Origin of the sequence: Pseudoalteromonas sp. SR41-4, from assembly GCF_014163985.1 — a bacterium.
Lineage (GTDB): Bacteria > Pseudomonadota > Gammaproteobacteria > Enterobacterales > Alteromonadaceae > Pseudoalteromonas > Pseudoalteromonas rhizosphaerae.
Map to the genome: position 1 here is coordinate 1 of NZ_JACJEI010000013.1, position 115,343 is coordinate 115,343.

The following is a 115,343-nucleotide window of genomic DNA, read 5'->3' on the forward strand; positions in this document are numbered from 1 at the left end:
CGCAAACTCGCAAACTCGCAAACTCGCAAACTCGCAAACTCGCATTGGCTCAATTATTGCATTGTTAATAATATTATTAATCACTGTGTCAAATTGCTGATGGATACTAATCATCTCGATAAACAAAACTTCTTTGATTTAGGCAATCTTAATACGTTACGTCAAGATGCCTTAAAAAGTGGTGCCTCGCCTGAAGCATCGAAAGAAGCGCTAAAAAAAGCAGCGGCACAATTTGAATCTATTTTTACGCAGATGCTTCTTAAAAGTATGCGTAAAGCAAATGAAGCGTTTGAAGACGAAGACAGTCCTTTTAATTCCAGTGGTGTAAAGTTTTTTGAAGAAATGCATGATCAACAGTTATCAGTTGATTTATCTTCAAAAGGGTCATTGGGTTTAGCCGATCTCATAGTGCAACAACTTTCTCCTGATGGAAAAAACTTTACCCCTAGTTCAGTGCTGCGTACTGTTGATGATTTTACCAGTGATCAGCGTGCAACAGGTACGAATACTGAAAACACGGCTGACACCAAGGCTGTTAATAGCAGCCCATCAATAGCGCAAAAACCTCAGTTTGAAAATGCAGAAGATTTTATTAGTAGTGTTTGGGAGCATGCAAAAACAGCAGCTGAAAAAATTGGTTTGAACCCTGCTGTGATTGTTGCACAAGCAGCTCTTGAGACTGGTTGGGGTAAGCATATTATTAATAAAAGTGATGGCAACAGCAGCTTTAACTTATTCAATATCAAATCAGATAGAAGCTGGCAGGGTGAGAAAGCCAATAAAATGACACTCGAATTTGAGCAAGGTACACCAGTAAAAAGACAAGCCAGCTTTAGAGCATATGATTCGATTAAAGACAGCGTGAATGACTTTGTGCAGTTTTTAACGGAAAACCCACGCTACCAAGAAGCATTACAAAATACCGCAAAACCGGCCGCTTTTTTAGACTCTTTACAAAAAGCAGGTTATGCCACAGACCCCAATTATGCCGAAAAAATTAAGCAAGTACTTAATCGTACAGAACTTAAAACACTGGCGACAACATTGGTTCGCCAAGGAGTAAATTAAGATGTCGTTTAATTTATTAGACATTGCAAATTCAGGCGTTCGCGCTAATTCAGAATTGCTACAAACGACGAGTAAAAACATTGCCAATATAAATACAGTTGGTTATGTACGTGAGCGTACAGAGCATATGACCATGATCGACAATCAAGTTGGTCGTGGTGAAACATATCGATTATTGAATGAATTTGCTCAAAAGCAGCTCAATCGCGATACTTCAAATAAAACCTTTTTTGATCAATTTGTTACAGAAGCAGGCCGGGTTGATAGCTTGTTTTCTCAAGAATCCAATAGCTTATCGAGCAGTATGAATTCGTTATTCAACAATGTGCAGGAAAGCTTAAATCAGCCATCATCAACAGTTGCACGTTCGTTGGTTATGACAGATGCAGAAAATTTGATTGATCAAATGGATCGTTTGTCAGGCATTGTATTTGATCAAAAAAACATCGTGAATGAGCAGTTAGAAATTTTTTCTGATGAAGCGAATACATTGATTCAAAATATTAGCAGTTTGAATAAGCAAATAGCTACGGTAAATGGTACGCGTAATGAGGCAAACTCAAGCACCATGTATAACGAGCGAGACCTTGCTATTCGTAAGTTATCGGAATTAATAGATGTAGAGACTCTTGATGGCCCCAACGGTGAAAAGCTGGTATTTATGGGGACCGGTGAATCACTCGTAATGCAAGACGGCGCATTTAATTTGTTTTCGATGGCGGGTGATCCGGATCCTAATTTTAAAGAGTTACGTTTAGATATAAATGGCGGCAAAGCTGTGCCGCTTGATGTTGATGTAAGTAAACTTAAAGGTAAGATTGGTGGGTTACTAGCATTTCGTGATGATATTTTAGTGCCAGCACAAAACCAGCTTGGTCAAATGGGGCTTGCAATTGCTGATGCTTTTAACCAACAAAACCGTTTAGGGATGGACGGCAACGGTGAACTTGGTGGGGACATTTTTACAATTCCAACGGTTGGCGGTTACGCCTATCAAGCTAATACAGGTAACTCAAGCATGACGGCTACCCTAGAGCCTGGTAAAGGCAGTGAAATTCCTGCTAGTGACTTTATTGTTACTTATACCAGTGGTACAACGGTAGAAATACAACCTGTCGATAATAAAGGTGAACCATTAGGCTCTCCCTCAACCGCCAATATAGTTGCTGGCGTTATTGATTCATCGACTATGACCGGTGGGGAATCTTTTGGTTTACAATTAAATGTTACAGGAACCGGTAATGTTGGCGATCAATTTGCTGTAAAACTTAATGCAGAGGCTGCATCGAGTTTAACACTTGCCACCGATAGGCCTGAATCGTTAGCGCTTGCTTCACCAATCCGTACGGCAGACAACATAAACAACACTGGCAATGCCAATATTTCAGTAGGTAGTGTAAGTAGTGTGACTTCAGGTGGTTTTACAACTACGACACCTCCGAATCTTGCTAATGGCGATATCACGATAGTGAAAACTGCTAACCCAGATGAATACACAATATCAGATGGGGTCAATACAAGTACTTTTACAGTCACTCCGCCTGCTGAAAATATGCTTTCACAAGCTGGGAATGGTTTCGAATTATATGGCTTTGACTTTAATATTGAAGGCATTCCAGCAACAGGCGATAGTTTTACACTGGAGTTTAATGAAGGTGGTTTTGATGATAACCGCAATGGCTTAATGTTGGCTGGGTTACAAAGTGGTGAGTTAGTTCGGCAAAATGTGACCACAACTTCAACTGCAGATAATCATAAAACATTTAATCAAGCCTATGCAGGGTTAGTTACTGATATTGGTGTTGTAACCAATCAAGCGAAGACTAATGGCGCTGCTTTTGAGGCATTAGCTCAACAGTCTGAAGCCTGGTATGAGTCACTCTCGGGAGTAAACCTTGATGAAGAAGCAGCCAATTTATTGCGTTTTCAACAATCTTATGCGGCGTCTGCACAAGTGCTATCAACAGCCCGTACAATTTTTGATACTTTACTTAATGCTGCGAGGTAATTATGCGTTTATCTAATAATTTGATGTACCAAAACAGTGTTAATTCGATTTTGAATAATCAGCAAAATGTCAATAAAGCACAAGAGCAAGTTAATACCCAAAAGCGAGTGCTTACAGCTTCAGATGATCCATCGGCAACAGCACGGGCGTTACTGTATACCGATCGTATACAAGCGAATGAGCAATACAGTAAAAATATTACTATGCTGACGAGTCGTTTAAATACCCAAGAAAGTGTACTTGAGAATATTAAAGGTTCGCTTGAAAAAGCACATACATTAGCAATTCAAGCTGGTAATGGTGTTTATACAGATATAGATCGTGAAGGTATTGCTGAAGAGATTAAATCTATACAAAGTAGTGTGCTTGATTTAATGAATGCTAAAACTGAAGATGGGAAGTATATATTTTCAGGCTATCAAGATAATACCCAAACCTATTCGCTTGATTCTTCAACTGGCAAATATGTTTATGGTGGCGACCAAGGCCAGCATAAAATTAAAGTAGCAGAAGGAGTTGAAATTAAATCCAGTGATAATGGGGTTGATACGTTTGAAAAGGTCAATGCACGTTTAGACGTCGCCTCGAATGATGGTGTTGCATCAGGAGGGATCACTAGTGCAAAAGTGTATGTGCGTGAACAAGCTCAGTTTGACTCTTTTCATAAAGCAAATTATAACGCTGATCCTGCTGCCGCAGTCGGAGCAAATACGTTTAATATTATAACGACAGCAGGTACACCTAATACTTATCAGGTTGAACAAGGTGGAAGTGTGATCAGCTCTGGCAGCTTTGAGGGATCACAAATTAAATTTGCAGGGTTGGAAATCGACATTAGCCCCGTGGCAAATGGGCAGGTAGACTTTACTTTAGAAGCACCGCAAAAAGAAAATATTTTAAACACCTTAAGTGATTTGATCGCAGGACTGACTGATCCAACAATTAGCCAAGAAGATTATGAGCAAGTATTGGCAGCGGCCATGATCCAGATCGACAATAGTAAAAATCAGGTCTCTTTAACGCAGGCTGGTTTAGGTGGGCGGTTAAATACAGCTGAAAAAATCACGCAATCTAATAGTGACCTTGATGTAAATAACAAATCTTCTCGTGCAGATTTAATTGAACTCGATATGGCTGAGGCCATTACTGAACTCACGAAGCAAGAAACTGCACTACAAGCCTCGCAGGCAACTTTTGGCCGCTTGGCTAAATTATCACTGTTCGATTACTTATAAGTAAGTAAAGGAGTAAGGCAATATATTGCCTTACTCTCGTATTTCTCCAGCCTTTTAAGATCATCTCCTTACTATTTAACAGCTTAATAATTTCCTGAAGAAAAAGACCTGTACAATAATCTTTTATTCGTTTAATGGAATTCATTAATTAAACAATTTAAAAATTCATTAAATTACAAGAGCTTAAAAAATAAAGTTAAAAAAATTAAAAAAAAGCTAAAGGATTTTTTTGCTAGACCGATAACTTAATTAACCAAGCAAAGCGTTGTAAATAACAACCACTGCTTAATCTAGTAAGTTTGAGAGTAAATGATAAGTTTACTTCTGGAGAGATATCATGGCTTTATATGTAAATACAAATGTTAGCGCGTTAAACGCACAAAGACAATTAAATAATTCTGGTAATGCACTGGATACATCATTCCAACGTTTATCATCAGGTTTTCGTATTAACAGTGCGAAAGATGATGCGGCTGGCCTACAAATTTCTGACCGTTTAACATCACAAATTAACGGTTTGAACCAAGGTAACCGTAACGCGAACGATGGTATTTCACTAGCACAAACAGCTGAGGGTGCATTAGACGAAGTAACATCAATGTTCCAACGTATCAGAACATTATCACAGCAAGCAGCTAACGGCTCAAATACTGATGAAGACCGTTTAGCGGTGCAAGAAGAGATTCGCTCATTATCTGAAGAAGTAAATCGTGTTGCTGCAGATACAACGTTTGGTGGTCAAAACCTTTTAGACGGTTCTTTCTCCGCGAATTTCCAAGTTGGCGCAGATGCTGTACAGAATATCAGCTTTAGTATGGCGTCAGTTGGCGGTACGGCTAACTCAATCGCTGGTAATAACGGTTTTACCATGTCAGGTATTGCAGGGGTTGCCAGTGCGGTAACAGGCGCAAGTTTAAGTGCTACAGCTGGAACAATTAGTTCGCAAGTAGGTTCATCAGCTGATGCTACAGGTTTTGCTGCGGTATTTACAGCAAGCGGCATTAGCGTATCTTCACAAGCGAATGCGCAAGCTGTAATGGCTGGTATGGATTCGCTTATCGCGGTTGTTGATAAAAAACGAGCTGAGCTGGGTGCGGTACAAAATCGTTTTCAGTCAACGATTCGTAACCAATCAAATATCTCAGAGAATCTAAGTGCTGCAAAATCACGTATTAAAGATACTGACTTTGCTCAAGAAACTGCAAACTTAACAAAAATGCAGATTCTACAACAGGCTAGCCAAACAATTCTTAGCCAGGCTAATCAACGTCCACAGGCTGCATTAAGTCTTCTAGGATAATTGGTTGGAAATAGTCAATTAATTGACTAAGAATGTAGCGCCTTTGTTTAATGGGGTATTAACAAAGGCGCTGAAACGGATTGATAAAGCGGAGGCGCTTAAAAATCCTGTATTGTTCTAACATTTGTAAGAACATAAATTATTAAGCATAAAATATGCCAATAATTAAAACCTACTCTCAAACTTATCTTCAAAGGGCCTTATAGGCCCTTTTCTCTTTTTTTCTAATTCAATGCAACTCTATCTATAAAGTTGGCCTAAAGATTGCTCAATACTTATTAAGTTTTTAAATTAACCTGCAAAGTGGCAGTTTATTGCCCCGGGCCAATCTTACTTGGCTGCTGTAACTAGTCACTTTGTCAAAACTCCACTCATTTTAGAGTGGCTTTAATTTGACAGATAAGAAGAGAGTTTATTATGGCTTTATTTGTAAATACGAATGTTAGTGCGCTTAATGCGCAAAGACAGCTTGAAAGAACTGGAAACGACTTAGATACTTCCTTTAAACGTTTATCATCTGGTCTGCGTATTAACAGCGCGGCGGATGATGCTGCTGGTTTACAAATATCGGATCGTTTGCAATCGCAAATCTTGGGTTTAAACCAAGGCAACCGTAATGCGAATGACGGTATCTCGCTGGCACAAACGGCTGAAGGTGCGCTTGATGAAATTACTTCTACATTTCAACGTATCCGAACACTTGCTCAGCAATCAGCAAATGGCTCTAATACAGATGAAGATAGGCTCGCTATCCAAGAAGAGATTAGACAGTTATCTGATGAGGTTAACCGAATTGCCACGGACACTACATTCGGTGGTCAAAATTTATTGGATGGCTCTTATTCTGCAAGCTTTCAGGTTGGTGCTGATGCTGTACAGACTATTGGTTTTAGTATGCAGTCTGTTGGCGATACAGCTAATTCTCTCGCTGCTAATGGTGGTTTTACTATATCAGGTGTTGCCGGTGTTGCTTCAGCCGTGGGTGGTAAAGCACTTTCAACGCTCGCAGCTAATGTAAGCTCAGTTGATGGCGCAACGGCATCAACAACATTAGATTTTTCTTCTGTATTTACAGCTGCAGGTATTAGTGTGTCATCACAAGTAAATGCACAGGCTGTGTTTGCGGGTATGGATTCTCTAATAGCGGTGGTTGATAAAAAACGCGCTGAATTAGGTGCGGTACAAAACCGTTTTCAGTCGACAATACGAAATCAAGCTAATATTTCTGAAAATTTAGCCTCTGCTAAATCAAGAATTAAAGATGCTGATTTTGCAATGGAGACAGCTAACTTAACTAAAAACCAAATTTTACAACAAGCGAGCCAAACAATATTAGGCCAAGCAAATCAAAGGCCTCAGGCTGCATTAAGCTTGTTACAGGGTTAAAATAGTATAACGTTGTTAAAAATTTATAAATAAAGCTAAAGTTTCCGTTTTATCTGACGATAACTGACTTAGAGAACTAAAAATCTAGGACTCTCAGTCTGGAGTAATAACAGGGTAGGGGTATCCCGTTGTTATTCTATTTAAAATGATAAAGCGGAGGCTATTATGGCTTTATATGTAAATACTAATGTGAGTTCATTGAACGCACAGCGCCAGTTGATGAAATCTGGTAACCAGCTCGATACATCCTTTCAACGTCTATCATCAGGTTTTCGCATTAATAGTGCAAAAGATGATGCTGCAGGCATGCAAATATCTAACCGTTTAACTAGTCAAATAAATGGTTTGAATCAAGGTAACCGAAATGCTAATGATGGGATCTCACTTGCGCAGACTGCTGAAGGCGCACTTGATGAGACTACGTCAATGTTCCAGCGTATTCGTACTCTTGCTCAACAAGCTTCAAACGGTTCAAATACAGATGAAGATCGTTTAGCAGTACAAGAAGAAATTCGTTCATTATCAGAAGAAGTAAATCGTGTTGCTGCAGATACAACATTTGGTGGTCAAAATCTACTAGATGGTTCATTCTCAGCTAACTTCCAAGTTGGTGCTGATGCTGTACAGAATATTAGCTTTAGTATGGCTTCTGTTGGTGGCACTGCAAACTCGGTTGCGGGTAATAATGGCTTTACTATGTCAGGTATTGCAGGTGTAGCAAGTGCTGTGACAGGTGCAAGCTTAAGTGCTACTGCGGGAACAATTAGTTCGCAGGTTGGTGCTTCAGCTGATAATACCGACTTTGCAACTGTATTTACAGCAAGTGGTATTAGTGTATCTTCTCAAGCTAACGCACAAGCAGTAATGGCAGGTATGGATGCAATGATTGCAGTAGTTGATAAAAAACGTGCCGAACTCGGTGCTGTACAAAATCGTTTTCAATCAACTATTCGTAACCAATCTAACATTTCAGAAAACTTGAGTGCTGCTAAGTCACGTATTAAAGATACTGATTTCGCTGCCGAAACAGCTAATTTGACTAAATCTCAAATATTACAACAAGCAAGCCAATCTATTTTGAGTCAAGCAAACCAGCGTCCACAAGTAGCATTATCGTTACTAGGCTAGACGGTTAATTAGGTCATTATTGAGATATTGTCTCGATAATGACTTATACTTTGTTTGTATTTTGAAGGAGAGCTACTATGGCTGACTTAGGTGGAATAATTAAATCGAGTGAAAACTTCACCGCTAATTCATCTTTTACAAATAAAAATGAGTTAAACGAAGCAAGTAAAAAAGCAACTGTTGAAAAAGCTGGTACAAAAATTGCTGGTAGAGAGCCCGCACTTGTTGATAATAGTCAGCAACTTGATTCTGAAAGTGAAAGAAAAGCACTGATCGACGAAGTGAAAGAAAACTTAGAGAAATTAAATAAATATATTCCTGTGACGGCAACAAATTTAAAATTTGAATTTGATGAGCAGGGTGATCCACCAATAATTAAAGTGTTTGATAAAACAAGCGAAGAAGTTATTCGTGAAATTCCAACTGAAGAGTTTAGAGAAGTTGCTAAAGCTTTAGATGAATTTGCCGATAAACTAACTAACAAAGGTTTGTTACTAAATCAAACTGTATAATATTTTTTGGAACAGATAGTAGGAGAGAAGTATGCCACTTATAACATCCGCAGGTATTGGATCTGGGCTGGATCTCGAAAGTATCATAACAGCATCTGTTGATGCCGAAAATGTTCCAAAAATGAATGCCTTTGCAAAAAAGGACAAGTCGTTAGAAGTTGAATTATCTTCAATCGGAGAGATCAAGTCTGCGTTATCCAAGCTACAAGACACAATAAAAAAGCTAGCAGATCCTGATAATTTTAATAAACGTATTGCTAATATCACTCAACCAACAAGTGATGACGGTGATCTCGTCTCAGTTACCCCAACAAAAGATATTACGCCTGGTAATTTTAAAATTGAAGTTGTTGCACTTGCTCAAGGCAGTCGTGCAACGTCAAACGATGCCGTACCTCCTTTGTTTACATCTACTGACGATGTGGTCACTGCTTCTGGAGGCACCTTGTCATTTGCTGCTGGAGACAAAAGCTTTGACCTAACTCTTGATGCGGGTGCGACATTAGCTGATTTGCGTGACGCAATTAATGACTCGGATGATAATTTTGGTGTAACAGCAAATATAATAAATACTGGTACTGAGTCAAAGTTGGTTCTTACTTCGAGTGTGAGTGGCGCTGGTAATGACTTGGTAATTACCAATGATAATGCTGAGCTAGACAATGTATCTACAGATGCTAATGGTGGAGCTTCTGGTAGCGGTGGTATTGGTATAACAGCTGGAAATGAAGCAAAAAGTGCAGTTATAAAAGTAGATGGCATAACAATAACAAATGACACCAATACCTTTAAAGATGCTGTACAAGATATGACGATCACTGCTAAACGACAAAGCGTTGATGGAGAGACGGCAAAGTTAGCTGTTAGCTATGACCGTGAGAGCGTTACAACATTAATTGATGAATTTATTGCTAATTATAACAATGCTATAGGGCAGTTAGGTCTGCAATCGAGAGTTGGTAAACCTTTAAATAGCGATGCAACCATTCGTACTTTGAGCTCGCAAATGGTCAATATGCTTTCTACAAATTTAACGGATGCAGGGCCTTTCACAAGTATTTTCGATATTGGCTTGGGTGTTGATAAGAAAGGTTATCTAGAAAAATCAACTTTAGTCCGCAGTTTAAATACAGCAATGGATGAAAATTTTGATGATATCGGAAAGGCTTTTGCTGGTGAAAATGGTGTTGCTAAACAGTTCGAATCTTTTTTAGATAATTACGTAAGTTCAAAAGGCATTTTAAAGCAACGAGAAGATAATTTAAATACACAGGTCACTGATTTAGAAGATGATGTACTAAAGCATGAATTTAGAATGACCGAATTAGAAAGTAGGCTTAGAAAGCAATATGCGGGTTTAGATGTGTTACTGGCGCAAATGCAATCAACACAACAGTACTTAGGAGCGCAGCTTGCGAGCTTACCGGGATTTACAAGAAACAAATCATAAATTAATTTTGATTTAAAAGGGTTTTAATATGTATAACGCCAAAGTAAAAAATTATCAGAAAGAAGCACTCAAGACCCGTGTTGCCGGTGCTGATCGCTATGAAATAATTCAAATGTTAATGGCGGGTGCGATTGAAAAAATGGTGATGTCTAAAGTTGCTATTGAAAGAAAACATATGGAAGCGAAGGCCGAACATTTATCTAAAGCGACTGCTATTATTGAAGCCTTAAGGGGCTGTTTAGATTTTAAAGTTGGTGGTGAAGTGACTGATAATTTATATGCACTTTATTCTTATATGATAGATCGCTTAGTTGATGCAACAATAAAAAATGATCCTGCAATTGTTGAAGAAGTATCTAATTTATTGAAAGAAATAAAGTCTGCTTGGGATGCTATTCCTCATGACGTTCGAGAAAAAACACTTAGTGAAAATGGTATAGATGCTAATGTCGGCTAGTTTATTGTCTCAGTTAGCCCCCGATTTGTCTGTAATTAATCAATATTTAGCTGAAGGTGATATAGAGTCAGCTCAAAGCAAGTTACTATTAATTGATAGAACATTGAAAGCACTCTTTACCTCACCTGAGAACCTCAGCGAAAACGATGTGTTATTTTTATCGGATTTTTCAATCAAATTGAATACTACGGTATTAGAAATAAGCCTCAAAAAACAGCAGGCTGCAAAAGAACTTGGTATTCATATTAATACGCAAAAAAAAATAAATGTGTATAAAAATATCAAGTAGGTAACCGACATGATAAAGAATATAGATATTAATAACGAGCTTGAGCACATCTCAGAAAAACTTGAAAAAACTATAAAACATCAAGAAAGAGAGGCGATTTTTGCTACAGAAGCAAATGAGCGATTTGAAAAGAATTTTGAGTGTTTTTCTGAGTTTTTCCCTGATATAGCAATAGCAATAAAAAACTTTAAAACCAAAGATGACTTTTGCTTACATGTTACAGAGTCCGGGCATGGTAATTTTATACCAAGTGGTGGAAATACTTTACTTTATTCACAAGACCCCATTACTCAAACTGAAAAACAAATACAGGCACAAAGAGAAAGGCCCGTATTTAGTTTAACTGACTACACTGGTTATCCTGAAGATGATGACGATACCCGTATTCACTCTCGATATATGGTAAAGTTAACTCGCTTTATGAAAAAAGTCAGAGCCGAAAGTAAACCTGTAGTTCGTAACTTACCATCTTCATTTCCTTCCGCAGTTATTTTTGGTATCGGGCTAGGTTATCATGTTCCGCTTCTTTTGGAAGATACTCAATTTGACTATATATTTTTAGTTGAACCAGATTTTGAACAATTTTTTGCGAGTTTATTTTGCACTGATTGGTTTGAAATTATAAAAAAAATTGATTCCAATGGAGGGTGCTTGTTTTTTCATTTAGGTGTTGATCATAAATCATTTATAATTGACCTTGAAAAAATAGCCGAAGACATTGGTGCATTTTCCTTAGTGCGCAGTTTTTGCTATCAGCATACACCCGGTACAGAACTAAATGTTTTGATTAAGCAGTGGAGTGAAGATTACTTCCGTTTTCAGTTTGGTCATGGGTTTTACAACGATGCAATAACTGGGCTTGCTCATAGTATCCATCATATTCGAAATAAAGCTGCGTTACTAACGAAGACGACCCAGGAAATAGACTTTGATACACCTATATTTATTGTTGGTAATGGTCCATCGCTGGATGAAGCTGAAGTATTTTTAAAAAATAACCATCAAAAAGGGATCGTAATCGCTGCGGGAACCGCCATAGCGTCATTATATAAGAAGGGTATCCCAGTTGACTTTCATGTGTTAGTTGAACGTCCATATTCGAACTATAAAATTTTTGGTGATATTTTCCCTGCTGATGAATACAAAAAAGTGAACTTGCTGGGCCTTAATACTTTATATCCTGATACGAATAAACGTTATAAATGGGCAGGAATAGCGGGAAAAGGTAATGAGGCGGGAACATGTTTAATGGACGTTATATCTCAAGTTCATTTGTCCCAAATTTTACCATTGATCCCTTACTGTAATCCTGTTGTTGCAAATGCAGCCCTTTCGTTTTTACTTCATATGGGATTTAGAAATATCTATCTTTTTGGTATTGATAACGGTAAACAGCCATCAGGCTCACATCACAGTAAAGATAGTATTTACAAAGTAAATAATGATGATGATTCAGAGGGGTACGGTAGTTTAGAGTTCAATGGTCGATTGATTGAAGGTAATTTGGGTGGCCATGTTGTTTCAAATGATCTCTTTCTTGTGGCTCATGCGCAGTTAGAAAAGCTTCTAAGTCTTTACAAAGTGAATAACTGCATAAATGTAGGAAACGGTGCAAAACTTCAAGGTGCTATTCCTACTGCAGCAGATAATTTAATTGATATTGAAAAAGAGATTGATAAAGAGTTGGTTATCAGCAATATCAAGAATAATTATTTTACAGTATTACCTGTTGATGATGTAGAAGATAGATTGATTGCAGTGGATAGACTTCAGGATATTTGCGAGCATCTACTCTCAATTATTGATGAAGATATTACAAGTCGTAGTATTGCTGCTAAGCAATTACAGCGTCAAGCTAGGTATGTTTACTCTTTAAGAAATACTAGCTTAGGGCATATATTTCATATAATAAAAGGCGCGCTCTTATATTATCACTGCCCGATGATTACGCTTTTGTATCAATATGAAGACGAAGTATTTTGTTTAGAAAAATATAAACAGCTAAATAAGTTATGGAAATGTTATATCCAAGAGATAATGGCTGATTATAAAATCCACTATGATGAAAAATGTGACTTAGGAAAGGAATAAAGTGAAAGATTACCAAGAATCAGAGGCTTTCTACAATGAGTTATTTGATGAACTTTTCCCTATTCTTCGTTCTATAACAGGTCCAGGCTTACGACAAAGTTATAGTATTCTCTCGCGGTATATGCCGCTTAATATTTCTTCTATTGCTTCTGGTGAAAAAATATTTGATTGGACTGTACCTAAGGAGTGGCATTGTGAAGATGCTTATTTATTAGGGCCTGATGGAGAGAAAATTGCTGATATGCAGCGATTGAATATTGAGGTCGTTAATTACTCAGAATCTGTAGAAAGAGAGCTTAGCCTTGAAGAGCTTCAAAAGCACTTATATAGCCTACCTGAGCAGCCAACTGCAATCCCTTATGTTACTAGCTACTATAAAAAGCGTTGGGGTTTTTGTATCGCTCATGAAATACGTGAACAACTTAAAGAGGGAACATACAAAGCTGTAATTAAGAGTCAGTTTGTAGATGGTTCGTTGGATATCGCCCAATCAGTTTTAAATGGTGAATCTAAACAAGAAGTATTATTAAGTTCATATCTATGTCACCCATCAATGGCGAATAATGAGCTGAGCGGCCCTTTAGTTCTTTTAGGCTTATTTAATCGTATTAAAAAATGGCCAAAACGTCGTTACTCCTACCGTTTTGCATTACACCCTGAAACAATAGGTAGTTTAGGATTGCTTCATTTAATGGGGAAGCATTTTACTGCAAACATGGTTTCTGGGCTGGTTATTAATTGTATGGGTGGAGAACCTGAAAAATTAGTTTTTAAACATAGTCGGAATGATAATGGTATGCTAGATAAACTTCTATATCATCTAAATCAACATGATTATAACCATGAAAACATACAATTTAGTCCTTTAAGTGGTTCTGATGAAAGGCAATATAATTCTCCCGGCTTTCAATTGCCAGTGTGCTGTGTCAGCCGTAGTTTTCATTCTGGCTACCACCAGTATCATACTTCCCTTGATACTAAAGCGTTTATGGGAATAAAACCACTGCTTGATAGTATTGATAAATTAGAGAAAATATTTTTGGCGTTTGAACAAGCTGCGACTTTTGAGAATACACTACCTTTTGGTGAACCTAACTTAGGTAGTAAAGGGTTGTATCCAACGTTAAGTTTTTTTAGTAAAGAGCGTGTAAGCCAACTCGATGAGCTTAATTACATTAAGATGTTATTAAATTATAGTGATGGAGAGCACGACTCTATTGATATTGCGGATAAATATGGATGCAGTGTTTTAGATATGGCGTCTGCAATTGACAAGCTAGAGCAACAAACACTCTTGGTCATGAAGTGAAATGGGTAATTGGCAGAATATTTATCAGCAGGGCAGGCAATTAAATAAATACCCTTATGATGCAATCGTATCATTGGTGATGCGATTAAGGCACACTAATTCAAGTTTAAGTGCATTAGAGTTAGGCTGTGGTGCTGGAAATAATATCGTTTTTATGGCTGAAGAGGGAGTTGATGTTGCTGGTATTGATATATCTTCAGTTGCTTTAGATTTTGCTCAAGAGCGTCTAACAAGGTTACAACTTAAAGCTGATTTAGTTAATGGTCATTTTACTCAGTTACCTTGGCAAGATAATTCGTTCGACTTAGTGATAGACAGAAGCGCTTTAAACTGTGTTCCTCGCTCAGATATTTTAGTTGCCCTTAGTGAATCTTACCGAGTGTTAAAACCAGGCGGTTGTATATTTTCTATTATGTATGCTGATACTCATCCTGCATTTATAAACTCAGGATATCAGCATGATGGGTTTGCGCGACAATTTTCGCCGGATTATTTCACTGACATTGATGGCCTATTTTTTGCTTCTAAAGCAGATGTTTGCGAACTATTCAGTAAATTTGCAATAACGCAGCAATCGTATGATGTTTCTTATGATCAGAACGATAAGATCACTTCTGCACAAAGAAGTATCGTTGCATATAAATAATCTATTGCTCAAATTACGTAATCATGAGTGGTTATTATATAGCTACTACTTAGTAGTTTCTGGAGAATTATTATGCGAGATTCAGCTATCGTTGTTGGTGGTGGGGTATGTGGTTTAATGGCGGCATTACTGCTCAAACAGTCTTTTAAAAAAGTTACAATAATTGAGCAAAGTGAGCGTGTTGGGGGATTATTTCGTTCTATAAAAGATGAGTTAGGTGCATATTATGATATGGGATCACATATACCGAACGCAACGGGCATAGAAGCGCTTGATACTCTGTTATTTGGCGAGCTAGAAAATCGTGATTACTATTGGCATGTAATAGAAAAGTTGCAATCTGGTAATTACTTTGCCGATGAATGGGATTTAAACTCTCCGTTTCCAGATAGTCACAAACTGCCAAGCGAAGAGTATTATCAAGGTTGTGCTGAGCTTATTCAAGCAACGTCCTCTAGTTGCAATCCACTGATACTTCCTTATTGTGAAGAAACATTGGGAAAAACGTTTACCCAACATATCATCACGCCTATTTTGTACAAGCTATATGGCAAGCACACAGATTTAAACACTTTAACAATGGCTGCAGGATTATTTGGCTTTACTCGCATACTTGCTTTTGAGCCCGATGTTGCAAATGCACTGAAAAATATCCCTACTTTTGATGCTAAAATTGGATATCAAACGCAAGCGCATTTTCATGAACGACAAACTAAAGACAACTCAAAAACCCCAAATTACTTTTATCCATTAGAAAATAAAGGGATTGAGGCTTGGGTTGAGTATTTAGTAACTAAACTTAAAAGCGCTGGAGTTGATATCATACTTTCTTCATCAATAGAAAAGATAGAAACTAATGAGCGGCAAATCACGGGAGTAAAGCTTGCTAATAAAGCAGAAGTCCTTGACGGTCAGTTGTTATTTTGGAGTGCCCCTCCATTTATTGCTTTAAAAGCATTAGGCTTACCTTTAATTTATAACAAGCCAGAACTTAGAACCGCTATTGTATTTCATCTGAATTTTGACTTGCTTTTACTTGACCAAAAATCGCATTATTTATGGGTATGGGATCATCAAACGGATATATTTAGGTTGACGTTATACCCTAACCTCAGCACTAAAAGTCAGCATGCGAACTTGTCGGCAGAAATATTATGCAGGCCAGAAGAGGTGGAGCAGTATGACGTGGATGAAATTGTGAATACATTAAAGAAAATGCAAGTTGTCGGCCAAGATGCTACATGTATCAGTCATATTAAACAGGTCATACATGGCACTTTTCCTGTGCCAACTTTAGAATTTGAAAAAAATAATCAAGCTAATGTTGATACATTAAAAAACAGTGTCGATAATATGATTATTTCAGGCAGATCAGGCGGTAAACAATGGCGACAAGCTGATGTACTTGTTGCCGCATATAACGATATAAACAATTATTTATCGACAGAATAAGAGACTTCTTTTCCATTTTCAAAACGATATAGTTCAGATGGGTTACAGTTGAGCAATGCAAATTGGTTATCAGCAACAAAGTCTTTTACAAAATGATAAAGTTCTTTCATTTTTATAGTATAGATAAATGATCTTCCAAGTTGGGCTTGTTTCATAACCCCTGATTTTAATAATACAGTTTCTAATTTGGAATAGTCTTCCCTATAGGCATTATTTATAGGGAAGCAAAAGTGGTAAAAAGTACCGTTTGCTTCTTCTCCATTTGTGAGTGTTGTCACACCGGTAAAGGGCTTATTAAAACGATAGTTCAAACCTAACATTGCTTCTATTTGAACAATCACCGTGGCGACTCTAAGACCAATGCCTTGCAGTACAAGCACTGTATCTTGTTCTATTAACCTACTAAACGTTGAGTGCTCTGCAAAGGCATAATATTCAGGCTTTTTGGGTAAACAAATTTTTGCCGCATCAGGGCCTAAACCGCATATAGAGAACAAAGGGTGTCCAGAGCGTACTACATTTTTTTGTTGTCTAAACCACTCAGGCCAATACCCTAAGACACATTTTTGTGAGCGTAAATCTTCTTTGCGACTGTGTGGAAATTGATAATTAAACGCTGGCATAAATATATTACCGTTATCACCAATTGCAGTTTTAAAGCAGTTTAGGAACGCCTCAGGCACTTCTTTTACTGAGTGATTTTCTATAGCGCCAAGTGTAAATAATGAAGAGTGTATAAACACACTGTCATTCATGTTGATACCAACTGAATGTAATGTTGCGATAATTTGTTCTTGGCTGATACTTCTCACAAAAAGTCCTCATTACCGAAAGCTGCTTTAACTTCGTCGTAGATAGTATCAATTCTTTTTGAAAAAGCGGGATCTTTCCACGGCTTGCCTGATAGAATCATCCATTCATATTTAGCAATAAACTTTTTTTTCTGTGATTCATCTAAGGTATCAATGAAGCCCCCCATTTTTTCTTTGAGGCGGTCTACAAGTTCCTTCAAACACCTAAAGATAAACACAACTTCAGGATCACGTAACAATGGCTTCATAGAAACTGTAAGTTCACGTTTCAACTTTATGGCTTGCTCTCTAACTAGCGTACACTTATGGTTATTATCAGGATCACGGTAAAAAAGATCCATTAAAGCGGAGTACTCAAAGTCAATAACAGTACCAAACGCATCTACTATTGGGAAATAGGGATATATTCTGCAAACTAAGGGTCTGTGTCCATGGGGTTCGCATAAACCGCCACATTGGCAAGAGAGCAAATAGATACTGAAGCTTTTACCGTTTGAAAGCGTAAATGTACGCTTTTTAGCAGGTGTAGTAATATTTTTAATACCGCCAATAGATTTATAGTACTCATACTCATTTTCGAGAAGAGGTAAAGATACACCACTTTTGTCTAGGATATTAAAATGCTCTCCGTAAAAATTTTTACAGCAGTAGCCACCGCATGTTTTCCAACACTCTGGGGCATTCACATATTCCGTATTATATATTTCTTGCCAATTCACTTTGTTAGGCATTAGTAGACTCACTAAGTAGCTTTATTAGGCCACTGTAAGATGTAAATTGCACAGGGTCAGCTTCTTCGAAATCAATATCAAGGTTTAAGCTGTTTTCTATTTCCATTAACATACTAATAAAATCAAGCGAATCTAAAAGACCTAAACTTATTAAACTATTTTTTTTATCTAATGATATGAGTATGTCCTGACCATGCTTTTCTATTAATTTATTATTGATAGCTTGTTCAATCGAATTTGTTAAGCTCATTATTTCTCCATCATGGTATGTAGGGCGCTTTTATCAATTTTACCATTACTATTTAGTGGCATGGAATCGATCCATATGATCTTTTTAGGCACCATATAACTAGGCAACTGCTGCTTTAAGTAATTAATTAGCATTTGTTCAACTTCTTTATCGGCTGGATTACAAATAAATAAAGTCAAACTTTGAGGTTGTTGCCTCGGAGTTGCGATAGTGTGTACTAAAGGGTTTGATAAAAAGTCTTGTGCTAATGTATTTACTTCAGATAACTCAACACGGTATCCCTGAATTTTAACCTGGTCATCTACACGGCTGATATAATGGAATATCCCCTTATCATCACACTTTACCAGATCACCACTACGATAATAGATAATATTATTTGTTGTAAGTAAGCATTGCTGAGTTTTAATACTATCATTCAAATACCCAGAAAATACTTGAGGCCCCGAAATCAAAAGCTCACCTTGTGCATCTAAATCAAAGCTCATGTTTTTAAGTGCTTTACCCAGGGGAATATAGCTACTATCACTATCATCATTACAATCAAATACATATCTACTGCATGCTATTGTAGCCTCAGTTGGTCCGTATAAATTAATAACCTTGCTGTTTGGTGCTGCTTTTTGCCATTGCAGAGCGAGTGTTCTAGGTAAGGGCTCACCACAAAACTGACTCACACGAAGGCTAGGATAGGCATCATTTTTAAGCATTCCTAGTTTAGCCATAATTGATGCAGTAGAAGGGACACTAAACCACACTGTAAGCCCGTGTTGTTTAATGAATTTACCTGGCGCAAATATAGCGGTTTCAGGCACTACATAAAGACAAGCACCTTGCAGCCAAGTAACAAATATATCATGCATGCTTAGATCAAACGTTGGATCAAATACTTGGCTTACCTTATCTGTATTACTGAGGGGTAAAGACTCACACATAGTATCAAGATAAGACATAAGATTCGCAATGCTAATAGGCACACCTTTTGGTGAGCCTGTAGAACCTGAAGTAAATAAAACATAAGCGATATTGGATAGGCTGCGAGCTTGTAGTGATTTAGTTGATACAATGCTTTTATTGACTATATCGTCCAAACATACAAATACTCTATCTGGGAGTGCTTTTATTAATGCTTGGCTGATCGACAAATATTTTTTACTGTATAAAACATACTTTAAGTTGCCTTGCTTTATGATAGAAGCCAATCTAGCTATTGGCAGTTTTACCCCAAGCGGTATAAATGTTCGTGAATCTAAAGCGCAGGCAAGTACGGCGCTATAATAGTGAGTATCTCGGTAACTTAAAATTCCAACTTGCTCAGCTTCACTTATTTCGCTCGTGTTAATATTATTAGCGTAACTTGCAAGCTGTTTATAAGTAATGTATTGATTATCAACAAAAATTGCAGGAAGTTTTGCATGGCTTGCAATGCTGTTTTTAAGTTTTTCAGATAACTTCACTTTATATCCTAGTTTTTATTTATCTTAATATTAAGCAGGTTTGTTGATAGCCAGCAATTCAGTTTGAAGTTTATTATAAGCTTGTGGAGTGCCTATATCTATATATCTCAGATGGGTTTTATAGCTATAAAGACTGCCCAATAATAAAGGCACCATGTCGTGGCTAATTTCATAGAAGCTTTCCTGTTTAAAGTGTGAAAAGTATTTTTCATACACACCTTCAGAGAATAAAAACAGTGCACCGCTTGCTAGATTACTTGGTGGATTAGATACTTTTTCATGAAACCTTTGGATTGTATCGTCTGAATCAAGTTCAACAATACCACATGAGGAGGGAGAAGCCGATTCAAAAAGTAAAAGCGTAGCATCACACTTTTTAGGCCTTTTGTTATGGGCTTCTAAAAAACGAGTGAGGTTATCTTCACAATAGTTATCAGCATGAATGACCATTGTGGGACTACTCCGCCAAAAGTCTTTATTACTAATCAAAGTGCCGCCGGTACCGAGTAATTTTGTCTCTCTAACAATTGTTATTTTATCACGGTATTCGGAAGTTGATATAAATTCTTCAACTTGTTCAGCGAAATAATGTACATTAATGAGTATGCCGTTGACACCAAGTTTATCGAGCTTTTCTAACCAATAAGCCAATAAAGGCTTGCCATTAATAGGCACTAAACATTTTGGAATTGTATTAGTCAAAGGTTTTAACCGAGTGCCTAATCCTGCTGCTAGCAATATCGCTTTCATATATTTTTGAATGACTCCAGTACTCGTTGCTGGAGCGTGTTAAAAGACAGTGGCTGATTTCCTAGTGTATCTACTTGGCAAGCGGCTGCAATACTTGCAATATAAAATGCCTGCCACGGTGTCGCACCTGAGCACAAAGCAAGGCTACTGGCAGCTAAGAAGCAATCACCAGCTCCCGCAGGATCAACCGCATTACGGTTAATCGCAGGAAGCATATCATTTTCCCATTGGCCATTTTGATCTGGTAGATGGATAAAAATACCTTCTCCCGCAAGGGTAATAACCAACGACATCGGATTAGCTTTTTCACACAGTTTTTGCGCTAAAATAGGTAGACCATCATCAATGTTATTCAGAGCAACACGGACTTCTTTTTCTGTTGGTGTTATTAGCATCATATCTTTATAACGGGCAATGTCACCAACTTGAGAAGAGGTTTGGCTGTCTGCGACAACACGTACATTGTTTTCTTTGCATAAAGCAATGACTTTATCGACCAGAGTTTGAGGTAATAATCCATAATTAAAATCAGAAAATACCAGTAAATCGAAGTTGTTAATACTACTTTCTAGTTGCATGTATAAATCGGTTTGAATTTCTTTAGAAATTTTATGCTGTCGAACTTGATTGACCCTTAGAAGTGTTTTATTCCCAGCTCTATATCGTGATTTTAATGGTGTAGGGCGACTGCCATCATCGAAAAGTATAGTATCAATATTGTATGCGTTAATATGATTTTTTACGTAATCAGCTTTATCATCTTTGCCAAGTACCGAGAAAAGCGTAACTTGATTAGCTCCTAGCCCTTTTATATGACCTGCTGTAATTGCTGCTCCGCCTAAAAATGTATCCGTTCTATCTGGTGTCATCACTATGGTAGGATCCTCCTGAGATAAGCCTACCGCAGTACCTTGGATATATTCATCGACGATTATTTCGCCAATTACAGCAACACGGTTTTCACTAAATTGAGAAAATACCGTGTTGATTGATTGATAATCAAACTGATGCCTTGTTGCATAACTTTGGCATTTTTTGTAATCAAAGTTATGACCATGGCTTATTGTTCTTGTAATATATTGTTCGGAATTAGATTCGAACTCACCAGAGCCAAAAATAAGCTTTCCTCCGTACATTTCAACAAGAGCATGCTCAGGATTGTGCCTACTTTCAAACTCTTTACCTTTCACGACAATATGAGGCTTGAGGCTCTTTACGGTTTCTGCTGGAGTTAAATCTGATAAAAATGCTTCATTCACACATTCGAGGGATTGAACCATCTCTAGGCGATGTTGTTCGTTTACCCGACTCTTTAACCCCATAGATTTGTCGCTGTTAACAGCAACAATTAGTTTATCACCACACTCTTTTGCAAAACGAAGTAAGCGAATGTGGCCAGGGTGTAAAATGTCAAAGTTTCCTTGAACAAGGACTTGCTTATTCATACTTCTATATTCTCAAAAGTAATGATGGCTCTGGTAATTTCTCTTCGTTCGAGCGCCGATATTGCTTCATTGATTTGATTCAAAGAATAGCGATGGCTTATCAAAGAATTAATAGATATTTCAAGTTGTTGAATAATATCTGCAATCGATTTTAAATCTTTGTCTGGATTACAATTACCTCCCCAAGTTCCAAAAATTTGCTTTCCACAAATTAGTTGATGAGGATCTAACTTTATAAAATCGCCAGTTTTTGGATGTGAGGCAAAATAGCATTTACCGCTGTTATGTATATTATTAAAAGCGAATTCTATGGTTTCACATAGTCCAGCACTCTCAATAGCATAATCAAAGCCGTTAGGGTGTTGCTCTTTGAGTAAAGCTAGGCTTGCTTCTTCATATAAATAAGCTTCATCGGCGCCTAGTTGTAGTGCTAAGTCACATTTAGATTGTTCAATATCTACAACTATGATTTTTTTTGGTCTGAAATGTTTAAGCATTAATAGTGCACTTATGCCTATACCACCTAGTCCGATTAATATCACATTACTATTAGAGTGTGGTTGTATCTGGTTTAGAACCATACCGGCTCCTGTGGGGAGGGCGCAACCAAGTAAAACAGCTAACTCATTTGAAATACCTTCAGGGCAAATGGTTACTCTATTCTCAGATATAACAGAGTACTCTGAAAAAGTCGTAACTGGACCTGCATTGATAATTTGACCCTCTTTGCTAATTAGATGTGTCCCACCGGAATCGATTCCACTGCCTTTTAGCCAACCAAGAACGACACGATTTCCTTGTTTAACCTTGGTAACACTATTGCCAACTGCTATTACTTCACCTACACCTTCATGACCCATTAAGTGGGGCAAATACTTGTCTTCTCCTCTAAGGCCTTTACTCTCCATCAGCTGGCTTCTACACAAGCCAGCCATATGCATTTTCACCAGAACTTGATTATCTTTCAAATACGGTATTTTTAAATCGAGTAGTTGAAGGGGCTGCTCTATATCTATTAATACACCTGCTTTAAAATAAGTTGGAATATTCATATTTTACCAAGGCATCTTATTTTTACTAGAAAGGAAAACACTACCTTCTCTATGACTTAGGGGTAATTCGGCAAGAGAGTTCACTTTTTTCCAATCATTTTTTTGAAGAAAAATATTTAAGCCGACTTGTAAACTGTAGTCGAAAATAGTTTTTGCATTTTTTTCGCCATTAATTTCCATCATAAAATCAATTTTTAAAGCGTCCTCCGAAGAAATTGAAGTTAATACATCTGCTTCTTGACCTTCAATATCAATTTTAATTAAGTCAAATTCTTTAGCTATATTACCTATGTTATTAACTTTAACTTCAAATTTATCTAGCTCTCCATAGGGATTACTTTTTGCGCCGCTCAAATGACTTCCAGTTAAGTTTCCACATACTCGTGTAAATTCAGCTTTGCCATCAAAACTTGCCGCGGCTTCATTTATTGGCTTAATCTTTTTACAATTATTTAATTCTAGGTTTTGTTTTAAAACGCGGAATGTTTCAGGGTCCGCTTCAAAACATGTAACTTGATAATCTAATAAGCTCAGCACTATTGAATGCAGACCGATATTAGCGCCAAGATCTAACACATTCTTATAGTTATTTTTATTTTTCAAGTAAAAGCTTAAAATGATTAGCTCATCAATACCAAACAAATGAGTCGTATTAATATTGCCCATATCGTAATACGGAAGAGAAAATGTAATATTATCCGTTAATAAAAATGTTGGTGTTGATGTCGTGTTATAAGCGCTGGCAATTACTTTTGATAGTTTTTTGTTAAGAAGCTGGTAATCACTGCTTGATTGTACGTGTGATTGTGTATTCCTAGCTAGCATAACCAGCTCTTGGTGTAAGTTTATCATTATAGATTTTCCTTCAAACTGGGTATAAGCATAGCTTTTTTTTGTTTTATGTAAGCAAGTTCAGGGCTCATATTCTCTAATGGATTGCCATACTTGATAATCGGTTCATATCTAAAGTTTGGGTTAATTACTAATTCGATAAGCTTTGGCCCTTCTTGATCCATGCGAAGGTGTAAACGTTCTACTAATAATTTTAATTGCTCATTATTTTCAACTTTTTCAGAGTCGATCCCATAAGCTTTAGCAACTTCAGAAAAATTTATGTGAGGCAAGCCATTATTACAATCAGCAGAAAAATAATTTGAGTCTAGCCAATCATCTTGGGTTTGTTTTATCATACAATGACCACTATTGTTAAATACAATAATAATGACTGGAAGTTTCAAGTGATTTAACGTTGAAAGTTCTTGGATATTCATTTGCAAACCACCATCGCCAACTATACAAAATACTTCTTTTTCTTTTGCTAGGGCAACACCAATCGATGCAGGTAAAGCATAGCCCATGGGGGTATTATTATATGAAGAAATATACTGCTGGCCTTTTTTCTCTTTACCGTAGACAAGAGTTAAAGGTAAGCAAGTACCTGTATCCACACATATATTTTGGTCATCACAGAAAGCACCACTAAACAACTCAACAGCTAAATATGGGTTTACACCACCGTAATTATATTCAGGTATGTAGTTAAACTCTTGTGTGACATCCGTAATATAATTTAGCCACACATCGTTATTTTTAAATATTTCAATTAAATCTTCACAATGCAGTGAAAAAGCATCTAAAAAAACTTGTACAGATACAGGAAATTGATAGTTGATTACTTTGCCTAATTGGGCAAATTTCTCTATTTCATTATGGTCAATATCCACCATTGCGATTTTAGCTTCACGTGCAAAGGTATCTAATTTTGCTGTGGCTTTTGAATCTAGTCTGCACCCAATAGAAATGATAAAATCACAATTTTGTAAAACGATATTATTCCCACGTAAAGAATGAGTTCCAAAATTCCCTAGATTTAGCTCGTCATCATGATTTGCAATCCCTTTGAGCGGCCAAGTCGATAGAAAGGGGATTTTTAGTTTTGTTGCAAGTGAAATTAACCGTTCTGCTGAGTTATGGCACCCAGCACCAAGAATAAATAAAGGTTTTTTCGCTTGTTTTAATGACACTATGAAGTTATTAAATATGTTTTCTTGAATAACTTTATGGTTTACAGTTGATTGATTAAAAGCTTCAAATGGTATTTTTTTTATATCTAATATCTCTCGCTGAAAGTCATCAGGAATATCTATTAACACAGGCCCTGGCCGGCCACTTAATGCTGCTTTTATAGCTTCAGGTAATACAGTGATAATGTCATTAGGTCTTTTTAATTGTATTGCGTACTTTGTTATTGGCTTTGCCATAGAAACAATATCGGTTTCTTGGAAACCATATTGGCGAACCCCTAATTTATGCGATTGCCTAAATGAAGCTACATTTCCAGTTATATGTAAAGTAGCTACAGAGTCAAAGTAGGAGCTTGCGATACCTGTTAATAAATTTGTAGCGCCTGGGCCTGATGTGGCTATAGTCACGCCTAGTACATGGTGTGTTTTTGCATAACTATCAGCAGCCATCGCACATGATTGCTCATGTTGCATTGCAATAGCTGAAAGCGAAGGGTGTTTTTCAATTGAGTCAATTAAATGTAAAGCAGCACCGCCTTGCAGAACAAATACATGCTTGATATCTAATTGAGCAAGGTAAGATGCAATATAATCCGTTAGTTTCATTTATGTATGCTCTTTATTGAGTCTACGCAATTTGTAGATATTTGGGTTTTCAAGAGACTCCAAAAAATCCTCATGAAAAATTTCTTTGGATGCAATGCTATAGTTTCGTCCACTAAACTTACTATTTGCATTATCAAGAAGAAAAATTAAGGAGTCGATGACCAGTTGCATAGACACAAAGTCATTTTCCTCATATCTTCTGGCTGTTTCCTTATATGCTTCCGGCACTATTTCTTTTGCGTGGAGTGTTTGTTGGTGAATAGGTGTATCTACCCAGCCAGGACCAACATTTAGAAAGATTAAATTGGGATATTCAGCAGCTAAAACTTCAGTCATTTTTATTAATGCTACTTTCGCATTTATATAAGAGTTGAACTTCGTCGGGGCGCTATTGACGCCTCCGCCAGCAAAAGTCAGGATTTTGCAGTTTGATTTCATTTTTAGAACTGCTGAACTTAACACTTGCACTATAGATAAGTAATTAATTCTATATGCATTTTCCCAATCGTCATAAGAGCAATCTGATAGAGAACCGATTGGCTCGAGTGTGCCATGAACAAAAATTATACTATCATATATTGAAAAGTTCGTTTTATGGCACCAATCGTCAACGTTTTTTTGTGAGCTAAAATCAACTTTTGTTAGTTCAGCAAAATCTAAGTTTGATTTTCGCCCTCGATAAGTACCGTGAATAATCGTATTTTGGCTTAAGCGCTCAGCAAGTGCTTGCCCAATACCACTATTTATTCCTGTAATTAATACTCGATTCATTAAAACGGGCCTTTAAACCAGTTACCAGGAACATCGTGAGGAAATTCTACATCTTCGGTCATAAATATTTCCCTATCAAGGAGTTCAGATACAGCTTTAGTAATCTCAGTTCTGGTTTTGTAGTATTTTTTTGTTAATCCAAAGCTCGTAGGTTCAGGGTAAGAGGGGAGTGCTATTCGTTTTATTGGTTTTTTTAAGGAAGTAAAGCATGCTTCATATATTTTTGCTGAAATTTCACTAGAGACAGAAAATGAGTTATGTCCTATATCAGTGCATATGCAGGTTTGAGTCTTATTGACCGAGTTATAAATAGTTTGCCAATCAATATTTGTCGGTTCAGATACCTCAATTACCTCGCAGTTAACACCTTGTTTTTTTAGGAAGTTGTGGCAGTGTATGGCTTCTAGGAGCATATAGCTATTAGCGATGATAGTGACATCTTCACCTTCTTTGATGACTCTCGTTGTTTGCATGTTTGAGTTGTAATCGACGCACGTTTCTTTGTCGATGTTTTGGTTATGCAGCCATCGATGTTCAAGGAAAATAGTTGGATTATTATCCATTATACTTTGATAAAGTAGCTGTCCTACATTATCAGTTAAGCTTGGAGTAACAACTTTAAGTCCAGGGATATGTGCAAACCATGATTGCAAGCTTTGTTGATGAGTGGGTCCTTGACCCCAACCCCTACCTATGATTAAACGTATTGTTAAAGGTACAGTCATTTGCCCATTAAACATGTAGTGCCACTTAGCGGCATTATTTACAAGTTGGTCCATGGCAAGCAAGAAAAAATCGACTCGTTGATGGGTCATTAATACACGTGTGCCAGTAATAGCTGCGCCAATCCCTACACCCGTCATTGCATTTTCAGATATTGGCATATCAAAGACACGGTCTGAGCCAAACTTTGATTGTAAGCCTGTAGTTGTACCAAAAATAGCTTTCGGATCATTAATACCTAATCCCATACAAATCATGCTATCGTCTTCAGCCATGGCACAGTGCTGTGCTTGGTTTATTTCTTCAGCGAATGTTGTTGTTTTATTTTGCATAAAGAAACTCTTCGTTTAACTGTGGATTTGGAAAAGGGCTATTTTCAGCAAAAAGAAAAGCATCTTCTATTTCATTTTTTATTTTGATAATCATTTCGTTATGAGTTTTCTCGAAATGTTGATCTGCTGATAGTTCCGCGAATAATAATTTTAACGGATCTTTTTCAAGCCATGTTTTGACTTCACCTGCGGCTCTGTAGTTTAAGTCATCATCAAAATTAGGACCGCAATGCTCTCTGTGACGATATGTATCAAGCTCTAAGAGTGCTGGGGCATTATTCTTTCTAATATATTCAATAGCACTCTCAACGGCATGGGTTAGTGGTATTAAAAGATTTCCATCAGCGTGAAAGCTTTCAACTCCAATTGATTGCGATAAATCCGTAATGCTTCTATTAACCGGCTGGCGAACTTCTAATGGGCTATACACTGAATAGCGGTTATTCTCACATATGAATAATATAGGAAGAGATTTAACTGCTGCAAAATTTAACGACTCGTAAAAAGCGCCTTCTTCCGTTGCACCGTCACCAAAATAACTTACGGTCAAAAAATTGCTATTTTGTAGTTTTTGACTTAGCGCACTGCCAACCGCCAGTGGTATACTATTACCCACAATTGCAGTGCTAGCTATAAAACCGCAATCCAAGTCTGTTAAGTGCATAGAGCCACCTCTGCCACCTGTGCAGCCTGTCGCCTTGCCATATAATTCAGCTATCATTTTCTTTAATGATCCGCCTTTGGCTAGATAGTGGGCATGTGCTCTATGTGAACTGAAAGCCTTATCATCTTTAGATAAAAAATTAGAAACAACAACAGGTACTAGCTCTTGACCTATTGACAGATGTGTTGGGCATCTCATTTCTTGCTCAGGGTAGCGTAAGGCTATCATTTCTTCTATTTTTCGAATTCTTAATGATTCAAAATATGCATCAAGTTTTTTCATTAGGGTATAAACCAATAAAAATCGCCAGTGTAGCCTGTATCTTTGAAAAACTCTTTCCACTGATCAACATGCATCATTGTTTTGGCTGTTAGATTCCAGGCTTCCATGCGTTCTTTTTCTTGTTCATTTCTATATGCATCAACAGTAATAAATGCTTTAGCTTTAGAAACTCGCTCTATTTCTTGCAGTGCTTTTGCACAATTATTAAGATCTAAATTATGAATAGTGTTAATTGATATTACAGTATCAAAACTATTGTCTTCGAAAGGTAATTTAGTAGCGCAACCTTGTTGTAATAAGTGCTTTACTTCCTGTTTGGCATTGTCTAATGCGTAATGGGATATATCTATTCCACTTAATGTCATTGTTGGTAGCTGTTGTAAAATATCATAAAGCATAAATCCTTTTGCACAGCCTACGTCTAATAAACTGCTATTTTCTTGCAGGCCAAAGTGCGTAATAAAGTCAGGCACGACTGGCTGCCAAAATCTTGAATGATAGTTAAAACCACCATAGCCGTGCTCTCTATCACCATCAAAGAATTCCTCGTCAAATTGGCGCGCTATAGCTCTAACTGCTTCACTTTTGGCTTCTAATCTACCAGAAAGATCACGCTTAGACTTAGGGTAATTTTTTAGTAAATCTATTTCTTGTCCTATCATGATTACCTCAAGGTTTGTGAATATAGTCATGTTCTTGCTTGGCGAGTACATCTAAATTTTGCTTCATCCAATAAATTGTTCGTTCTAAGCCGTTTTCTAATGAAATAGAATCTTGCCAATTTAGCTCGGAGCGAATTTTTTTTGTGTCTAATAAATATGCTGCATCTTTTCCTAATCGATCTTCAGTCGATTGGCACACTTGTTCAAATGGGAGCTTAAGCATATTGCAGATTGTTTCAACGAGTACTCGAATAGAGATCATTTGCTCTGTTGAAATATGGTAAATATCACCATTTTTACCCTTTTCGCCAATAAGTTGTGTCGCTGAAGATACATCGTCAATATGTATAAATGATCGTGTTGAATGCCCTCCGCCATGCAGCTGTAATTTTTTGCCTAGTAGGGCATATAAAATAGTACGAGGGATTATGCGATAAAGCTGTTGGCCTTCACCATAAACATTGGCAGCTCGTGTAAATACCACTGGAAAGTCATAAACATCTGCAAATGTATGTAGACTCATATCTGCAGCAGCACGGGAGACTGCATATGGTGTACTGGGTTGATAATTAGTATGCTCTGGTACTAATCCGTTACAACTACCATAAACTTCGGGAGTTGATATATGGATGTATTTTTCAAGGAAATCTAATTGTCGGAGAGAATTGTGTAACTTGATCGTTGAAACAGTGTTAGTCATAAACCAATGTTCAGGATGTTGCCAGCTTTGACCAACCATGCTTTGTGCAGCAAAGTTATAAATTTTTTTAATTTTTTTCTGTTTAACAATATCAATAATTTTTTGCAGATGATGATTTATATCCAGTTGGCTAAATTGCAATTTATCTGCATTTTTTTGCCAACTATATGGTAGTAATGCTGAATTAGGTTCTGATGAGCGACTAACAGCAACAATTTGCTGATCATTTTTTAGCATATGCGCACAAAATGATGCCCCTGAAAATGAATTGCTTCCTAAAACTAAAATTGATGAGTCATTCATAGTTTAGATTGCCGCCTTATTTATTTTATTCTCAAGAAGAGAAAATTGAGTTTGAATATTTTCAAATGAATCATCCATCCATGCATTTATTTGAAATTCATTATCATTAAAGTAATGATTTTTTCCAACTTCAAAGCCGTGCATGCTATTTGTTCTGTCTGATAGATTTGGAATATCATTCGAACACCATCTAAAAATGATTGAGCGAGCCCCTTCAAGATAGCTAATCGGATAAAGAGGACCACTGTCGACACCCATATTTATATACGCTTCATGGTATAAGGCGAGCCTGATACTTAAATCTACAGCTGCAAGGGGATACGTTGTAAGCGATTGATATTTTTCTTCAAGGGGCTCACTTACTTTATAAGTATCTCTAATAATTAGCGGAAAGTATTCATTGAGGTCTAGTGATAATGCAAAATCAAGCCATGCCGTTGTATTGCTATTTCTGTGCTCGGAATTTGCCCAATATTCTCTCAATGTAATTGTTATTAGCTTTTTTTTGTCCACGTTATGTCTTATGAAGTCATTAACAATAGTATAAGCTTGTTGTGGAGGTGCTAAGTTACTTAATTTAATATTTTGCTCGGCATAAGATTTTAATAATTTAAAATCTCCAGCTGCTTGTCTAGGGTTTTGAAAGTAGTTATTTGGATATATGCTAGGGTTCAAGCTTTTATAGTATACAAGGCTACTTTGCGAAATCGGCTGATCAATACCTATGCATGAGGCAAGACAATTAAACATGGGTTTAATAACCTTTTCGATACGCCATTTAGCATCAACGTTATCGTGATATACATTTAATCCTGGAGTATCGTCACTATGGCTAGGGATAATTACAAATTGAATATTTTTTTTATTTTGTTTTTTTCGTTCTATTTCAGCTAAAACGATAAAAGTAGTTACATCAAAGCAGGGCAAATTATAAGAGAGATCATAAAAAGCATATAACGTTGATTTAGTATCAATATCAAATTGCATTTGTATACAAGGAATGAGCTTACCGCTCATGTGGTTAAAAAAAGAACATTGATTAGTGGTAATACCAATTTTATTTAAAGATTGTAAGATATCAAAGACAAATTCAGAACAAATTACTACTTGGAGCGTTTGTTTTTTTTCTAGTTTTGATAATTCTTCTAATGATTTTGCAGGCGTGCCTTTGTATGATTCGCCACCATTTGTACAAGCAAAAATATTATTGTCAGTATTATATTCTGATCGGATAAACATTTCTGTTGAGGCTGTAATTCCGTAGACAATGGTGGTCATTAATTAGGCTCACGTAATGCATTGTATAGAGCTTTCATTAAGATATGCCCGACAATAACTTGAGTATCTTCTGATATCTGCATATCTTGGACTTCGAAATGGAAAACTTGGTCAAGCATCGGCTTAACTTTACCGCCAGAAAATCCTAAAATGCCCACTGTTTTCATGCCAATGTCGAGTGCTTGTTGAGTCGCTCTAATTATATTTTCAGAGTTACCGCTACCAGATAAAACAAGTAAAATATCATTGCTGTTTGCTTTAACTTTTAGCTGATGTGCAAAAATATTTTCATAACCAATGTCATTGCCTAGGCAAGTTAAAACAGAGCTGTTTGCTGGTAATGCTTCAACTTTTAATGCATTACCTTCTGGGCTAATACCAAATGTAAAGTCATTTGCAAGGTGGATTGCATTTGCTGCTGAGCCGCCATTGCCACATAAATATAAAGTGCCGTTATTTGCCTTCATAGTAAGTAAGGTATCAACAAGACTCTTAACTTGTTCACTATCTAACTGTTTTAATACATCCGTTAGGGTGTTCACATAGTTTGTTGTCAGTTTTTTCACTGAATCCTTGGCTATAGTGGTTGCAGATTGGTTGTTAGTCATAAAACTTCTCTTTGCATCCATTTAAGGTTGTAAAAATGGTCTTCATCTTTAAGTAAGTCTTGTTTGTAAGCTGTAATAATTTCGGTAATGGCTGTGTCGACATTTTTATTGGGTGTAAAACCGGTAGATAGTAACTTATCTGAATTAATACGGTAACAACGAGGGTCATTTGAAGGAGTAACCTCAATCTCACATGCTATTTTAGCCTGTACCATTTTTGCTATATCCATAATTGAGATATTTTCAAACCCTGCATTAAAGACACCAGAGACTTTCTCTGGATTATCCAGCATATAAATATAGAGATCAGTAATATCGTCAATATGAATATTTGGTCTGACTTGATCGCCGCCAAACACTGTGATTTTTCCATTTTTTAGAGCTTGCATTGTCAGCATATTGACAGAAACATCTAAGCGCATTCGTTTAGATAAACCGCATACAGTTGCTGGGCGTACAATTTGTACCGCCATGTCGTCGGCATAACTAAGAAGTACACGCTCTGCAACCATTTTCGTTTTGTTGTATTCAGAAATAGGCTCAAGCGTTAAGTCCTCAGTTACTTGCTCTTCATCTTTAACGCCGTATACGCTACCCGATGACGCATAAATAAACTGTTTTATTCCACAGCGCTTTGCTTTATCGGCTAAGCGCATAGTTGCTAACGCACTCACTTCCCATGTTAATTTAGGGTTTAAATCACCACAGGGATCGTTTGCGATAGAAGCAAGATGAATAATAGAATCCACACCGTCTAAGTTAATCGTATCAGTGTCGCGTACGTCACCTTTAATGACTGAGAGGTTGTCATGAGAGGGCAAAAAATTACCAAACCATTGGATGTCAAACGCGATTACGCGATGGCCTAAAGCCAGTAGTTTTGGAACCAGTACAGTTCCTTTATAGCCAGTTGCACCGGTAACTAATATTGTTTTTGGATTCATTTAATATTCTCTAATTCTTTGGTAGTCATAAATATAATGTTCAATGACATACAATTATTATGCCTAACTTAAGTAGATTTTTGCTCTACATGTTTATTTATATCGGTGATGTGAGGGTTTTCCTTTAATGTTTTTATTAAATCATTATAGGAAAAATCTACTTTATTCAAAAAATGCTCATAAACAGCGGTAATTGCTTTGTAATCGTCTGGTTCATCAAGTGTTAGGCGAAAGTGGCTATAATCTTCATACGCACTGAATGTGTGAGTCGTTATAGTATTAAATTTTGCCATGCCTAACGTAACATGCTCACGATCGTCCGGTGATGTTGCTTTTAGATGGGTATTCTCTAGTAAATCAAATGAAAATGCGCAGCAGTCAAGTCCTCTAGGGTAACCACTATGAGGACCTAAATTAACCATGTCATAGGTTTGAGTCACTCTTTCATTAATCACTTTGTTACATAGCTCTTCATCAATCAGTGGACAATCACTCGTTAGCCTAACTATGGTTGTAGATGATTGAGCATTATAATGTTTAGCAGCCAGATAATAGCGGCTTAGTACGTCTTGTGTATCCCCTTGGTAGGTTTTAATATTCAGCTGTGTGCATAAATCCAAGATAGGCTGCTCAGTGCCATCATTAGTTGTTGCGACAATGATTTGATCGTGCCAGTTTGGTAAGCGTTCAAGCATAATTTGTAACACTGGTTTGCCACACAGCGGCAACATCACTTTGGCAGGCAATCTGGTTGATGTCATACGTGCTTGAATTATTATTAATACATCAGACATGGTCACTGGTAATCGTAATTATTATTGAGATAAATATAGCAAATCATTACACTCTTGCACATAACTTAAAAGTTAAAATCCTTTTGGATCAATATAGTTTATCAAATTGTAAGCTATTGTAGATAATTAGGTATGAAATTTGCTTTGATTTAATGATTTTTTGACAGTGCAATTTAAGGGGCGCAAATGGCGTTTAATTCTGAAATTACCATCGATGGTAGAAAAATTGGGCCAGGTCATCCTGTGTATATTATTGCCGAAATGTCAGCAAACCATGGTCAAAATTTAGAGCAGGCGAAAGCGTTAGTTAGAGCCGCAAAAGAGGCCGGAGCTGATGCGATAAAGTTACAAACTTACCGCGCAGATACTTTAACAATGGATTGTAAATTACCGCATTTTGAAGCAACAGGTCCATGGCAAGGACAATATTTATATGATTTATACGAAGGGGCATATATGCCATGGGATTTTCACGCCCCTTTAATTCAGCTGGCGAATGAAATCGGTATCACTATTTTTTCTTCACCATTTGATGATTCTGCAGTCGATTTATTGGAATCTTTTGATTCACCTGCATATAAAATAGCTTCGCCAGAGTTGATCGATCATGACCTCATTCGAAAAGTTGCTGCGACTGGAAAGCCGGTGATTATGTCAACAGGTGGAGCAACGCTTGCTGAGATTGACGAAGCTGTGAAAGTTGCTCACCAAGCAGGAGTAACAGATTTAGCTATATTGAAATGTACAAGTAGCTACCCAGCTCCCCCGCAAAGCATTAATTTAAAAACAATCCCTCATTTAGCAGATGTTTTTAAAGTACCAATAGGCTTATCGGATCACACATTAGGTAACCATATACCTGTCGCCTCTGTAGCTATGGGGGCGACAATTATAGAAAAGCATTTTGTGATGAGTAAAGAAGATGAAACGGCTGATAGCTTTTTTTCCATGACACCAGATGAACTTGAAGATTTAGTTCAAGGAGTTAGGCAAGTTGAGTTGGCTATTGGCAGTGTACATTTCCCTAGTGAGCCCAGTAAAGCAAGGCGTTGCCTATTTGCAGTGAGGGATATTGCTGCTGGTGAAGTTTTGAACAAAGAGAATGTGGTCAATCTAAGGCCTGGTGTAGGTGAGCTGATGCCAAAGGATTTAGGATTTATAACGGGCAGACTCGCAACGAAAGCGATTAAAAAAGGTATGCCTTTGACTTGGCATCACGTTGGAGCGATTAAATGAACTATCTAATTTACGGAGCGGGTCATTTTGGAGAATGTTTTTATAGAATTTTAGTAAAGCAAAAGCTACAAGTTAATGGGTGGATCGATCAACGTTTAGTTAGCCAGATGAAGTATAATTTACCTATTTTTGATGAGCATACAGCTGATCGTAATATGAAAGTCATTGTTGCTGTAACGCCGTTAGTTAACTCTAATAGAGGGCAAATCAAAGAGCGCCTACAAGAGCTCGGTTATAATAATGTTCTTGGCTTTTTTGAGGCTGCACGAGAGTTCCCAGAAGTGTTTAAGGAATATGCACAGCTAGAGCATTTATGGATGCGCACAAGTCATCATGATATGTTGAATTTACCAAGTATTAAGTGGTTACGAGCGCGTTTGGGGGATGATAAAAGTAAAAATATATTAGATAAATTGTGTGCTTTTAGGGCATCCCTTTCTATTGATGACTACCCTGAACCGGATAGAAAAATTGAGTACTTCCCAGATGATATACCTTTCAATTTTCAATCACCAATTCGTTTTATCGATTGTGGTGCTTATACTGGGGATACAGTAGAGGCGTTTGTAGAACTTCATAAAAAAAATATTATAACACTTGAGCATATTTCCTCATTTGAACCCGATACAAATAATTATCAAACACTTACAAATACACAAAACAGGCTAAAGAAAAATAATCCTGAAATTTCTTTTCAAGCATTCCCTTCGGGGGTTTGGAAATGTGTTGATTTACTTAATTTTAATCAAGGGCAAACAAGCTCCAGCAATATTATACAAAGTGAAGTTATAAATGATTCTTCAGTATCTGTTGTTGATTTAGACTCAACTTGTCAAGCTATGGATATAAACTATATAAAAATGGACATAGAGGGGGCCGAATTAGCTGCTCTTGAAGGTGCCAAAAGTTTAATTCAAACCCAACAGCCTGTGCTAGCTATTTGTGTTTACCATAAACCGAAAGATTTATGGGAACTCCCTCAATTTATCGATCAATTGCAGCCTAATTACGATATGTATTTACGAGTACATGAACATTTAGGGTTAAGCACCGTTTTGTATTGTATTCCAAAAGGTTCTCATTAATGAAAAATCAACTTATTAACTTTTTATATCAGTTTTTTACAGACAGAGGTTGCGCTGTTGATATTGATAATATTTTAGAGCTTTCATTCAAGGATGATATAGCTTTGGATTCATTTGAGATTCTGACATTAGTAATGCAGATTGAATTGACTTTCGGTATAAAAATTGAACCTCAGGAATTGCTTGATCCAAAGACGAATTATGTGAGTGGATTTGTTGATATGGTTATGGCAAAGCAATAATTATGTTTGCAATTCGTATCACTAATAAGCAAGACAATGGCATTGGTCATTTAATGCGAATGAAACATTTGGCTTCTGCATTAAAACAGCATCAATTAGGTGTCCACATAATTCTTGATGATTTATGTAAGTTTAGCCAAACGCTGTATGCAGATTTTAAAGTGGCTGATGTTCATTGGCAAAATTATGAAGAGGACGCACTTTTAACAATTAATTATATGCATCAGAATAGTTTATCGCATTTAATAGTTGATAGTTATACTTTACCGCATGAATACGAGCAGTTGATAAAGAAATCCGGTTTTACCTTAACCGTTATTGATGATAACGAGCGACAACATACTTGCGATTTTTTGATTGATTATAAATGGGTAGGACCGAATACAAAGAGCCGTTATGAATCGCTAGTACCGACTGATTGCGTTCGTCTTTTAGGCCCGAATTATTGTATTTTAGATCCCACATATCGTACCGTTGAAAAGCACTCTTCGGAGTCAGATCTTCCCGTTCGAGTTTTATTTTCATTAGGTGGCGGTGGTGATCTTTTTATTCTAAAAAGAATCTTTGATGGATTACCAAGAGCCATTCAAGCAAATGTTCTTTTTGATATAGTGGTAGGTCCCTATGCAACGAATAAAGATACTATGTATGCTATTGGGCAAGAGTTTCCAAATATTAATATTTTAGAGAATGTAACTTGCCTGAAAGAGTATTATGAAAGAGCCTCACTTTTTGTGGGTGCATTAGGCACCTCTTTTTATGAATGTGCTGCGACTAAAACACCAGCGATTACTTTTTCTCTTGAGGATAACCAGACTAATGATATTGATATCTTGGAGTGGTTAGGTCACTACCTCCATATTAATGATGTTTCTATTGATGATTTTTTGCGATTAGGAGAGTTAATTGATATCGCTCTTAGTCAATTACCAAGATTACAATTGCTGGTAGCCAAAAGAAAAGTATCGGTTGATGGCGAGGGGGCACGGCGAATAGCTAAAGCTCTTGTCGGTGAGAAGATATCAACAAATTGTTTTGCTATTGCTGAGCAGCACTGCGAAGTAAAGACTGAATTAACAGATAATTTGGTTGTTTGCCAAGTTGATGATACCCATATAAATAGTTATTTATCGGCTAGAAACTTACCTAGCAATAGCGTGAGAATGACTGTGCAGAATGCTATTAAGCCATTGGAACATTATTTATGGTGGTTTAATCAATCACGTTTTAACTTTGTGATTACAGAGCGAGAAGGCAGTAGGCAATCTCAAAGTTTGTATATCTGGCATAATTTATATAAAGATAAGTATTTATATGGCGGCTGGTTTTCTTGTAATCAAGATCTTTCCTTGCCCATAGCTATGATCGCCTTACAATGGCAACTTGAGTTTTGTAAAGCGAGTCATCCCAATGCTATTTGGCTTGCGGTGATCCACAAAGACAACAAATTTGTAAATTTGCTAAATAGCTATATGGGATTTGTGGCAATACCAATACATTCAAAAGAATATAAAGTAACGCAACAGTTATTTCCTTTGGCCGATGAGCAGTTTAATTTTGTAATGTGGGACCCAAATGCACAATAAAAATATATACCAGCTTGTTCAATCACATACGGTTACTCAACCTGAGAAAATTGCGTGTATATATCAACAGACCCAAATTAACTACCAACAACTAATAAATAAGGTTGATTCTTTAGCTGCTGGCCTGACTCAGTTAGGAATTAAGCAAGGACATAAAGTTGCGTTATTTTGTCCAAATAACCTCGAGTTTACATATTGTTTATTAGCTGCGGCCAAACTGGGTATTGCGCTTGCGCCATTACCACTAACTCTTAAAGGACAGGCTTTATCAAAAGCGTTACAAGTAGCTGATTGCGAGTATGCTATAGCATGGATAAGTGTGGCTGAACAACTTGTTAATAATGATGTTTTAGCTACCGACAATATAATTACGATAGGTGGCAATAGTGATAACTTGATTGATTTGGTCAATGTAATGTCTGCATCCACGGCGCAATATGATGAGTTTCCAGTAGAAAATATCAATTTACCTTATATTCTTACCATGACTTCAGGTTCTACTGGTCAACCTAAGCCAATAGTATTTACTCAAGCGACTAAAATTGTTCGCGCATTTGATGCGACGGCTCAGTATTACCAATTAGATAAAAGCGATGTTGTGTTGGTTTCAACACCTTTATATCATTCACTTGCACAGCGCTCTTTACTGATGCCACTAATGTTGGGCGCAAGTGTAGTTATTTTACCCAAGTTCTCAGTTAATGCTTGGCTTGATGCAATCAATACTCATAAAATTAGTTTTTTATTTGCTGTTTCAAGTCAACTAAAGGCCTTGATCCCAGAGTTAGCAAAAGCGCAGTTAACAAGCTTGAAGTGTGTTGTATCATCTTCTGCAACGCTTGAAAGCGACGACAAAAAGTCACTGTTATTAGCCTTGAATTGCCGTTTCCATGAATGTTATGGGGCATCAGAAATGGGGGTGATCAGTGATTTTGATATAACCGAGCCGAATGTACCGATCAATAGTGTAGGTAAGCCTTTACCAAATCTGAAAATAAAGATATGTGATGCTGAACGTAATACTTTGTCTAATGGTAATATCGGTGAAATAGCTTGTCGCTCACCAACTGCGTTTGCACAATATTATAACTTACCAGAGCAAACTGCGCAGAGTTACGACAGTGATGGTTATTTTTTTACTGGTGACCTTGGTTATTTGGATGATGATAATTATCTTTATTATGTTGGTCGAACAAAAGAAGTTATTAAATCGGGCGGGATCAATGTTTACCCGAGCGATATTGAGTTGGTAACTAATTACTTACCTTGGATTTCTGAGTGTGCGGCTTTTGGAGTAAGTGATGATAAATTTGGAGAAGTCATTTTATTATCTTTTGTTTGTAATGATGCTGCGCCAGTGAATGCAAAAATGCAGTTGCAAATGCATTTATTCAAAGAACTTACTGACTATCAGCAACCGCGAATTTTGTTTGAGATGAAAAGACTGCCAAAAACCGAAATGGGTAAAATCCATAAACCGAGTATCAAGCAGGCATATCTAGAGAGTTGTAATTAAGCGTATTACACGCTTTCCCAGCCAAGTGTTTGTGTCGAACGTTTAGCAGCAGCAAATAACTTTAAGCCATCTGCGGCGTGTTCTAAACCAAATACGTATGGTTGGTTATTTTCTTGCCCTAGTTTAAAACATTGTAAATCTTCAGCGATGTCGCTGTATAAGTTTGCAAATGCTTCTACAAAACCAGTGGGGTGGCCTGGTTTCATGCGGTTATATCTAAATTGGTGGGCGTAGTCGCACTGACCCGCTCGGTCTAATATCTCTCGCCTACCATCATTAAAATTTAGTTCTAACTCATCGGGGTTGAGCTGTAACCATTTAGCACTTCCGGTATCTCCATACACTCTGATCTGTAAACCGTTACGATGACCAATAGCCGTTTTTGACATCCACATGCTGCCTTTGACGCCACTGGCATACTTTACTAGCATTTGTACGTCATCGACTAAATTAGCATATTGAGAGTGGTTACTAAATTCAGCTAATGTGTGAGTTGGTTCCTCACCCAATAAAAAGCTACTTAGGTGATGAAGGTGAACACCTAAATCTAAGCAAATGGTTGGTACTTCAGCATCTCGCAGACGCCACGCCTGCGGTTGTGATGTTTTTCCCGCGATATCGGGGGGGCGGCGAAAGCCTTCTTGCGGCATTTCTAAGTGAATTTTTTGAATTGTTCCCAGCTTTCCTGAATTTATTAAATGCTTTAACTCACGTACCATTGCATAGCCACTGTAGTTAAAAGTAACAGCTAAAAATTGTTTCTTTGGATCATAATAAGGGCGAAGAGTTGCAATTTCTCGTGGTCCACAAACCATCGCTTTTTCACAGATTACGGGTAATTTTTTTTCGAATAAATACTGTAAAACTTCTAAATGATGTGGTGTTGGAGTGAGCACTACAAAAGCATCAATGTGACCCTTTTCAGCTTCGACCATTTCTTTCCAATCTGCGTAAACACGTTCTGCTGGGATCCCCCAATGAATACCTGTAGCTTGATTATTTTCTTGATTACGACAAAAGGCACCGGCAACAACTTGAAATTTATGATCCATGTGAGCTGCGCAAAAGTGCACATAACCAACAGCTGACGTGTTACCCCCGCCAATAAAAGCAAGTTTGAAAGTCGGGTGAGTTTGTAACATAGTTGCCTCAAGGTTCATTAAATAATATGTTTATATCGTCAAAAAGGTTGAAAACTTTAATTTAAGATTTGCTGTAGAGTGTTCAGTACAAAATGCACTTCTTGCTCTTTCAACGATGGATGAAGAGGAAGGGTGATAGCACCTTGATAATATTTTTCAGCATTAGGGAAGTCACCAACCTTAAAGCCTAGAGTTTGATAGTATGGCTGTAAATGTATTGGAATATAATGAACGTGGCCAATGATCCCAGCTGCTCGAAGCTGAGTTACAGCGTTTTTATGACGAGTTGTATTGCTATTATTTAGTTGAATTATGTACAAGTGATAAGCGGAATAACAGGTATCAATTTGCTGTAATGGACGAACCAAATTTAAATCAAGATGTGTATCATATATTTTAGCAAGGTGATGTCGCTGCTTAACAAATTCGTCAACTTTACTTAGTTGGCTAAGCCCTAACGCTGCGTGTAAATCAGTCATACGATAATTAAAGCCAAGCTCGATTTGCTGATAGTACCAAGGTCCATGACTTGCATCGGTCATTTCACTTTCATCTGATGTGATCCCATGGCTTCTTAATCGTTTTAAACGCTTTGCTAAATTATCATCATTTGTAACCGCCATACCGCCTTCAGCTGACGTGATGATTTTCACAGGATGAAAGCTGAATACGCAAATATCTGAAAACTCACAATTACCAACAGGTTTATCTAAATATTTAGCACCAATGGCGTGAGAGGCATCTTCGATAATTTTAAAATCATATTTAGTAGCGAGCTGATGAATGGCTTGCATATCGCATGATTGACCCGCCAAGTGTACCGGTATGACAACTTTAGGTAAGCAGTTATTTTTTTCTGCTAGGATCAGCTTCTGCTCAAGTTCCTTAATCGACATGTTGCCAGTATCTAAGTCAATATCAACAAAGTCAATCTTAGCACCACAATAAAGTGCGCAATTACTTGATGCTACAAAAGAAATAGGAGATGTCCAGACTATATCGTTTTCTCCAACGCCTAATGCTAGGCATGCGATATGTAACGCCGATGTTGCACTATTTACTGCAATGCCATGCTTTACTTTACAGTAACTAGCAATGCCAGCTTCAAATGCAGGTACTTTAGGACCTTGCGTGAGCCAGTCAGATTGTAAAACATTGAGTACCGCATCAATATCTGCTTGGTCAATAGATTGCTTTCCATATGGGATCATAAAAGTGCCTGAATATTAAAAGCTGCTATTTCTTCTATTGTCAAAAAGTGGGGGTTACTTAAAGAACTATACTCAAACCCGACTTCAACTTTTTTACCGCGCTCATTTAATGCGTTTGTATCAAAACTATTGCTGCGACTACTAAATTTAATACCAGGTGCAATCACAAAATGATCATCAAATTCGTAGGTATCAAAACACAAATCAGAAGGGCACATCACCTCATGTAATTTTTCACCCGGGCGAATACCAATATTTTTTTGTGGCAGGTTTGGTGCCATAGCTGTTGCTAAATCTGTAATACGAATTGATGGGATCTTGGGAACAAAAATTTCTCCCCCTAACATCCTCTCAAAGTTAGTTAAAACAAAATCAACACCTTGTTGTAGGCTTATCCAAAAGCGGGTCATTTCTTCATGGGTGATAGGGATATGGTCGCGGCCTTGGTCAATAAACTTTTGGAAAATAGGCACTACTGAACCGCGCGAGCAGACTACATTACCGTAGCGAACAACTGAAAATGTGGTGCGATTACCACCGGCAATATTATTAGCGGCAACAAACAATTTATCGGATGCTAATTTTGTCGCACCATATAAATTAATTGGGTTGGCTGCTTTATCAGTAGAAAGCGCAATGACTTTTTCAACATTATTATCTAAGGCAGCATCAATGACATTTTCAGCACCATTGATGTTAGTTTTGATGCATTCCATCGGGTTATATTCTGCGGCAGGGACCTGTTTAAGAGCTGCAGCATGAATAACGTAATTTACTCCACGCATTGCACGGCGTAAGCGGTCTTTGTCGCGTACATCACCGATGAAGTAACGCATACATGGTTGATCAAAGTCTTGCTGCATTTCAAATTGTTTTAACTCATCACGAGAGAAAATAATTATTTTTTTTGGCTTGTATCGCTCAAGTAACGTTTTTACGTATTTTTTACCGAATGATCCGGTACCACCGGTAATTAAAATTGTTTTGTTATCGAACATAGTTTTACCCAAGTTATTTATCATTGGCGTAGTTATAGTAAAAAATTAAATACGCAAAAAGTGAAATTTAATACACTGCTCAGTACTTTACCTATTAACAGAGTAGGTTAGCAAGCACGATGCCAAGTTAATTTAATTAAACAATGGTACAAAGTGCAAAATTTGGCAAATTAAGCTATAATTTAACCAATCAGCGTGTCGGAGCCTGTTATGAAAATTCAATCACCAGCAACTAGTTTTTTAAACCAAACACAGCAAACCAGTAACAAGCTTGCAGAGCAACTTGCTACGGGTAAAAAAGTCAACTCTGCGGCAGATGATGCCGCTGCATTACAAATAATTAATAGATTAACCTCCCAGCAAGACGGTTACAGCCAAGCGGTGAATAATGCCTATGATGGTATTTCTTATTCGCAAGCGACCGAGTCAAACTTGTCGGGTGTCAACGATGCTGTCTCGCGTATTCGTGAATTATCTATCCAAGCAGGTAATGGGGCATTAAATGATAATGACCGTGCTGCTTTGCAAGAAGAAGTAGTGCAGTTACAAAGTCAAATTACAGAGACGTTTGAAAATGCTAATTTTGCAGGAAAACCTATGTTTGATGGTCAGTCGGTGTCGTTTCAAGTTGGTCCAGATGCGAATGCAAATCAAACGATTACTCCTTCGGACGGTAGTTTTGCATCAGTAATATCAACAATTGATATTTCTACTCAAGCAGGTGCTCAAGCTGCAATTGATATTAGTGACCAAGCGGCGGACGAAATTAACGCCCAGCGAGCTGAACTTGGTGCTTTTCAAAATACTTTGGCAAGTACCATTAAAGGCTTAGGAACTCAGCAAGAAAATATTGCCGCGAGCCAAAGTCGAATTCAAGATACCGATTATGCTCAGGCGGTTTCACAGCAAGTATCAAATGATATTTTAGCACAAGCGTCAGTTGCACTGCGTGGACAAGCCAACCAATCGGCTGAATCTATTTTAGGCTTGCTTTAATATTAAAGATACTGCGGTAATTCTTAAGTATTACTTGCAATTAGCTAAGCGTCTATTTTTTGGCATGGTTGTCAAAAAACTGCCGCTTAGTGCTTGCATCCCTGTCAAACTCGCTTACAATTTAAATTATTAATAGCTTGTAGTAACTGTGGTTCGCTAAATAATGATCTTGATCTTAGATAATAATAATAATCGTGCGATTGGTTTACATGCTGCGCTTACCTTTATTGGTGAGGCAGTGCAACTGCTTGATGATGCAAGCCTTGAACAAGAATGTGAAAAATACCAAAAGCAGTCATGTATGGTGATCCTCGGCGCATTACAAAGTTTAGATCATGAGAGCGTGATCAAGCGCCATCCAACAATACCATTTCTATTAATTGGTGAAACCCTTAAATCACTGTTGAGCATTGCCAATGTAGTTGGCCTTATCTGTGAACCTTTTAACCATGATGTAACGACTCAATTACTGCATGATTGCCAACAGTATCAACGGATGTTACCAAATGAGCATAAACACGCAAAACCGCACAAAACCTTTGATGGCTTAGTTGGTGAAACTGAAGCGGTTAAAGATGTACGCTTTTTAATTGAACAAGTTGCTAAAACGGACGCTAATGTATTAATTTTAGGCGAATCAGGTACTGGTAAAGAAGTGGTTGCTCGTAATGTTCATTTACTATCAAAACGTAATACAGGGCCATTTGTACCCGTTAACTGTGGGGCGATACCTGCGGAGCTGTTAGAAAGTGAGTTATTTGGTCATGAAAAAGGCGCGTTCACCGGTGCTATTTCAGCGCGCAAGGGCCGCTTTGAACTTGCCCAAGGTGGGACGCTTTTTTTAGATGAAATTGGCGATATGCCGCTGCAAATGCAAGTAAAGTTATTGCGAGTGTTACAAGAGCGCAGCTATGAGCGGGTTGGTGGTACAAAACCAATTCAAGCGGATGTGCGGGTGATTGCTGCAACACACCGTGATCTTGAAAAAATGATAGAGCAAGGAAGTTTCCGCGAAGATTTATATTATCGACTCAATGTTTTTCCTATCGAAAACCCATCACTTGCAGAACGTGCTGATGATATTCCATTATTATTAAAAGAGCTAATGCGCCGTATTAATGAGCAAAGTGGTACTACCGCTAAATTTACCGAGCGCGCAATTGATAGTTTAAAAGAGCATACATGGCCGGGTAATATTCGCGAGTTAGCGAACTTAGTTGAGCGTATGGTGATCATGTTACCAGATAAAGTGGTTGATATTCCCGATCTACCAGCAAAATATCGTTATATTGAAGTTGATGCTTATGAACCACAATATCCCGAAGAGCTTATGGAGCGTGATGCTTTCAATGATATTTTCAGTACTGGTTTTAGTGATTACGACGATGAGCCAGAAGTTGAAGCAATTCAGCCATCAGCAGACCTTTTACCCGACGAAGGGATTGAGCTAAAAGATTATTTAGCTGAGCTGGAAATTAGCCTGATCACTCAGGCCTTAGAGCGTTATGATTATGTCGTAGCGCGTGCTGCGGAGATCTTGGGTGTACGCCGCACAACCTTAGTTGAAAAAATGAAAAAATATAACCTATCACGAGATTAACAGCTAAGAGCAGGTTTTAGGTGTCAGGTAGCAGGTTTTAGGCAGAAATTAACCAAGTACGATGGTAATTACACCTTTAGAATGGGCTTCGTCATTACCCATAGGCGTTAAGCTTGCTGACGCGCTCACCATCTTTAATTCGGGGGGGGGCTGTAGTGAATAAATCACTAAAAACTTTTTGCACAAAGAGAAAACAATGAGGGTAAATGAGAAGAAAAAATGCCACGGGCTTCGAGCGACGAGCTTCGAATACCCTAAAATCTAATACCTTTATTTTTACCTCATAAGCGCAGCGTACTCTTAGCCTCTTTGTGAATAAGTCACTTAATTAACTTTTTACCACCAGGACACCGAGGCGCTACACGGAGCTGAAGGGCTAGGACCCTAATCCCTTCCTCTTGGAACTCGGAGTTCTCTGTGGTGGATCAATCATTTAAAGATCTTTTGCACAAAGAGAAGTGAATGAGAGCAAATAAGCAGATAAAAATATATATAAATCTTTCGCGGCTGAAGCCTGCTTATATGTGGGTTAAGCATTTGTAGGAAATGGCTTCAGCCATTAATTCCCAGACGCTAGATTTTAGGATCCTAGCGCCTAGTCACTTTTCTAGCTCTTACCACCTAGTATTTTTCAATAATCTCTGCTTTTCTAAAACAATCATTACTATGATCATTCACCATACCACAGGCCTGCATATGGGCGTACACTGTGGTTGGACCTAAAAACTTAAATCCCCGTTTTTTTAAATCTTTTGCAAATGCAGTTGAGGCCTCTGTAATTGCAGGGTAGTCACTAAGTTTATCTAACTCATTCACTAACGGCTTACCACCTACAAACTGCCATTGATAGTTACTGAAGCTGCCAAATTCTTGCTGAATTTCAATAAAACGTTTGGCGTTATTTATAGTTGCTACAATTTTTAAACGATTACGTATAATTGTTTCATCAAGCATTAATCGTTCAACATCGTGCTCGTTCATTTGTGCGACTTTTTCTACATCAAAATCCAAAAATGCACGACGATAGCCATCACGTTTCTTTAAAATCGTATACCAACTTAATCCTGCTTGTGCTGATTCCAGAGTAATAAATTCAAAAAGTGTTTGGTCATCATATACTGGGATCCCCCATTCATCATCGTGATAGGCAACATAGTCATCTTTACTGGTATCGAGCCAAGGGCAGCGACATAAATTTGTTGAATTCATAGTGTCTCCTTGCTTTGCTTATTTTAGTTTGTCATTTTTTTGTCGCGTTATTTATACGCTAAGCAAATGAAATTAATCAATATAATTGTTGGTACAATTTGTGCATTTAGCTAGTTAGATCCTGTAAACGAGAATGCATTATGGCCTTAGCTAATGTCTTAAAACCACAATTTATCACAGCGACCCAGTATAACCCATGCTTACTGCAAGAAGAGTACATTGGTGAGTTAAGTGAATTACGCCAGCAAGCCAGTTGGTTAAGTCATTTAGTAGATACAATGCCTGCGGGTGTTGTGGTGCTTGATGGTCGCGGTTTGATCGCTAAAGCTAATCAAATCGCAACAGACATGTTAGGGGAACCACTCGAAGGTGAAAAGTGGTTCAGTGTGATCCAGCGCTCGTTTCGGCCCCAACAAGATGATGGCCATGAAGTATCGCTAAAAGATGGACGCTTAATTAAGTTAGAAATAACGGCATTAGCGCCAGAGCCAGGGCAATTAATCTTAATGACTGACTTAACCGAAACGCGTCGTCTACAAACACGCGTTGCACATATGCAGCGTTTAAGTGCATTGGGTAAAATGGTGGCATCTTTGGCACATCAAGTGCGAACACCACTGTCTGCTGCGATTTTGTATGCCGCTAATTTAGGTTCAAAGCGGTTACCCGAAAGCTCTCGAGGCAATTTTCATACTAAGTTAATGTCGCGTTTAAAAGATCTCGAAACCCAAGTAAACGATATGTTGTTGTTCGCAAAAAGTGGCGATCAGCAAGTTGTTGAACATGTTTCCATGCAGCAATTATTAACTGAAGTGAAAACTGGCGCTGATGCTATGGTCGCACTTAATAATAGTGAACTTCAGGTCAGTTTACCTGAGCCTGATATCGAGATAATGGGCAATAAAACTGCGCTTGCCAGTGCCATTCAAAACCTTATTCACAATAGTATTCAAGTCATTGGCAGTAATGCACTCGTTCAATTAAGTGCGCAGCGGGATGCGAGTGACCCCGAGCTAGTGTGTATTACTGTAAGTGATAATGGCCCTGGGGTCGATTTAAGCTTACTTGATAAATTATTTGAACCATTTTTTACTACCCGAAGCCAAGGCACAGGTTTAGGCTTAGCGGTGGTTAGTTCAGTCGCAAATGCACACCAAGGACGAGTTGAAGTAACGAACAATGCTCAAGGCGGAGCCTGCTTTAGTTTACTGTTACCTATTTGTACAAAGTCAACATCGGCGGAGGCAATATGAACAACACGATTTTAGTGGTTGAAGATGATGCAGGGCTTCGTGAAGCCTTGATTGATACGCTTGAAATGTCTGGAATAGATTGCGTTGCGGCTGACAGTGCCGAGCAAGCTATGGTGCTACTTAAAAAAGACAGCTTTTCGCTGGTCGTGAGCGATGTGCAAATGGGCGCGATGAGTGGTCTTGATTTACTGCGCAGCATAAATCTTAATTACCCTGATCTACCGGTTTTAATGATGACAGCGTATGCGACTATTGATGATGCTGTTGAGGCTATGCGGTTAGGGGCAATTGACTATATGGCCAAACCGTTTGCGCCCGAAGTGCTACTTAATATGGTAAGCCGCTATCTACCTGAGCCGGAAAAAGAAACTGACGGGCCGATTGTCGCTGATCCGAGTAGTATTCAGCTATTAGAACTTGCAAGTCGGGTTGCTAAATCGGATGCTAGTGTGATGGTGCTTGGTCCTAGTGGCTCAGGTAAAGAAGTACTCGCACGGTTTATCCATGATAAATCAGATCGTGCAGAGCAGCCATTCGTCGCAATAAACTGTGCTGCGATCCCTGAAAATATGCTCGAAGCTACATTATTTGGCTACGAGAAAGGCGCGTTTACTGGTGCGATTCAAGCTTGTCCGGGTAAATTTGAGCAAGCACAAGGTGGCACAATTTTACTTGATGAAATCACTGAGATGGATTTAGGCCTACAAGCTAAGTTATTACGTGTATTACAAGAACGCGAAGTTGAACGTTTAGGTGGTCGCAAAACTATTAAGCTGGATGTGCGTATTTTGGCTACCAGTAACCGTGATTTAAAAGAGGCTGTGGCTAAGCACCAGTTTAGAGAAGATTTATATTATCGATTAAATGTATTTCCGTTGATGTGGCGTCCACTTTGTCAACGTCCAGGCGATATTGTCGTGTTGGCAAAGCATTTAATTGAACGTCATCTCAATAAAAGCAAAGAGCCTATCGCTGTACTTAGCGAACCGGCAGAGAAAAAATTATTAGCTCATACTTGGCCAGGTAATGTGCGTGAACTGGATAATGTGATCCAGCGTGCGCTGATATTACGCCACGGTGATATGATTGACGAAAGTGCTATTTTTATTGAAAATTTAACCCAGACTCCTCTAACTGCGGCTTTATCAGCAAGTTTAGTGCCGGCTAATTCAGCACCAGAAAGCACTACTTCGGCGGTTACAAGTTCACCAACTAATGATGCTTATTATGATCTGCAAGCGCCAGCAATAAAAGCCACAGCACAACGCAATCAGCTGCGTGAAGAATTACCAAGCTTGGATTCGGGAAGTTACAAAGATGAACTTAAAGATAAAGAGCATAGAATTATTTTAGAAACCCTAAATCGTTGTCAAGGCAAGCGTAAAGATGTAGCTGAAACATTAGGGATCAGCCCACGAACATTACGTTATAAATTGGCTCAAATGCGTGATTTGGGGATCACCTTACCTGCTTAAGCCTCTATAATTTTTGTTTTCCTTCACTATTTAATTTACGCTCAGCCTTGCTGGGCGTAAACTTGTCAAAACTCTGACAACTAAAATAAATCTTAAGATGATGATATTTATGGTTTTATTAGTTGGCATGCTTTGTGCTTTATTAAGTTATTAGTAAACTGCATCGTCAGAGACAATTATGAAAATTCAAAACAGCGCATTATTTCAAGAAATGCAATCTATGGCTCTCGAAGCTGGTCGTAGTAATCAAGTAAACAAATTACCGACGCAGGCGCAGCCTACTTCGAGCGCCCAATTTGGCGATTTGTTAAGTGATGCACTCAATACAGTGAATGGCCTTCAAGCTGATGCGAAACAAAAAGTCGTAGCGGTTGAAATGGGCGATCGAAATGTGTCATTAGCGGATGCAATGATCGCATCACAAAAATCGTCAGTTGCCTTTGAAGCTACGGTGCAAGTTCGTAACAAACTTGTAGAAGCCTATAAAGAAATCATGAACATGCCTGTTTAACTAGGTAGTGGAGAATTATTGTGGCGCAATCTAATCAATCAACAGATCTTGCTTTGGCCGGCGGCGGTATCGACCAAACTGATAATGACGATCAACAAGAACAAAAGTCAGGCTATTTAAGTGCATTAAACGGCGTTGATGTATTGCGTCAGGTTACTCTAATTATTGCATTAGCGATTTGTTTAGCGATTGCTATTTTTGTGATTATTTGGGCACGTCAACCAGATATGCGTCCACTTGGAAAAATGCCAACGGAAGAGCTAATTCAAACGCTCGACTTTTTAGATGCACAAAAAATTGACTATCAACTTGATGGCAATGTGGTTTCTGTTCCTGAAAATGAATATCAAAATATTAAATTGTTAATGACCCGCGAAGGTATTGAGCAAGCGCCGAACTCGGGTACTGATATTATCATGCAAGATATGGGTTTTGGTGTTAGTCAGCGTTTAGAGCGTGAACGTTTAAAGCATGGTCGTGAACAACAACTAGCGCGTACGATTGAGGAACTACAAAATGTCACGCGTGCTAAAGTATTATTGGCAATACCGAAAGAAAATGTTTTTGCTCGTCGTGAGAAAAAACCATCCGCAACAGTGGTATTAACTTTAAAACGTGGTCGTATGCTCGGTAGTGAAGAAGTGGACGCCATTGTTGATATTATTGGTTCAGCAGTGCAAGGTTTAGAGCCGTCACGAGTAACTGTAACAGACCAAAATGGCCGATTACTTAATTCAGGATCGCAAAGTGCGTTAGCTGCTCGCTCACGCAAAGAATACGATATTGAACGTAAACGTGAACAAGAATATCTAGATAAAATAGATGGTATCTTAATGCCAGTTATTGGTATGGGTAACTACACTGCACAAGTCGATTTAAGTATGGACTTTAGTGCGATTGAAGAAACTCAAAAACGCTACAACCCTGATTTACCGGCGGTACGCAGTGAAACCACCTTTGAAGAAAACAACATCGGCGGGTTAGCTATCGGTATTCCTGGCGCGCTGACAAATCAGCCTCCAACAGATTCAAATATTCCTGAAATTGCCGGTCAAGGTGGTGCAGGCTCTGGTTCATCACCCAGTCGCACTCACAAAGAAGCGACACGTAACTATGAACTTGATACTACTATCTCCCACACACGTCAGCAAAGTGGTGTTATTCGTCGAATTAGTGTGTCTGTGGCAGTCGATTATGTGGCAAAAGTGGGTGAAAATGGTGAAACGACTATGGAGCCTCGCTCAGTTGAAGCACTGTCAAATATTCGTCGTTTACTGCAAGGTGGTGTGGGTTTTGACTTACAGCGTGGTGATGCATTAGAAGTAGTGACAGTACCGTTTGTACGTGAACCGATGGACTTAGCTATTGAAGTGCCACTGTGGGAACAAAACTGGTTTATGAAAGTTGTGCGTTTAGTGCTTGGCGCATTGGTTATTATAGTGTTAATCATGGCGGTGGTTAAACCTATGCTGAAACGCTTGATTTACCCAGATGATACCCTTGAAGAGTATGATGATGATGCGCTTAGTTCTGGTGTAGATATTGGTGATAACACCCTAGATATGCTAAATAAAGATTTTGATTCTGCTTCGGTTGGCTTCTCAAGTGATGGTACACTACAGTTACCAGACCTACATGGCGATGAAGACTTATTAAAAGCTGTTCGTGCCTTAGTAGCAAATGAGCCAGAACTCTCCTCACAAGTTGTGAAAGCGTGGTTAACTGAAGATGACTGATCAAGAACAAAAACAACTGCCAGCAGCGTTTGATGTTGATAAATTAGACGGTGTAGATAAAGCCGCAATTTTATTGCTAAGCTTATCCGAAGAAGATGCAGCGCAAATATTAAAGCACCTTGAACCTAAACAGGTGCAAAAAGTGGGTATGGCAATGGCGGCGATAGATGATCTATCGCAAGCCAAAATCAGTGCCGTGCACAATTTATTTATAGAACAAATACAAAGCTTTAGTACGATTGGCTTCCAATCAGAAGATTTTATCAAAAAAGCGCTTACTGCGGCACTTGGTGAAGATAAAGCGGCAAGCCTGATAGATCAAATTGTTATGGGATCTGGTGCCAAGGGTCTTGATTCATTGAAATGGATGGACTCAAAGCAGGTTGCCAATATTATTCGCAATGAGCATCCGCAAATACAAACTATCGTTTTATCGTATTTGGAGCCTGAGCAATCGGCCGAAATTTTAGCGCAGTTTCCTGAAAAAGTGCGCTTAGATTTAACCATGCGAATCGCCAACCTTGAAGAAGTTCAACCTGCGGCTTTACAAGAGTTGAACGAGATAATGGAAAAACAATTTGCCGGACAAGCTGGTGCGCAAGCTGCAAAAATGGGCGGCTTGAAAGCGGCGGCAGATATAATGAACTATCTCGATACTAATATTGAAGGTCAGTTGATGGATTCTATCCGTGAGCATGACGAAGAGATGTCGCAACAAATCCAAGATTTAATGTTCGTATTTGAAAACTTAATGGATGTTGATGATCGTGGTATTCAAGCTATCTTGCGAGAAGTCCAACAAGATGTACTGATGAAAGCCATCAAAGGTACTGATGATGCATTGAAAGAGAAAATCCTCGGCAATATGTCAAAACGGGCTGCAGAGATGCTTGCTGATGATTTAGAAGCAATGGCACCTGTGCGGATCAGCGAAGTTGAAGCCGCGCAAAAAGAGATCTTATCTACGGCACGTCGTCTCGCTGATTCAGGTGAAATTATGCTTGGTGGTGGTGGTGGTGAGGAGTTCTTGTAAACCATGAGCAAACCTACTCAATATCAAGGTCGTCCTTTACGTGCCAGTGAAGCAGTTGATGAATTATTAGAAAACTGGCCAATTCCAGATGTTACGCAAGACACTCGAAAATTCGATGGTCGTTCAACGGCGTTTGGTACACCGCTGGCCGATTTATATCGTAAAGAGCTTGAAGAAAGTGAACAAGCACTAGAGCCCGAAGAGCCTGAGCTGCCCTCGTTAACGATGGCTGAGCTGGAACGAATTCGTCAAGATGCCTACGAAGAAGGCTTAAAACAAGGCCACGAGCAGGGTTATATTGATGGTTTTGAAAAAGGCGTAGGTGAGGGAAAAGAAGCCGGTTATAAAGAAGGCATTGAGCTTGGTAAAACACAAGGTCAAGAAGAAGTAAAACCACTGATTGAAGAACAGCTAACGGGTCTAAAAGTATTGTTGGATAGTTTGTCAGCGCCATTAGCTAAAGTCGATGATGACGCCGAAAAGCAACTTGTACAGTTAACCGTAATGCTAACCGAAGCGTTAGTTTATCAAGAAATTAAAACCTCCCCTGAAATCATTTTGCAAAGTTTAAAGCAGTGTATCGATGCGTTAGCCAATGAGCAGCAAAGTGTGCGTATTCATTTACATCCTGAAGACATTGAACTGGTTAAAAATAGTTATGGTGAAGCTGCACTAGCTGAAAACCATTGGCAGTTAGTTGCAGAGCCGACTTTAGATCGCGGCGGTTGCCAAGTAAAAACACCTCAGTCATCTATTGATATGACTATAAAAACCCGCGTCAAAGAAACGTTGGATAGTTTTTTGCATAGTAGTGGTATCTAACGCTATTTTTGGTTTGCAATGAGTTCTCAACCACGCCCATTAAGTGAACGTTTACAACAGTATCAAAAACATATTCATAGCCCAACGCCTGCTGTTGCGGGAATTTTAACCCGTGTTGTAGGGTTAACATTAGAGGCAAAAGGATTACGCGCGCCAGTTGGCAGCCAATGTAAAATTGAAACCATGCATGGTTTTGTTGATGCTGAAATTGTTGGTTTTAATGATCAGACGCTTTACTTGATGCCAAATGACCATATTTCTGGTGTACTACCTGGAGCGCGAGTGATCCCACAAGTAAATGATACCGGACTGCCTGTTGGTATGTGTTTACTTGGTCGTGTTGTTGATGGCTTAGGGCGTCCGTTGGATGGGCTTGGAGCTATTAAAGCAGAGCATTACTTAAAATTTGCACAAAATTCAATTAACCCATTATCTCGACGACCAATTACGCAGCCGATGGATGTTGGTGTACGCGCTATTAATTCAGTGATAACTGTTGGCCAAGGCCAGCGCATGGGGCTATTTGCAGGCTCAGGCGTGGGTAAGTCGGTATTACTGGGTATGATGACCCGAGGCTCAGAAGCTGATGTAATAGTTGTTGGTTTAGTGGGGGAGCGTGGCCGCGAAGTAAAAGAATTTATCGAAGAAATACTCGGTGTGGAAGGGCGTAAGCGTTCTGTCGTAGTTGCTGCTCCCGCCGATGCATCGCCATTAATGCGATTAAAAGGTTGTGAAAGTGCGGTAACTATCGCGGAGTACTTTCGCGATCAAGGCTTAAATGTTTTATTGCTACTGGATTCTGTAACGCGTTATGCCATGGCTCAGCGCGAAATAGCGCTTGCGGTTGGTGAACCACCGGCGACTAAAGGTTATCCGCCCTCAGTATTTGCAAAGCTACCCGCGCTGGTGGAACGTGCTGGTAATGGCGGCGAAGGGCAAGGCTCTATCACAGCGTTTTTTACTGTACTGAGTGAAGGGGATGATATGCAAGATCCGATTGCTGATGCGGCGCGAGCCATTTTAGACGGTCATATCGTGTTATCCAGAGAGCTCGCTGACAGTGGTCATTATCCTGCTATTGATATAGAAAAATCGATTTCACGGGTGATGCCACAAGTTGTCTCAGAAGCACACATGCAACAAGCGCGAGTGTTAAAACAAGTGTATTCAATGTTCCAGCAAAATAAAGATATGATTACTTTAGGTGCTTATCAAAAAGGCACCGACCAAATGCTTGATCAGGCCATTAATATGATGCCAAGAGTGAATGCATTTCTACAACAAGGCATGAAAGATGTGATTAGCTATGACGATGGCCTACAAGGGCTTGCGCAATTATTAGGACAAGCATAATGGCAACAAATAAGCTCAATCTATTGCTGAAAATAGAAAATGATAAAGAAGAAACTTTACGGATAAATTATTTACAAGCGCAGCAAAACTTGCAAGGCAATCAACAAAAATTGCAAGGCTTGAATAACTTTCGTTTGGAGTATACTCAGCAATTACATTTAAAAGGAAAGTCTGGTTTAAGTAGTGCAGGGTTTAGTCAATACCATGCTTTTATTGCCAAAATAGAAGAAGCTATTCGTCAACAAGCGAATACCGTCAGTACTGCTAAACAAGTTGTTTCACAACGACAAAGTTTATGGCTGAAACAGCAGATTAAGGCTAAAGCGGTTGCTAAATTAATAGAAAAACAGCAGCTTAAAGCGAATGTAATCGCACAAAAAAATGAACAAAAAATGCTTGATGAATTTTCTGCAAATCAATTTTATCAAAGACGTCGCGCTCTATAGTCATCGCCCAAAACAGCATTATTTATTTTTAAAATTAGCTTAGGCATATTATTTGCTTGTTTAACGTATGAAGTATTTATTCTGGCAAACTGCGGCGGCAAATTGCCACTTTTAATCTAGGTGAATTATGGCTATTAGTGATCTTTCAGTGTTTATCTCAACTGAGCAGGATGTTCAGTTAAATAAAAAAGACAGTGCCAAAGGCAGTGCGGCAACAGGTAAAGAAAGCACCGATAGTGATTTCTTTAGTGAGTTACAAAACGCTAATAATGCTGCAGAAACACCCATGAAAGTTAACTCATCTGGCGCTGTGTCAGCTGCAAGTGAAGCCGAAGTTGCTGCTGAAAAAGCGCAAAAAACGCCCACTGACAGCAGTGATGAGAAAACGATGTCAGGTGATGCTATGTCTGGTGATGCAATGCTTGCTCAGATCACGGCAGCCAACAATATGGACACTCGGGTAAATAATACGCCAACTGTTGCAAATGCCTCATTACTTTCAACGTTGGGTAAATACAGTGAAGAAAAAATAGATCCGAAGCTTATTAAAGTCACTGGACCACGTCCAATTGATGATGTTACGCCTATTATTGATACAGACACTCCTGCTACTGATGATCCTATTGCACAACTAGTCGATAAACAACTAAAACCAACGCTACTTACTGAAAAAACGGTGCTGGCAGAGGCGATTGATAAACAGCTTCAACTGAAGGGAAACACCCCTCCTGATGATGCTGTGACTCCTATTATTGATGATATTCAAGTGGCAAAAGAGATATCGCAAAATAAAGCGATGACAATGCAGCCAACAAACCAACAAGCTGCAGCTACCTTAAAGAGTGGGGAAGTTGGCAATGAAACAGCTCAAATAAATATTGCTGAAAATACAAGCAAAGGTAAGCCACAAAACAGTGAAGTATTAGCTAAAGGTTTGGACGTAACGCTTGCTCAACAAGTTAAACCACAAGAAAGTGAAGTATTAGTTAAAGATTCGGACACAAGGATTGCTCAGCAAGAAAAACCTCAACAGAGTGCAGCGTTAACTGCAGATGCGCACGCAACTGTAGCTAACGTTACTGCTAACGCCAAACAAGCAACCACAAGTGCTACTGCAGTAGCAATGGACGTTGCTTCAAAGGCAGAACCAGTAGTTAAAGGTGTGGAATCAACCACTACGATTGGCTCTCAAACTGATGTAGCTGAAAAAGCAGCTACACAGGCAAAGCATAGTAACAGTGCTGTATTAGAGCAAATCAGTAAGGTATTGCTTAACTCACCAACTACAGTACAAAAAAATGAACACCCATTGTTGGCGAGCTTAACACCAGAGCAGCAAAAACAGCTACAAAATCAAGTTGATGTCATTCGTCAGCAAGATCCATCACCGGCTAACGTAACTGACTTAAAAAAAATGCTGGCTGAATTTGTAGAGCTTAATAGTAAAGAAGTTGCAAAACCTACCACGGCAGTTGCGACAATGAACACGGCAGAGCTAACCCAACTAAGTAAAGATATTTCGCTGTTGAGTCCTGTGCAAAAGCAGGCATTGAGCCAGCAATTACAAAATTTTGTGAGCACTGAGCAGCCTAAGGGGGCTTTATTAACTCAGATCGATACGGCTATTGCAGAATTAGCTCAGCCAGAGAGTATTGAAAAAAAGACTGAGTCAAAAGCTCAATTGACGGTTCAGTCAATGACAGATAATTTAGTAAGCACTACAACAACCAATAGCAACACCGCTAAATCAGATACAAATAAAGTATCTGCGCCACAAGATGCACTTATAAAGGCCGCGAGCAAAGAGCAAGAAGTGAAACTGGCAGTGCAAGATAATGTTCTAAAAAGTGAGCAACTTGCTGAAAATATTAAAGCAGAGCAAAGCCCTGTGCGCGACAACACATTGACACGTGTAAATCAATTGTTTGGCCAGTTCACCGGATTAACCACTGCGGTTACGACAGCCTCGGCTGTAGAAGGGAGTGAGCAAAGCTATCAACAAGCTTTGGCAGATATGCAAGTTATGCATGCCCAGCAAGCGAGCCCTACATCACAGACAAGACAAATAAATCTTGATCCAACTGCGTTACAAGCATTGAATATCATGAAAAGTGATGCAGCCAAATTACTACAAGAACGAGTGAGTGCATTACTAAGTATCAATAATAAAGAAGCTGAAATACGTCTTGATCCGCCAGAAATGGGTAGTATGCAAATTCGTATTCGTAGCGATGCAGAACAAGCTCAAATTAACTTTGTGGTACAAAATCAGCAAGCCAAAGAAGCTCTTGAGCAATCAATGCCGAGATTACGAGAAATGTTAGCACAGCAGGGAATTGAACTGGGTGAAAGCAGTATCCAGCAGGGAAATAGTCAAAGTGATACTGGTGGTGACGGACAACAAAATGGTCGTGGTCAACAGGCAAATCAGCAACAAAATGAAGAGGAAAGTGCATTAACTCAGCAACCAATTCGAGGCTCTGGGCAACAATCTTCATCATCAATAGATTACTATGCCTAACACCTGCTATTATATGAGGTATAAGACTATAAAAATAAATAACTTGATGGTGCGCGGTGACACTCGTAATATCGCTATTATTAAGGCATAAAGGAAAGCAGCATGGCTGAAGAAGCGAACTTAGAAATTGAAGACGGTAGTAAAAGTAAAAAAAAGCTGATTATAATTATTATTGCTGTGGTATTGGTAATTGGTGGTGCAGCTGGCTTTTTCTTGATGTCTGGCTCCGACGCTGCTCCTGAAACACTTGCGGATGAATCTGTTGCATCAGCAACTGAAACTGCAGATGTAAGTGGTAGTGGTGCAAAGGTTGGCAGTGCCTTATATGTTGCGATGCCTCGACCTTTTATTTTTAACGTACCTGGTGCCAGTCGTGATCGCATTGTGCAAATAAAAGTGCAATTACTAGTGCGCGGTGATGTGAATGAAGAAACGGCTAAAAAGCATATTCCACTTATTGAAGGCACATTGCTTGGTGTGTTTTCAACCACCACCGCAGATGAGCTTGGTACTAGCGAAGGCAAAGAAACCCTACGAGTAGCAGCGCTTGATAAAGTACAAGCCGCGTTAACTGATGTAGAGGGTAGTAAAGTAATTGAGCGGGTGTTGTTTACCGGCTTTGTAATGCAATAAGGGGTCAGCGTGAGTGATTTATTATCCCAAGATGAAATCGATGCCCTGTTGCATGGTGTCGATGAAGTCGAAGAGGAGGATCTACAGGACGGTGATGATGGTAGCGGTAATACGTTGCAATACGATTTTTCTTCACAAGATCGTATTGTTCGTGGTCGCATGCCGACTCTGGAGATTGTGAACGAACGATTTGCTCGACACATGCGCATTAGCTTATTTAATATGATGCGCCGTACTGCTGAAGTTTCTATCAATGGCGTACAAATGATAAAGTTTGGTGAGTATATCCACACTTTATTTGTTCCTACCAGTCTTAATATGGTGCGCTTTCGTCCTCTTAAAGGTACTGGGTTAATCACTATGGAAGCACGGTTAGTGTTCATCCTGGTTGATAACTTCTTTGGCGGCGATGGTCGCTATCATGCGAAAATAGAAGGTCGTGAATTTACACCTACTGAGCGCCGTATTGTACAAATGCTATTAAAAATAATCTTTGAAGATTACAAAGAAGCATGGGCGCCGGTAATGGATGTGTCTTTTGAATATCTTGATTCAGAAGTTAATCCGGCAATGGCTAATATCGTCAGTCCCACCGAGGTGGTGGTGATCAGTTCATTCCATATTGAGCTGGATGGCGGTGGCGGGGATTTCCATATCGCATTGCCGTATTCAATGCTTGAACCTATTCGTGAATTACTCGATGCTGGTGTGCAATCAGATACTGAAGATACCGATTTACGTTGGAGCAAAGCCTTACGTGATGAGATTATGGATGTTGAAGTTGGAATATCAACACAACTGCTTGAAGTTGATTTAACCTTAGCGCAAATTATGGAGCTTAAGGCTGGGGATATTATTCCTGTTGAGATGCCAGAGCACATAACGGTGTTTGTCGAAGAGCTGCCAACCTTTAGGGCTAAAATGGGTCGCTCTCGTGATAACGTCGCGCTGCAAATTAGTGAAAAAATTAAACGTCCTGAATCAGTCAAATCAGAGTTGCATGTCTTTACAAAAGGTGGCAAAAAGCTTGATTCAGATGCGGAATTAGCAGAACTAGAAGATGATCTACACCTTTCCGAAGGCGTAGATTTAGACTGGTAAGAGAATAAAAAGGTTTAATAGTATGAGTGATGACCAAGATACAATGGACGAATGGGCGGCTGCTTTAGCCGAAGCCGAAGGGACCGATAGTTCTGATGGTGCCAAAGTAACTGAACTTGACGAGTTAAGTGATGCTAGACATGAAATGAGTGGCGAAGAAAAACGCAAACTCGATACAATTTTAGATATCCCCGTGACTATTTCGATGGAAGTCGGGCGTTCAAAAATTAATATTCGTAACTTACTTCAGCTTAACCAAGGTTCAGTTGTTGAGCTTGATCGTGTTGCCGGTGAGCCATTGGATGTATTAGTTAATGGTACATTGATAGCGCATGGTGAAGTGGTCGTAGTTAATGATAAATTTGGTATCCGCCTGACTGACGTGATCAGCCAAGTTGAACGGATCAAGAAGCTGCGATGAGCAGTTGGCTTTTTTTATCGACTGCAGCAAGCTCAGCGCTGCCTGCAGCGACACCAATGGGCGACTTACTCTCAATGGTAATGTCTTTAATCATGGTGCTAGTACTGATTGTGGTACTGGCATTTTTGGTTAAAAAACTAAACCCCAATTTAGCAAATACCGACGAATTTAAAGTGGTGCGTAGTTTACCGTTAAGTGCGCGAGAGCGATTAATGGTCGTCGAAATTGATAATTGTCAGCACTTACTAGGCGTAACCCCGCACAGTATTAACTACCTGCATAAATTAGAGACTCCATTGACAGAAAAAGAGTTGCCAGCCCTTGCACAACGTTTTGGTAAACTCTTAAACCCACAAACTAACCACATTAAAAAGAATTAATAATATGACTAAGTGGCTGCTTATACTTTTTGCATTAGTTTTTATCCCCACAGTTAACGCCGAAGGCATTGAAGCGTTAAGTATTACGACTAATCCAGACGGTTCACAAGATTACTCTGTAACCTTGCAAGTACTGGCTATTATGACCGCGCTAAGCTTTATACCTGCAGCGGTGATCATGATGACCTCATTTACTCGCATAATCGTAGTACTGGCTATTTTACGCCAAGCAATTGGTTTGCAACAAACACCATCAAATCAAATATTGTTAGGTATGTCGCTATTTCTAAGTATTTTTATAATGACGCCGGTTTATCAAAAAGTGAATCAGCAAGCTATTGAGCCATATTTAAATGAGCAGGTGACCTCGATTCAAGCGCTTGAACTTGCCAAAGAGCCGATGAAGGAATTCATGCTCTCACAGGTGCGCATAAAAGATTTAGAAACCTTCGCTAAAATTGCTGGGTATGATAAGTTAGATTCTCCTGAAGCAACGCCATTAATTGTATTAATCCCCGCATTTATAACCAGCGAATTACAAACTGCATTTATTATTGGTTTTATGTTCTTTATTCCATTTTTGATAGTCGATTTAGTTGTGGCTTCAGTCTTGATGGCCATGGGTATGATGATGCTCTCGCCGATGATTGTGTCTATGCCGTTTAAAATTATGTTGTTTGTACTTGTTGATGGCTGGAGTTTAGTGATGGGGACTTTAGCTAAAAGTTTTGGCTTAGGCACTTGATATGGCAATACAATACTTTGCCTACAAAGGCTAGGGGGGCACCATGGAACCAGAAATCTTCGTCGATATTCTCAGTAATGCATTATTTTTAGTTATTAAATTAGTATCGGCAATTGTGGTACCAGGTTTATTAGTGGGTTTAGTTGTAGCTGTATTTCAGGCCGCAACGTCAATCAATGAACAAACATTAAGCTTTTTGCCGCGGCTATTAATTACTATCAGCGCCTTGATTGTTGGAGGGCATTGGTTAACGCAAGAGTTAATGGATTTTTTTAGTCGAATAGTGTTAATTATTCCTGAAATTGCGGGCTAGTATGGAATTCCCATTTTCGGTTATTATTCAGTGGCTGAGTGATTTTTTGTTACCACTAGTACGGATCAGCTCGATGATTATGATCATGGCGGGGCTGGGTGCTAAAAATGTGCCTACGCGGATCAAGATGGGTCTAGCGGTAATGATTACTTTTTTAGTTGTACCAGTACTTCCGCCTGCGACATTTAATAACTTATTCTCTTTTGAGATGATATTGGTAGTTATTCAACAAATGTTAATCGGTGTTGCGATAGGTTTTGCTTCTGTACTGATGTTGAATACTTTTGTGTTAGCAGGGCAAATATTAGCAATGCAAACTGGCCTTGGTTTCGCCTCTGTTGTTGATCCTTCTAATGGTATGAGTGTGCCTGCTGTTGGGCAGTTTTATTTGATTCTAGCCACGCTATTATTCTTTGTATTTAATGGCCATTTAATGATGATCCAAATGGTAGTGCATAGCTTTGAGGTGCTACCAATCGACGGTAATTGGTGGGCGGTTGATCATTATTGGGACATAGTGACGTGGGGCGGCTGGATGTTTACTACCGCCTTGGTGTTATCTTTGGCGCCTTTAACAGCTATGCTGGTGATTAATATGTCGTTTGGTGTGATGACCCGTGCAGCACCGCAGTTAAACATTTTTTCAATCGGTTTTCCGTTTACCTTGGTTGCAGGTTTAGTCATTATTTGGGCAACCTTAGGTAACTTTGTTACTCAATTTGAATTTCAATGGCTAAAAATGATTGAGTTAATGTGTACTTTAGTTGGTTGTTCCCCATAGGAGAGAGTGATGGCTGAAGATTCAGGTCAAGAAAAAACCGAAGAACCCACGGGGAAAAAAGTAGACGACGCGAAAAAGAAGGGCCAGGTTGCGCGCTCAAAAGAGCTTGGCACCATGTTTGTACTTATTTTTTCAGCGATTTCATTACTTATGTACGGACCTGAGATTGGCAAGGGACTGTATAATATAATGGGTCGCATGCTCAGTTTGAACCGCAATGAAACCTACGATACTACGAAAATGTTTTCTGTGTGGGGAGCGGTGGCCGATGCGCTAGTATTTCCGATGGCGATGTTCGTGTTTATTATTGTGCTGGCGGGTATCATAGGTAATACCTTGTTAGGTGGTTTTAACTTTAGTTGGGAGGCGGCAGCACCCAAAGCCAGTAAAATGTCACCAGCAAAAGGTATAAAGCGGATGTTAGGTCCACAAGCGGGCGTCGAGTTGGTGAAATCGATTTTAAAGTTTGTGGTCGTGGCGGGCTTTGCCATTTTTTTGATCAACACCTTCTTTGATGAAATTCTTCATCTGAGTATTGAAAGTGCGCCGGGCAATATCATTCATGCCTTAGAGATACTCGCATGGATGTTTTTAGGGCTGACCTGCACCTTAACCATTATTGCTGCGATTGATGCGCCATATCAAAGCCATAAACATCACAAAGAATTAAAAATGACTCTACAAGAAGTCAAAGATGAATATAAAAATTCTGAAGGTGATCCGCAAATTAAAGCGCGTATAAGGCAAACGCAAAGACAAATGTCGCAGCGACGCATGATGCAGGATGTGCCAGATGCCGATGTAGTTGTTACCAACCCTACTCATTACTCTGTGGCATTAAAGTACGACACAGAGCGCGCTGGCGCGCCTATATTAGTTGCCAAAGGCGTTGATGAGATGGCGATGCAAATTAGAAAAATAGCCATAGGTAACGAGGTACCCATTGTAGAGTCCCCCATGCTTACTCGAGCACTGTATCATACTGCCGAAGTAGGAGAACAAATCCCTGACCAACTATTTACTGCAGTCGCACAAGTTTTAGCTTATGTATTTCAGCTTAAACGCTTTCAAAAAGGCCGTGGTAAACGCCCTACAAAATTGAATAAAACACTCCCAATTCCAGATGCCTATAAGTATTGATTTGAATAATCAGTATTCTTTTAAGCTCGTAATTAATAACTTGGAATAGTTATTGCAAATTCCGTTTAGTGTCAATTTTTTGAAATTGTAGAATTATGGAATTTAAAGCTGTATTACAACAACTTAATAAAGATAAAAAAGAGTATTTAAAAGGTGTTGGTACACCTTTGCTGGTGCTCGCTGCGCTGGGCATGGTGATTTTACCGTTACCGCCATTTTTACTCGACATTCTTTTCTCGTTTAATATAGCTTTAGCATTAGTGGTGTTGTTAGTGACAGTTTACACCATGAAGCCTGTTGAATTTGGGATGTTTCCCGCAGTACTATTGATTGCAACTATTATGCGTTTGGCACTAAATGTTGCCAGTACCCGGGTGGTGCTGCTTGAAGGCCATAACGGTGGCGATTCCGCAGGTAAAGTAATCGAAGCTTTTGGTTCAGTGGTAATTGGTGGCAACTACGCAGTTGGTTTAGTGGTGTTTTTGATTTTGATCATCATCAACTTTGTGGTAATCACCAAAGGCGCAGGCAGGATCTCTGAGGTATCGGCACGCTTTACCTTAGATGCGATGCCAGGCAAACAAATGGCCATTGATGCCGACTTGAATGCGGGTTTTATTAGTGCAGAGCAAGCACGAGACCGCCGTGAAGAAGTCACCCGTGAAGCGGACTTTTATGGCTCGATGGATGGTGCGAGTAAGTTTGTAAAAGGTGATGCGATTGCTGGTATAGTGATACTGATCATCAATATTGTTGGCGGCTTGTTTGTTGGTATGATCCAGCATGATTTAAGCTTTGGTAACGCAATGGAAGTGTATACCTTACTGACCATTGGTGATGGTCTAGTTGCACAATTACCATCATTACTGTTATCTATTGGCACTGCAATTGTTGTTACTCGTCAAAATGAATCGCTCAATATGGGCGATCAATTTAAGAAACAACTCGGTAACGAAAAATCATTATTTATTGCTTCGGGTATTTTAATCGTGATGGGTTTGGTCCCGGGTATGCCACATTTTGCCTTTTTAAGCCTTGGTGCTTTACTTGGTTATTTAGCGTATTACACCCAGCAAAGTAAGCTCAAAGAAGCGGCTGCTAAGGAAGCAGAAGCTGCCAATGGCGGTGCAACAGGCACTGGTGTTGCTAACAAGCAAGAGCAAAAAGAGCTAGGTTGGGATGATGTACAACAAGTTGATGTAATTGGCCTCGAAGTTGGCTATCGCTTAATTCCATTAGTTGATCAATCACAAGGTGGCGAATTATTAAACCGAATTAAAGGAGTACGTAAAAAGTTATCTCAAGAACTTGGTTTTTTAATTCCACCGGTGCATATTCGCGATAACTTAGAGTTAGACCCAAATGCATACAGAATTACCATGATGGGTGTTTCAAGTGGTGAGGGCGAGCTTAAGCATGGTGATGAGTTGGCTATTAATCCTGGCCAAGTATTTGGTCCAATAAAAGGGATTGCTACTAAAGATCCTGCCTTTGGTCTAGACGCTATTTGGATCAAACCAGATCAAAAAGATGAAGCACAATCACTCGGTTATACCGTGGTTGATGCAGCGACTGTGGTAGCAACGCATATTAGTCAGTTACTAACTAACAGCGCGGCCTTGTTACTCGGCCACGAGGAAGTGCAAAATCTATTAGATATGCTGGCAAAAAGTCATCCTCGTTTAGTTGAAGGGCTAGTGCCAGATATTTTACCACTAACAGCAATTGTTAAAGTATTACAAAATTTATTAAATGAAGGCGTTGCTATTCGCGATATGCGTTCAATTGTACAAACCCTTGTTGAGTATGGCCCTCGAAGCCAAGATCCTGATGTATTAACCGCAGCAGTGCGAATTTCACTGCGCAGATTAATTGTTCAAGACGCGGTTGGAATGTCATCAGAAATCCCTGTCATAACCTTGGCGCCTGAGTTGGAACAGATGTTGCATCAGTCACTACAAAATGCAGGCGACGAAGGTGCCGGAATAGAGCCAGGACTTGCAGAGCGACTTCAACAATCATTAAATGAAGCGCATCAAAACCAAGAAATGGCCGGTGAACCTTCGATATTGCTAACGTCAGGAATGTTACGCACTGTGTTATCTCGTTTTGTTAAGTACACCATTCCAGGATTGCGAGTGATGTCTTATCAAGAGGTACCAGACGAAAGACAGATCAAGATTGTCAGCTCAGTAGGCCAATAATCGGATTTTAAAGGGGTTGAACCATGAAAATAAAACGTTTTTTTGCTAAAGATATGCGCACCGCACTGAAAGAAGTTAAAGATGAACTCGGTGTAGATGCTGTAATCATGTCAAATAAAAAATTAGCCAATGGGGTAGAGATTGTTGCCGCCGTTGATTATGAAAAAGCAGCCCCGAAAGCACCGGCACAACCACATGTTGCTAAGGCGCAACCGCAAACGAATGCTAACTTTGTTAAACCTGCGCCACAACGTGCGCAGCATGAGCCGCAAGCTGCGGTAGCTGATAGCTTACAAGCATTATTAGAGCGCCAATCACCGCGTCCACGCTCACCTGAGCTTGCGTCTATGTTTAGCCAGTCAGGGATTGATACATCTACTCAGTATCAACCACAGCAACAACATCAAGCACAGCAAGCTCGCCATGAACCACAAGCGCATAGTGACTTTGCTCGTCGCGATACTGCGCCGCGTCCACAAACGCAAGCACATAGCTTAGGTTTTGATGATGATCTAGAAAGTGGTTTTGATGATTTAGATACTCCAATGCTAACAAAAAGTGCAGCCAAAACAGATGAAATCACCGCTATGCGTGATGAAATGGCTGCGATGCGTCAATTACTTGAGTATCAGGTATCGGGTTTGATGCAACAAGATTTAGCGCGTCGCGATCCTACTCGCGCATGCATGATCGATCGTTTAGTTGGAATGGGTATCGACAGTGAAGTTGCAGAGCAAATGGCCTGCTTTATTCCGGACGATGTGTCACGTCAGCAAGCCTGGCAAGCACTATTGCAAATGGTTGAAAACCAAATGCATACTACAAATAACGAAATCCTTCGCCAAGGCGGGGTATATGCACTTGTTGGTCCTACTGGGGTAGGTAAAACTACAACCGTGGCAAAACTTGCAGCCCTTGGCGCACAAAAATATGGCGCAGATAAAGTTGCGCTAATTACCACTGATACTTACCGTATTGGCGCTTATGAACAGTTAGCTACTTATGGCCGGATCATCGGTTGTGGTGTAAAACAAGTTAAAGATGCCAATGAATTAGCAGAAGTTTTATATCATTTACGAAATAAGCGTCTAGTATTAATAGATACTGCGGGAATGAGCCAACGTGATTTACGTTTAACTGAGCAGCTAAATACACTAATGCGTAATCAACGTGTCGATATTCGCAATTATTTAGTGCTCAGTGCGACCGCACAAATTAATGTTTTACAAGAAACCGTAAGACATTTTAAGAAGGTACAATTAAGTGGCTGTATTTTCACTAAATTAGACGAATCATTAAGTTTAGGTGAGATTATTAGTATAGCGATTCAAAATCGCCTTCCAATAGGGTATCTTACTAACGGTCAGCGCGTTCCAGAGGACATTCGGGTCGCCAATGCAGAGAAATTAGTAAAAAAAGCAGAACAATTGTATTTAAAAAGAACAAAAGCACAACATTCACGACGCCAAGCAGTAGCGTCAAGCACAGTAGGGATGTATGATTAACACAGTATTAGATCAAGCAAGTGGCCTGCGTAAAATGAGTCAAAACAATAATAACGGCGTTAAAGTTATCGCTGTAACAGGTGGTAAAGGTGGCGTAGGGAAAACTAACGTCTCACTTAACACTGCGATTGCGTTGGGTCAGCTCGGAAACCGAGTGTTAGTTCTGGATGCCGATTTGGGTTTAGCAAATTGTGATGTGATGTTAGGGCTTCGGGTTGAACGTAATCTATCTCATGTACTATCAGGTGAATGTGAGCTCGATGAAATTTTAGTTGAAGGGCCTGCAGGAATTAAAATAGTACCAGCGACGTCAGGCTCACAAAGTATGGTGGAACTTTCTCCATCAGAACATGCTGGATTAATTCGTGCTTTTAGTGAGTTGAATACCGAATTTGATATATTAATTGTTGATACTGCTGCTGGTATCTCTGACATGGTATTAAGTTTTTCGCGCGCAGCGCAAGATGTCATGGTAGTAGTATGTGATGAACCGACCTCAATAACCGACGCTTATGCATTAATCAAAGTGTTGAGTCGTGAGCATGGTGTGTATAAGTTTAAAATAGTTGCTAATATGGTGCGCAGTATGCGTGAAGGCCACGAACTATTTGCTAAGCTCTCAAAAGTAACGGATCGCTTTTTGGATGTCTCAATGGAATTGGTTGCAACAGTCCCTTATGATGAAAACATGCGTAAAGCAACTCGTCGTCAAAAAGTAATTGTTGATTTATTTCCAAATTCTCCAGCGGCAATTGCATTTAAAACATTAGCGACAAAAGCAGTTAAATGGCCTATACCTAATCAACCATCTGGCCATTTAGAATTTTTCATAGAAAAATTAGTAAACGGCTAACTATGACGGCATCGGTGAATAAAGCGATGGGATATCAATCGACACAAAATTTAAATGTGATTGTTGAGCGACATGCTTCTTTAGTTAAAAAAGTGGCTTGTCATTTGATCGCTCGTTTACCCGCGAGTGTGCAACTCGATGATTTGATTCAATCGGGGATGATAGGGTTAATTGAAGCATCAAAAAACTTTGATGCGACTAAAGGTGCAAGCTTTGAAACCTTTGCAGGCATTCGTATTCGTGGTGCGATGCTGGATGAAATGCGCCGAGGTGATTGGGCTCCTCGCTCAGTGCACCGTAATAGCCGCAGAGTTGCTGAAGCGATTAGTGAGCTAGAAAGCAGCCTGAATCGAGAACCTAAAGATAGTGAAGTTGCTGAAAAACTTGATATTACGCTAGATGAGTACCATCATATTCTTAGTGATGTAAATTCAAGTAAGGTTTTAGGTATAGAAGACTTGGGAATTGATGAAGATGTTATCACACCAGTGGGACATGATTTAGCACTAGACAAGCCCTTTAATAACGTTAAAAATGAACGTTTTAATCAATCATTATTAACAGCTATACAATCTTTACCTGAACGAGATGGGTTAGTATTGTCGCTTTATTATAATGATGAAATGAATTTAAAAGAGATTGGACATATACTCGATGTAAGCGAATCGCGTGTGAGTCAGATACATGGTCAGGCGATGATTAAGCTCAAAGCAAAAATCAATGACTGGATTAACTAGTAGTAAGTAAATATAGGTTCAGACCTCACCGGAGGATGTTTTGGATAAAAACATGAAAATTCTTGTTGTTGATGATTTTTCGACGATGAGACGTATTATCAAAAATCTGTTAAGAGATTTGGGTTTTACAAATGTACAAGAAGCTGATGATGGCTCAACAGCTTTACCGATGTTGCAGAATCAAGAATTTGATTTTGTAGTAACAGATTGGAACATGCCTGGCATGCAAGGAATTGACCTCTTGCGCGCTATCAGGGCCGATGACAGCCTGAAACACATCCCTGTTTTAATGGTAACAGCAGAAGCTAAAAAAGAACAAATTGTTGCTGCTGCACAAGCTGGTGTTAACGGCTATATCGTTAAACCATTTACAGCCGCAACACTGAAAACCAAATTGGAAAAAGTGTTTGAGCGTTTAGGTTAAATAAATAGGAGAGGCTTATGTCAGCACCAGCTGCGCCTCAGATCAGTTTAGAACAAGCCCGGCAGCTTGTGGTTTACCTTGAAAATGGTGAACAAGATAAAGCTGATCAGTTAATTATTGATGCGGCGTCAAAAGAGCAATCAGAATTATTTGCCGAAGTAGGCAAACTTACGCGTCAGCTTCATGATGCGTTGAAAAATTTTGAGCTTGATACACGTTTAGCTGATTTGACCAAAGACGCACTCCCCGATGCTAAGCAGCGTCTAAACTATGTTATGGAAATGACAGAGAACGCTGCTAATAAAACCATGGATGCTGTAGAAGCAAGTTTACCAATTGCCCAACAGCTTGCAGATGATATTTCAGACATTAAACCCACTTGGGATCGTTTAATGAATCGTGAAATTGAGCTAGGTGAGTTTAAAACATTATGCCACAGCTTAGATAAGTTCATGAATAGCTCGCAAACTAAAACGGATGAGTTGCAAGGACTCATGACCAATGTCTTGATGGCACAAGATTTTCAAGATTTAACAGGTCAAGTGATCCGTCGAGTGATAGAGCTTGTTAGAGAAGTAGAAGACAGCTTGATCCACTTGTTGACAGCATTTGGTAGCCAAGATGATAGCGAAACAAAAACAATAGCACCAGTCATTGAAAAACCGCCTGCTGAAAATACACTTGCAGGCCCTGAAGGGCCAATTATTGATAAAGAATCTCGTGATGATGTTGTCTCAGGGCAAGATGATGTTGATGATTTATTATCAAGCTTGGGCTTCTAAGAGGAGAGAACTGCATGAGCTTTGAAGTCGATGAAGATATTTTACAAGATTTTCTAGTAGAGGCTGGAGAAATTCTTGAGCTTTTGTCAGAACAGCTGGTGGAGCTTGAAAATAACCCAGATGATACCGAATTACTCAATGCAATTTTCCGTGGTTTTCATACGGTAAAAGGCGGCGCAGGTTTTTTAAGTATGACTGAGCTAGTTGACGCTTGTCACGGTGCAGAAAACGTTTTCGATTTATTGCGTCAAGGTGTTCGTAAGGTTAATTCTGAGCTGATGGACGTGATCTTGCAAGCGCTCGATACTATCAACGAAATGTTTGCGACCATCCAAAGCCGAGAAAAACCAGAACCTGCAAATCCAGAGTTGCTGGCTGTGTTACATAAATTGGGATTGCCGCCAACTGCTGAAGAACTAACTGGCGCTGCTGAGCCTGCAGACGATACTCCTGTTGTTGATGCTGATGCTATTTTAGATGATTCTGATGATCCATTTGCATTTGACTTGTTATTTGATGGTCAAGTTGATAGCGATAAAAAAGATGTTCAAATCGATGATATATCAGAAGATGAATTTGAAAGTTTGCTAGATGAGCTGCATGGAAAAGGACAAAGTCCTGTAACTCCAGCAGTAACAGTTAGCAATGAGTCATCAAATAGTGATATTACTGATGACGAATTCGATAATTTATTAGATGAATTACATGGTGTTGGTAGCTTTGGTTTGGTCAGTAATAAAGATGCTGCAAGCACCGAAAATACTGCGCCTAAACCGCCCCAAGCGTCATCAGAGCCAACTAAAAGTAATAGTCCAGACGAGATCAGCGATGATGAGTTTGAAGCATTATTAGATGAATTGCACGGCAAAGGGAGTGCACCGCAAGCAGTTGCAGATACTGAGCCAACACCCGCTCAAAAACCAGTCCCTCCCCCAGCACCTGTTGCCGCAGCTAAACCTGCGCCTAAACCAGCAGTGTCTGAGCCTGCGAAAGCGGCTGAAAAGCCAGCTCCAGCGACAGCTGTTGCGAAAAAATCAGTTCCACCACAAGCTGATACCACTGTGCGCGTTGATACAAAACGCCTTGATCAAATAATGAATATGGTCGGTGAACTTGTGCTAGTGCGCAATCGCCTAGTCAGTTTAGCAACCAATACTGAAAGTGAAGCGATGGGTAAAGCCATTTCAAACCTTGATGTAGTAACTGCGGACTTGCAAGGTGCGGTGATGAAAACGCGGATGCAACCGATCAAGAAAGTGTTCGGTCGTTTCCCTCGCGTAGTACGTGATTTAGCCCGCAGTTTGAAAAAAGATATCAATTTATTGCTCGTGGGTGAAGAAACTGATTTAGATAAAAACTTAGTTGAGGCACTGGCAGATCCTTTAGTCCACTTGGTGCGTAACTCTGTAGACCACGGTATTGAAATGCCTGATGTGCGTGAAGCGGCAGGTAAAGCAAGGACTGGGACTGTAACTTTATCAGCATCGCAAGAAGGTGATCATATTTTGCTTACCATCCGAGATGATGGTGCTGGTATGGATCCCGAAAAGCTGAAAAAAATAGCAATCAATAAAGGGGTGCTTGATCACGAGCAAGCTGCTCGATTATCTGATACAGAAGCCTATAACCTTATTTTTGCACCAGGCTTTTCCACCAAAGAACAGATCTCTGATATTTCGGGTCGTGGTGTGGGTATGGATGTGGTGAAAACCAAAATTACCCAACTAAATGGTTCTGTGAGTATTCAATCTGAGCTAGGTGTAGGTACAATCCTAGAAATTAAAGTTCCGTTAACGTTGGCTATTTTGCCGACATTGATGGTGGTTGTCGGTGAGCAAACATTTGCATTACCACTGGCTGGTGTTAATGAAATATTCCACCTAGATCTAACTAAAACGAATGTAGTTGATGGCCAATTAACCATTATTGTTCGTAAGAAAGCACGACCGTTGTTTTATTTAGAACATTGGTTAGTCAAAGGTGCTGACAGATCATTACGCAAAGCTCAAGGCCATGTTGTAATTGTACAAATAGGTACGCAACAAGTTGGTTTTGTAGTGGATTCATTGATTGGTCAAGAAGAAGTTGTTATTAAACCGCTTGATGCTTTACTACAAGGAACACCTGGTATGGCAGGTGCAACGATCACGTCTGACGGTGGTATAGCGCTAATCTTAGATGTTCCAAACCTGTTAAAACATTACGCAGGTTAGTCCAATTCTTATCTTATTGTGAGAGCTATATATGGCTCTCACAGATAAAATTTACATAGAGTATGCCAATGGCAGTTAAAGTTTTAGTTGTTGATGATTCAAGTTTCTTTCGCCGCAGGGTGAGCGAAATACTCGAGCAAGATAAGGATATTGAAGTAATTGGTTTTGCGGTAAATGGCAGAGAAGCGGTAGACAAGACAAATCAATTGCGTCCAGATGTAATCACTATGGATGTTGAAATGCCTGTGCTTGATGGTATTAGTGCTGTAAAAGAGATCATGGCAGCAAATCCAACCCCAATTCTGATGTTCTCTTCCTTGACCCGTGATGGCGCAACAGCAACCTTAGACGCACTTGATGCGGGTGCTTTAGATTTTTTACCGAAAAAATTTGAAGACATTGCTCGTAATAATGAAGATGCGATTAAGTTATTACAAAATAAAGTAAAAGAAATTGGACGCAAGCGTCTATCACGCTTCAGTAGGCCGACACCGACATCAATACCTTCCGTTTCTGCAGGTACAACAAGTCGACCTGCGATAACTCAACCTGATAGAAGTTTTAACCGCAGCACAGCGCCCGCTTCGAACATTGCAGCTAATACACGTGCTTCGGGTAAGAAATATCAAATAGTTGCAATAGGCACCTCCACAGGGGGGCCTGTCGCACTGCAAACTATTTTGACTAAGTTGCCGGCCAATTTCCCACATCCCATTTTGTTAATACAGCATATGCCAGCTGCGTTTACGCCAGCATTTGCCGCTCGTTTAAATGGCTTGTGCAAAATAAAAGTAAAAGAAGCACAACAAGGCGACCGATTAATGCCAGGCGTCGCTTATCTAGCGCCAGGTGGTCAACAGATGCTGGTTGAGGGACGAGGTGGAAATCGCACGTTACGTGTTTTTGAGGACGACAGTGCGCGGATCACTTATAAGCCCAGTGTTGACGTTACTTTTGCTAGTACAGCCAAATCTTTTCAAGGTGATGTGTTAGCTGTGGTACTTACAGGCATGGGCGCTGATGGACGAGATGGTGCAAGAATGCTCAAACAAGCCGGCGCCACTATTTGGGCGCAAGATGAAAAAACCAGTGTGGTATATGGTATGCCACAGGCGGTTGCTAACGCTGGGCTATCGTCGGCAAGTATCGCACTTGAAGAGGTTGCTAATCGGTTAGTTCGAGAAATTGGTTGTGGATAAGTTGTCGTTTTTAGGCCTGTTCGTTGCACTTTTGGCGATTGGCTATGGTTACTCACTAGAGGGTGGGGTTGTAAGTGCTTTATTTAATGGCCCAGCATTAATTATTGTTTTGGGTGGTACGTTAGGTGCTGTAATGCTACAAACACCGGCACATACGTTTAATAAAGTCTTAAGAATAAGTCATTGGGTGTTTTTTCCTCCAAGTCATGATATCGACAGGGCAATTGAGCAAGTTAAAAGTTGGTCACAAAAAGCTCGCCAAGAAGGGTATTTAGCGCTTGAAGAAGTAGCATTAACACATCCAGACCCGTACGTTGCCAAAGGCCTGAGTTTATTGATTGATGGTAACAGCGAGCAAAAACTTAGAGATGCGTTAGAAATTGATTTATTGTTAGAAAGGGAACGTTTACTTGAAGCCAGCCGGGTGTACGAGGCGTTGGGCGGTTACAGTCCTACTATCGGTATATTAGGTGCAGTGCTTGGTCTGATCCAAGCAATGTCATTTATCACTGAGCCTGAAAAGTTAGGTGCGGGGGTTGCGACGGCTTTTATCGCGACCATCTATGGGGTTGGTTTAGCAAATTTACTGTTTTTACCCATGGCTAATAAGCTAAAACAACAAGTAGAACAAAAGATGCTGTTTCATGAGTTATTAGCTGAAGGAATTATTGCAATGAGCCAAGGTGATAGCCCTGTCAATATTGAGCTGAAACTTGAAGCGTATCGTGTAGAGCGTCCAAGTCAGCTGCAAGAATAATTATTATGATGCGCCGTCGACTTCGTCACTCATCGACCAAAAGTCAGCATACAGAACGTTGGCTAGTGTCGTACGCCGATTACATGACTATTATGTTTGCATTCTTTGTAGTGATGTATGCGATTGCGATTAATAAAGAAGAAAGCTTCCAAATTTTATCTGATTCGCTGGAGCAGGTTTTTGACAAGTCAGCTCGTCAGTATAGCCAAGAAGGCCAAGGTGTGACCGGTACTGGTTTATTAACCGACAGAGTAAGCCCAGAAAAAGAACTGTTGTTTGGTGAGAGTATTCAAAAGCAAGAAGTTGGCCCGCAGTTACTTGATGGCCAAAGCGACACCAGTAACATAAAACAAAAACACTTAGGTAAACCGCTAGATAGTTTATTAACTAAATTACAATCAGCTTTGATCGATGAAATACGCGATGGCGAAGCAAGTTTAGAGTTACACCAAGACTGGTTGATTATTGAGTTAAGCTCAGGAATGTTATTTTCCAGTGGCAGTGCTGTGGCGCATCAACGCGCGAAAGCAGTAATAAAATTAGTGAACGATATTATTGCTCCTGTAGATAACTACGTCAGAGTACGTGGTTATACCGATAATGAAACTATTCATAATGAAATGTTTCGTTCTAATTGGGAGCTATCTGTTGCAAGAGCGACCTCTATTTTAGTCGAACTTGATGCATTGGGTATCAACCCTGCGCGAATGGCCATCGAAGGTTACGGTCAGTATTCTCCTTTTTCTGATAATGATACAGAGCAAGGGCGCGCTGAAAATCGTAAAGTAGTCGTTGCATTATCAAAATATGGTTTACCACCCAAGCCCATTGTATCAATCGAGCAATCAGCAATAGAAACTGAAGCTGAGCAGCCAATTGAGTTGCCAAGTGATGATAACACTATTAAAGTGATCCAACTCCCACACGGTGGTATACGAATTACAACGCGCAACGAACAAAAATAAGGTGTGATGTGAAAATTTGGACGGTAGCAAATCAAAAAGGCGGAGTAGGGAAAACGACCACGGCTGTGAGTTTAGCTGGTATATTAGCGCTGCAAGGAAAGCGGGTATTACTGATTGATACCGATCCTCATGCATCTTTAACGTATTACTTTGGCATTGATTCAGAAGATTTAGAAGTTAGTGTGTATGATATATTTGCCCGTGGTAACACCATGGCAAGTGAAGAAATATTGCAAGCTTTGTGTCCATCGAACATAGACAACTTAGATATTCTTCCTGCAACTATGGCTATAGCGACACTCGATCGTAGTATGGGTAATAAGACCGGAATGGGGCTTATCTTAAAAAAAGCCTTAGCAAAAATTAGTGAGCATTATGATTATGCTATTTTAGATTGCCCGCCAGTGTTAGGTGTCTTAATGGTTAACGCATTGGCTGCAAGTGAGCGCATTTTAGTGCCAGTACAAACTGAGTTTTTAGCTCTCAAAGGGCTTGACCGAATGATGCGGACCATGGAATTAATGCAAAGCTCGCAATCAAAGCAGTATCAATATACCATTATCCCTACAATGTATGATAAGCGCACAAATGCATCCCTTGAAGCATATAAGACATTACAGCAAACGTACCAAGAAAAAGTATGGCCAGGGGTAATACCCGTAGACACTAAGTTCCGTGATGCAAGTTTAGCTCAACAAGTACCGATTCAGTATTGTCCACGCTCAAGAGGTGTTTATGCTTATCGCGCATTACTCGATTATTTGATTGAACAAGGTTAATGAATGAGTAAGCAATTATTTGCTAATGAAAAAGTAATGACCCAGTACTTGGGGGCTTTACTGTGCGAAGACGATGAGTCAACAGACTTACACCCGGTTGCAAAATTACTCGAACAAGTTCCATCCACAGAAAGTAGCAATAAAATGCCACTAAAGGCATCGCAGCAAACGATTGTGCAGCCAAACGCACTTGATGAGCCAAAGACGAGCCTTGAGAAAGAAATACCAGCGCAAATTACACCGCTCCTTGAGAAACCACAGATCCAAGCTAATATCAAAGATATAGCTAAAGTGAGCGAACAGTTAAATATTGCTAAAGACAAGACTCCTGTACAGCGTCAAGAAGATTATTTTGACGGCGAGTTTCAGGCGTTATTCTTTGAAGTGGCAGGGCTGACTCTCGCTGTACCATTAAAAGCATTAGGTGGTATTCATCAATTAGGTGAAGTTAATCAGCTTTTTGGTAAACCCAAGTGGTTTAAAGGAGTGATGCTAAATCGTGATGAGAATCTTAATGTAGTCGATACTGCTCGCTGGGTGATGCCAGAAAAGTATACCCAAGAGTTAGAAGACAAATTAAACTACCAATACTTAATTACTTTAGGTAATAGCCAATGGGGATTGTTGGCTGAAAAGCTAGTTAATAATATTACACTACGTAGTGAAGATGTAAAATGGCGAGCTAAAAGTGGCAAGCGGCCTTGGCTTGCAGGTGTAATTAAAGAAAAAATGTGTGCCTTAATTGATGTGCAAAGCTTAGGTCAATTATTAGAGCAAGGTTTAGATAGCCGCGACCAGTAACGATATTTGGAGTAATAACATGAGTGAACAAAGATTATTATCAAGCAGTAAAAATACCGATGGCAATGATGAAGTATTGCAGTGGGTAACTTTTAAGCTTGAATCAGAAACCTATGGTGTGAATGTGATGCAAGTGCAAGAAATTTTGCGTTACACAGAGATTGCTCCAGTACCAGGTGCTCCAAGCTATGTTTTAGGGATTATTAATTTACGTGGCAATGTTGTAACAGTAATCGATACGCGTGCACGATTTGGTTTGATGTCTGCAGAAGCAACAGACAATTCACGAGTATTAATTATTGAAGCTGAAGAGCAAGTTATTGGTATCTTAGCCGACAGTGTAGCAGAAGTGGTTTATTTGCGTAGCTCAGAAATTGATAGTGCACCAAACATTGGTACTGAAGAAAGTGCCAAGTTTATTCAAGGTGTTAGTAATCGTGATGGTGAATTATTGATTTTAGTTGATTTAAATAAATTACTAAATGACGAAGAGTGGGATGAGTTGAGCGATTTATAACGCTTACGGAAAAACTATGTTGTTATACTCGTTGCTTGGAGTCTCAATTGTACTGGTGTTAGTATGCCTGGGACTAATTTTTATTAATAATAATAAGTACGCTGCAGCATTAAAAAGCAAAATACTGCAACTGCAAGAAACTCAACAACAGCTCAGTATTTTACGCAGTGAAGTCGCAGAAATGCGCACCGGTATGCTAAGTATTGGTAAGCGCTTAGTTGCTGTAGAGCAGCGAAATCAAGAGTTAGCGCAGTTACAAGATGCGCAAAAATATGACGATCCTGATGCGAAAATTTATTCTCGAGCAGTGAAAATGGTTGAACTAGGTGCCGATATTGAAGAGATCATACGAGAATGTGAACTTCCGCGTGCCGAAGCCGAACTATTAATGTCGTTACATCATCAAAAGGGCGCTAATTAGCGCCTTTTATTTTTTACGCCTGAATATTTAACTTGCCTTGAAAGTCTTGCCAGCCAGGTGGAAATTTACCCCGCAGTACATATGAAAAAGCAATCAGTTCGGCAATCACATAATACAGTTCTCTTGGGATCTCTTCGCCAAGCTCTAAATGCGATAACGTTTTAGCCAAAGCTTCATCTTTGTGGATCAAAATTCCTTTTTCTTCTGCGGCTTTAATGATCTCTTCTGCGAGCTCACCAAACCCTTTACTACTGACTGTAGGAGTGCGACCGGCTTCGTAAACTAAACCAATTGCAGACTTATGTTTTGGTATCTCACTCATGGTTTAAACCTTAATATTAATAATGGCATGGGACTGATAAAAAGCTTGGTGTTGCGGCGCACCTTGGCTTAGCTTCATTTCACCAACTTGTAAGCCATGAGCTGTTAATTTATGGCGCAAACTCTCAAGATGCGGATGAGCCATTGCGGTGATATCTTGGCTTGAGGCAAGTAATTGACAATCTAGTGCTTTATCCATTAATTCAGCGGTGATCTGTAATTGGCCTAGCTCTGCGTAATCAAAATTAAGTCGCACAAACCAAACATTTTTATCTTCGAGTTTATTTTGGCTTGGTTTTTTATATTGCCCTAATGAAATTTCTGTCTGTGCGGTTTCCGGTGGCAGTCGCATCGGCAGTAAAAATTGTACTAACGGATTATTATCAGGCTGCTGATTTATGGGGGTCGTGTTAATTTGGCTAATTGCAGTTTTTATTTGGCTCAGCTCAGCCGCTAATGCTTGTGATTGTGGCTGTAGTAATTGTTCTTGCAGTTTCTGTGGGTTAATTGCTTTAAAGTTAGGCACCAATACTTGGAGTAAAGCATCAAGTGAGCTTTGACTATTAAAATTCAATGCGCTGATATTTGCTAAGCTTGGAGCCGCTAAAATAGCCACGGCCAAATGCTCAACAGATTGGCTAAAACTATTTTGCAGGGCACTATTTGTTAAGCTTTCTGGACGTAAAACACTGAGTATTTCTCGTTGAATGGTTAACGGTTGCAACGATTGGCTGTCAATCATGCGGCTAAAAGCTTGATTGACTAGCCGATTTAAATCGACATTATCACTCACTTTGGTCGTTGCTAGTTTATCAATTTGTGAAGCGATATGCTGTTTATCGTAGTTTGCTGCTGATTTAAAATTAGGCAGCGGCTTTTCGATAGGCGTTTTTAAAAGTGGTGCCAATAATTTGGCTTCCAGTGGCAAGCTAATCTGGCTGGCTGGCAAAGCGCTAGTTATCGGCCCTTTTAATGGTGCATCGATATGTGAGTGGGTACTTGCTTTTAGATTGTCGTTGTTTAACTGTGCTGTTAGAGATGCTACTTTGGTATCTACCCCAGCAGCAAACGGTGGAGTTGTTTTTAATTTTTGCTGAGCATCGGCTATAACTGTTTTGGCTGCAGCGCTATTATCACTGACATTGACAGTTGTACTATTGATTTTGCTGGGTAGAATTTGTTCGGAACTGCGTGCCGGCGCTTTAGTGATAGGTTCTTTATTTAGCTGAGCCGGTTGAGTCGGTTGAGCATGAATATCAGCGGCTGTTTGTTTTGGATTAGCAGTAACCTGCGGTATTTTATTTTGCGCTACTGCAGTTTGCTTGCTGGATTGAATCGCGGCGGCTAGTTTATTTAATTGCTGATGGCTATCTGTATCGTTGCTCAGTGGCGCCGCAGTAGTACTGTTATTTTTAACCACATTAGGCTCTGTAATACTTGCTAAACCGGCTTTTAATCGCTGAAATAACTGTACCAGGGGAGGCGACTGGTGATAATGCTTTGGCAGCGCGGTACCTTGACTGATATCTGCCAGTAATGGTTGGGTGTTGCTTGTCGCCATTGCCACAAGGTTTATTTGCCGGAGTGATTTGGGTAATAAGGTTTGTGCAGTTTGATGTGTTGGTGTTAGCGATTGTGCTACAGCTGATTTATTGCTGATCATTGCTAATTGACTAAATGGTTTGCTTTCAAAATAGCGTACTGCGTCACTTATTCGGGTTTTTAAGTCAGCAAAACTGTCTTGTAACCACGAGCTTATTGGGCTGCTACTGACCAATGAGGGGCTACTAGGTGCTGCACTTGTTTGGGTATTAAACTGGCCTGGTACATGGCTTTTTTGTACCAGTGAATTAAAAGTATGGGCTAATGAATTTTTTAACTGCAAGGCTATTTTTGGTAGCTGCGTTTTTATTATTAATTGTTCATTAAGCGCATTTAATTGTACTTTTTGAATTACTCCGCCAAGCTGAGTTGTGTGTGTACTGTGGCTCTGTAACGGCTGCTGAGGTACTAATTTAATACTGCCATTATAGTTATTAAAACTCAGTATTACGGCGTTTTTATCTAGCTGTAGCTGCCCATTAGGCACTTGTTTACTTAGCCAAAGAGCAAGTTTTGCTTGACTGATTGGCTGTTGGTGAAGTGTATCAGCAAAGCGATTAATAACACTTAAGGTAAAATTATTGCGGTTCGGAGTAATTATTGCTTTTAGGCCTTGTTCACTGTGCAGTAGTTGGGCGACTTCTTTATTGATAGGAATACTGGCGTGTAATTGGTTTAACAGTAATTTTGCAGCAGGTTGTAAAATAATTTGCAACGACAATGGTTTATTATCGACCTGATCACCACTATTAATAAAATTCAAAACACTTTGCAGCTGGTTTGTTTGGCGTATGCTGATTTCAGTTTGTTTTGGTAAAATAGTGAGTTGTTTACCATCATTACTGAGTTGAATATCGGCACTGGCAATTTTTTGAGTGTTTGTTTCAGTGCCAGTTGTAGCTAAGCGCAATGTTTGCCAATGCTTATCAATATAGACTTCCATCTGCACAGAGCCATTGGCGAATACGATATTTTTAGCGCTGAGTGTTTGCTCGCTGAAAACAGGTAATTGCTGTGCAACGCCATTGTGTGACGAATGACTTATAGGAAGCGAATTCGCTAATGTTATCTGTGTAGGTTTGTTCATTAATTTAAATCAAGTTTTCGTTAATAGGTGCAAAGCATTATTCGTATTACCCTATCATTATGATAGACTAACGCCTAATTTTGGGTATAGAGAATCATCATCTTGTTACACATTAAGTCCGTCACCTGCATCAAGCAAGAGCGTTGTTTGTTTGCGGATCTTAATTTCAGCTTGAAATCAGGTCAAATCATGCAATTAGCAGGCCCAAATGGGGCTGGTAAAACATCACTGTTGCGTATAATTGCGGGTTTTTCTGCGCCCGATGAAGGACAAGTTATGTGGCAAGGTGAATCAATTGCTAAAAACTATGATGAATTTGCCCGACAGTTGTTATTTATCGGTCATAAAACCGGGGTGAATAGTCAACTTAGTGCGATTGAAAACCTACGGTTTTGGTTGCAAATTCAAGGTTACAATACTGAGCAAGATCTTTACTCATTATTAGCTAAAATTGGCTTAGTTGGTCTTGAAGATGTACCTGTGCGTACTCTATCAGCCGGTCAGCAACGTCGTGTTGCGCTGATTAGGCTCTGGCTTAATGATGCGAAGTTATGGGTTCTGGATGAACCATTTACAGCCTTAGACAAATCCGGGGTTGCATTTTTACAGCAACGGTTTTTAGCCCATCTAGAACAAGGTGGGGCGATTTTATTAACTACCCATCAAGATTTAACTACGCATTTTAATGAGTTACAAACAGTGACTTTGGAGTACCGACACTGATGTTACGCCAGCATTCATATTGGCAGCTATTTAGTGCCGTTTGTAAGAAAGATTTACAGCTGGCATTTCGCCAGCGTGCTGAAATCGTAAACCCCATTTTGTTCTTCTTGATTGTTATTACATTATTTCCGTTAGCAATTGGTCCTGAGCCCGGTCTACTTAGCCGTATGGCACCTGGTATTATCTGGGTCGCCGCTTTACTTTCAACCATGTTAGGCTTAGATAAACTATTTCGTGATGACTATCATGATGGTAGTTTAGAGCAATTGATTGCTTCATCGTACCCGCTACCGTTAACGGTGCTCGGTAAAGTTGTTGCCCATTGGATCATTACTGGCTTGCCGTTGGTGTTGATGACGCCGCTGTTCGCCTTGTTATTAAATTTAGACAATCAAGCATTGATTGCAACGGTGCTTACCTTGCTCTTGGGTACGCCATTACTTAGTTTTATCGGCGCTATTGGCGCTGGGCTTACTGTGGGATTACAAAAAGGCGGTATTTTGATGAGTTTATTGGTCCTGCCTTTGTATATCCCCGTATTAATTTTTGCAACGTCTGCTATCGATACCAGTACAATGTCACTGGATTATAGTGGGCAGCTTGCCATCCTTGGTGCGATGCTCGTCATTGCAATTATCAGCGCACCAATCGCCATATCGTCAGCATTGAAAGTGAGTGTAAGTTAATATGTGGAAGTGGTTACATCCCTACGCCAAAGCAGAGCGTGCATATCAATTATGCAATACGTTACTGCCCTATTTTACCGTGATAACGGTTGTCTGTATGCTTATTGGTTGGGTCTGGGGGTTAGCCTATGCGCCTGCCGACTATCAGCAAAAAGACAGTTATCGCATTATCTTTATTCATGTACCATCAGCTATTTTATCGATGGGTGCTTATTCATCAATGGCCATAGCTGCAGTGATCGCTTTGGTATGGCAACTTCGTAATGCAGAGTTAGCAGTAATTGCTATTGCACCTGTTGGTGCATGTGTAACTGCAATTGCACTTATTACTGGCGCCGCTTGGGGTAAACCTATGTGGGGGGCCTGGTGGGTATGGGATGCACGACTCACGTCTGAGCTCATTCTATTATTTTTATACTTAGGGGTATTGTCTTTATATCATGCCTTTGAAGATAAAAAAGCAGCAGGTCGAGCTGCATCTATTTTGGCTATTGTGGGGGTAATTAACCTACCAATCATCCATTTTTCTGTTGAGTGGTGGAACACCTTGCATCAAGGTGCCAGTATTACCAAGTTTGATACGAAAGCTATTGATCCAAGTATGTTTTGGCCATTAATGGTAAATATAGTCGCGTTTGCCGGCTTTGTCGGTATGGTGACTTTGATGCGTCTTAAAAATGAAATTTTACAACGTGAAAAGCATCGTCCTTGGGTGCGCCAGTTGTTGAATAGGGGTTAGTTATGCAGTTTGATTCTTTTTCTGATTTTATTGCCATGGGCGGCTACGGCTTTTATGTGTGGCTTTCTTTTGGTTCATGTGCACTGATTTTGTTAGGTATTTTAGTAAGCTCTTTGAATGATACAAAGCGTATTATGGCTTCTGTGCAGCAACAAGCTGAACGAGAAGCTCGCATTAAACACGCTAAGCAGGAGAATCATGCATGAACCCAAGACGTAAGAAACGTTTGCTTGGCGTCGTCGCTATTGTATTTGGTATTGGTGCCGCCATTGGTTTAGTACTTTATGCTCTGCAAGAAAATATTAATCTATTTTATACACCAAGTGAGTTAATCGAGGGGAAAGGCCCAGATAAAGAAAAGCCGCATATTGGTCAAAAGTTGCGTATTGGCGGTATGGTAGTTCCAGGATCAGTGATTCGGGATGAAACCAGCCTACAAGTAAGCTTTACCTTGATTGATACAGGCCCCTTAGTAACGATTAAATACCAAGGTATTTTGCCTGACTTATTTCGTGAGGGGCAAGGGATTGTTGCTCAAGGTGTGTTGATTGAACCTAATGTAATAGAAGCGTTCGAGGTATTGGCTAAGCATGACGAAGAGTATATGCCTGCCGAAGTTGCGGAAGCGGTGAAGGGGATCAAACACGAAAAACCAAAATATAACTTAGAAAGTGGCAATTAAGATGATCCCAGAAATCGGTTATTTTTCTCTAACACTGGCTATGGTGCTAAGTGTTTTATTGTGTATTTTTCCTTTGTGGGGCGCACATACTGGTAATTTACGGTTAATGCGTGCTGCTCCTTCATTAGCTATCGGCCAATTTGTATTCGTACTGTTGTCATTCGCAGCCCTTATTTATGCAAGTTTAACTGATGATTTTACCGTCGCGTATGTGGCGTATCATTCAAGTAGTACTTTGCCTTGGTATTATAAAATCACCTCAACTTGGGGCGGCCATGAAGGCGCTATTTTATTATGGTTAGTTATGCAAGCTGGTTGGACTGCAGTTGTTGCACTGCGCTCTAATTCATTACCTTGGATATTAAGAGCACGTGTATTAGGTGTGTTAGGCTTTTTAGGGGTTGGCTTTATGCTTTATACTCTGTGGATGTCGAACCCATTTGAATTATTACTGCCGTATTTTCCTGTCGAAGGGCGCGACCTTAATCCGTTATTACAAGACCCCGGAATGATCATCCATCCTCCTTTACTGTATATGGGTTATGTTGGGCTATCGGTCTCTTTTTCATTTGCAATTGCTGCATTATTAACAGGTAAACTTGATAATACTTGGGCTAAGTGGTCACGTCCGTGGACAATGACTGCGTGGGGATTTTTAACATTAGGTATCACTATCGGAAGCTGGTGGGCATATTCCGAGCTTGGCTGGGGTGGCTGGTGGTTTTGGGATCCCGTTGAAAACGCATCGCTCATGCCTTGGTTAGTAGCTACGGCGCTATTGCATTCATTGACGGTAACTGAAAAACGCGGTGTATTTAAATCATGGACCGTATTACTTGCGATTGCTGCATTTTCATTAAGTTTACTGGGCACCTTTATTGTTCGCTCTGGCATTATTGTCTCCGTGCATGCATTTGCTACCGACCCCGATCGTGGTTTATTTATCTTAGCGTTTTTAGCGATAGTAGTCGGCGGTGCGTTAACGTTATATGCATTTAGGGTATCGCAAGTACGCAGCGAAGGTCGCTATAAACTGGTATCACGTGAAGTGGCATTATGGCTCAATAATATATTTTTAGTGGTTGCTACTTTTATTGTGTTACTAGGTACTTTATTACCTATGGTTCATAAAGAAATGGGCTTAGGCAGTATTTCAATTGGCGAACCATTCTTTAATAAAATGTTTGCCATTATTTTGGTGCCGTTTGCCATCTTAATGGGTATTGGCCCTCTGTTACGTTGGAAGCAAAACAAGTTGTCTTTTTTACAAAATAAACTCCTTGTCTCAGCGTTAATGAGCATAGTAATCGGTGCTACTTGGTTATATTCAAGTTATGCCATCGTAGCGCCTTTAACTTTATTGGCGACCACGCTTGCGATATGGATTGTGATCACCACCGGTGTTGATTTATATGTTAAAGCTACTGTGCAAACTAACTTTAGCCAAGGCCTTAAAAGGTTAGGACTTAGTTATTGGGCTATGGTACTAGGGCATGTAGGTATTGCCTTTGTCATCGCAGGAGTCACTTTAACTTCTGCGTACTCTGTTGAACGTGATGTTTCGATGAAGCCGGGCGAAATTGTGCAGTTAAACCAATATCAGTATCGCTTTGAAGGGGTTAACACTATTCGTGGACCAAACTACAGTGGTCATGCTGGAGAAGTGAGTGTCCTGAAAAATGATAAACTAGTTACTATACTGCATGCAGAAAAACGCCGTTACGATATTGGTATGCAATTTATGACTGAGGCTGCAATTGATGCTGGCTTTACCCGCGATTTATACCTTGCCCTTGGTGAGCAATTAAATAACGGTGGTTGGTCACTGCGTATCTACCATAAGCCATTTGTGCGTTGGATGTGGATTGGTGGCGTGTTGATATCACTTGCCGGTTTTATGATTTTAGGTGATAAACGTTACCGCACTAGTAAGAAAAGCATTGATAAGTCACAGGAGAAGCTGGTATGAACCGCAAGTTGTTAGCGCTAATACCTCTGTTGGCGTTTGTTTTAGTGTGCGTGTTTTTATTTCAAGGTTTGTTTTCAAACCCAAGAGAAATTCAAACTGGTCGGTTAGGTCAACCGATGCCAGCTTTTGATTTACCAGATTTAATGCAGGATTCAAAGCGTTGGCAAGATAGCCAATTAAAAGGCGATGTATATTTACTCAATGTGTGGGGCACTTGGTGTCCTACCTGTTTGGCTGAATTAGATTATTTAACCCAATTGCGAGAGCAAGGCGTTAAAATTATCGGGCTTTACTATGTGCAAAGTTACGATGCTGACTTTGATGGTGAATTTGATATGTCAGCGCTTCGTGAAGAAGTGGCGTCAATGTTAAGTCGTGCAGGTGATCCGTATCAGTTTAATATTCTTGACTTACATCGTACACTTTCGCTTGATTTAGGTGTATCAGGTGCACCTGAAACATTTTTAGTGGATAGCAAAGGCACCATTTTATTGCACCATACTGGCGATATAAACCCACGAGTTTGGCGTGCTAAATTTGCTCCCTTGATGCAGGAATTACAGCCATGAAATATTTTATAATTGCTTTAATGATATTAGCTAGTGGCATAGCTATGGCAGAGCAAGATCGGTACCAATTTGATAACAACGAACAAGCGCAACGATTTACTGAGTTAACTAAAGAATTACGTTGTCCTAAATGCCAAAATCAAAATATCGCAGATTCAGATGCTGTGGTTGCAAAAGATTTACGCGAAAAAGTATTGGCGTTAGTCAAAGAAGGCAAATCGAAAGACGATGTGATTGAATATATGATTGACCGCTATGGCTATTTTGTTCACTACGATCCGCCGGTTACGCCAGCAACATTAGTGTTATGGGTATTACCTATTTTGATTGTGGTATTTGGCTTTGGTTTTATTATTTTTCGACAACGTAAGGCTGCGGTTAAGCAAACATGGAGTGAGCAAGATGAGGCGTTATTAGCCAAGCTCATTGCGAAAAATGAACGTCAGGAGCAGATTTAAATGATACTAATGTGGGTTTCTTTTGCATTATTAACCTTATTAGCTGTGGCGTTTGTGGCATTGCCTTTTTTGAGTAAAGAGCGCATACAAAGTCTCACTTACAATGCTAATTCAGAGCTTATTGCCATTTACCATCAGCGCCTTGGTGAGCTGGCGAATGATTTAGCAAATCAACGTATTGATCAAGCTAATCATGATGAGTCTGTGATTGAGCTCAAACGTCGTTTACTAAATGAGTTATCACCTGAAAAATCACTGATGAGTAAGGGTAATAACCGTATCTTTGCGTTAACCGGTAGTGCATTTTTAATTGCTTTTACGGCTATATTTTATACTGCTACTGGCTCACAACAGCAATTACAGAACTGGCACAGCGCTATGGATAATTTACCTGCCTACGGTGAACGTGCAGTGATGCAAAAAGGCGAGCCTTTAACCCAAAATGAATTACAAGCGTTTGCGTTAGGGCTACGCACTAAACTAGATCAAAGTGGTGATGATCAAGTGGCCTGGATGCTGCTAGGACGTGTTGCTATGTCATTGAATGAATACGATATGGCACAACAGTCATTTGATAAAGTGTTGCGTCTGGATCCTGACAATATGCCTGTGCTTATCAGTTACAGCCAAGTGCTATTACTGGAAGGCAGTGAGGTAAATATGACGCGCGCTGCGGGTATGCTCTCTAAAGTACTTAAAGACGATCCAACTAACCTTGATGCTATTTCATTGTTAGCATTAATTGCTTACGAGCGTCACGATTGGTTACAAGCAAAATCAGCATTCGAAGTACTTTTAAATAGTATGGACGAACAAGACTCTCGTTATGGCATGATTGCTCAGAGGATTACTGAAATTGAACAAAATATTTCTGCTGAAAATACACAACAACAAGTTCAACAGAGCAGTGACGAAGATAATAACGCAGTCCAAACTAGCGCTATTAAAATCACTGTTAATCTTGCTCCACAGTTTACTGACAAGCTTCCAACGCAAGGAACCTTATTCGTCTTTGCAAAAGCCGCCAATGGTCCACCAATGCCACTCGCAGTGGTAAAATTAACAGATTATAGTTTTCCAATTGAAGTACAGTTAAGTGATAGTAATGCTATGGTTGCAGGTTTAACGCTTTCGAGCGTTGATAAAATTATTTTAACTGCACGCATTTCAAAGGATGCATCAGTAATGCCTTCAACGGGTGAGTTGGAAGGGCGTTCAGATGTGTTAGAACGTAGCCAAACCAAGGCTTATGATTTACTTATCAATGAATTAATACCTTAAGGATAAAAGATGTTAAGACAGAGTTTAGTTTTGTTTGGACTATTGGTGCTAGCAGGATGCGCACAAGTGCCTGACGAAAAAATAGATGAGCGAGATCCACTACAATCATTTAATCGTCCAATGTATGATTTTAATATGGATGTACTTGATGCGTATGTTCTGCGCCCTGTTGCGGTAGGGTATGTGGCTGTAACGCCAACACCGGTGCGCCGTAGTATCGTCAATTTTACTGGTAACATTAGTGCACCAACTGATGTAATTAATGCCACGTTACAAGGTAAAGCGGGTAACGCAGGGGTTAGTTTAGCGCGCTTTTTAGTTAATTCAACAGTGGGTATTTTTGGCTTATTTGATGTTGCTACATCGCTTGGTTTGAATATTGTTGATGAAGACTTTGGTCAAACTCTGGGGGTGTGGGGAATAGGTGACGGTGCCTATTTAATGCTACCGGGAATGGGACCGTCAACAGCGCGTAACCTGACGGGTGATGTTGTTGATAGCTTTGTGTTACCGAAAATTGCCTTAACCACGCCACAAACTGTATTGGTGTTTGCATTAAAGGCCGTAGAAGCCCGAGCCTCTTTAATACCGCAAGAAAGCTTATTGAATGAGTCACTCGATCCGTATATTTTTATGAAAGACATTTACTTTCAACGTCAGTTATATGAGCTGTATGATGGTAATCCACCTGTTGAAAAAGAGCCCGAAGATTTTGATGAAGACTTTTTAGAAAGCCTTTAATATATTATATTTTCGGGTTAAATAACAATGCCAGCATCTAAGCTGGCATTGTTTTTACGGCGTTATTTATTACCCAGCCAGTACTTTCATTTGTTCATTAGCCCAGTTAACTGCGTCATGGTATGCATCTGGCACTTTACCAGCTGTAAGACCAAGCTCATCTTTAATCGCGTTTGCACCTTGCCAATTGGCTTGTTCGTATAATTTTACCAAGCGCAGATATTGTGCCAGTAAACCTTGATCCTCTAATAATGCTAACTTTATGTCGTTGGATAATGGTAGCTTATTCATCACGCTTTCCATATCTTCATCTAATATGGCATCCATTAGTGACATCATACCGGTTAAAAAAGCCATTCCCGTATCTTTGAGTTTACTATGGTTTATAGCTAGCAACTCAGTAAAGCGTGCTCTAGTTAACGATAAGCGTATTAACTCTGCGGGTTTATCACCAGCAACTTGAGCTGCAAACAACAAGGATAAAAACTTTTTAATTTCTGCTGCACCTAGCACAATTAGTGCTTGTTTGATGGTGCTGATCTCAGCTCTGCGCTTAAATGCCGCTGAATTACTATAACGTAATAATTTATAAGAGAGGTTTACATCTCGCTCAAATACGTCGGTAATTTTCTTTAAATTGACTTCAACAGTGGATGTCTCATAAAGCAGCTCGGCAAGAGCTATCTCTGATGGCGGCAAGGTTTTACTTTGCACCATTTCTGGCTTGGAAAAGAAAAACCCTTGAAAGTAAGTAAAGCCAAGATCTAATGCTAATTGATACTTTTCGTAGGTTTCTACCTTTTCTGCTAATAATTTTATATGCGGATAAGGTTTAATTTCTTCGATTATGCTGTGGATAGTGTCAACTTCACAATTGAGAAAATCTATTTTAATAATATCAATAAAAGGATAAAAATGACGCCATACAGGCTGGTGAATATAATCATCCAGGGCGAGCGTATAACCTTTTTGTTTTAAGTCTTTGACGATCGCGAGTAAGCGTTTCCCTGGTTGAATTGTTTCGAGTATTTCTACAACAATCTGATCTTTACCAAGCAGGGTTGGGTAGCCTTTTTGTAATGTTTCAAGCGTAAAGTTGATATACGCTGGTTTATTATCGGTGAGATCTTCTAAGCCAAAATTGAATTGACTACCTTCAATTAGCCGGCTAGTTGCCTCGTCACCATCAATATCTGGGAATACATTATCAACGCCGTCACGAAAAAGTAACTCATATCCTACAAGTTGTTTGTTTCGATCTAAAATTGGTTGGCGTGCAGCATAAAAATACATAAACAGCGGGTCCACATCAGTTAAGCGATTACTTGGGCAATATAAGATAAAACAACATAAATAGCATTAACTATATTTAAAATATCAATACTATAGTATTGATTAATTGCAAAATCATCGATCTAATCCTAGGGTAATTAAGTATTAATTACCATGTTCTATAGTCAAATAATTAACCATTAGGTAAAACCGCTTAACCCTATATCATTGTAAGGTTAACTTAGTAATTGGAGTTATTCACCCTTTGCGTGATATAGTCAAGCTCTAGGTTGGTTTTTACACCAATAATGACTTTATATAGTATTGATTTATGAGTCATTATTAGGATTAAAAGCCAGGTTTTAACTTCAGAGTTGGAGGCGAGTTTGGAAACTGGAATGATTATTTCTTTAGCTGCGTATTTTATCGTAATGCTAGGTATTGGCTTGTACGCTTATAAGCAGTCTACCGCCGATGTGTCGGGCTATATGTTGGGTGGCAGAAGTTTATCACCAGCTGTAGCTGCTCTATCTGCCGGTGCATCGGATATGAGTGGTTGGCTACTTATGGGCTTACCCGGTGCTATGTATCTATTTGGCTTAAGTAAAGTTTGGATTGCAATAGGCTTAGTACTTGGCGCTTGGGCAAACTACTTCTTAGTAGCGCCACGCCTGCGTGTCTATACTGAGAAAGCGAATGACTCGATTACTATTCCTGATTACTTTGCTAATCGTTTTGCTGATAATAAAAATATATTACGTGTAATTTCGGCAATCGTGATCATCGTTTTCTTCACACTTTATACTTCTTCAGGCGTTGTCGCTGGCGGTAAATTATTCGAAAACTCATTTCAGATGAGTTACGAAACGGGGCTTTATGTGACAACCGGGGTCGTCGTACTTTATACATTGTTTGGTGGTTTCTTAGCTGTGAGTTTGACTGACTTTGTGCAAGGTTGCATCATGTTCATCTCGCTACTTGCTGTACCTATTGTTACTTATATGATGCTAGATCAGCCAGTGTTAGACACACTTACTAATGCCAGTTATGACTTGCTGTTAAGCGCTCCGAAAGAGAGCGAAGTCCACTCTCTTAATATGTTAGATTGGTTTGCAGGCGGTTCAACCATCGCTATTATTTCTGCAATGGCATGGGGCTTAGGTTATTTCGGTCAACCGCATATCATAGTGCGTTTTATGTCAGTACGATCTGTTAAAGATATGCCTACTATGCGTCGTATTGGTATGTCGTGGATGACCTTATCAGCAATTGGTGCAGTGTTAACAGGACTATTTGGTGCTGCTTACATGATCGAAAATCAAATGTTGATTGACGATAAAGAAACGATATTTTTAGTATTATCTGAATTGGTTTTCCATCCACTTATTGCCGGCTTTTTACTTGCTGCTATTTTAGCTGCGATTATGAGTACTATTTCATCTCAGTTATTGGTTTGTTCAAGCTCTTTGACTGAAGACTTCTACAAAATTTATTTAAACCGTGATGCATCACAAACCGAGCTGGTTTTAGTTGGTCGAATTAGTGTACTACTCGTTGCATTATTTGCTATTTATTTGGCTTATGACCGCGACAGTTCTATTTTAGATTTAGTAAGTAATGCGTGGGCAGGTTTTGGGGCTGCGTTTGGCCCGTTAGTATTACTTAGTTTATATTGGAAGCGAATGAATCTACAAGGTGCGATCAGTGGTATGGTTGTGGGTGCAGGGACAGTGTTGATCTGGATATATGCGCCAATCACCATAAATGGAGAGAGTCTCAGCAGTATCATTTATGAAATTATACCGGGCTTTATACTTGCAACAATTGCAATCATTACAGTGAGCTTATCAACAGCGCCACCAAATAAAGAGATCACCGAATTATTTGATGAAGTTGAACGAGGGCTATAACGAGTAGTAATTTTTATAACTAAAAAAGGGCAATTAATTGCCCTTTTTTAGTTAGTTAACTTATGATTTTTTAGCTTGCTTCTTTATCAGTGCTGGCTTTAATAGACGCTACATTTTCTTTTTTTACTTTCGCCGTTGGTGCTTTCTGTATTGCCTCTTTGCCGCCTTTAAGTACATTCATAAAGTCGTCTTTACTTTTAGCAATCTCAAGTGCGAGCGATTCGATTTGTTGTTCGCTTAGTGGTACATCAACTTTCTCAAGCATAACCTCAAGCGACTCTGCTATATCAAGCATTTTGTCATACGCGTCAGCTTCTTTTTTAGTAGTAAACGTCATACGCTCGACTCCGTTTCTCTCTACAACATATTTAACAACAACAGCCATGATTTCTCCTGCCAATTTGCTTGGTGAATAACAAGTTCACCTTGATTGATTACTGTTTTTATGTACAGTAATTGTTTATTGGTCTTTTTGCAAGTGAACATTTTTATTTTTTACTATTAGGATTTGACAAAGAGGTACAACTTTACTTTATTTAAATAGTCGCACTTTTTTAGTATGACTTTATTTGGAAGTAGTCCAAAAGTGAAGGCATTAAAGTCAACTATTAATTGAGTCCACGTATGGACATCATGGAGGAGAAACATGAAGTTTTTAACTTTAATAGTCGTAGTGCTTGGCTTGGCTATATCATTGCCTAGTGGTGCCGCTGTAACTAAAACCGAAGCTACTGAAAGTATGGGTAAAGTTCAGTTAGTCAATGTTAATCAAGCAACAGTCGAGCAGCTTACCCAGCTGCCAGGTATTGGTAAATCAAAAGCACAAGCGATAGTTGATTACCGTACCGAGCAAGGCAAATTTAAGTCTGTTGCAGATCTAGCGCAGGTGAAAGGTATTGGCGATAAATTAGTCGCTAAACTGGATGGCAAAGTTACATTTTAAAAAACTACAGGGCGAATTATTCGCCCTGTTCAAATTGCTTTATAGCCTTGCTCAAATAGTGTTTAGAGAATTGAATTTCAACAGGGGTGGTTAACAACGGGTAACTTAACCCAGCCACCAGTAATACAGGAAGTAACAGCCAACCTTCGATATACGCTAATGATAGAAATACTGGGATCAATAAAATCAGCTTTATAATACGCAAACTGATTTTTTGCATTGGAGTTAACATACTCACTGCAATCGCAATTATTTGCTGACGTTGACGTATTTTAAACGATTTTAATTGCGTTACTTGACTTGAAAATAATGCAATCATCACAGCGACTTTTTAATTATTAAACGACTTACTACAACGCTTATCAGTATCAGAGTAAATACCGCAAAAATGATCTCCATCCATGCTGGCATACTTAACCCTGCAAATTGCCAATCGATGTTGCCACAGTCTCCTGTCGCAGCAAAAAAATGTGGCATCCACTCATGTAATGGTAATGGAAAATTAGGCTCGAATTCGCAGCTAAACGCAAAGGGATCGGTTGTCGTTTGCATATCAATATGTTGGCGTGCAATTAAGTAACCCCAAATACTAGCAACTGCCCATGCTGAAAATGCTGTTATACGGCAAATTAAATTGGTTGGTCTGACTGCGCCGACTAACCCTGCGGCTAGTAACCCTAGCATGGCAGTACGTTGATAAATACACATAATGCATGGCTCTAAGCCCATTTGGTATTGGAAATACAATGCGATTAATTCAAAAATAAAAGCGCTAAAAGCGAGTAGTAACCAAGCACTGCGTTGTTGGGCTAAATTTGCTAACCAAGTCATAAAATATCCAGTCTATAATTTGTGGATGAATTATGACTTAGTCATTAAACTACGCGCAAGGATAAATATGATTTGTAACAATAAAAAAGCTGCCGAAGCAGCTTTATTTACTGTTTGGATTATTTAATGCCCAGAACTTCCTATACTTTGTAAGCTTGCACTATGGTGCTCAATCCAGCCCCATTGATAGAATAAATCAGTCATTTCACTTAGGCCAAGATATGTCCCTGCTAAGCCAACAACCGTTAGCACTATGGTATAGGGGAGTGCCATGTAAACCATACGACCGTAGGATAATCGCAATACGGGAGCAAGGGTCGATGTTAGTAAGAATAAAAATGCAGCTTGACCGTTAGGTGTGGCAACACTTGGTAAATTTGTACCGGTATTAATTGCCACCGCTAATAAATCAAATTGATCGCGGCTAATTTGCCCTGCTTTTAATGCTGCCGCCACTTCATTAATATAAACAGTGCCAACAAAGACATTGTCACTGACCATCGAAAGTAGGCCATTTGCGACAAAAAACATAACTAACTGTAATTGCCCTTCAAATGTCAGTACCCAAGTTATTACAGGAGTAAATAAGTGTTGGTCAATAATGACTGCAACGATTGAGAAAAATACACATAACAGTGCAGTAAACGGCAGTGCTTCTTCAAAAGCCTTTCCTAGTTGGTGCTCTTCAATTATACCAGCGGACGCAGTTGCAAAAATAATGACGGATAAGCCGATTAAGCCAACAGTGGCAAGGTGTAATGCTAATGCAATGATCAACCATACAGCAATTAATGACTGAAACATCAAATTAACCTTATCGCGTTTGGTACGTTTGCTATCGAGCTCTTTTGCATGATCAGCTAGTATTTGATGAATCGTCTCTGGTAATTTGGCGCCGTATCCGAACGTTTTTGTCTTTTCAAGTAATATTGTAGTGATAATGCCAGCTATGAATACAGGCATAGTAACAGGCAACATACGCAAGAAAAATTCCCCAAATTGCCAGCTTGCTCGTTCTGCAATAATGAGGTTTTGTGGTTCACCTACCATAGTACAAACTCCGCCAATGGCTGTACCTATCGAGGCATGCATTAATAAGTTACGCAAAAAAGCTCGAAACTCTTCAAGTTCCTGACGATTAACCGGGCGTACTTGATTATCATCGTTAATATCATGTTCGCTAGTGGAATCTTTCCCAGAGGCGACTTTATGGTAAATACTGTAAAAGCCCATGGCGACAGCTATAACCACCGCCATAACTGTAAGTGCATCTAAAAATGCAGAAAGAAATGCCGCCGCAATAGTAAACGCCAAGGAAAGTACTGTTTTACTTCGAACTGACACCACTAGGCGTGTAAAAATATAGAGCAGTAAATCTTTCATAAAGTAGATACCTGCGACCATAAAGATCAGCAGTAAGATTACATCTACATTTTGAACAATTTCATGTTCTACTTGCCCTGCAGTTGTCATGCCTATGAATAGTGCTTCAATCGCAAGTAAACCGCCGGGTTGCAGTGGGTAACATTTCAGCGCCATCGCGAGAGTAAAGATAAACTCTAAAACTAATGCCCAACCAGCCATGTAAGGGTTGATATGAAACAACACAGGGTTAATAGCTAAAAAAGCAATAATTGTGTATTTATACCACTGTGGGGCCGAGCCTAAAAAATTCTTAAAAATTGCATTGAAAACACTCTGTTGCATAGGTGTTCCTTATTATTTTGCATTTAAGTATAACTATTGTTGGTTAAGTTAATGTAGTCTAGCTGTGGTGTAAACAAAAAAGCTATAAACAACATCGAGTACCTTTTATCTGTTATGCGTTCCGCGCTATATTTAGTGTAGCTGAAATAGCTAAATGGGTGTATATAGTGTGCACAATGAAGTTAAAAGTCTATTACTCTTTAGGGTTAATACCTTAATTTAATATCGAAGAACTAGACAATGAAAGAGCAATAAATTAATTTTTATCCATTTTAGAAAACTTAGTTAGATAGAGGCTTTAACCTGCTATCGAAGGTGAATTAATGGGGTGACTTTACTTGTTAGTTTGGCTTCATCTGGTACAATCAGTCAGTTAATCGTTAAAAGTAATATTATGTGGTAACTCAAGTGGGAATTGAATGAGAATTTTTAAAGCGAAAAGCCCAGCAGGGTTTGCCGAAGAGTACATTGTTGAGTCAATCTGGAATGGTGATTTTCCTCCAGGTTCTATTCTTCCGGCTGAGCGAGAGTTATCAGAATTAATCGGTGTCACTCGTACAACCTTACGTGAAGTATTACAGCGTTTAGCGCGCGATGGTTGGTTAACAATCCAGCACGGTAAACCGACACGAGTAAATAACTTTTGGGAAACTTCAGGACTTAATATTTTAGAGACCTTAGCGCGTCTTGATGAAGATAAAATGCCCGAGTTAACCGACCAGCTACTTTCTGCGCGAACAAACATTAGCGCTATTTACACTCGTGCAGCCATTAAGCTAGCACCTGATCGCGTGATAGAAATCCTCTCGCAAAGTGATGAGCTTGAAGATAGTGCACAAGCTTTCGCTGATTATGATTACAAGGTACACCATGAGTTAGCTGTTGCAGGTAATAACCGTATTTATGTGCTTATTCTCAATGGCTTTAAAGGTTTTTACTCTAAGATTGGCTGTCATTACTTTTCAGATCCAGGCACGCGTCAGTTAGCGCGTCAATTCTATAAAGATTTAACCATACTTGCTGAGAAACGCGAACATGACGGCGCAATTTCAATGATGCGAAAATATGGTCATCAAACAGGTGAAATTTGGCAAAAAATTCGCGGTGATATGCCTGAAAATATCATGGATTAATACCGCATTTAATATGTAGTTATACCGATAAAAAGCCTGCATCTGCAGGTTTTTTTTGTTGCTGTTATTAGTGACAAATAGCGAGTGACAAACAGTCGTTCGCATTTTTCGATGACGTGAATCGGAAAATACGATTGTTCTTTTAAGTCTTTAGTCTCTAAAATAATTTGATAATTATGCATGTTAGCCCTTGGTATTTACTTTTTAGATCCCATATTAAAGGCAAGCATTGCGTAAGCAATTAAAAGCAAACTCAAATATTTGGAGAATAAAATGGGTGTATTAGTAGGCCGCCAGGCACCAGACTTTACCGCTGCAGCAGTACTAGGTAACGGCGAGATCGTAGATAGCTACAATCTTCACGAAACAATCAAAGGTAAAAAAGCAGTCATCTTCTTTTACCCACTAGATTTTACTTTCGTATGTCCTTCTGAACTAATTGCTTTTGACAAGCGTTATGAAGAATTCCAAAAGCGTGGCGTAGAAGTAATTGGTGTTTCAATCGATTCACAATTCTCACACAACGCATGGCGTAACACTGCTGTTGCAGACGGCGGTATCGGTGCAGTTAAATACGCACTAGTTGCAGATGTTAAGCACGAAATCTGTAAAGCATACGATGTTGAGCATCCAGAAGCCGGCGTTGCATTTCGTGGTTCATTCTTAATTGATGAAGAAGGTAATGTACGTCATCAAGTAGTAAATGACTTACCACTAGGTCGTAACATCGACGAAATGCTTCGTATGGTTGACGCTCTAGCGTTTCACACTGAGCACGGTGAAGTATGTCCAGCTGGTTGGACTGAAGGCAAAAAAGGTATGGATGCAAGCCCAGCAGGCGTTGCTAAGTTCCTTTCTGAAAACGAAAGCGACCTATAATTTAGGTCTTTGTTTTAGAATATGAAAACCCGCCAATTTGGCGGGTTTTTTATTTAGGGTAGTCGCTAGAAAGCGAATGACACTTTGGTGTAGATATAACGTCCGCGAGGGTTGTGAACCGCGGAAGCATAACCGTATAAATCACCATCACCATCACCAATTGCAAATGGTGGCTCTTCATCAAATAAGTTATTTACGCCAATCGAGATCTTGGTCGATTCGGTAATACGATAAGCCGTTTGTAAATCAACTAAGACTTGTGAATCAACCATTCTTGATGTGTTGCTATCAAAATCGAGGGTGCCATCAAAATCAATATCAGGCGTATCTTCAAACTCACCCACATAGCTGATATTTACATTAGTATTGAATTCACCAAGCTCCCAATTAGTTGAGAACATCCAGCGGTGTTCAGGGTAACCATATTCACCAGTATAATCGCGACCGTCTTTTTCAAACTTGTCTTGATAGGACCATTCTAAGTTGAACTTAAGTAAACCAAGATCATCCAAGGAGTGATTATAATTTGCTGAGAAATCAACACCAGACACTTCCTGCGAAGAGACATTTTTAAAAGTGCTATGAATTTTTTGGATAACACCAAGGGTTTCGCTTCCGGCTGGGGCTAGGCGAACACAAATCGTACTGTTTTGGTTGTTACATTCTGCGTCATAAATTGGGCCGAATGCTTGTTCATCAATTTTGTTATCTTGAGTAATACTCCATACATCAATACTAAAGCCAAGTTCAGCCATAGGAGCCCAAATAAAACCAACGTTCCATGATTCAGATTCTTCAGCTTGTAAATCAGGGTTACCAGCAAATTGGATATTGTAATCAAGAGCTTTACAATCAAGACCTGTAGCACTACAGCGGTAATTATCAATAAAGAATTGACTTTTCTCTGATGGACCTAGACCTATTTGTGCTAGTGAAGGTGCTCTAAAACCTTGTGCCCAAGAGCCGCGAACAGTAATTTCATCAGTAGGTGCCCAGCGCAGCGCTACTTTAGGATTGGTTGTGGTACCAAAGTCACTGTAATCATCGTAACGACCTGCAAGTTGTAATTCTAAGCTATCAGCTAATGGGATTGAGAATTCAACATAGGCAGCGTATTGGTCCCGCTCAGCGGCAGCAGAAACGGACTCAGTACCAAAAATTAAACCTCGCTGAAATTGATCATCAGGGGTATCACTGACATCCTCTTCACGGTACTCAATACCAGCCGCCATCATCACGACATTGTCACCAAAACTAAACGCTTCGCCAGTGATGTTGGCATCAAAAGAGGTCATATGTGATTCACCACGACGAACTAGGCTGGTTGAAATACGTTCAATGACTGCAGGATCATTATAAGTGCCGCCAAATGGGTTGTAGTTGCCGGCATCTATTTCTTGCTGTAAAAAATCAGTTCTTACCCAGCCTTGAGTACGATCACCGGTTTGCATTGATTTACTACGGCCTTTTTGTACAGCGGCTTCCCAGCTCCAATCGCTAATTTCACCACGTAGACCGGCAACAAATCGCAAAGTGTCTGACTCAATATCCCATTGACGGGCACCCGCATCAACAGTTCTATAGTAGTTGATAATTACTTCTTGATTGAAAGGATTATTTGGATGATTCCCTGGGACTGTTAAACCTGCATCTTTATCTAATGGTGTTGGAGCACCTGCGGCAATTGAATTGTTGTGTTGAACAGCCATTTCCATAAAGGCAGTAATACCATTATCAAAGTTATATTCAAACTGAGAAATTGCGCCAACGCGTTCAGAAGCTGGGGCAATATAGCCATAGGGTCCATAATCAAACACACAACTATCGCTACCACTAATTTGATCTGCAGGACAACTTGGATCTGGAGTTTGGACGCCATTCACGCCAAATGTACCTGGAAAGCCACGAGATGAACGGAAATCTTCACCACCATTCGCGGTTTGATTAGCAGTGCCTAAGCGGCCCATTTCATCTGATGATAAAGAGGTGTTTTTAAAGTAATCGATGATCACAGACGCACTGCTTTTTTCGTTTGAGGTACCCCAAACTATGCTTGCTGAGGTTTCTTCATAGTTAGGGCCGTCAGTACCACCATAACCTAAATTAACTTCTAAACCATCGATGTCTTTTTTCAAAATAATATTCACCACACCTGCAACGGCATCGGAACCATAAATTGCAGAGGCACCATCTTTAAGAATATCAATACGTTCGATAGCAGAGACCGGAATACTGTTAATATCAACAAATGAGTTAGTGATACTCTCAGCAAATGCGCTTATAGCTACTCGACGGCCATTAATTAACACAAGCGTTGCATCTGCGCCAAGACCACGAAGCGACACTGCCGCAGAGCCATTGGCCGTAGAGTCTTGGTTGTTGCCGCGAGTAGAAAAAGTACCATTACCAGCAGCAGGCATTCTTTCTAGTAATTGTTGTAGATTGTCATAGCCCATATTATCGATATCGGCGCGACTAATTGATTGTACTGGGGAAGGGCCTTCAATATCTGTTCGCTTTATTCTAGAACCAGTCACTTCAATACGTTCAACTTTTTTTGCTTCGTCCGCAGCAAATGATTGAGAAGTATAACCCGCTGTTGAAAGTGCAAGTGTTACACAAGCGATTAGCTTAGGTTTAAATGGGAGTGTTCTGTTCTTCATCCTTAAATCCTCGTTGTCATGTTAATTTTATCTGGTTAAATCAACCAGTAATATCAATATCATGCAAATGAATTGTTATCAAATTGTTTATTTGGATTGTGTACTATAATTTATACAGTTGCGGGGATTTAGGGGCTGAAAATAAAAACGCCTAACTGGGTTAGGCGTTTTTGAGGTTGTTTAGATAGATTAAACTTTGTGCTTCATTAACCGTTCTTTTTCGCGAGACCAGTCTTTGTTTTTACCGTCTTCACGTTTGTCATGCATTTTTTTACCCTTACCGAGGTGGAACTCAAGTTTCACCCAGCATTTTTTCCAATACATGGCAGTGGCAATTAATGAATAGCCATCGCGCTCAGTCGCACCGACTAAGCGATCTAGCTCGCGTCTGCTTAATAATAACTTGCGATAACGTAATGGATCGCAAATAACATGGGTTGAAGCACTATTGAGAGGCTGTATTTGACTGCCAAGCAAAAACGCTTCGCCATTTTTAAGGTGAATGTATGTTTCAGAGATGTTTACTTTACCAGCTCGGATACTTTTTACTTCCCAGCCTTGTAGTTCAACACCAGCCTCAAACTTGTCGTGTAAAAAATACTCATGACGCGCCTTTTTATTTAGCGCGATAGTATTACTTGTCGATTTAGATGAATTTTTCTTAGCCATAGTGGCCCATATTATACGTAAAGCTCTGCTTTTTACATCGATTTTTTATTTTTGCTAATAAAAAAGTGTTTGTAAATAAAGCGCCATGAAAGTTTGGGGAAAAACGCAAAGCTTGCTAAAATTCGCCCACACAGTTGGGAGTGAGTATGCCACAAATAGAAAAAAGTGCGCTAGTAATGTATAGCAGCAAAGAAATGTTTGATTTAGTCAATGATGTGGATGCTTATCCTGAATTTTTACCCCATTGCTCGGATGCAAAAATTATTGCACAGCAAGGTAATACCATGACGGCAAGTTTGGAAATTTCCAAAGCGGGTATAAAAAAATGGTTTACTACTGAAAACACCTTTTTAGATGACAATACAGTAACATTGCGCTTAGTTGATGGGCCATTTAAAGCCTTGCAAGGGCGTTGGCATTTTCAAGTGTTGGATGACAATGCATGTAAAGTTCAGCTACAGCTTGAGTTTGAATTTGCGAGTAAATTAATTGAACTTGCGTTTGGGCGCGTATTTAACGATGTTGCAAAAAACATGGTGAATGCATTTACTCAACGCGCTAAACAGGTATATGGACTGCGATGATGATAAAAGTTGAAGTTGTGTATGCATTACCTACCACGGCAACGTGTTTGCTTGTTGAAGTACCAGTTGGTACAACGGCAGAAAATGCCGTGATGCAATCAGGTATCCTCGCTAAGTGCCCTGAAATTGATGGCTTAGCATTAACCTTAGGAATATGGAACCGTACCTGCAAGCTTACGCAAGTGCTTGAGGATGGCGATAGAATTGAAATTTACCGTCCTTTAATTGCTGATCCTAAAGACGCACGACGAAAACGTGCAGAAAAAGCTAAAGACGAAGGTCGTGCTAATAAAATTACAGGTGGGCGACCGCTTGATAAAGCTAAATAATAGCTCAAACAAAAAAGGTTAGCTGTTGCTAACCTTTTCGTAATTTACTGAACTGGAGCGTTATTGCTCAAGCGGTGTATTAAACTCTGCGGGTTGTTCATAGTCACCACTGAGCGATACCAATTTTTCATTTTCAAAATTAATAGTCAGTGATTTACGTTGTTCGTTATCACGGCCAAGGTTAAAAGAATATAAGTAATGCCACGTGTTTTTATCGAAAGCGTCTTCTGCAACAGGTTTACCTAATACATAAAGAACTTGCTCACGGGTCATATTGATACGAAGCTTGTCAACATCGGTTTGTTCTAAAAAGTTACCTTGTGGGATGTTGATACGATAAACCCAGCTAGAACAACCGGCGGTTGCACTTAAGGTCAGAGCAACGATAAACCAAAGAGAAAAAGTTTTTAACGACTGCATTGTTTGTTTGGATCCTTATTTTTTATAAACTGCATGATACCGATTAGTCACCTAAGGTAAAACCCTTTTGAGTAATTGTTTGTGACTTAATTTTTACTATCGATGTTTGGAGCGTAATTTTGACCTCAGAGTCCGCTAAAAGTTTAACTACTACTGAAAATACTATGACAACTAAGATCTCCACGTGGTCACTTTATATTGTACAAACACGTTTAGGGCATTGGTACACTGGGATCAGCACGGATGTGGCAAAACGATTTGCAGCACATCAAGCGGGCAAAGGGGCTAAAAACTTAAAGGGGAAGGGGCCACTGACTTTAATATATCAATGTGAAGTCGGTTCTCGCAGTGAAGCCACCAAGCTTGAGATAAAAATTAAACGCTTAAGTAAGGCACAAAAGCGAGCGTTTGTTAGCTCTGGGATTTTGCTAACCTGAATTCAGTTTAAAATATATTTACTATCTACAATTTAGCTCAAAGAGTGTTTATATCGTTTATATCAAGTTGGCTAATAAATGCGGCAATATAATTAACTGCATCAATATAAAGCGCTTGGTCAATATTACTTAGTAGGTCGGAACTCTTATGATGGTGGGGATCATGACCCATACCAAAGTAAATATAAGCAATTCCGGCTTTAGCAAACGCATAATGGTCGCTTGCTCGGCGCCAATCAATACTATCTCCGAGGGTCATTCTGTTCATTGTGGTTGATGAACTAGCTACTTTTATCTTTAAATTATGCTCAGGCACCTGCTGTAGTTGTGCTTGTAAAGCACTGCGTTGTGCATGTGAGACAAAGGCATATAAGATTTTTTTTGGCGGTTTTACTGCTAACATATCCAAATTAATATTTAGCACGGTTACGCTGTCGTCGATTTGCAATTGACTAACAAAATATTCAGCTCCATGTAAACCATTTTCCTCTGCGTCAGTAGCAACAAAACTAAGTTGGAAAGGCAGATTTGTGTGTGCGAAGCGTTGCGCTAGGAATAACAAGGCACTGACGCCACTGGCATTATCGTTTGCGCCTGCATATAAAGTGTTACCACGCATACCTAAGTGATCATAATGAGCGGTAATTACCAAATGAGTCTTGACTAAGTGCGGTGGTTTTAAAGTCGCAACGACATTTTGCCCCGTTGCTTTTGAAGACCAGCCATGGCTGTAACTAAACGGCTGTAATTGCGTATTGTAACCGAGCGTTTGCAGTCGCGTACTAATGTATTGGGCACTGATACGCGCGCCATCTGTATTGGTTTTTCTACCGCTTAGAGCCGTAGAGCTTAGATGCTTCAGATCATCGATCAGCTGTTGCTGCGCGCTGCTATTACTTTGGCAAAATGTTGAAAAGCTGAGGCTCAATAGCAAAATAAAATAGTTAATGATTAATTACTCGCGCGGTCATGTCACTTAGTGCCTGTAATTTATTTTGATAACGTTGCTTATCATGGTCAAAATCGGCATGTTTATTAGCCAAACGTAATTGGCGATACGCTTGCTTAAAATCACCTAACTGATAATAAGTGCGGGCAAGACCAAAGTAGCTATCATGAATATCATCATTAATTCTTTTTGCTTTATTGAAATGCTTGATGGCATCTTGATAGTTTTGTCCAAGGTATGCGTTATTTCCTAATGACACGTGATAATACGGATTACTTTGGCGCTTCAAATCAAGTTTATATAAAATCTTGTCTGCCAGCTCAGGACGGTCGGTGAGTTGATACAGTAAAGCTAAGTTACCCAGTGCTGTATTGTTGTCGTTATTAAGCAGCAAAGCATAATTATAGGCTAATTCGGCGTTATCATACTGAGAATCAAGGCGAAGTAATACGGCTAAGTTACCCCATGCAGCAGAGTAATATTTATCTGCTTTTGTTGCCGCTAAAAAGTAGCTATAGGCTAAATCATAATTTTGATTGAGCATTGCCGCTGCCCCTTTATTGTTATAAAACATCGCGGTAATTCGTTGTTTGCTGATGGGGGTCGTCTGAAATTTCTCACCTCGCGAGTTCGGATCAAAATCAATCACTAATGAGGTTTTTGCGTCATACACATAAGTCACATTAGTGTGGTTATTACGACGCTGTGTGACGATCAAATTAATATGCCCAGTCAATAAGTTATAGCCTTTATTTAGCGCCCAATACTCAGGAATATGAACCGTTTGAAATTGCCCCTGCATGCCTAAATATTCCGCAATACTATAGGCCAAAATCGATAATGATAAACAGTTAGCATTTAAATCTCGGTAGGCTTGATTGGCGGTTAGGGTAGCCCCTGCTTGATATAGTAAGGATGCATCGCCATTTTCTAACAAAAAGTTTAGTAATTTTCGAGTTGTGTTTAAATTGTGTTTAGTACTTGGGAAGGCTGCATCGAGTTGTTGTGTTATTGTATCGCTTAAGGTAAAAATCTGTTCACTACTTTCCACCGGGTAAAGCGTGAAAGATTGATTTTCAGTGACTGGTGGAGGGATGAGTATTGTTTGATTACTCACACTGGTACAGGCAGAGATACTAAAAAGCAGCACAATGACTGCTAACTTACAAAACCGCGTTAGTATTGTCATAATCATACCCCAACTAATTACTGACTTATTAAGTTTAGTCTGTTTTTTAGTCGAGGTAGATGTTAAATGTTACAAACTGTGTCAGCGCTTTTCAAAGGTGGCGACTAAACTTGCTAAGGTTTGTGCGCTGGTTGCAAGTCCTTTGATCGCCTGCTCGGTATCAATTTGTTCTCGCATTGCCATATCGCTGATCTCACTAATTTGTTCAATATTACGGCCGACGTCAGCAACCACACTACTTTGCTCTTCAGTAGCTGTTGCAATCAAGGTTGCCATATCATTAATTTCATTAGCGGTATTGGTAATGGCATCAAGCAACTGCACAGAGCTTTGCATTGTTGCTACGCTGTACTGAGCTTTATCTTTGGACTGGGCAATATGTTCAACCACATTGGTAGCTGTTTTCGCGAGCTCTTCAATCATTGATTGAATTTCAGTCGTTGATTGTGACGTACGGTTGGCTAAGGCTCGTACTTCATCCGCAACTACGGCAAAGCCGCGGCCATGTTCACCAGCACGTGCTGATTCAATTGCTGCATTTAGTGCTAATAAATTGGTTTGCTCTGAAATACCACGAATAGAGTCAACAATACTGGCAATAGTCTGGGTTTTATTAGCAAGCTCAGTCACTTGTCCCGCAATTGTGTCAATATCACTGGCTAATGCGGTAATACTCTGTTGGCTTTGCACTACTTGCTGGTGGCTCTGTAATGTATTCGCTTTACTATCTTCGGTCAGTTTTGCGGCAGTTGCGGCGCTGTGGGCAATTTCTTGCACTGTCGCGCCCATTTCGTTGATTGCTGCTGCAACAGAGATAGTCTGCTCTTTTTGGTTGTCCATTGCCTGTGAGTTACGCTTGGCTTGAGTAAATACCTGATCTGAGCTTTGACGAATTTCTAAACTTTCGTGGGAGACTTGCGCAATAGCGGTTTCAATTTTATCAATGAATTGGTTAAAACCATTCGTTAATGCTAATAGCTCAGGCTGGTCACTGTGAGGTAAACGATAAGCTAGATTGGCATCACCAGACCCTAAACGAGTAAATAACTCTGCCATTTTTGATAGCGGTGAAGCTAACGAACGAGCCAGTAAAAAACTAACGATACATGCCAACAGCGCAATTGCGATAGCAAAACTTAAAATTTGCCATTGTAAAGTGGTGATCCCGGCAAACACTTCTGCTTTTGGTACTTGTGCAACCACATAGAGTTGAGTGTTTTTAATCGGACTCGCCGCTAGGAAAAAAGTGTCGCCATTGAGTTCGACTTCTTGCAAGTTAAATTCATTGCTTGTTAATAATTGACCACTTACTTGATGACCATACAAGCTATCTAGATTTGTTTTTTCTACTTTATTAACGTCTTGATGGAGTTTAATTACGCCTTTATCGTCAGTGATAAATACAAAACCGGTTTGCTCGATAGTAAATTTATTCAGCAGTGCCTGCATATCATCAATACTTTTTGCCAGTCCAGTTAAGCCGATGCCATTGATTTGTTGATGATTAATAAACATTTTTGTGTCGCCATTAGGCTCTTGATATAAGCTAATAGAGTAAGCTTGGTTGGCGTTTTTAAAATCAAAAAACCAGCCATCTTGCTGCCTATCTAATACTCTTAAAAAGCCATCTTGATTCCAGTACTGCGCGGTATCACGATTAGCCCATGATGCGGTTGCTAAGCCGTATTGTTTTACCAGACGATTTAATTCTTTGATTAAAACTTCATCATTGTTATCACGACTATTTGCCCACGCGAGTATAAAATGATTACTTGATACTTGTTCGGCCGCACTGAGTAATTCATTGATCTCTAAGCTGATATAGTTATTAATTGCGTGTAGTTTACTGGGCAACTCAGATTGTATCATCCGTTGTTCGATAATGGTTTTGGCGGATAACAGCGCCGTAATGCCAATTAAGCTGGCAACTGACAGGGCAATAGCGATCCCTAAAATAGTGATCTTACGCGTGATACTAAGAGTTTTATACGACATTGTGGGTACTGAATTTACAAATTATGCGGGTATTTTAGCATGTTTTTTTCATGCAGTTCATCATCTATTAGAGTAAGTACTCAGTTTGTAATTTACTCTAAGATGTATTTTGACAAAGTAAATAAAATGAAAAAGCCCACTGCGTTTAGCATGTGGGCTTGGTTTCTAACAAGCGAAATTGTTACTTTCCAGGGTTAAACAATTTTCTTCATTGCTGACATGTAGCCACGCAATTTGGTACCAATGATTTCAACAGGGTGCTCACGCAGCGACTTGTTGATTGCAATTAGTGTTTGGTTATCAACATGATTACAGCGCTCGCCTAAGCCTCTACCAATCACATCAGTATCGATGTTTTGCATAAAGTCTTGTAACAGTGGCAAACATGCGTGATTGTATAAGTAGCAACCATACTCTGCTGTATCGGAGATCGTGCGGTTCATTTCGAATAATTTTTTACGCGCAATGGTATTGGCAATTAATGGCGTTTCATGTAGCGATTCATAATATGCTGACTCAGCGATAATACCTGCAGCAGTCATGGTCTCAAACGCTAATTCCACACCGGCTTTCACCATTGCAACCATCAAGATACCGTTATCAAAAAACTCTTGTTCGCTGATTTCAACATCACCTGCTGGGGTTTTTTCAAAATTTGTTTCAGCTGTTTCTGCACGCCATTTCAAAAGGTTTGCATCATCATTCGCCCAATCTTCCATCATTACACGAGAGAACGTGCCATCGATGATGTCGTCTTGGTGTTTATTGTAAAGCGGGCGCATGATTACTTTTAATTCTTCACTTAATTCAAACGCTTTTACTTTCGCTGGGTTTGATAAACGGTCAAGCATATTGGTAACGCCGCCGTATTTAAGTGCTTCAGTAACCACTTCCCAACCGTATTGAATTAGTTTTGATGCGTAACCGGCGTCTATACCTTTTTCGATCATCTTATCAAAACATAAAATTGAGCCTGTCTGTAACATGCCGCAAAGAATTGTTTGCTCACCCATTAGGTCTGATTTTACTTCAGCAATAAATGAAGACTTTAATACCCCAGCGCGATGACCGCCAGTACCCGCTGCATAAGCTTTAGCCTGGGCTAGACCATGTCCCTGAGGATCATTTTCTGGGTGAACAGCAATAAGAGTTGGGACACCAAAACCGCGTTTATACTCTTCACGAACCTCAGAGCCTGGGCACTTAGGTGCAACCATGATCACAGTGATATCATCACGTACTTGCATACCTTCTTCAACAATGTTGAAGCCATGAGAATAAGCAAGCGTAGAGCCTTGTTTCATCATCGGCATGATTGCGTTTACAACCGCAGTATGCTGTTTATCAGGTGTTAGGTTTAACACAACATCAGCAGTAGGGATCAATTCTTCGTAAGTACCTACAGTAAAACCATTTTCTGACGCATTAAGAAATGATTGACGACGTTCGCTGATTGCAGAATCACGCAATGTGTAGGCAACATCTAAACCTGAATCTCGTAAGTTCAGTCCTTGGTTTAAACCTTGCGCACCACACCCAACAATAACAAGTTTTTTGCCTTTAAGTGCTTCAACACCATCGGCAAATTCAGCCGGATCCATAAATTCACATTGTGCTAGTTGTGCTAACTGCTCGCGTAAGGGAAGAGTATTAAAATAATTCGCCATTGTTAGTATCCTATAAATTTCGTATTTGTTAGATGCAAGCGCTTGCTGCTTTGCTTAAAGTCACCATAAGGAATTTTTACCCTTGCGTAAAATGATATATTTGCATTAAAGTATTTCAAAAAATGAAATGCTTTAATTAATAACCGCTAACTATTGGGATCACTATGGACCATAAACGATTACATTACTTTCTGGCACTTGCCAAAACCTTACATTTTGCCCGTGCCAGCGAGTTATGCCACATAAGTGCTCCCACCTTAAGTCGCAATATTAAACAGTTAGAGGATGAAGTTGGAGTCGCATTATTCAGTCGCGATAATCGCAGTGTAAAGTTAACAGCTGAAGGAGAATCGTTTATCGACTATGCAACGGCTACGTTAGCTAATTGGCAGCGTTTTCGAGCAAATGTACAAAATCCTGAGCAAACTATTTACGGTAAAGTAAGCATTTACTGTTCAGTAACTGCCTCTTATAGTTTTTTGCATCAACTATTAGAGCAACTGCGTTTGCAACATCAACATATAGAAATAAAGCTTAATACTGGCGATCCCGCAGTGGCAATAAACCGTGTGCTTGACGGACACGAAGCCATGGCAATTGCCGCAAAGCCTGATAAATTACCGACGCAAATTGCATTTGCCAGTATTGGTTATTCATCCTTGGTATTTATCGCGCCACGTATTCCGTCGTTGCTCACTGAAAAACTGGCCCAGTTTGGCGATAAGATAGATTGGTCTGAGCTTGAGTTTATAGTGCCAGAGCAAGGTTTTACTCGTCAAAGGTTAGAGCTGTGGTGGCGTAAGCACGGTATTAATGCAAAGATCTATGCGCAAGTAGCGGGGCATGAAGCTATGGTGTCAATGGTGAGTTTAGGGCTAGGCATTGCCATGGTGCCAAAAATTGTTTTAGATAATAGCCCATTAAAAGATCGCGTTCAGGTGATCAGTGATCAAAAAGAGGCCCCTGCCGGGTTTGAGATTGGTTTGGCAGTATTACGTAAAGAGTTACCAGATGCCGCGTTAAATGCATTATGGGAGATTGCTCAATCACTGAAAAACGTTAATAGCTTAGCTCCTTAGCCGAGTCTAAATACGCAGATGTAAAGTTTATTTACCTTGAATCGTTCCATATGTATCAAAAGTGTGAATGATTGTAATCGTCTAGGGATTAGTTATTAATACCTTGCTATGATAACGATATTGGGTTGTCTCTTTTGGCATAAATAACAACAATGAAGTCGATAGTTAATATTCTTACTGCGCTTTGCATCTCTGTATGGCTTACAGTACCTTGTTTTGCACAGCCATCAGAAATTGAGCCTGTGCAGGATATAACAACAGGGCAGTGGCACTTGAGCCTTAACACGGGATTAGGAGTCATAACAAATCCATTAGCTGGTGGAGGTGATTTACCATTAGTGTTGATCCCAGATATAGCTTATTACGGTGAACAGTTCTTTTTTGATAATGGTCGCTTAGGCTATAGCCTGATACAAGACTCCCCACATACCTTTAATCTAGTCACTGAGTTTAATTCGGAAACTCGTTTTTTTGTTGATTGGCATCCAAGTAACATTTTTGCATTTAGATCAGAAAGTTCATTTACGAACAGTGAAAATGAACTTCAAATCCAACAACCTAGTCTAGATATCAGTGAGCTTGATAAACGTAAATGGGCACTCGATGCTGGCCTGAGTTACCATTATAACTATCAGCAGCATGTATTTTCCGTGCAGGCATTAGCTGATGTATCCGGAGTGTATGACGGGTGGCGAAGTGCACTGCAGTGGCAAATGCACAAGAACATTGGTGAGTTACAGATTAAGCCGACTATTGGCATCTGGTATAAATCGGCAGCACTGAATGCATATTTTTATGGCGTAACAGAAAAAGAGTCTCCAGTTCGTGCAATTGAGGTTGGCAGTAGTTGGCAGCCTTATGCTAAAATAGATGCCCGCTGGCCCTTAAATGGAGCCAACTCATTGCGTTTTCATCTGGCTTATTATGATTATTCCGCCTTAGCTGACGACAGTCCGCTGTTTGAACAAACGTATTCTCTGACTGCCTTTATAGGGTTTGATCATATTTTTTAATATGAAGTATTTACAACTTGGTGCGTGCGTCATTTTTTTGTTGGTATGGCCAAAGTTAGCTGTCGCAAAAAAAGATATATTAACAGTTACTCCAAAAGTCTGTGTGGTTTCCGAACAACAAGACTTTTGCGATGTTGATGTAAAATTTGCTTTAAATATGCCCCATAAAATGGACGTTTGTTTATACAGCGAAGATCAACAACTGCAATGTTGGCAACAGGTTACCTTAGAAGAATTCAATCATAAAGCGCGTGTTCAGGTTGAAACCATATACTCCCTAGTCAATCCTCACACGGATGAATTACTGGCGACAACACGCATTGAAGTACAGAGCACTCGCGCTAAAACAACTCGGCGCCGATTACGTTCTCCGTGGAGCTTTTTTTAATCTTGGAGCTGCAAATGGCAAAGATCTTACTTGTAGAAGATGATTTAGGGTTACAGCAATTAACCCGTGACTATCTTGAAAATAATGGCCTTGAAGTGGCGGTGCTAGACCGTGGCGATGAAGTGTTTAGTTACCTTGAAAACAATCCGGTTGATTTGATGATCCTCGATGTGATGCTGCCAGGTAAAGATGGCTTTAGTGTTTGTCGTCAAGTCAGAGATAAATTTAGCTTACCAATATTAATGTTGACCGCCAAAGGTGAAGACTTTGATCAAGTCATTGGTTTGGAACTTGGTGCCGATGATTATGTTATTAAGCCAGCTGAGCCAAGAGTATTGCTTGCCCGTATTAATGCGCTATTACGCCGTGGCCAAGCATCAGTAAAAGCGCCAGAAGAATTACAATTTGGCGATTTATGTATTGATAAAACCAGCCGTATTGTTCGCTTAAAGAATAACGAAATCACCCTCACTTCCCATGAATTTGAATTACTGTGGTTATTAGCTTCAAATTCCGGTGAAGTACTAAGTCGTGAACATGTTCATCAACACATGATTGGTCGCCAATATGATGGATTAGACCGCACCGTAGATGTACGTGTATCTCGGATCCGTAAAAAATTAGGTGATAACAGCGATAAACCATACCGTATTAAAACCGTTTGGGGACAAGGCTACTTATTTGTCTCCGATGCATGGGGTATGTAACTATTAATGGGGAAACTATTTGCAAGTTTATATGTGTATATTATAGTTTCCCTGTTTTTAGTCAGTGGGGTAATTGAACAACTTTGGCCCTATGAAGACAGTCAACAACAAATTGCGCTCGATGATGAGTTTGGTCAATCCCTATGGCTATTAGCGCAAACCCCGCAAGGGCTTACTAAAATAGCCACTCGCTTTCAAAGTGAAATAGTACAAAAACAAGACCTAATGTTGCCCGCACAACAACAACAAGAACTTAACCTACATAATTATATTTATCTATTTGATCAACAACAGCGAGCTATCTGGTATATCGTTGTTGATAATGAGCAATTATTGCAAGTGGGTCCAATTACCGTTTCTGCGCCAGTATTCTCATCCGTTTGGCCTTATCTATTATTATTGTGTGTCGTTGGGATCCCTGTTGGCTTATGGAGTTTTTTACTGTGGCGTGATTTTGCTAAGTTGCGACTGGCCTGTGAAGCCGTTGGTGGATCACAAGACTTTGAGCTGAGCGCCACCTCGAAATCATTCTTTTTACCAATTACCGACACCTTAAGTGCTATGCAGCAGCGTATTCAGCATTTATTAACCGCTCAACAAGAACTTACATCGTCGGTATCGCATGAGTTTAGAACGCCACTGGCACGTTTAAAATTTGCGTTGGCAATGCTTGAGGATAAAGTAGCTGACGAAAAAGCCTTTGAATATATCGATAACATGCAATTAGATATTGTGGAGTTAGAGTCGTTAGTTAAAGAAATGCTTGATTATGCTCGCCTTGATAGCCAACAACCTAATCTTACGGTGCAAACATGTAACTTAGTGCAGCTAGTAGAAAGTGTTGTCACTAAACTTGATTTTGCTACGCAAATAAAACTCAATATGCAATTACCAGCTTTATGCAGTTACACTTGTGACAGTCACTTTATCGCCCGCAGTATCCAAAACTTAGTAGGCAATGCGTTGAAATATGCTCGTCACGAAGTGCGAATTAGCTTAGTTGAAAATACTGGGCAGTTAATTTTATCGGTCGAAGACGATGGCCCTGGCATTGAACAATCACAATGGGATGCAGTGTTTAAACCTTTTGCCCGACTTGATAAAAGTCGCGATAAAAAGACTGGAGGCTTTGGGCTTGGTTTAGCCATTGTGGCAAAAATAGTGTCTTGGCACCAAGGCAGCTGTACGATATCGAATTCAGAATTAGGTGGCGCCAAATTTACAATCTATTTGCCTAAGTAACCAGAGTTCAGGGTAAGTAACTCCTTTTCTATTGCTATATCTGTGGCTAAATTGATACTCAAAAAAAAAGCGCCTAATAGGCGCTTTTCTGCGGTTAAAACCAAAATCAACAAGTAGCAAAAGAGTAGACTTCACTTTGCTAAGTAAGTTCCATTATTTATTACTTTTAATTTATTTATGTGTTTTTAAAAGCGGCATGAGCATCTGCTCCAAGCCATTGAGTTTAACTTCATACATCATTGCTAATTGAGCACCGAGTGTGCCGTGAGGAAATCCTTGCTGCTTAAACCAGACCAAGTATGGTTCTGGTAATAGCAGCAAAGGGCGGCCTGCGTATTTACCAAATGGCATTTTTGTATTGATCGCTGTTTTTAAAAGCTCTGGATCCATGATTAACTTAATTTGCTAGATTATGCGTGAAGTGTATTACAAAAGAGGGTGAGAAAATAGGCTGTGACGGGCAAGAAACAGCCTATTTAATGAGGGGAGTAGGCCCTCATAATTTACTAATGGATCTGATATTGATGCTTTTTGGTAAATCCAAGTTGTTTAAGTTTGTTTATAATTGACGGATCATCGATGCGGCTTGGTGTTTCGCTATCACGTAAGAAATGATTTTCCGGCACTTGATATATATCGAGCATTTTTTGAAATAGCACTGCGCGCATTGTTAACGCTGTCATTCCATTTCTTTGTATTTCATCAAGACGATTTTGAAGCTCAACCAGTTTTGGGTTATTTACATCATCCGCCACTGTCTGAAACTGTGTAGCAAACTTATTCTTCATCTAAAAACCTTATTTAATAGCAAAAGACAAAATGCCGATAAATACGTATTCAAAAACACGAGAAGGCTTTTTTTGTGCTAAAAATAGATACTTACGTATTACTCAACAAATGCAGTTTACTCTTTTTTCATGGGTAAATGCCAATCTGGATGTAAAGCTTTGTAAATGCGCTTGACTCTTATTTGGGGACTTTTGCGACGTTGTTTCAGGCGGTTATATATAAGGATATGAAAATTAAATGAAAATAGTTCTCAGTACCTTTTGTGGTGCTGAGAACTTTATTTATATTATGGAAATAATTTTTGTTTTACATGCTCAGCGAAGCCACTACCGGCCTCTAAATAGAAGTTATAAGTAGAGTCAACGCCCATATCTTCAAGTTCTTTTTGCTGATCTGGATAGTTAGCAATGGCAGTAACTTGACCTTGGTAACCCGAAGCACGCAATTGCTCCAAAGCAAAAATGTTTTGCATATGTTTTGGCATCGCGAGCATGATCATCTCTACATGGGAGTGATTTACCCGTTGCCAAAAGTCTGGATCGGTTGCATCTGCCAAGAGCGCCTTACGGCCTCGTGAAACATGCTTCTCGACCACTTCTGGCTTGATGTCTACTCCAGCTACAACGCCAGGATGGGTGATGTTAATTGTTTCATATGCACCGGTGCCAATACGACCCATACCAAAAATAACAATCTTGGTGTCATTTAAGTTCACAGGAAGTTCTTCTGCTAAGCGAGTAGGGCTTTCAAAACGTATGAGCCAAGCTTCGATTTTTACATAAATTTCGTTTGAACGTTTATTTAGTGGGGATGCAATGATAAAGGTCATTGATACTGCAATAGCCATAACAGCCAACCACTCAGATGTGATTAACCCGCTACTGGCAGCAACCATACAGACTATCAAGCCAAACTCGCTGTAGTTAGCTAAGGTAAATGCACTCAATAAGGAGGTACGAGCGCGTAACTTAAAGGCATTCGTTAGTATATAATACAGGGCAACTTTGACTGGTAGCACCAATATAATAATAAGCGCTATAAGTAATGAGTTGAGTGTCAGATCAGCACCTAAACCAATTGTTAAGAAAAACCCAACTAATAAAATTTCTTTTAAATTAAGCAGTGATTTTGCAAGCTCACTGGCTTTTTTATGAGGAGCAAAGATCATACCGATGATCAACGCGCCTAAATCACCTTTCAAGCCTGCAAATTCAAATGCATGATAGCCAACGACAAGTGCAAAGAAAAAGCCAAACAAAGGTAATAGCTCACCATGTTTAGAACGATTTAACACCCAAAACATGACTGGGCGTAATAATGGCAAGGCAACTAATAGCGCAAAAGCCCAACCGTTGGGGATTTTACCTGTGCTGATGGCTAAAAATATCACTGCAAAGATATCTTGCATAACCAAAATACCAATGGCTATTTTGCCGTGAAGGCTGGCCATTTCGCCACGTTCTTCAAGTACTTTTACAGCAAAAACTGTGCTAGAAAAGCTAAAAGCAAAACCAACAAGCAACGCACTTTGCCAACTTAGGTCTGCAAATAATGGCAACGAAAGTGCGCCTAAGAACAGCATCAAACTGCAAAAAATAGCGCTACTAATAATAATATGTAAAGAGGCAGGGGCCCAAACTTGTGGCTTAATAAGATGGCTAACTTTTAGTTTCAGACCAATACTAAATAGTAATAACGTGATCCCTAAATTAGCAATCGTATTAAGTAGCTCAGTGGTTTTAAAGCCAGATAAGTTCAGTACAAAGCCAGCAATCAAAAAACCGATTAGCGGAGGAAGTTTAAGTTGGTACACGGCAAAGCCACACACAAATGCGACAGCAAAATATAATAGTTCCATAATTCTTAATATCACTTCATTTGGTTACCTAGTGTAGCGAAATATCAGCATTTTTGAAAATCATTCGTGTATATTATGCATATAAATTGCGCGCATAGAGATATACCTGTGTATGAAAAACACTCGTTTAGTTAATTATTCTGCTAAAAACTCAAAAAATAGTTATTTTTTCACTGACAGCAGCTTTTAAATATGGTTAAGATGCAGTAACAAAGGAATTTAAGCGTGATTCAGGTTTAGGTGAATTAAGCTTAAGGAGAAATAGATGTTTAAAAAAATTCTTGCATCAGTCGGTATTGGTGCAGCAACAGTAGATACCGTGCTTGAAACTGAGCATTTACAACCTGGGCAATTATTTAATGCCCAAATAGTGATCACCGCAGGGGATGTTAGCCAAGCAATAACAGGTCTTGATTTAGCATTAATGACGCGCGTAAAAGTGGAAGGTGAAGACGGTGCTTATTTTACCAATCATATTATTGATAAGTGGCGTATAACCGATATTGGTACAATTGAACCTGGTCAACAAAAACACATTCCGTTTGAAGCGCGCTTACATTCAGAAACACCGATCACCGAAATCAACGCCGGTTATAACCAATCACATGTGTGGCTTGAAACAGGTTTAGATATTGATTTAGCACTTGATCCTACGGATAAAGATCATCTTC

114 protein-coding genes (1 of these 114 running past the window's edge) are annotated in these 115,343 nt (G+C 39.5%); 75 read left to right on the forward strand and 39 right to left on the reverse strand.

Annotation, left to right across the window (positions count from 1 at the left end; genetic code table 11):
• The first annotated feature begins 99 nt into the window (after nucleotides 1–99).
• The 14 genes from flgJ (at nucleotide 100) to H5180_RS11835 (ending at nucleotide 16,331) form a co-directional block, all read left to right on the forward strand.
• Nucleotides 100–1,068, forward strand: coding sequence for a flagellar assembly peptidoglycan hydrolase FlgJ (gene flgJ, locus H5180_RS11770; RefSeq protein WP_182758290.1), 969 nt, complete (start codon nucleotides 100–102; stop codon nucleotides 1,066–1,068).
• Nucleotide 1,069: 1 nt separating this feature from the next.
• Nucleotides 1,070–3,076 (forward strand): flagellar hook-associated protein FlgK, encoded by a 2,007-nt coding sequence (flgK, locus tag H5180_RS11775; RefSeq protein WP_182758291.1) that lies wholly within the window; start codon nucleotides 1,070–1,072, stop codon nucleotides 3,074–3,076.
• Between the two features lie 2 nt (nucleotides 3,077–3,078).
• On the forward strand, nucleotides 3,079–4,311 hold the full coding sequence (gene flgL / locus H5180_RS11780) for a flagellar hook-associated protein FlgL (protein WP_182758292.1): 1,233 nt from the start codon (nucleotides 3,079–3,081) through the stop codon (nucleotides 4,309–4,311).
• A gap of 337 nt (nucleotides 4,312–4,648) precedes the next feature.
• Entirely contained in the window at nucleotides 4,649–5,611 is a 963-nt protein-coding gene (locus H5180_RS11785) for a flagellin (protein WP_149981565.1), read from the forward strand.
• 417 nt (nucleotides 5,612–6,028) lie between these two features.
• On the forward strand, nucleotides 6,029–6,997 hold the full coding sequence (locus tag H5180_RS11790) for a flagellin (RefSeq protein ID WP_182718208.1): 969 nt from the start codon (nucleotides 6,029–6,031) through the stop codon (nucleotides 6,995–6,997).
• Nucleotides 6,998–7,162: 165 nt separating this feature from the next.
• A complete protein-coding gene (locus tag H5180_RS11795) occupies nucleotides 7,163–8,125 on the forward strand; it encodes a flagellin (RefSeq protein WP_149981562.1) in 963 nt (320 codons plus the stop codon).
• Nucleotides 8,126–8,202: 77 nt separating this feature from the next.
• Entirely contained in the window at nucleotides 8,203–8,637 is a 435-nt protein-coding gene (locus H5180_RS11800; RefSeq protein WP_149981560.1) for a flagellar protein FlaG, read from the forward strand.
• 31 nt (nucleotides 8,638–8,668) lie between these two features.
• Entirely contained in the window at nucleotides 8,669–10,087 is a 1,419-nt protein-coding gene (gene fliD / locus H5180_RS11805; protein WP_182734918.1) for a flagellar filament capping protein FliD, read from the forward strand.
• A gap of 28 nt (nucleotides 10,088–10,115) precedes the next feature.
• Complete coding sequence (gene fliS, locus H5180_RS11810; protein ID WP_149981556.1) at nucleotides 10,116–10,544, forward strand: flagellar export chaperone FliS; 429 nt, start codon at nucleotides 10,116–10,118, stop codon at nucleotides 10,542–10,544.
• On the forward strand, nucleotides 10,534–10,833 hold the full coding sequence (locus H5180_RS11815) for a hypothetical protein (protein WP_182718206.1): 300 nt from the start codon (nucleotides 10,534–10,536) through the stop codon (nucleotides 10,831–10,833). The genes fliS and H5180_RS11815 overlap by 11 nt, the downstream gene beginning before the upstream one ends.
• A 9-nt stretch (nucleotides 10,834–10,842) precedes the next feature.
• A complete protein-coding gene (locus H5180_RS11820) occupies nucleotides 10,843–12,924 on the forward strand; it encodes a 6-hydroxymethylpterin diphosphokinase MptE-like protein (protein WP_182739656.1) in 2,082 nt (693 codons plus the stop codon).
• A gap of 1 nt (nucleotide 12,925) precedes the next feature.
• Nucleotides 12,926–14,233 carry a DUF4910 domain-containing protein gene (locus H5180_RS11825; RefSeq protein WP_182758293.1) on the forward strand — a complete coding sequence of 436 codons (1,308 nt, stop codon included), beginning with the start codon at nucleotides 12,926–12,928 and terminating at the stop codon, nucleotides 14,231–14,233.
• A gap of 1 nt (nucleotide 14,234) precedes the next feature.
• Entirely contained in the window at nucleotides 14,235–14,879 is a 645-nt protein-coding gene (locus H5180_RS11830; RefSeq protein WP_182758294.1) for a class I SAM-dependent methyltransferase, read from the forward strand.
• Between the two features lie 72 nt (nucleotides 14,880–14,951).
• Nucleotides 14,952–16,331: an NAD(P)-binding protein gene (locus H5180_RS11835; RefSeq protein ID WP_182758295.1), complete on the forward strand. Its 1,380-nt coding sequence runs from the start codon at nucleotides 14,952–14,954 to the stop codon at nucleotides 16,329–16,331.
• Here H5180_RS11835 and H5180_RS11840 read toward each other — a convergent pair.
• The 18 genes from H5180_RS11840 to H5180_RS11925 all read right to left on the reverse strand — a co-directional run bounded on the left by H5180_RS11840 (nucleotide 16,313) and on the right by H5180_RS11925 (nucleotide 33,519).
• The gene (locus tag H5180_RS11840) at nucleotides 16,313–17,143 is read right to left on the reverse strand and encodes an AAC(3) family N-acetyltransferase (protein WP_182758296.1); all 831 of its coding nucleotides are present in this window, start codon (nucleotides 17,141–17,143) and stop codon (nucleotides 16,313–16,315) included. The genes H5180_RS11835 and H5180_RS11840 overlap by 19 nt on opposite strands.
• A complete protein-coding gene (locus tag H5180_RS11845; protein ID WP_058559738.1) occupies nucleotides 17,140–17,874 on the reverse strand; it encodes a hypothetical protein in 735 nt (244 codons plus the stop codon). The genes H5180_RS11840 and H5180_RS11845 overlap by 4 nt, the downstream gene beginning before the upstream one ends.
• Complete coding sequence (locus H5180_RS11850) at nucleotides 17,867–18,124, reverse strand: hypothetical protein (RefSeq protein WP_145239482.1); 258 nt, start codon at nucleotides 18,122–18,124, stop codon at nucleotides 17,867–17,869. Before H5180_RS11850 ends, H5180_RS11845 begins: the two co-directional genes overlap by 8 nt.
• Nucleotides 18,124–19,581, reverse strand: coding sequence for an AMP-binding protein (locus H5180_RS11855; RefSeq protein WP_182758297.1), 1,458 nt, complete (start codon nucleotides 19,579–19,581; stop codon nucleotides 18,124–18,126). Before H5180_RS11855 ends, H5180_RS11850 begins: the two co-directional genes overlap by 1 nt.
• Nucleotides 19,582–19,611: 30 nt before the next feature.
• Entirely contained in the window at nucleotides 19,612–20,331 is a 720-nt protein-coding gene (locus tag H5180_RS11860; RefSeq protein WP_182758298.1) for a nucleotidyltransferase family protein, read from the reverse strand.
• Entirely contained in the window at nucleotides 20,328–21,776 is a 1,449-nt protein-coding gene (locus tag H5180_RS11865) for a PfkB family carbohydrate kinase (protein ID WP_182758299.1), read from the reverse strand. The genes H5180_RS11860 and H5180_RS11865 overlap by 4 nt, the downstream gene beginning before the upstream one ends.
• Entirely contained in the window at nucleotides 21,773–22,828 is a 1,056-nt protein-coding gene (locus H5180_RS11870; protein ID WP_182758300.1) for an alcohol dehydrogenase catalytic domain-containing protein, read from the reverse strand. Before H5180_RS11870 ends, H5180_RS11865 begins: the two co-directional genes overlap by 4 nt.
• Before the next feature lie 3 nt (nucleotides 22,829–22,831).
• Nucleotides 22,832–23,680, reverse strand: a complete 849-nt coding sequence (locus tag H5180_RS11875) for an FkbM family methyltransferase (protein WP_145239468.1) — start codon at nucleotides 23,678–23,680, stop codon at nucleotides 22,832–22,834.
• On the reverse strand, nucleotides 23,680–25,458 hold the full coding sequence (locus H5180_RS11880) for a thiamine pyrophosphate-binding protein (RefSeq protein WP_076923528.1): 1,779 nt from the start codon (nucleotides 25,456–25,458) through the stop codon (nucleotides 23,680–23,682). Before H5180_RS11880 ends, H5180_RS11875 begins: the two co-directional genes overlap by 1 nt.
• Nucleotides 25,459–26,229: an SDR family oxidoreductase gene (locus H5180_RS11885; protein ID WP_182758301.1), complete on the reverse strand. Its 771-nt coding sequence runs from the start codon at nucleotides 26,227–26,229 to the stop codon at nucleotides 25,459–25,461.
• Nucleotides 26,229–27,284: an alpha-ketoacid dehydrogenase subunit beta gene (locus tag H5180_RS11890; protein WP_182758302.1), complete on the reverse strand. Its 1,056-nt coding sequence runs from the start codon at nucleotides 27,282–27,284 to the stop codon at nucleotides 26,229–26,231. The genes H5180_RS11885 and H5180_RS11890 overlap by 1 nt, the downstream gene beginning before the upstream one ends.
• Complete coding sequence (locus H5180_RS11895) at nucleotides 27,274–28,230, reverse strand: thiamine pyrophosphate-dependent dehydrogenase E1 component subunit alpha (RefSeq protein ID WP_169019240.1); 957 nt, start codon at nucleotides 28,228–28,230, stop codon at nucleotides 27,274–27,276. Before H5180_RS11895 ends, H5180_RS11890 begins: the two co-directional genes overlap by 11 nt.
• Nucleotides 28,230–28,922, reverse strand: coding sequence for a class I SAM-dependent methyltransferase (locus H5180_RS11900; protein WP_253188782.1), 693 nt, complete (start codon nucleotides 28,920–28,922; stop codon nucleotides 28,230–28,232). The genes H5180_RS11895 and H5180_RS11900 overlap by 1 nt, the downstream gene beginning before the upstream one ends.
• The gene (locus tag H5180_RS11905) at nucleotides 28,900–29,895 is read right to left on the reverse strand and encodes a GDP-mannose 4,6-dehydratase (RefSeq protein WP_076923524.1); all 996 of its coding nucleotides are present in this window, start codon (nucleotides 29,893–29,895) and stop codon (nucleotides 28,900–28,902) included. The genes H5180_RS11900 and H5180_RS11905 overlap by 23 nt, the downstream gene beginning before the upstream one ends.
• Before the next feature lie 3 nt (nucleotides 29,896–29,898).
• Complete coding sequence (locus H5180_RS11910) at nucleotides 29,899–31,173, reverse strand: hypothetical protein (RefSeq protein ID WP_182758303.1); 1,275 nt, start codon at nucleotides 31,171–31,173, stop codon at nucleotides 29,899–29,901.
• Nucleotides 31,173–31,781, reverse strand: a complete 609-nt coding sequence (locus H5180_RS11915; protein ID WP_182758304.1) for an SIS domain-containing protein — start codon at nucleotides 31,779–31,781, stop codon at nucleotides 31,173–31,175. The genes H5180_RS11910 and H5180_RS11915 overlap by 1 nt, the downstream gene beginning before the upstream one ends.
• Entirely contained in the window at nucleotides 31,778–32,725 is a 948-nt protein-coding gene (locus tag H5180_RS11920; RefSeq protein WP_145239453.1) for an NAD(P)-dependent oxidoreductase, read from the reverse strand. Before H5180_RS11920 ends, H5180_RS11915 begins: the two co-directional genes overlap by 4 nt.
• Nucleotides 32,726–32,793: 68 nt before the next feature.
• On the reverse strand, nucleotides 32,794–33,519 hold the full coding sequence (locus tag H5180_RS11925; protein ID WP_076923520.1) for a cytidylyltransferase domain-containing protein: 726 nt from the start codon (nucleotides 33,517–33,519) through the stop codon (nucleotides 32,794–32,796).
• A gap of 186 nt (nucleotides 33,520–33,705) precedes the next feature.
• Between H5180_RS11925 and pseI the strand changes: the two genes are divergently transcribed.
• From pseI to H5180_RS11950, 5 genes are read left to right on the forward strand one after another with little or no spacing between them, the layout of a single operon-like run.
• Complete coding sequence (gene pseI, locus H5180_RS11930) at nucleotides 33,706–34,755, forward strand: pseudaminic acid synthase (RefSeq protein ID WP_182718191.1); 1,050 nt, start codon at nucleotides 33,706–33,708, stop codon at nucleotides 34,753–34,755.
• Nucleotides 34,752–35,840 carry an FkbM family methyltransferase gene (locus H5180_RS11935; protein ID WP_182758305.1) on the forward strand — a complete coding sequence of 363 codons (1,089 nt, stop codon included), beginning with the start codon at nucleotides 34,752–34,754 and terminating at the stop codon, nucleotides 35,838–35,840. The genes pseI and H5180_RS11935 overlap by 4 nt, the downstream gene beginning before the upstream one ends.
• Entirely contained in the window at nucleotides 35,840–36,082 is a 243-nt protein-coding gene (locus H5180_RS11940; protein WP_076923517.1) for an acyl carrier protein, read from the forward strand. The genes H5180_RS11935 and H5180_RS11940 overlap by 1 nt, the downstream gene beginning before the upstream one ends.
• Before the next feature lie 2 nt (nucleotides 36,083–36,084).
• Entirely contained in the window at nucleotides 36,085–37,668 is a 1,584-nt protein-coding gene (locus H5180_RS11945) for a hypothetical protein (protein ID WP_182758306.1), read from the forward strand.
• Nucleotides 37,658–39,184, forward strand: a complete 1,527-nt coding sequence (locus H5180_RS11950; protein ID WP_182758307.1) for a class I adenylate-forming enzyme family protein — start codon at nucleotides 37,658–37,660, stop codon at nucleotides 39,182–39,184. The genes H5180_RS11945 and H5180_RS11950 overlap by 11 nt, the downstream gene beginning before the upstream one ends.
• 5 nt (nucleotides 39,185–39,189) lie before the next feature.
• Here H5180_RS11950 and H5180_RS11955 read toward each other — a convergent pair whose 3' ends face one another.
• From H5180_RS11955 to pseB, 3 genes are read right to left on the reverse strand one after another with little or no spacing between them, the layout of a single operon-like run.
• A complete protein-coding gene (locus H5180_RS11955) occupies nucleotides 39,190–40,344 on the reverse strand; it encodes a Gfo/Idh/MocA family oxidoreductase (RefSeq protein WP_310736500.1) in 1,155 nt (384 codons plus the stop codon).
• Nucleotides 40,345–40,382: 38 nt separating this feature from the next.
• Nucleotides 40,383–41,537 carry a UDP-4-amino-4,6-dideoxy-N-acetyl-beta-L-altrosamine transaminase gene (pseC, locus tag H5180_RS11960; protein ID WP_145239433.1) on the reverse strand — a complete coding sequence of 385 codons (1,155 nt, stop codon included), beginning with the start codon at nucleotides 41,535–41,537 and terminating at the stop codon, nucleotides 40,383–40,385.
• On the reverse strand, nucleotides 41,534–42,535 hold the full coding sequence (pseB, locus tag H5180_RS11965) for a UDP-N-acetylglucosamine 4,6-dehydratase (inverting) (protein WP_145239431.1): 1,002 nt from the start codon (nucleotides 42,533–42,535) through the stop codon (nucleotides 41,534–41,536). The genes pseC and pseB overlap by 4 nt, the downstream gene beginning before the upstream one ends.
• A 210-nt stretch (nucleotides 42,536–42,745) precedes the next feature.
• Between pseB and H5180_RS11970 the strand changes: the two genes are divergently transcribed.
• Together H5180_RS11970 and H5180_RS11975 are read left to right on the forward strand one after the other, a co-directional pair.
• Entirely contained in the window at nucleotides 42,746–43,531 is a 786-nt protein-coding gene (locus H5180_RS11970) for a flagellin (RefSeq protein WP_182758309.1), read from the forward strand.
• Nucleotides 43,532–43,694: 163 nt separating this feature from the next.
• The gene (locus H5180_RS11975; RefSeq protein ID WP_182731007.1) at nucleotides 43,695–45,131 is read left to right on the forward strand and encodes a sigma-54 dependent transcriptional regulator; all 1,437 of its coding nucleotides are present in this window, start codon (nucleotides 43,695–43,697) and stop codon (nucleotides 45,129–45,131) included.
• Between the two features lie 621 nt (nucleotides 45,132–45,752).
• Here H5180_RS11975 and H5180_RS11980 read toward each other — a convergent pair.
• Complete coding sequence (locus H5180_RS11980) at nucleotides 45,753–46,340, reverse strand: DNA-3-methyladenine glycosylase I (protein WP_145239421.1); 588 nt, start codon at nucleotides 46,338–46,340, stop codon at nucleotides 45,753–45,755.
• Nucleotides 46,341–46,480: 140 nt separating this feature from the next.
• Here H5180_RS11980 and H5180_RS11985 point away from each other — a divergent pair, with 140 nt between their 5' ends.
• The 31 genes from H5180_RS11985 (at nucleotide 46,481) to H5180_RS12135 (ending at nucleotide 77,161) form a co-directional block, all read left to right on the forward strand.
• The gene (locus H5180_RS11985) at nucleotides 46,481–47,593 is read left to right on the forward strand and encodes a PAS domain-containing sensor histidine kinase (protein WP_145239418.1); all 1,113 of its coding nucleotides are present in this window, start codon (nucleotides 46,481–46,483) and stop codon (nucleotides 47,591–47,593) included.
• Nucleotides 47,590–49,068 carry a sigma-54 dependent transcriptional regulator gene (locus H5180_RS11990; RefSeq protein ID WP_182731009.1) on the forward strand — a complete coding sequence of 493 codons (1,479 nt, stop codon included), beginning with the start codon at nucleotides 47,590–47,592 and terminating at the stop codon, nucleotides 49,066–49,068. Before H5180_RS11985 ends, H5180_RS11990 begins: the two co-directional genes overlap by 4 nt.
• A gap of 178 nt (nucleotides 49,069–49,246) precedes the next feature.
• Nucleotides 49,247–49,579: a flagellar hook-basal body complex protein FliE gene (gene fliE / locus H5180_RS11995; RefSeq protein ID WP_145239413.1), complete on the forward strand. Its 333-nt coding sequence runs from the start codon at nucleotides 49,247–49,249 to the stop codon at nucleotides 49,577–49,579.
• Nucleotides 49,580–49,599: 20 nt separating this feature from the next.
• The gene (gene fliF / locus H5180_RS12000; RefSeq protein WP_145239410.1) at nucleotides 49,600–51,315 is read left to right on the forward strand and encodes a flagellar basal-body MS-ring/collar protein FliF; all 1,716 of its coding nucleotides are present in this window, start codon (nucleotides 49,600–49,602) and stop codon (nucleotides 51,313–51,315) included.
• Nucleotides 51,308–52,348, forward strand: a complete 1,041-nt coding sequence (gene fliG, locus H5180_RS12005; RefSeq protein ID WP_145239407.1) for a flagellar motor switch protein FliG — start codon at nucleotides 51,308–51,310, stop codon at nucleotides 52,346–52,348. The genes fliF and fliG overlap by 8 nt, the downstream gene beginning before the upstream one ends.
• A gap of 3 nt (nucleotides 52,349–52,351) precedes the next feature.
• Nucleotides 52,352–53,170, forward strand: a complete 819-nt coding sequence (gene fliH, locus H5180_RS12010) for a flagellar assembly protein FliH (RefSeq protein ID WP_182758310.1) — start codon at nucleotides 52,352–52,354, stop codon at nucleotides 53,168–53,170.
• A gap of 18 nt (nucleotides 53,171–53,188) precedes the next feature.
• The gene (fliI, locus tag H5180_RS12015; protein ID WP_145239400.1) at nucleotides 53,189–54,523 is read left to right on the forward strand and encodes a flagellar protein export ATPase FliI; all 1,335 of its coding nucleotides are present in this window, start codon (nucleotides 53,189–53,191) and stop codon (nucleotides 54,521–54,523) included.
• The gene (gene fliJ, locus H5180_RS12020) at nucleotides 54,523–54,969 is read left to right on the forward strand and encodes a flagellar export protein FliJ (protein WP_145239397.1); all 447 of its coding nucleotides are present in this window, start codon (nucleotides 54,523–54,525) and stop codon (nucleotides 54,967–54,969) included. Before fliI ends, fliJ begins: the two co-directional genes overlap by 1 nt.
• A 127-nt stretch (nucleotides 54,970–55,096) precedes the next feature.
• Nucleotides 55,097–57,490 (forward strand): flagellar hook-length control protein FliK, encoded by a 2,394-nt coding sequence (locus tag H5180_RS12025; protein WP_182758311.1) that lies wholly within the window; start codon nucleotides 55,097–55,099, stop codon nucleotides 57,488–57,490.
• A 102-nt stretch (nucleotides 57,491–57,592) separates the two neighbouring features.
• Complete coding sequence (gene fliL, locus H5180_RS12030) at nucleotides 57,593–58,123, forward strand: flagellar basal body-associated protein FliL (RefSeq protein ID WP_145239392.1); 531 nt, start codon at nucleotides 57,593–57,595, stop codon at nucleotides 58,121–58,123.
• A gap of 9 nt (nucleotides 58,124–58,132) precedes the next feature.
• Nucleotides 58,133–59,224 (forward strand): flagellar motor switch protein FliM, encoded by a 1,092-nt coding sequence (fliM, locus tag H5180_RS12035; RefSeq protein ID WP_145239389.1) that lies wholly within the window; start codon nucleotides 58,133–58,135, stop codon nucleotides 59,222–59,224.
• 22 nt (nucleotides 59,225–59,246) lie between these two features.
• Entirely contained in the window at nucleotides 59,247–59,645 is a 399-nt protein-coding gene (gene fliN, locus H5180_RS12040) for a flagellar motor switch protein FliN (protein WP_145239385.1), read from the forward strand.
• On the forward strand, nucleotides 59,642–60,025 hold the full coding sequence (fliO, locus tag H5180_RS12045) for a flagellar biosynthetic protein FliO (RefSeq protein WP_145239382.1): 384 nt from the start codon (nucleotides 59,642–59,644) through the stop codon (nucleotides 60,023–60,025). Before fliN ends, fliO begins: the two co-directional genes overlap by 4 nt.
• A 4-nt stretch (nucleotides 60,026–60,029) precedes the next feature.
• A complete protein-coding gene (gene fliP, locus H5180_RS12050) occupies nucleotides 60,030–60,770 on the forward strand; it encodes a flagellar type III secretion system pore protein FliP (RefSeq protein WP_145239379.1) in 741 nt (246 codons plus the stop codon).
• A 43-nt stretch (nucleotides 60,771–60,813) separates the two neighbouring features.
• Nucleotides 60,814–61,083, forward strand: a complete 270-nt coding sequence (fliQ, locus tag H5180_RS12055; protein WP_145239376.1) for a flagellar biosynthesis protein FliQ — start codon at nucleotides 60,814–60,816, stop codon at nucleotides 61,081–61,083.
• 1 nt (nucleotide 61,084) lies between these two features.
• On the forward strand, nucleotides 61,085–61,864 hold the full coding sequence (gene fliR / locus H5180_RS12060) for a flagellar biosynthetic protein FliR (RefSeq protein WP_145239372.1): 780 nt from the start codon (nucleotides 61,085–61,087) through the stop codon (nucleotides 61,862–61,864).
• Nucleotides 61,865–61,873: 9 nt separating this feature from the next.
• Nucleotides 61,874–63,004, forward strand: a complete 1,131-nt coding sequence (flhB, locus tag H5180_RS12065) for a flagellar biosynthesis protein FlhB (protein WP_145239369.1) — start codon at nucleotides 61,874–61,876, stop codon at nucleotides 63,002–63,004.
• Between the two features lie 95 nt (nucleotides 63,005–63,099).
• Nucleotides 63,100–65,208 carry a flagellar biosynthesis protein FlhA gene (gene flhA / locus H5180_RS12070; protein WP_145239366.1) on the forward strand — a complete coding sequence of 703 codons (2,109 nt, stop codon included), beginning with the start codon at nucleotides 63,100–63,102 and terminating at the stop codon, nucleotides 65,206–65,208.
• A gap of 23 nt (nucleotides 65,209–65,231) precedes the next feature.
• Nucleotides 65,232–66,713, forward strand: a complete 1,482-nt coding sequence (flhF, locus tag H5180_RS12075) for a flagellar biosynthesis protein FlhF (RefSeq protein WP_182758312.1) — start codon at nucleotides 65,232–65,234, stop codon at nucleotides 66,711–66,713.
• Nucleotides 66,706–67,566, forward strand: a complete 861-nt coding sequence (locus H5180_RS12080; RefSeq protein WP_145239360.1) for a MinD/ParA family protein — start codon at nucleotides 66,706–66,708, stop codon at nucleotides 67,564–67,566. The genes flhF and H5180_RS12080 overlap by 8 nt, the downstream gene beginning before the upstream one ends.
• Before the next feature lie 26 nt (nucleotides 67,567–67,592).
• A complete protein-coding gene (locus tag H5180_RS12085) occupies nucleotides 67,593–68,303 on the forward strand; it encodes an RNA polymerase sigma factor FliA (RefSeq protein WP_145239602.1) in 711 nt (236 codons plus the stop codon).
• A 40-nt stretch (nucleotides 68,304–68,343) separates the two neighbouring features.
• On the forward strand, nucleotides 68,344–68,727 hold the full coding sequence (cheY, locus tag H5180_RS12090) for a chemotaxis response regulator CheY (protein WP_016708035.1): 384 nt from the start codon (nucleotides 68,344–68,346) through the stop codon (nucleotides 68,725–68,727).
• Nucleotides 68,728–68,744: 17 nt separating this feature from the next.
• Complete coding sequence (locus tag H5180_RS12095) at nucleotides 68,745–69,509, forward strand: protein phosphatase CheZ (protein WP_145239357.1); 765 nt, start codon at nucleotides 68,745–68,747, stop codon at nucleotides 69,507–69,509.
• A 14-nt stretch (nucleotides 69,510–69,523) separates the two neighbouring features.
• Entirely contained in the window at nucleotides 69,524–71,722 is a 2,199-nt protein-coding gene (locus tag H5180_RS12100; RefSeq protein WP_182731013.1) for a chemotaxis protein CheA, read from the forward strand.
• Between the two features lie 68 nt (nucleotides 71,723–71,790).
• The gene (locus H5180_RS12105) at nucleotides 71,791–72,921 is read left to right on the forward strand and encodes a chemotaxis response regulator protein-glutamate methylesterase (protein WP_145239351.1); all 1,131 of its coding nucleotides are present in this window, start codon (nucleotides 71,791–71,793) and stop codon (nucleotides 72,919–72,921) included.
• Entirely contained in the window at nucleotides 72,914–73,678 is a 765-nt protein-coding gene (locus tag H5180_RS12110; protein WP_145239348.1) for a flagellar motor protein, read from the forward strand. Before H5180_RS12105 ends, H5180_RS12110 begins: the two co-directional genes overlap by 8 nt.
• Nucleotides 73,679–73,683: 5 nt before the next feature.
• Complete coding sequence (locus H5180_RS12115; RefSeq protein ID WP_145239345.1) at nucleotides 73,684–74,643, forward strand: flagellar motor protein MotB; 960 nt, start codon at nucleotides 73,684–73,686, stop codon at nucleotides 74,641–74,643.
• 8 nt (nucleotides 74,644–74,651) lie between these two features.
• Nucleotides 74,652–75,422 carry a ParA family protein gene (locus H5180_RS12120; RefSeq protein ID WP_145239342.1) on the forward strand — a complete coding sequence of 257 codons (771 nt, stop codon included), beginning with the start codon at nucleotides 74,652–74,654 and terminating at the stop codon, nucleotides 75,420–75,422.
• A 3-nt stretch (nucleotides 75,423–75,425) separates the two neighbouring features.
• The gene (locus H5180_RS12125; protein ID WP_145239338.1) at nucleotides 75,426–76,223 is read left to right on the forward strand and encodes a chemotaxis protein CheW; all 798 of its coding nucleotides are present in this window, start codon (nucleotides 75,426–75,428) and stop codon (nucleotides 76,221–76,223) included.
• A gap of 19 nt (nucleotides 76,224–76,242) precedes the next feature.
• Entirely contained in the window at nucleotides 76,243–76,740 is a 498-nt protein-coding gene (locus tag H5180_RS12130; protein WP_145239335.1) for a chemotaxis protein CheW, read from the forward strand.
• 16 nt (nucleotides 76,741–76,756) lie between these two features.
• A complete protein-coding gene (locus H5180_RS12135) occupies nucleotides 76,757–77,161 on the forward strand; it encodes a DUF2802 domain-containing protein (protein ID WP_145239332.1) in 405 nt (134 codons plus the stop codon).
• A gap of 13 nt (nucleotides 77,162–77,174) precedes the next feature.
• On the opposite strand, the gene H5180_RS12140 is transcribed toward H5180_RS12135, so the two are convergent.
• Both H5180_RS12140 and H5180_RS23615 read right to left on the reverse strand, forming a co-directional pair.
• Nucleotides 77,175–77,483, reverse strand: a complete 309-nt coding sequence (locus tag H5180_RS12140) for an EscU/YscU/HrcU family type III secretion system export apparatus switch protein (RefSeq protein ID WP_145239329.1) — start codon at nucleotides 77,481–77,483, stop codon at nucleotides 77,175–77,177.
• 3 nt (nucleotides 77,484–77,486) lie between these two features.
• The gene (locus tag H5180_RS23615; protein ID WP_259399567.1) at nucleotides 77,487–80,171 is read right to left on the reverse strand and encodes a flagellar hook-length control protein FliK; all 2,685 of its coding nucleotides are present in this window, start codon (nucleotides 80,169–80,171) and stop codon (nucleotides 77,487–77,489) included.
• Nucleotides 80,172–80,273: 102 nt separating this feature from the next.
• Here H5180_RS23615 and ccmA point away from each other — a divergent pair, with 102 nt between their 5' ends.
• From ccmA to H5180_RS12195, 10 genes are read left to right on the forward strand one after another with little or no spacing between them, the layout of a single operon-like run.
• Nucleotides 80,274–80,894 carry a cytochrome c biogenesis heme-transporting ATPase CcmA gene (ccmA, locus tag H5180_RS12150; RefSeq protein WP_145239326.1) on the forward strand — a complete coding sequence of 207 codons (621 nt, stop codon included), beginning with the start codon at nucleotides 80,274–80,276 and terminating at the stop codon, nucleotides 80,892–80,894.
• Nucleotides 80,894–81,580 (forward strand): heme exporter protein CcmB, encoded by a 687-nt coding sequence (gene ccmB, locus H5180_RS12155; protein ID WP_145239323.1) that lies wholly within the window; start codon nucleotides 80,894–80,896, stop codon nucleotides 81,578–81,580. The genes ccmA and ccmB overlap by 1 nt, the downstream gene beginning before the upstream one ends.
• Before the next feature lies 1 nt (nucleotide 81,581).
• Complete coding sequence (locus H5180_RS12160) at nucleotides 81,582–82,319, forward strand: heme ABC transporter permease (RefSeq protein ID WP_145239320.1); 738 nt, start codon at nucleotides 81,582–81,584, stop codon at nucleotides 82,317–82,319.
• A 2-nt stretch (nucleotides 82,320–82,321) separates the two neighbouring features.
• Nucleotides 82,322–82,525 (forward strand): heme exporter protein CcmD, encoded by a 204-nt coding sequence (ccmD, locus tag H5180_RS12165; RefSeq protein ID WP_145239317.1) that lies wholly within the window; start codon nucleotides 82,322–82,324, stop codon nucleotides 82,523–82,525.
• Nucleotides 82,522–83,001 carry a cytochrome c maturation protein CcmE gene (gene ccmE / locus H5180_RS12170; protein WP_145239314.1) on the forward strand — a complete coding sequence of 160 codons (480 nt, stop codon included), beginning with the start codon at nucleotides 82,522–82,524 and terminating at the stop codon, nucleotides 82,999–83,001. Before ccmD ends, ccmE begins: the two co-directional genes overlap by 4 nt.
• A 1-nt stretch (nucleotide 83,002) precedes the next feature.
• Nucleotides 83,003–84,970 (forward strand): heme lyase CcmF/NrfE family subunit, encoded by a 1,968-nt coding sequence (locus tag H5180_RS12175; RefSeq protein WP_145239311.1) that lies wholly within the window; start codon nucleotides 83,003–83,005, stop codon nucleotides 84,968–84,970.
• A complete protein-coding gene (locus tag H5180_RS12180; protein ID WP_145239308.1) occupies nucleotides 84,967–85,539 on the forward strand; it encodes a DsbE family thiol:disulfide interchange protein in 573 nt (190 codons plus the stop codon). The genes H5180_RS12175 and H5180_RS12180 overlap by 4 nt, the downstream gene beginning before the upstream one ends.
• On the forward strand, nucleotides 85,536–85,997 hold the full coding sequence (locus H5180_RS12185) for a cytochrome c-type biogenesis protein (protein WP_145239304.1): 462 nt from the start codon (nucleotides 85,536–85,538) through the stop codon (nucleotides 85,995–85,997). The genes H5180_RS12180 and H5180_RS12185 overlap by 4 nt, the downstream gene beginning before the upstream one ends.
• A complete protein-coding gene (gene ccmI / locus H5180_RS12190) occupies nucleotides 85,998–87,278 on the forward strand; it encodes a c-type cytochrome biogenesis protein CcmI (protein WP_145239301.1) in 1,281 nt (426 codons plus the stop codon).
• A gap of 9 nt (nucleotides 87,279–87,287) precedes the next feature.
• The gene (locus H5180_RS12195) at nucleotides 87,288–88,019 is read left to right on the forward strand and encodes a VacJ family lipoprotein (RefSeq protein ID WP_145239298.1); all 732 of its coding nucleotides are present in this window, start codon (nucleotides 87,288–87,290) and stop codon (nucleotides 88,017–88,019) included.
• A 69-nt stretch (nucleotides 88,020–88,088) separates the two neighbouring features.
• On the opposite strand, the gene H5180_RS12200 is transcribed toward H5180_RS12195, so the two are convergent.
• A complete protein-coding gene (locus tag H5180_RS12200) occupies nucleotides 88,089–89,312 on the reverse strand; it encodes an EAL and HDOD domain-containing protein (protein ID WP_145239295.1) in 1,224 nt (407 codons plus the stop codon).
• Nucleotides 89,313–89,689: 377 nt separating this feature from the next.
• Here H5180_RS12200 and putP point away from each other — a divergent pair, with 377 nt between their 5' ends.
• On the forward strand, nucleotides 89,690–91,201 hold the full coding sequence (gene putP, locus H5180_RS12205) for a sodium/proline symporter PutP (RefSeq protein WP_145239292.1): 1,512 nt from the start codon (nucleotides 89,690–89,692) through the stop codon (nucleotides 91,199–91,201).
• Between the two features lie 70 nt (nucleotides 91,202–91,271).
• Here the strand turns inward: putP and H5180_RS12210 are convergent, their stop codons facing one another.
• Complete coding sequence (locus tag H5180_RS12210) at nucleotides 91,272–91,586, reverse strand: YebG family protein (protein ID WP_145239289.1); 315 nt, start codon at nucleotides 91,584–91,586, stop codon at nucleotides 91,272–91,274.
• A gap of 261 nt (nucleotides 91,587–91,847) precedes the next feature.
• On the opposite strand from H5180_RS12210, the gene H5180_RS12215 reads away from it, so the two are divergent.
• A complete protein-coding gene (locus H5180_RS12215) occupies nucleotides 91,848–92,144 on the forward strand; it encodes a ComEA family DNA-binding protein (protein WP_145239286.1) in 297 nt (98 codons plus the stop codon).
• Nucleotides 92,145–92,160: 16 nt separating this feature from the next.
• Here H5180_RS12215 and H5180_RS12220 read toward each other — a convergent pair whose 3' ends face one another.
• The 3 genes from H5180_RS12220 to nhaB form a co-directional block, all read right to left on the reverse strand.
• A complete protein-coding gene (locus tag H5180_RS12220; RefSeq protein WP_145239283.1) occupies nucleotides 92,161–92,463 on the reverse strand; it encodes a DUF6170 family protein in 303 nt (100 codons plus the stop codon).
• Nucleotides 92,463–92,975, reverse strand: coding sequence for a disulfide bond formation protein DsbB (gene dsbB / locus H5180_RS12225; protein WP_145239280.1), 513 nt, complete (start codon nucleotides 92,973–92,975; stop codon nucleotides 92,463–92,465). The genes H5180_RS12220 and dsbB overlap by 1 nt, the downstream gene beginning before the upstream one ends.
• 123 nt (nucleotides 92,976–93,098) lie before the next feature.
• Nucleotides 93,099–94,682 (reverse strand): sodium/proton antiporter NhaB, encoded by a 1,584-nt coding sequence (gene nhaB / locus H5180_RS12230; RefSeq protein WP_145239277.1) that lies wholly within the window; start codon nucleotides 94,680–94,682, stop codon nucleotides 93,099–93,101.
• Nucleotides 94,683–95,101: 419 nt separating this feature from the next.
• Here nhaB and fadR point away from each other — a divergent pair, with 419 nt between their 5' ends.
• Both fadR and H5180_RS12240 read left to right on the forward strand, forming a co-directional pair.
• Nucleotides 95,102–95,815, forward strand: coding sequence for a fatty acid metabolism transcriptional regulator FadR (fadR, locus tag H5180_RS12235; protein WP_064666576.1), 714 nt, complete (start codon nucleotides 95,102–95,104; stop codon nucleotides 95,813–95,815).
• Nucleotides 95,816–96,088: 273 nt separating this feature from the next.
• A complete protein-coding gene (locus H5180_RS12240; protein WP_145239274.1) occupies nucleotides 96,089–96,694 on the forward strand; it encodes a peroxiredoxin C in 606 nt (201 codons plus the stop codon).
• Between the two features lie 65 nt (nucleotides 96,695–96,759).
• Here H5180_RS12240 and H5180_RS12245 read toward each other — a convergent pair whose 3' ends face one another.
• The gene (locus H5180_RS12245; protein ID WP_145239270.1) at nucleotides 96,760–99,357 is read right to left on the reverse strand and encodes a TonB-dependent receptor; all 2,598 of its coding nucleotides are present in this window, start codon (nucleotides 99,355–99,357) and stop codon (nucleotides 96,760–96,762) included.
• A gap of 189 nt (nucleotides 99,358–99,546) precedes the next feature.
• Complete coding sequence (gene smpB / locus H5180_RS12250; RefSeq protein ID WP_064666579.1) at nucleotides 99,547–100,026, reverse strand: SsrA-binding protein SmpB; 480 nt, start codon at nucleotides 100,024–100,026, stop codon at nucleotides 99,547–99,549.
• A 146-nt stretch (nucleotides 100,027–100,172) separates the two neighbouring features.
• Between smpB and H5180_RS12255 the strand changes: the two genes are divergently transcribed.
• The gene (locus H5180_RS12255) at nucleotides 100,173–100,610 is read left to right on the forward strand and encodes a type II toxin-antitoxin system RatA family toxin (RefSeq protein ID WP_145239267.1); all 438 of its coding nucleotides are present in this window, start codon (nucleotides 100,173–100,175) and stop codon (nucleotides 100,608–100,610) included.
• Nucleotides 100,610–100,939 (forward strand): RnfH family protein, encoded by a 330-nt coding sequence (locus tag H5180_RS12260; protein WP_145239596.1) that lies wholly within the window; start codon nucleotides 100,610–100,612, stop codon nucleotides 100,937–100,939. Before H5180_RS12255 ends, H5180_RS12260 begins: the two co-directional genes overlap by 1 nt.
• 60 nt (nucleotides 100,940–100,999) lie before the next feature.
• Here the strand turns inward: H5180_RS12260 and H5180_RS12265 are convergent, their stop codons facing one another.
• Entirely contained in the window at nucleotides 101,000–101,359 is a 360-nt protein-coding gene (locus H5180_RS12265; RefSeq protein WP_145239264.1) for an outer membrane protein assembly factor BamE, read from the reverse strand.
• A 119-nt stretch (nucleotides 101,360–101,478) separates the two neighbouring features.
• Here H5180_RS12265 and H5180_RS12270 point away from each other — a divergent pair, with 119 nt between their 5' ends.
• Entirely contained in the window at nucleotides 101,479–101,796 is a 318-nt protein-coding gene (locus H5180_RS12270) for a GIY-YIG nuclease family protein (protein ID WP_145239261.1), read from the forward strand.
• 37 nt (nucleotides 101,797–101,833) lie between these two features.
• Here the strand turns inward: H5180_RS12270 and H5180_RS12275 are convergent, their stop codons facing one another.
• From H5180_RS12275 to ilvC, 4 genes are all read right to left on the reverse strand, one after another.
• The gene (locus H5180_RS12275) at nucleotides 101,834–102,730 is read right to left on the reverse strand and encodes a M28 family peptidase (RefSeq protein ID WP_257326266.1); all 897 of its coding nucleotides are present in this window, start codon (nucleotides 102,728–102,730) and stop codon (nucleotides 101,834–101,836) included.
• Between the two features lie 10 nt (nucleotides 102,731–102,740).
• Nucleotides 102,741–103,934 carry a tetratricopeptide repeat protein gene (locus H5180_RS12280; RefSeq protein ID WP_182758313.1) on the reverse strand — a complete coding sequence of 398 codons (1,194 nt, stop codon included), beginning with the start codon at nucleotides 103,932–103,934 and terminating at the stop codon, nucleotides 102,741–102,743.
• Nucleotides 103,935–104,015: 81 nt separating this feature from the next.
• Nucleotides 104,016–105,929, reverse strand: coding sequence for a methyl-accepting chemotaxis protein (locus H5180_RS12285; protein ID WP_145239256.1), 1,914 nt, complete (start codon nucleotides 105,927–105,929; stop codon nucleotides 104,016–104,018).
• Between the two features lie 194 nt (nucleotides 105,930–106,123).
• Nucleotides 106,124–107,596: a ketol-acid reductoisomerase gene (gene ilvC / locus H5180_RS12290; protein ID WP_145239254.1), complete on the reverse strand. Its 1,473-nt coding sequence runs from the start codon at nucleotides 107,594–107,596 to the stop codon at nucleotides 106,124–106,126.
• 164 nt (nucleotides 107,597–107,760) lie between these two features.
• Between ilvC and ilvY the strand changes: the two genes are divergently transcribed.
• From ilvY to H5180_RS12315, 5 genes are all read left to right on the forward strand, one after another.
• Nucleotides 107,761–108,675: an HTH-type transcriptional activator IlvY gene (gene ilvY / locus H5180_RS12295; protein WP_145239251.1), complete on the forward strand. Its 915-nt coding sequence runs from the start codon at nucleotides 107,761–107,763 to the stop codon at nucleotides 108,673–108,675.
• 152 nt (nucleotides 108,676–108,827) lie between these two features.
• Entirely contained in the window at nucleotides 108,828–109,688 is an 861-nt protein-coding gene (locus H5180_RS12300) for a MipA/OmpV family protein (RefSeq protein ID WP_145239249.1), read from the forward strand.
• Between the two features lies 1 nt (nucleotide 109,689).
• Complete coding sequence (locus H5180_RS12305; RefSeq protein WP_145239246.1) at nucleotides 109,690–110,076, forward strand: DUF3019 domain-containing protein; 387 nt, start codon at nucleotides 109,690–109,692, stop codon at nucleotides 110,074–110,076.
• A 14-nt stretch (nucleotides 110,077–110,090) separates the two neighbouring features.
• Nucleotides 110,091–110,783 carry a response regulator gene (locus H5180_RS12310; protein ID WP_145239242.1) on the forward strand — a complete coding sequence of 231 codons (693 nt, stop codon included), beginning with the start codon at nucleotides 110,091–110,093 and terminating at the stop codon, nucleotides 110,781–110,783.
• Between the two features lie 6 nt (nucleotides 110,784–110,789).
• On the forward strand, nucleotides 110,790–112,025 hold the full coding sequence (locus tag H5180_RS12315) for an ATP-binding protein (protein WP_145239239.1): 1,236 nt from the start codon (nucleotides 110,790–110,792) through the stop codon (nucleotides 112,023–112,025).
• A gap of 171 nt (nucleotides 112,026–112,196) precedes the next feature.
• On the opposite strand, the gene H5180_RS12320 is transcribed toward H5180_RS12315, so the two are convergent.
• The 3 genes from H5180_RS12320 to H5180_RS12330 all read right to left on the reverse strand — a co-directional run bounded on the left by H5180_RS12320 (nucleotide 112,197) and on the right by H5180_RS12330 (nucleotide 114,672).
• Nucleotides 112,197–112,415 (reverse strand): DUF3820 family protein, encoded by a 219-nt coding sequence (locus H5180_RS12320; RefSeq protein WP_145239236.1) that lies wholly within the window; start codon nucleotides 112,413–112,415, stop codon nucleotides 112,197–112,199.
• Between the two features lie 116 nt (nucleotides 112,416–112,531).
• The gene (locus H5180_RS12325; RefSeq protein ID WP_145239233.1) at nucleotides 112,532–112,813 is read right to left on the reverse strand and encodes a hypothetical protein; all 282 of its coding nucleotides are present in this window, start codon (nucleotides 112,811–112,813) and stop codon (nucleotides 112,532–112,534) included.
• Between the two features lie 287 nt (nucleotides 112,814–113,100).
• Entirely contained in the window at nucleotides 113,101–114,672 is a 1,572-nt protein-coding gene (locus H5180_RS12330; RefSeq protein WP_182758314.1) for a cation:proton antiporter family protein, read from the reverse strand.
• A gap of 265 nt (nucleotides 114,673–114,937) precedes the next feature.
• Here H5180_RS12330 and H5180_RS12335 point away from each other — a divergent pair, with 265 nt between their 5' ends.
• Nucleotides 114,938–115,343, forward strand: the 5' portion of a protein-coding gene (locus H5180_RS12335; RefSeq protein ID WP_145239228.1) for a sporulation protein. Its footprint extends 338 nt past the window's final position; the window shows 406 of its 744 coding nt (coding positions 1–406); the start codon lies at nucleotides 114,938–114,940; its stop codon lies beyond the right edge, outside the window.

What these genes read in the sequence shown, in the direction of transcription:
- flgJ (WP_182758290.1), top strand. Translation starts at nt 100, where the DNA reads ATGGATACTAATCATCTCGATAAACAAAACTTCTTTGATTTAGGCAAT.
- flgK (WP_182758291.1), top strand. Translation starts at nt 1,070, where the DNA reads ATGTCGTTTAATTTATTAGACATTGCAAATTCAGGCGTTCGCGCTAAT.
- flgL (WP_182758292.1), top strand. Translation starts at nt 3,079, where the DNA reads ATGCGTTTATCTAATAATTTGATGTACCAAAACAGTGTTAATTCGATT.
- H5180_RS11785 (WP_149981565.1), top strand. Translation starts at nt 4,649, where the DNA reads ATGGCTTTATATGTAAATACAAATGTTAGCGCGTTAAACGCACAAAGA.
- H5180_RS11790 (WP_182718208.1), top strand. Translation starts at nt 6,029, where the DNA reads ATGGCTTTATTTGTAAATACGAATGTTAGTGCGCTTAATGCGCAAAGA.
- H5180_RS11795 (WP_149981562.1), top strand. Translation starts at nt 7,163, where the DNA reads ATGGCTTTATATGTAAATACTAATGTGAGTTCATTGAACGCACAGCGC.
- H5180_RS11800 (WP_149981560.1), top strand. Translation starts at nt 8,203, where the DNA reads ATGGCTGACTTAGGTGGAATAATTAAATCGAGTGAAAACTTCACCGCT.
- fliD (WP_182734918.1), top strand. Translation starts at nt 8,669, where the DNA reads ATGCCACTTATAACATCCGCAGGTATTGGATCTGGGCTGGATCTCGAA.
- fliS (WP_149981556.1), top strand. Translation starts at nt 10,116, where the DNA reads ATGTATAACGCCAAAGTAAAAAATTATCAGAAAGAAGCACTCAAGACC.
- H5180_RS11815 (WP_182718206.1), top strand. Translation starts at nt 10,534, where the DNA reads ATGTCGGCTAGTTTATTGTCTCAGTTAGCCCCCGATTTGTCTGTAATT.
- H5180_RS11820 (WP_182739656.1), top strand. Translation starts at nt 10,843, where the DNA reads ATGATAAAGAATATAGATATTAATAACGAGCTTGAGCACATCTCAGAA.
- H5180_RS11830 (WP_182758294.1), top strand. Translation starts at nt 14,235, where the DNA reads ATGGGTAATTGGCAGAATATTTATCAGCAGGGCAGGCAATTAAATAAA.
- H5180_RS11835 (WP_182758295.1), top strand. Translation starts at nt 14,952, where the DNA reads ATGCGAGATTCAGCTATCGTTGTTGGTGGTGGGGTATGTGGTTTAATG.
- H5180_RS11845 (WP_058559738.1), bottom strand. Translation starts at nt 17,874, where the DNA reads ATGCCTAACAAAGTGAATTGGCAAGAAATATATAATACGGAATATGTG.
- H5180_RS11850 (WP_145239482.1), bottom strand. Translation starts at nt 18,124, where the DNA reads ATGAGCTTAACAAATTCGATTGAACAAGCTATCAATAATAAATTAATA.
- H5180_RS11860 (WP_182758298.1), bottom strand. Translation starts at nt 20,331, where the DNA reads ATGAAAGCGATATTGCTAGCAGCAGGATTAGGCACTCGGTTAAAACCT.
- H5180_RS11865 (WP_182758299.1), bottom strand. Translation starts at nt 21,776, where the DNA reads ATGAATAAGCAAGTCCTTGTTCAAGGAAACTTTGACATTTTACACCCT.
- H5180_RS11870 (WP_182758300.1), bottom strand. Translation starts at nt 22,828, where the DNA reads ATGAATATTCCAACTTATTTTAAAGCAGGTGTATTAATAGATATAGAG.
- H5180_RS11875 (WP_145239468.1), bottom strand. Translation starts at nt 23,680, where the DNA reads ATGATAAACTTACACCAAGAGCTGGTTATGCTAGCTAGGAATACACAA.
- H5180_RS11880 (WP_076923528.1), bottom strand. Translation starts at nt 25,458, where the DNA reads ATGAAACTAACGGATTATATTGCATCTTACCTTGCTCAATTAGATATC.
- H5180_RS11885 (WP_182758301.1), bottom strand. Translation starts at nt 26,229, where the DNA reads ATGAATCGAGTATTAATTACAGGAATAAATAGTGGTATTGGGCAAGCA.
- H5180_RS11890 (WP_182758302.1), bottom strand. Translation starts at nt 27,284, where the DNA reads ATGCAAAATAAAACAACAACATTCGCTGAAGAAATAAACCAAGCACAG.
- H5180_RS11895 (WP_169019240.1), bottom strand. Translation starts at nt 28,230, where the DNA reads ATGAAAAAACTTGATGCATATTTTGAATCATTAAGAATTCGAAAAATA.
- H5180_RS11900 (WP_253188782.1), bottom strand. Translation starts at nt 28,922, where the DNA reads ATGACTATATTCACAAACCTTGAGGTAATCATGATAGGACAAGAAATA.
- H5180_RS11905 (WP_076923524.1), bottom strand. Translation starts at nt 29,895, where the DNA reads ATGAATGACTCATCAATTTTAGTTTTAGGAAGCAATTCATTTTCAGGG.
- H5180_RS11910 (WP_182758303.1), bottom strand. Translation starts at nt 31,173, where the DNA reads ATGACCACCATTGTCTACGGAATTACAGCCTCAACAGAAATGTTTATC.
- H5180_RS11915 (WP_182758304.1), bottom strand. Translation starts at nt 31,781, where the DNA reads ATGACTAACAACCAATCTGCAACCACTATAGCCAAGGATTCAGTGAAA.
- H5180_RS11920 (WP_145239453.1), bottom strand. Translation starts at nt 32,725, where the DNA reads ATGAATCCAAAAACAATATTAGTTACCGGTGCAACTGGCTATAAAGGA.
- H5180_RS11925 (WP_076923520.1), bottom strand. Translation starts at nt 33,519, where the DNA reads ATGTCTGATGTATTAATAATAATTCAAGCACGTATGACATCAACCAGA.
- pseI (WP_182718191.1), top strand. Translation starts at nt 33,706, where the DNA reads ATGGCGTTTAATTCTGAAATTACCATCGATGGTAGAAAAATTGGGCCA.
- H5180_RS11935 (WP_182758305.1), top strand. Translation starts at nt 34,752, where the DNA reads ATGAACTATCTAATTTACGGAGCGGGTCATTTTGGAGAATGTTTTTAT.
- H5180_RS11940 (WP_076923517.1), top strand. Translation starts at nt 35,840, where the DNA reads ATGAAAAATCAACTTATTAACTTTTTATATCAGTTTTTTACAGACAGA.
- H5180_RS11945 (WP_182758306.1), top strand. Translation starts at nt 36,085, where the DNA reads ATGTTTGCAATTCGTATCACTAATAAGCAAGACAATGGCATTGGTCAT.
- H5180_RS11950 (WP_182758307.1), top strand. Translation starts at nt 37,658, where the DNA reads ATGCACAATAAAAATATATACCAGCTTGTTCAATCACATACGGTTACT.
- H5180_RS11955 (WP_310736500.1), bottom strand. Translation starts at nt 40,344, where the DNA reads ATGAACCTTGAGGCAACTATGTTACAAACTCACCCGACTTTCAAACTT.
- pseC (WP_145239433.1), bottom strand. Translation starts at nt 41,537, where the DNA reads ATGATCCCATATGGAAAGCAATCTATTGACCAAGCAGATATTGATGCG.
- pseB (WP_145239431.1), bottom strand. Translation starts at nt 42,535, where the DNA reads ATGTTCGATAACAAAACAATTTTAATTACCGGTGGTACCGGATCATTC.
- H5180_RS11970 (WP_182758309.1), top strand. Translation starts at nt 42,746, where the DNA reads ATGAAAATTCAATCACCAGCAACTAGTTTTTTAAACCAAACACAGCAA.
- H5180_RS11975 (WP_182731007.1), top strand. Translation starts at nt 43,695, where the DNA reads ATGATCTTGATCTTAGATAATAATAATAATCGTGCGATTGGTTTACAT.
- H5180_RS11980 (WP_145239421.1), bottom strand. Translation starts at nt 46,340, where the DNA reads ATGAATTCAACAAATTTATGTCGCTGCCCTTGGCTCGATACCAGTAAA.
- H5180_RS11985 (WP_145239418.1), top strand. Translation starts at nt 46,481, where the DNA reads ATGGCCTTAGCTAATGTCTTAAAACCACAATTTATCACAGCGACCCAG.
- H5180_RS11990 (WP_182731009.1), top strand. Translation starts at nt 47,590, where the DNA reads ATGAACAACACGATTTTAGTGGTTGAAGATGATGCAGGGCTTCGTGAA.
- fliE (WP_145239413.1), top strand. Translation starts at nt 49,247, where the DNA reads ATGAAAATTCAAAACAGCGCATTATTTCAAGAAATGCAATCTATGGCT.
- fliG (WP_145239407.1), top strand. Translation starts at nt 51,308, where the DNA reads ATGACTGATCAAGAACAAAAACAACTGCCAGCAGCGTTTGATGTTGAT.
- fliH (WP_182758310.1), top strand. Translation starts at nt 52,352, where the DNA reads ATGAGCAAACCTACTCAATATCAAGGTCGTCCTTTACGTGCCAGTGAA.
- fliI (WP_145239400.1), top strand. Translation starts at nt 53,189, where the DNA reads ATGAGTTCTCAACCACGCCCATTAAGTGAACGTTTACAACAGTATCAA.
- fliJ (WP_145239397.1), top strand. Translation starts at nt 54,523, where the DNA reads ATGGCAACAAATAAGCTCAATCTATTGCTGAAAATAGAAAATGATAAA.
- H5180_RS12025 (WP_182758311.1), top strand. Translation starts at nt 55,097, where the DNA reads ATGGCTATTAGTGATCTTTCAGTGTTTATCTCAACTGAGCAGGATGTT.
- fliL (WP_145239392.1), top strand. Translation starts at nt 57,593, where the DNA reads ATGGCTGAAGAAGCGAACTTAGAAATTGAAGACGGTAGTAAAAGTAAA.
- fliN (WP_145239385.1), top strand. Translation starts at nt 59,247, where the DNA reads ATGAGTGATGACCAAGATACAATGGACGAATGGGCGGCTGCTTTAGCC.
- fliO (WP_145239382.1), top strand. Translation starts at nt 59,642, where the DNA reads ATGAGCAGTTGGCTTTTTTTATCGACTGCAGCAAGCTCAGCGCTGCCT.
- fliP (WP_145239379.1), top strand. Translation starts at nt 60,030, where the DNA reads ATGACTAAGTGGCTGCTTATACTTTTTGCATTAGTTTTTATCCCCACA.
- fliQ (WP_145239376.1), top strand. Translation starts at nt 60,814, where the DNA reads ATGGAACCAGAAATCTTCGTCGATATTCTCAGTAATGCATTATTTTTA.
- fliR (WP_145239372.1), top strand. Translation starts at nt 61,085, where the DNA reads ATGGAATTCCCATTTTCGGTTATTATTCAGTGGCTGAGTGATTTTTTG.
- flhB (WP_145239369.1), top strand. Translation starts at nt 61,874, where the DNA reads ATGGCTGAAGATTCAGGTCAAGAAAAAACCGAAGAACCCACGGGGAAA.
- flhA (WP_145239366.1), top strand. Translation starts at nt 63,100, where the DNA reads ATGGAATTTAAAGCTGTATTACAACAACTTAATAAAGATAAAAAAGAG.
- flhF (WP_182758312.1), top strand. Translation starts at nt 65,232, where the DNA reads ATGAAAATAAAACGTTTTTTTGCTAAAGATATGCGCACCGCACTGAAA.
- H5180_RS12080 (WP_145239360.1), top strand. Translation starts at nt 66,706, where the DNA reads ATGATTAACACAGTATTAGATCAAGCAAGTGGCCTGCGTAAAATGAGT.
- H5180_RS12085 (WP_145239602.1), top strand. Translation starts at nt 67,593, where the DNA reads ATGGGATATCAATCGACACAAAATTTAAATGTGATTGTTGAGCGACAT.
- H5180_RS12095 (WP_145239357.1), top strand. Translation starts at nt 68,745, where the DNA reads ATGTCAGCACCAGCTGCGCCTCAGATCAGTTTAGAACAAGCCCGGCAG.
- H5180_RS12100 (WP_182731013.1), top strand. Translation starts at nt 69,524, where the DNA reads ATGAGCTTTGAAGTCGATGAAGATATTTTACAAGATTTTCTAGTAGAG.
- H5180_RS12105 (WP_145239351.1), top strand. Translation starts at nt 71,791, where the DNA reads ATGGCAGTTAAAGTTTTAGTTGTTGATGATTCAAGTTTCTTTCGCCGC.
- H5180_RS12115 (WP_145239345.1), top strand. Translation starts at nt 73,684, where the DNA reads ATGATGCGCCGTCGACTTCGTCACTCATCGACCAAAAGTCAGCATACA.
- H5180_RS12125 (WP_145239338.1), top strand. Translation starts at nt 75,426, where the DNA reads ATGAGTAAGCAATTATTTGCTAATGAAAAAGTAATGACCCAGTACTTG.
- H5180_RS12130 (WP_145239335.1), top strand. Translation starts at nt 76,243, where the DNA reads ATGAGTGAACAAAGATTATTATCAAGCAGTAAAAATACCGATGGCAAT.
- H5180_RS12135 (WP_145239332.1), top strand. Translation starts at nt 76,757, where the DNA reads ATGTTGTTATACTCGTTGCTTGGAGTCTCAATTGTACTGGTGTTAGTA.
- H5180_RS12140 (WP_145239329.1), bottom strand. Translation starts at nt 77,483, where the DNA reads ATGAGTGAGATACCAAAACATAAGTCTGCAATTGGTTTAGTTTACGAA.
- H5180_RS23615 (WP_259399567.1), bottom strand. Translation starts at nt 80,171, where the DNA reads ATGAACAAACCTACACAGATAACATTAGCGAATTCGCTTCCTATAAGT.
- ccmB (WP_145239323.1), top strand. Translation starts at nt 80,894, where the DNA reads ATGTTACGCCAGCATTCATATTGGCAGCTATTTAGTGCCGTTTGTAAG.
- H5180_RS12160 (WP_145239320.1), top strand. Translation starts at nt 81,582, where the DNA reads ATGTGGAAGTGGTTACATCCCTACGCCAAAGCAGAGCGTGCATATCAA.
- ccmD (WP_145239317.1), top strand. Translation starts at nt 82,322, where the DNA reads ATGCAGTTTGATTCTTTTTCTGATTTTATTGCCATGGGCGGCTACGGC.
- ccmE (WP_145239314.1), top strand. Translation starts at nt 82,522, where the DNA reads ATGAACCCAAGACGTAAGAAACGTTTGCTTGGCGTCGTCGCTATTGTA.
- H5180_RS12175 (WP_145239311.1), top strand. Translation starts at nt 83,003, where the DNA reads ATGATCCCAGAAATCGGTTATTTTTCTCTAACACTGGCTATGGTGCTA.
- H5180_RS12180 (WP_145239308.1), top strand. Translation starts at nt 84,967, where the DNA reads ATGAACCGCAAGTTGTTAGCGCTAATACCTCTGTTGGCGTTTGTTTTA.
- H5180_RS12185 (WP_145239304.1), top strand. Translation starts at nt 85,536, where the DNA reads ATGAAATATTTTATAATTGCTTTAATGATATTAGCTAGTGGCATAGCT.
- ccmI (WP_145239301.1), top strand. Translation starts at nt 85,998, where the DNA reads ATGATACTAATGTGGGTTTCTTTTGCATTATTAACCTTATTAGCTGTG.
- H5180_RS12195 (WP_145239298.1), top strand. Translation starts at nt 87,288, where the DNA reads ATGTTAAGACAGAGTTTAGTTTTGTTTGGACTATTGGTGCTAGCAGGA.
- H5180_RS12200 (WP_145239295.1), bottom strand. Translation starts at nt 89,312, where the DNA reads ATGTATTTTTATGCTGCACGCCAACCAATTTTAGATCGAAACAAACAA.
- putP (WP_145239292.1), top strand. Translation starts at nt 89,690, where the DNA reads ATGATTATTTCTTTAGCTGCGTATTTTATCGTAATGCTAGGTATTGGC.
- H5180_RS12210 (WP_145239289.1), bottom strand. Translation starts at nt 91,586, where the DNA reads ATGGCTGTTGTTGTTAAATATGTTGTAGAGAGAAACGGAGTCGAGCGT.
- H5180_RS12215 (WP_145239286.1), top strand. Translation starts at nt 91,848, where the DNA reads ATGAAGTTTTTAACTTTAATAGTCGTAGTGCTTGGCTTGGCTATATCA.
- H5180_RS12220 (WP_145239283.1), bottom strand. Translation starts at nt 92,463, where the DNA reads ATGATTGCATTATTTTCAAGTCAAGTAACGCAATTAAAATCGTTTAAA.
- dsbB (WP_145239280.1), bottom strand. Translation starts at nt 92,975, where the DNA reads ATGACTTGGTTAGCAAATTTAGCCCAACAACGCAGTGCTTGGTTACTA.
- nhaB (WP_145239277.1), bottom strand. Translation starts at nt 94,682, where the DNA reads ATGCAACAGAGTGTTTTCAATGCAATTTTTAAGAATTTTTTAGGCTCG.
- fadR (WP_064666576.1), top strand. Translation starts at nt 95,102, where the DNA reads ATGAGAATTTTTAAAGCGAAAAGCCCAGCAGGGTTTGCCGAAGAGTAC.
- H5180_RS12240 (WP_145239274.1), top strand. Translation starts at nt 96,089, where the DNA reads ATGGGTGTATTAGTAGGCCGCCAGGCACCAGACTTTACCGCTGCAGCA.
- H5180_RS12245 (WP_145239270.1), bottom strand. Translation starts at nt 99,357, where the DNA reads ATGAAGAACAGAACACTCCCATTTAAACCTAAGCTAATCGCTTGTGTA.
- smpB (WP_064666579.1), bottom strand. Translation starts at nt 100,026, where the DNA reads ATGGCTAAGAAAAATTCATCTAAATCGACAAGTAATACTATCGCGCTA.
- H5180_RS12255 (WP_145239267.1), top strand. Translation starts at nt 100,173, where the DNA reads ATGCCACAAATAGAAAAAAGTGCGCTAGTAATGTATAGCAGCAAAGAA.
- H5180_RS12260 (WP_145239596.1), top strand. Translation starts at nt 100,610, where the DNA reads ATGATAAAAGTTGAAGTTGTGTATGCATTACCTACCACGGCAACGTGT.
- H5180_RS12265 (WP_145239264.1), bottom strand. Translation starts at nt 101,359, where the DNA reads ATGCAGTCGTTAAAAACTTTTTCTCTTTGGTTTATCGTTGCTCTGACC.
- H5180_RS12280 (WP_182758313.1), bottom strand. Translation starts at nt 103,934, where the DNA reads ATGACAATACTAACGCGGTTTTGTAAGTTAGCAGTCATTGTGCTGCTT.
- H5180_RS12285 (WP_145239256.1), bottom strand. Translation starts at nt 105,929, where the DNA reads ATGTCGTATAAAACTCTTAGTATCACGCGTAAGATCACTATTTTAGGG.
- ilvC (WP_145239254.1), bottom strand. Translation starts at nt 107,596, where the DNA reads ATGGCGAATTATTTTAATACTCTTCCCTTACGCGAGCAGTTAGCACAA.
- ilvY (WP_145239251.1), top strand. Translation starts at nt 107,761, where the DNA reads ATGGACCATAAACGATTACATTACTTTCTGGCACTTGCCAAAACCTTA.
- H5180_RS12300 (WP_145239249.1), top strand. Translation starts at nt 108,828, where the DNA reads ATGAAGTCGATAGTTAATATTCTTACTGCGCTTTGCATCTCTGTATGG.
- H5180_RS12305 (WP_145239246.1), top strand. Translation starts at nt 109,690, where the DNA reads ATGAAGTATTTACAACTTGGTGCGTGCGTCATTTTTTTGTTGGTATGG.
- H5180_RS12310 (WP_145239242.1), top strand. Translation starts at nt 110,091, where the DNA reads ATGGCAAAGATCTTACTTGTAGAAGATGATTTAGGGTTACAGCAATTA.
- H5180_RS12315 (WP_145239239.1), top strand. Translation starts at nt 110,790, where the DNA reads ATGGGGAAACTATTTGCAAGTTTATATGTGTATATTATAGTTTCCCTG.
- H5180_RS12320 (WP_145239236.1), bottom strand. Translation starts at nt 112,415, where the DNA reads ATGGATCCAGAGCTTTTAAAAACAGCGATCAATACAAAAATGCCATTT.
- H5180_RS12325 (WP_145239233.1), bottom strand. Translation starts at nt 112,813, where the DNA reads ATGAAGAATAAGTTTGCTACACAGTTTCAGACAGTGGCGGATGATGTA.
- H5180_RS12330 (WP_182758314.1), bottom strand. Translation starts at nt 114,672, where the DNA reads ATGGAACTATTATATTTTGCTGTCGCATTTGTGTGTGGCTTTGCCGTG.